Here is an 88,730-nt window from a genome sequence, read left to right as displayed (position 1 = left end):
CACTAGTGTCCCATTAAAATTGGGACGGTATTAAAAATCAAACAAATTTGGCTCACTAAGCCTAAAACGTTCTTTGTCATTTTGAAATTTAGTTCTCTCAAATAGGTCTCGAAGATGAGTTTTATCTGTTAAAGAAATACTCAGTATCTGCAAAACCTCATATGTACTTCTGTCAAGTTGCATGTCTTTTTGGACGATTGCCACCAAGCAATAAGTGCACATCGCGGCGTAGATTTGAATTCGAACAGCATTTTCAGTAGTTCCCCAGAATTTCTTGACTTTTAGATGTTGCTTTAGCCACTTGAAGAAAAGCTCGACTTGCCAGCGGTTCTTGTAAAGGTCAGCAACTTGAAGTGCAGAAATGTGCATCGCATTGGTTAAGAATACAAGCTCACGCTTTTGTTCTTCATCCCAATATCTGACCAATCTAAGATGTTCTGGATAGTATTGTTTAGGATAAAAACCTGTCAATTCAATTGTTACGTCTGAAAGTACGTTCTTGGGCAATCTTCGTTTCCATTTTATCATCTTGCATTGTAGATTCTTTTTGGCTCTTAAAACATAGAAAGCTCCTATCTGATGAATCTTAAACAACATTTTGAAGTGATTATATGCACGGTCAAATATGTAATATAAGCCTGATTCATAAGGGATTTCTTTCATTGCAGTAGAGTCGTGAACAGAAGCTTCCGTGATATGGAAAAATGCTGGTATCTGTGTCTCCACATCATATAATGTATGCACTTTGATTCCGCCTTTTTTCTTACGAAACTTCGCCCACCAGAATACGGAAAGGCACAAGTCAATCGTCGTTGAATCAAAAGCATAGACATTGCCTTCAATTTTGAAGATGTCAGCAACTCGTTTCTGTCTGGCTTCGTTTACCAGATAGTAAGCATACTCTTCAAAGATGTGATAGTCTCTGTCTTGATTGGCTCTGGCCAGAGATGATTTTGATATATTCTTGCCCAAGCCCAGATGATAAGATTTGGAGTGATGAGCATCAAGTGCGACAATCAAATCTCTAAGACTTTCACGATTTGACAATTGCCCGAACATCAAAGAAAGCAATTGATTCCAACAAGTGAAATGCTTCACGTATTTGTCTCCATTGTATTTGGCAACAATACGATTGAATTTGCTTCGATTTAGAAACGAGACCAGTTGAGCGAAAACGTATTTGTCTTGATACATATGCATTCAGATTTATCTGATGCAAAACTAAAAATTCAAGTCCGTTCGCTCTAAAAACCTCTGTAATTAACTAAATTTCAAATATTTCAAAGAACTTTTTTAGATTTTAATGGGACAGTAATGTTCCAATACAAATTATAAACCTACAGCTATTCAGTCCATCTTTGCGGGAGCAGAAAAACACTGTCAATAGAACCTTAAACACAAAAACTATGAATTACAGAAAATTGATTTTTGCCCTTTTGCTAATTACCTGTTCAAACATAGCGGGTCAGGTTATAAGCATTGAAGAGGTTAAGGGTATAGACTCTACTTTTATCAAGGAAGAATCCAAGCATTCCTTTCATATAAGAAATAAAAACAATGCATTGCGGTTTGTAGATTCGTACTTTATTGAATACGCTCAACTAGGGGGGCAGCTTCCGGAGATTGCTATAAGCAACAAGGGAGAGTTGGATGTATATGTTCGAGTGTTTATTGCTCCCTTTTTTAAGATGGCTGATAGGGAATTTAGTCTGAATGAGATGTTTTCAATTGATATTTATGCAGACCAGAATGGCAATATTAAAGAATTAGAAATCAATTACCCCAAAGATGTCGATATTCCCATTGCACGTATAGAGCAATTCGAAAATGCCATTCGCACCAGTAATCTCAGGTTGGTTTTTGACAAAACACACAAAGCCTTCGCAATATCCCCATGGATTGGGCGCAGTTTTAGGTACAACTCTAACACCATTAAAGAAATGGCAAATAATCATTAAACAAAAAACAATACGATTTTAATACCAGACAGAATAAAATCTCTGAAGCCTGAGGAATATCCGGGAGGCCAATCTACGTTACAAAAACTATTCTTATTCCTCCCACCTTTCAGATAAATTGTATCTTTGGGCTTACAAACTTCAAACTCACAACATCACCATGCAAAAAATAAGCATTGACTTCAGCAAAACCAAAGGCTTCATCGCCGATGGCGCTGTTCAGCAAATCGAAAAAGAAGTATTGACCGCGCAGCAAAAGCTGCACGACAAAAGCGGTGCAGGCAACGACTTTCTGGGCTGGCTCAACCTGCCCTCTTCCATTACAGCCGAACACCTCAAAGAGGTAAAAGCCACCGCCGAGCGACTCAGCAAGCAGTCCGAGGTAGTAGTAGTAGTAGGTATCGGCGGCAGCTACCTGGGCGCCCGCGCCGTTATCGACGCCCTGTCCAACTCCTTCGACTTTTTGCAAAGCGAGCGCAAAGCACCCGTAGTGGTGTATGCGGGACAAAACATTGGAGAGGACTATACCGCCGAGCTGCTCGACCTTTTGAGCAATAAGGACTTTTCGGTAGTCGTTATTTCCAAGTCGGGCACTACCACCGAGCCGGCCATCGCCTTCCGCCTGCTTAAAGAACTGCTCGAAAAGAAATACCCCGCCGCCGAAGTCAAAGACCGCATTGTAGCCATCACCGATGCCAGCAAAGGCGCCCTGCGCACCCTGGCCGACCGTGAAGGCTATCAGACTTATGTGATTCCCGACGATGTGGGTGGTCGCTATTCGGTACTTACCCCGGTGGGCCTTTTGCCCATTGCCATTGCCGGTCTCGACATTGAGCAGCTGGTAAAAGGCGCCGTGGATATGGAAACCGCCACCGCTCCCGGCGTGGCCTACGACCAAAATCCCTCGACCCTTTACGCCGCCGTGCGCAATTTGCTGTACCAAAAAGGCAAGACCACCGAAATTCTGGTGAACTACCACCCCAAACTGCACTTCCTGGCCGAATGGTGGAAGCAGTTGTACGGCGAGAGCGAAGGCAAGGAAAACAAAGGCATATTCCCCGCAGCCGTTGATTTTACCACCGACCTCCACTCTATGGGACAGTGGATTCAGGAAGGCGAGCGCAATATTTTTGAGACCGTGATATCGGTAGAAGGCGCCAACCGTAAGCTGGAAGTACCCAGCGACAAGGACGACCTCGACGGCCTCAACTACCTGGCTGGCAAGCGCATCGACGAAGTCAACAAAATGGCCGAACTCGGCACCCTCGTGGCCCACGTAGACGGCGGCGTACCCAACATCCGCATTTCCGTGCCCCAGCTCAACGAGTACTACATCGGTCAACTCATTTTCTTCTTTGAGAAGGCCTGCGGCATCAGCGGCTACGTATTGGGCGTGAATCCCTTTGACCAGCCCGGTGTAGAAGCCTACAAAAAGAACATGTTTGCCCTCCTGGGTAAACCCGGCTTCGAAAAAGAAACGGAAGCCCTGCGCAAACGCATCTAAGCAGCGCTTTTACAAGCAACAAAAAATCCGGCCACAGGGCCGGATTTTTTTGTTTTGCACCAAACAGCAACAGCTGTTCAGCAACCTTACAAACCCTTACTCAGGTTCCACCACCAATTGCCCAACATCAAAATCCCCAGGGCCCACAAAAAGGGAGCGGGCCAGGGCCTACGCACAAAGCGCCAGAAAGAAGAGCTCCCTCTGATTAAATCGGTCCCCAGCCAAATCACCACCACCAGGTAGAGCAGACTGTTGAGCAAACCCAGGGGATTCATGTGCAGCGAAGCCCGCCAATCGCCCGCCACCAATAAAAAAGCAGCACGCGTAGTGCCACAGGAGGGACAGGGCTTACCGGTGACTTCCTTAATCCAGCAAAAAGTGAAACGCTCAAAAAGCGAAGGGAAAAATAAAAACACCGCCAAACCTGCAAGCAGACCCAAAAGCAGGCCCAGGTTCAGCCAGCGGGTACTAACGGGCATACATCATAAACTTCTGGAAGTTCTGCTCCTTAGCCACACCCATCACCAAAAACCAATCGATGAGGGTCCATATACCCAATCCCCCACAAGTCACCAACTTAAGCACTCCCAAACCGGTTTGACCCAGCATAAAGCGATCGATACCCAAATAGCCGAGGAAGATTGAAATCACCAAAATGATCACCGGGTTGTGGTAATTCATCGACTGCAACATAATAAATTTATCGTCTGGCAATTTTTCGAGTTGCGAACGCATGCTCATCATGTAAGCATTGGGAAACTTGTCGGTCATGGTAGCCATGAACAAATCCACTTTGTTGGATTCCATAATTAAATAGTGTTTAGGTCAGAAAATAAAGCAAACTTAGCGAAATTCACTAAATTTGTGACCCGCACCATATAAAATATTTCCACAGAAGGCAAAAAGATGATAGACCCAGGTACTGTTGACCGGATAATGGAAGCTGCACAAAGCCAAATCACCGAGGTGATATCGGAATTTGTGAACCTCAAGCGCCGGGGCATCAACTACATTGGCAACTGTCCCTTTCACAACGAAAAAACCCCCTCCTTCATCGTATCGCCCCACAAAGGCATATTCAAATGCTTTGGCTGCGGCAAGGGCGGCAACGCCGTCAACTTTTTAATGGAGCACGAACAAATCAGCTTTGTCGACGCCCTTAAAGTACTCGGTCGCAAATTCCACATCCCCATCGAAGAAAAGGAGCCAACGCCCCAGGAGCTTCAACAGCAAAACGAGCGGGAAAGCATGCTGGTAGTCACCGAATATGCCGCCAAATATTTCAGCCAAATGCTCTACGAGAGCGATGAAGGGCAGTCGGTGGGACTGGCTTACTTTCGGCAGCGGGGCTTTCGCGATGACATCATCAAAAAATTTCAACTGGGCTACTCCCCCGAGCAGCGCGATGCCCTCACCAGGCAGGCCCAACAGCAGGGCTACAAACTGCCCTACCTCGAGAAAACAGGACTCAGCATCGTGCGCGACGATTACAAGGCCGACCGTTTCCGGGGACGCGTCATCTTCCCCATTCACAGTCTCTCCGGCCGCATCATCGCCTTTGGCGGACGCGTACTGCGCACCGATGCCAAAACCGCCAAATACCTGAACTCCCCCGAGTCGGAGATCTACCACAAAAGTCGCATCCTTTACGGCATCTATCAGGCACGGCAGGAAATGGTGCGGCAAGACCGTACCTACCTCGTAGAAGGCTACACCGATGTGCTCTCCTTTCACCAGGCCGGCATTACCAACGTCGTAGCCTCCAGCGGAACCGCGCTGACGGTCGACCAAATCCGGCTGATGGCCCGCTTTTCGCCCAACATCACCATCATATACGACGGCGACGCCGCCGGCATAAAGGCCTCCTTGCGGGGAATCGACCTGGTGCTGGAAGAAGGTATGAATGTAAAAGTACTGCTGCTGCCCGAAGGAGAGGACCCCGACTCCTTTGCCAAAAAACTGGGTGGCGAAAAGCTGCTCGAATACATCAAGGAACACGAAACCGACTTCATCCGCTTCAAGACCTCCATCCTTTTGAAGGACACCGAAGGCGACCCCATTAAAAAAGCCCAGCTCATTCAGGACATCGTCCGCAGCATTGCCGTGATTCCCGACCCCATCGTCCGCTCAGTCTACGTAAAAGAATGCAGCCGCATGATGGAAGTGGACGAGCCCGTGCTCTACACCGAAATCGGCAAAATCAAGAAGAAACAACAAGAGAAAGCACGACCGCGCCCCACCGGCAGCTATGGGGGAGGACCCACCGCCCCGGCCGCCTCCCCGGCAAGCACAGCGGTGCCGGCCGACTCGGCCAGGCCCCTGCCGGAACTGACCGACAATCCCCTCGAAAACGAGGAAAGGGAAGTGCTGCGCTTCCTCTTGAAATACGGCGAGCAGCCCCTGGGCGCGGTAGAGGCAGAAGGCGAGACCCGAGAAATGACCGTGGGCCAGTACATCGTGCATGCCCTGCGCGAAGACGAGCTCGAAAGCCGCAACCCCCTGCACAACGAGATGCTCGAAGCCTATGAAAGTCAACACCAGAAAGCCGGCTTCCAGGCCCAGCGCTTCTTCGTGTCGCACAGCAATCCCGCCATCAGCAGTCTGGCCAGCGACCTCATTGCCCGCGAATACCACCTGAGTCGCATCCACAACAAATACGGCCAAGTGAACAAAGACGAGGACGTACTGCCGGCCCTGGTGCCCCGCGTAGTCACCGAACTCAAGTGGAAAATGGTAAAAATACGCATGGAGGAAGTCCGACAAGCCCTCAAAGAAGCCCAGGACCAGGGCCGCGAAAGCGACCTGCTGGAACTCATGCAGCAGCTGGCCCTGCTGCAACAAGCCTTTAAAATAATTTCGCAACAACACGGCGAACGCACCATCATATAACAAGTTAAGTAAAGCATGAAGACCGTAAGTCATACCGACCAGGCCACCATTGAAGCCATCATTCGCAAATGCGACATCTGTTTTATAGGGGTCGTCACCCCCGAAAACCAGCCCTACGTACTGCCCATGAATTTTGGTTATGAAGAAGGCGTAATCTATTTGCACAGCGCCCCCGAAGGGCGCGTGATACGGGCCCTGGAACAAAAGGCCGACATCTGCGTCACCTTCAGTACCGACCACGCCCTGGCCTTTCAGCATCCCGAAGTAGCCTGCAGCTACCGCATGAAATCGAAGAGTGTAGTCGCCTTTGGCCGGGTGGCTTTTGTGGACGACATGGACGAAAAACGCAAAGCCCTGAACATCATCATGCGGCAATACAGCGACAAGACCTTCAGCTACAGCGACCCGGCCGTGCGCAACGTAAAAATTTGGAAAGTAGCCGTAGACGACATCTCTTGCAAGGAGTTTGGCGCCCCCCACGAAAGATACAAGCCCCAATAAGGGTGGACCGACAAAAACCTCTGTCCCATGGTACTCAACTACATCTGGATCGCCTTTTTTCTCATCGCCTTTGTGGTAGCCCTCTTGCGCCTGCTCTTTTTGCAGGATCTGGAAATCTTTCCGAATTTGGTCAACGCCACCTTCGACTACGCCCGCACCGGCTTTGAAATTTCACTGGGCCTCACCGGTGTACTCACCCTTTGGCTGGGCTTCATGAAAATAGCCGAAAAAGGCGGCATGATTCAATTGATGACCCGCGCCATAGGCCCCTTTTTCAACCGGCTTTTTCCCGATTTGCCCAAGAACCATCCGGCCTACGGCTCCATGATGATGAACCTGGCCGCCAACATGCTGGGGCTCGACAATGCCGCCACCCCCATGGGTTTAAAGGCCATGAAAGAAATGCAGACCGTAAATCCCCATAAGGAGTCGGCCTCCAATCCCCAAATCATGTTTCTGGTGCTCAACACCTCGGGACTCACCATCATCCCCATCTCCATTATGGTGTACCGCGCCCAGTTTGGAGCCGCCAATCCCGCCGACATCTTCCTGCCCATCCTCCTGGCCACCTTCTTCTCCACCCTGGCCGGCGTGCTCACCGTCTCCCTGGTGCAGGGCATCAAACTGTACGACAAAGTCATCCTGAGTTACCTGGGAGGCTTAACAGCAGCAGTCGGCGCCCTCATTTGGGGCCTCTCGCAACTCGAGCGCGATCAGCTGCAGGTCGTCTCCCTGCTCATAGCCAACCTCACCCTCTTCGGCTTCATCACCCTGTTTATCGTACGGGCCATGCTGAAAAAAGTAAATGTTTACGAAGCCTTTGTAGAAGGCGGCAAAGAAGGTTTTGGCATCGCCATAAAAATCATCCCCTACCTCATCGCCATTCTGGTAGCCATTGGCGTATTCCGGGCCTCGGGGGCCATGGACTACCTCATCGACGGGGTAGCCTGGTTCTTCGCCCATCTGGGCGTTGATACCCGTTTTGTAGATGCCCTGCCCACCGCCCTGATGAAACCCCTGAGCGGCAGCGGAGCACGCGGCATGATGATCGATGCCCTGGAGACCTTTGGGGTCGACTCCTTTGCAGGCCGTCTCGCCTCCACCGTACAAGGCGCTACCGACACCACCTTCTACATCATCGCCGTCTATTTTGGTTCGGTGGGCATCCGCAGGACCCGGCATGCCGTGGGGTGTGGACTCATAGCCGATTTTACAGGCATTGTCGCCGCCATCTTACTGGGCTACCTCTTCTTCGCCTAGGGCGCTTCATTGCGTAAAGACTTTACATTCTGCGCGTCTTTGCTTAACTTTAAAGGACAATCCTAAAAAAGAAGACCATGACCAGCGAAGAAAAAAAACAGAGCGATAAAAAAACAAGCACCATCTGGAAACTGGGATGGGGCTGGTATCTGGCGGCGCCCCTGCTGGGCCTCCTTGCACTGGCCGCCGGCAAGGGCGTCAACGACACCCTGGCCGCACCACCCCGTTCGGCCCTCGACATATTAAAAGAGCGCTACGCCAAAGGCGAAATCGACCGTGCCGAATTTGAAGAAAAGAAAAACGACCTGCTTTCGATTTAATGTCGTCTAAAACACATTTTTTGTCCCGTTAAAGTTCATGCGAAACTCGCTGGGCGTGCATTTTTGCTTCTTCTTAAAAGTGCGGTTAAAATTGGAAATATTGTTGAACCCACATTCGTAACAAATTTCCGAAACACTCTTATTGCTTTCAATCAACAGCCGCGTAGCATAACCCAGGCGCATCTCATTCACAAATTCGATAAAAGATTTCCCTGTTCGCTGCTTAATGAGGCGACTGAAAGAGACCACCGACATATTCAGCAAGGCAGCCGCCTCTTCCAGCATAATTTTTTTACTGAAATTGGCACGCACATAGTTGTAAATCTTCTCGATGCGCTCACTGTTGTGAAAATCGTTGCTGTGCTGGAAAGATAAATTCGTGAGCAAACGCTGACCGCGCGAAGTAGCCAGGTCGTACAACAACGACTGAAACTCAATAAAGGAGTCAAAGCCCCGTTTCTGACTCAGCGAAGTCAAACGCCCCTCTATTTGCCGGGCCGTTTCCTTAGAAAAGGAAAGGCCACGCTGGGCATTGTTCAACAAATCCCTGATGGGTTTGAGCATATTCTTAGCGATCAAAGAGTCCCCAAAAATATCTCTTGGAAATTGGATGGTAATTTCGTGCAACAACGCCTTACCGGTATTCCTGAAGTTTTCCCAACCGTGGTAAAGATTGGGCCCCACCATCACCAACTCATAATCATCAATCTCCTCAATCGAATCGCCCACCACCCGTCGCGCCCCGCGCGCATTGGCAATAAAATTAATTTCGTACTCGGGGTGAAAATGAATGGGATAAGTAAACAGGGAGCGCTGGCGGTCAAAGACCAAAAAACAATCGTCCTCATTCAGCGGGGTAATCTCCCGGTGAATCGAATCCCGAACCGGTGTCATCACAACATCTTGCATAGCACAACAGATTAAAAGGCAACAAATTTTAACAAAAATACATAAAATCAGATACAATAGTACAACCACCCTTTAAAAAAAATCATCCAAACAAATCGCAATAAATCGCACAGAACAGCAAACTCAGACCACAACTACAATAATAAACACACATTAATCCTCCAAAACAGCCTTAATAAAAGTAAAAACCGACATTATTGTACCATCGTGCACAAACGGCCCCACCAACAACATTTTCACTAAAAGCTTTTGCAGTAGTGAAAAAGCAGCTATCTTTGCAGTCGCTAAAAAAGTAGGTTGTATTAATTGAAATTTATTTAACATGCCCGTAAAAATTAGATTAACAAGACACGGACGCAAAAGGTATGCTTACTACCACATTGTGGTAGCTGACAGCAGGGCGCCACGAGATGGCAGGTACATTGAAAGGATTGGTTCTTACAATCCCAACACGAATCCTGCTACTATTGACCTTAATGTTGATAAAGCCTTAACATGGCTTGGCCAGGGCGCCCAACCTACCGACACAGCCCGTGCAATTTTGAGCTACAAAGGTGTTATGATGAAGAAGCACCTGCTCGAAGGCGTAAAAAAAGGAGCTTTTGACGAAGCCGAAGCAGAGCGTCGTTTCAACAAGTGGATGGAGGAAAAAGAAGCCAAGATCCAGGAGAAGAAAGACCAGCTGGCGGGACAAAAAGCAATGAGCAAAAAAGAGCGTTTGGAACAAGAAGCAAAAATCAACGCCGAAAGAGCCGAGAAAATTGCCAAGAAAAACGCTGAGCTGGCTGCCGAAGCCGAAGCTGCCAATGCTGAAGCCACTGAAGAGGCTCCAGAAGAAGCCGCTGAAGAAGGTGCAGCAGAAGAACCGCAGGCTGAATAGCAAGGCCCAGTCATTCTTCATAAAATTTAAAAACCCGTCTGGCCAACAGACGGGTTTTTTTATACATTTATGCCGCTATGATCGACAAAGACCAACAAATACATTTGGGCCAGGTGGCCAAACCACACGGCGTGGACGGAGAAGTGCTCATACGCATGCTTGCCCAATGGGAGAACTATGAACCCGCTCCCGACTTTATTTTTCTGGAGCTCCATGGGGGACTGGTCCCCTTTGAAGTAAAAGCCCTGCGCTACCGACACAGCAACGACCTACTGGTACTGCTCGACCGCATCAACGGTCAGGAACAGGCCAGACAGCTGCAAGGCACTGCGGTTTATATCGCAGCGGAAGATTTGGGCGAAGCACCTCAGGAAGAAAAACGCTCCCTGAATCTCCTCACCGGCTTTCAGGTAAGCGAGCAGCGCCGCGGCAGTCTGGGTAAAATTCAAGCCGTGATCGAGATTCAAAACAATCCCCTGATAGAGCTGCTCATCAACGAAAAAGAGGTGCTCATTCCCCTGCAGGAAGACTTCATTGTCCACATCGACTGGAAAAAACGCGAACTCACCATGCAGCTGCCTGAGGGACTCATAGAGCTGTACCTGGAATAAGTCGCCCCTTCTCCATACGGTCAAAATCCCTGCGCCAGTCGTCCGGGATGACCATACCCGACTGGCTGGCCTGGTCGTAGCCCGCCATCACCGAATCACAAGTCGCCGTGGGTTCCGCATCCCCCTCCTTCACCAGCCACTGCAGCATGCGCAGACTCTTCCCGCCCAGGTGATACACCCGCGTGAGCACACGTACCTGATCATCGGGCAGGGTTTGCTTAAAAAAATCGGTTTTAATGGAAACGATCAGCACCACCTTATCGTTCTTCCACAGCTCCCCGCCAAAAGCCTCCCGCAGGTAGTGCACCCGGCCAATATCAAAATATTCCTGAATAATGGTATTGTTCACGTGCCCAAAACCATCCACATCGTTAAAGCGAATTTGAATGGGCGTAGCGTGATAGAACTCTTCCAGAGCCATAAGTAAAAAATTATACCGCTACACCAAAATCGCGCAGCGCGTCGTTCAACGAAGTTTTTAAATCGGTAGAAGCCTTCCGCTGTCCTATAATCAGCGCCGCAGGCACCTGGTAAGCACCAGCCGGAAACTGCTTGGTATAACTGCCCGGAATCACCACCGAACGTGGCGGCACAAAACCTTTGTACTCCACAGGCTCGCTCCCGCTTACATCAATAATTTTGGTGGAACCGGTAAGCACCACATTGGCACCCAAAACCGCCTCCTTACCAATGCGGCAGCCCTCAACCACAATGCAACGCGACCCAATAAAGGCCCCGTCCTCCACAATGACTGGTGCCGCCTGCAAGGGTTCCAGTACCCCACCCAGACCAACACCACCACTCAGGTGTACGTGCTTGCCCACCTGAGCGCAACTGCCTACCGTAGCCCAGGTATCCACCATAGTGCCCTCATCCACATAGGCGCCAATATTCAAATAAGAGGGCATCATCACCACCCCACGGGCCACATAGGCACCATAGCGCGCCACAGCATGAGGTACCACACGTACGCCCAATTCCTTATAATTGCGTTTCAAGGCCATTTTATCGTGAAACTCAAAGGGCCCCAATTCTATCGTTTCCATTTTTTGCATGGGAAAATACAGGATCACCGCCTTCTTTACCCACTCGTTGACCTGCCACTGGTCGCCCACCGGCTCAGCCACCCTCAAAACGCCCCGGTCCAGTTCATCAATGACCTTACGAATGGCCTCCCGGGTTTCCTCCTTGTCCAACAGGGAGCGGTCGTCCCATGCTGCTTCAATTACTTTTTGCATAAAATTTAAAGGTTTGGTTCAACACTTAGATTTAGAAAAAAACAGGTTTGGTTCCTGTAAAAATAAGGGAAGATGCTGGGAAATACCGGAAAAAAAACAACAGTTGTTGGAATTTTTATAATTTTAACAGCCAAGAACCCGAACATGTACCACTACAGAACCTTTATTGCCCTTATACTAATCGGACTCTTTGTGCCTGTGAGCGCTTGGGCGCAGACGCACCTTTTTCATCCGGTAGAACAGCCTCTGTCGAACAGTTACGTGCGCTGCATCTTCAAAGACAGTCGCGGCTACCTCTGGGCCGGCACCTTTAACGGACTCAATCGCTACGATGGAGCCGGCATAAAGACTTATCATCACGAAGCCGGGCAAACCAACACCCTCAGTCACAATATGGTCAATGCCTTGCTGGAGGACCATCAGCAAACCCTGTGGGTAGGGACTTCCGAAGGACTGAATTACTACGACCGGGGAAAGGATGCCTTCCACTACATCATACATCGGCCCGACCTGGAAAACCGGCACAACAACAGCTGCATTACCGCCCTTTGTCAACCCGACACCACGACCCTTTGGATGGGGACCCGTGGCGGCGGGGTAAACATCTACCGCTACGCCCAGAAACGCTTTGACTTCCTCTTCCTAACGGCCTCCAAGTTGCTGGACGAAGCCAGCAACCACATCACCTGTCTGCAACAACACCACAACACCGTATGGGCAGGAACAGCGGGGGGACTGTTCCGGATCAACCGGGAGACCCTGGTGGTGAGTCCTGTTCAACACCCCCTACTCGCCCGGACCAACATCAACGCCTTGGCGCTCCAGGGAGACAGTCTGTGGGTCGCCACTCCCGAAGCACTCTATCTGGCCGTTCTTAGTGAAAACACCCCCGCAGTCTTTGCTCCGGTAAAGCAAGTGCCGCAACAAAACATCAGCGTATTGCATGTCCATCAAAATGGAGCAGAATTGTGGTTGGGCTATGAAAATGGGGGACTGGCCTGTTACCGCCCAGCAAACAAAGCCTTCAGCCACTACCACCACCAGCCGGGCGAACGCAACGGTCTGCCCGACAACACCATTTGGAGTCTGCACAGCGACTCGGCGGGACGCCTGTGGGTGGGGACCTACAAGCAGGGTTTGCACCTGCACGATCCTTATTACGACAAGTTCCTGAATTTTGAACACAATCCCTACGACCCCCTCTCGCTGAGTCACAATAACGTGCGGGCTTTTGCCGAAGATCCGGAAGGTCGCCTCTACGTAGCGACCGACGGAGGCGGTCTCTCCCTCTTTGTACCCCATGCGCAGGAGGCATACAGCGGGCAAGCCCTGCCCGACCACCTCCAAAAGCTGCCCACACAAGCCCTAACCACCCTATTGTACAGCAAGCAGCACCAACTCTGGGCAGGCACCTGGGGAAGTGGCATCGTACAAATCGATCTCGATAAAAAGACAAGAAAAATCCATCCCCTATCCCCAACGAACTCCGCAGCGAACAGACTCTTCAGTCTCTATGAAGACGGGGCGGGAAACATATGGGCGGGAACGGCCGGAGCGGGCTTGTATGTAAAAAAGAAGAGCAGCCGTCATTTTCAAAAAGCCGGGAAAAGTTTCGAGGGACTCGAACTGCCCGAAGACGCCTTCATCACCTTCATCTTTGAGGACCAGGGCAAGGACTTGTGGATAGGCTCCCTCTATGGACTGTTTCGCTTCCGCCGGCAAAACGGAAGCATCATCCAAAAATCGGTCTATTACAAAGAACTCTCCGGCAAAGGACTGGAAAGCAACTCTTTTCAGTGTGTGCACCAGGATGCCCGGGGACGCCTCTGGCTGGGAACCTTCGACCGGGGCGTGGCCCGCTACCACCCCGAAACCGATCGCTTCACCCACATCCATACCCACCACGGTCTCGCCGGCAATATGATTCAGGCCATCCTGTCGGACGACGCCGGGCAGCTCTGGATAAGCAGTGAACAGGGACTCAGCTGCTGGGATCCCGAAAGGTCGACTTGCATCAACTACAGCGAAGCCGATGGCCTTTTAACCAAAAACTTTCAGGGCAACGCCGCACTGAGCTTAAATAAGGGCTCACTTCTTTTCGGAACCACGGAGGGTTTTCACCTGATTGATCCAAAACGTCTGCCCAAAAACCCCCACAGCGGAGCTCCCCAAATCACCGCCCTCCACCTCCTTACCCGCAGCGCCGAAGCAGACAGCAGCTCAAGCTGGTCGCCCCTCCAAAACAAGCAGACCCTTAAGCTGTCTCACCAACAAAACAGTTTCACCCTGACCTTTAGTGCACGCAACTACACCCGTCCCGAAAACAATCGCTATCGCTATAAAATGGATGGCTGGGACCCGCAATGGAACGAAAGCAAAAACCCGGAAGTGAACTACCACAACCTCTCCCCCGGCCGCTATACCTTTCTGCTGCAAGCAGCCAACAACGACGGCATCTGGAACCAAAACACCGCCCAACTCCACCTCCACATCCAAGCTCCCCTGTGGCGCAGCTGGACCCTCCTGCCGTTCTATCTGCTGTTGGCGGGAGTCGCCGTTTACCTCTTAATTGTCCTCCGCGCACGCCGACTGCAGCTCCTTCAGGATTACCAAAACAGTCTGGCCCAATTACAAGCCTATGAAAAGTGGGCGCAAACACTCTTGCAGCAACCAGGCAACAATCCACAATTTCCAACGCCAAAATCGGTCCCCACCAGGTCGACCACCCCCCAAACATTGGATACCCTGCCCCTTGAAAACGAAGCACGTCACGAAATTTTGCTGATCGAGGACGACGAAGAATTACTTCAATTTCTGGAACACGAACTCAGTCGCCAATTCATCATTTACAAAGCAGCTAATGGCGAAGAAGGCTTGCAAATAGCCCTGGAAAAATTGCCCGACCTGATCGTCAGCGATGTGATGATGCCCGGCATGTCGGGGACCACCCTTTGCGCTCAGTTGAAAAAAGACCTGAGCACCTGCCACATCCCCATCCTTTTGCTTACCGCCAAGGCCGGCGACCAAGACCAGGCAGATGCTTTACTGACAGGCGCCGACGCCTACATCACCAAACCATTCAGCATGAAAATATTGCTGGCACACATTCAGCAGCTTATACAAAACCGCCAGCAACTCTACCACACCTTCCGCCAAAGCGGCTATTTGCTCCCCAGTCGCAACAAAAGCCAAAAAAGCGACGAAAACTTCCTAAGCCAAATCGTTGCGCTCATTCGGGAGGACCTGTCCAACACCAATCTCAATGTAGAAGCCCTGGCCGAAAAAACCGAACTGTCGCGCACCCAGCTGTACAAAAAAATTAAAGCCCTAACAGGCTTGTCCGCAGTAGAATTTATCCGTGAAGTCCGACTGAAAGAAGCCGTGCTGCTCATGGAAGAAGGCGATCTCAGTCTCACAGAAGTCGCCTACCAAAGCGGTTTCAACTCTCCATCCTACTTCTCCAGAAGTTTTAAAGAGTATTATGGCTTCAGCCCCTCAGAACTGACGCATAAAAAGATGCGAAAAGAGTAGACAAATCTGTCCACCCCCATACGCATCTATCACATTATCAACAGCTTTCTCAAAAGTTAAAACGACCGGCACATATGTGCAAAGGCCTTGCCGCAGGCTGCCTTATCTTGCTTATATCAAACAAAAAGAACCCTACACTCGATTCTTCTCTATATTTCAGTCTAAAAGGGCTCCTGTAACGACAGGAGCCCTTTTTGTTTCTACCCTACAGATACTATTTTTCCACAAGGTTCTTCACCTGGGCAAAGAGAAAAGCCTCTCCCTCCTGGGGAAAAACCCGAACATTCTTCATCTGCAGACCATCCACCTCCATAAACTCGGCGCCATAGCGGGCAGAAATCGTCACATTCTCCAAATTGATGTTTGAGATGGGCATCTCGGGCAAACCATGAAAATACATCGCCCTGCGCGCATTGACCGAAGTCACATTTTTAAAGGAGAGGTTCCTGAACATCGGCGTTTCCTCAGTAACAGGCAACAAATCTCTTTCAGCAACTGCACCATCTTCCCCTGCAGCCAGGGCTTCACTGGCCGACTTTCCGCCATAGTATAGATTAAAGCGAAAAGAGTCGGTAGCGATATCGTGCATACTCACATTCTCCACAAAGATGTTTTCGACAACGCCACCTCGTCCACGGCGACTCTTGAAGCGCAAACCCACATCGGTCCCCAAAAAAGAACAAGAGCGTACCAAAATATTACGTACCCCGCCAGACATTTCACTGCCCACCACAAAGCCTCCGTGCCCGCGATAAACCACACAATTCTCCACAATTACATTTTCTGTGACACGTGCCCTGCGCCGCCCATCCTCGTCCTTTCCTGATTTGATGCAAATGCCGTCGTCGCCCACATCAAAGGAGCTGTTTACCACCAGGGCGTTGCGACAAGATTCCAAATCCAAACCGTCGCCGTTCTGTGCGTAAGAGGGATTGCGTACCTGAATGCCGTCAATAATAACATTCTCACACATCAAGGGATGTAAATTCCACGAAGGCGAATTACTAAAAATCACCCCCTGCAAAAAAACATTCTTACATGCTATAAAACTGACCATGACCGGCCGTAAAAAATCTTTTACCGCCAGCCATTCTTCCTCAGTAGTCAGATGCTGCGGCACATTCATATTGCTGATGGTATCGCCGTGAAGCGCCCCGGCGGAAGGGAACCAATAGTCGTCGCGCTTAAAAACTCCTCCACGGGACACAAAGCTGCGCCACTGACTTTCAGTCACCTTATCCCGCTTAACCGGTCGCCACTCGTCCCCTGCCCCATCAATGGCGCCATGACCCACAATGGCAATATTCTCCAACTGTCTTCCCGAAATGGGCGACTGGCAGCGCCGGGTGTCCAGTCCCTCAAAAACAGTTTCCACCAGGGGGTACAGCGACTTATCGCGACTGAATAAAATCACTGCACCCTTTTCGAGGTACAAGCGGATATTGCTCCGAAACACAATGGGTCCGGTATGCCATACGCCGGCAGGCACATAAAGCGTTCCGCCGCCCTGCCCGGCCAACTCTTGCATAGCGCGTTCAAAAGCCTGGGTATTTAAAAACTGTCCATCCCCCTTTCCACCTGCATCTCTCAGATCCACCTGCCGATCGGGAAAAGTCGGCGGCACCAAAACCTCCATCTCAAAAGGCAAATCCTCAAAATAAGCCGCATAAGGCGAACGCTCCTCCCCGCCACAAGCAACCAACAACAGCGACAGCGTCGCACCAATAAAAATCATCCTAAGGCTCATATTCCCCATTTTAACAATTAATTATTTTCCCAACTCAAGACAGCCCATAATAAATGGTCCGTTGGCCTTGGCATCATTATCTCTAATTCGCTCGTTTACATAATACTCAAAACTCCCATCGCGATAAGGATTGCCCCCTAAGCCGGCTACCGCACAACAACGGGTAAGTGAAAGCAAACCATCCTCTTCCACAATCAATTCCTGCATCAGTCCCTCATACGCCCGCTCGGCCACTTCGCGGTAAGAGGCATCAAGATAACCCTTATTCACCGCTTTAGCCAAGGCGTACATAAACATGGCAGAGACGGAAGCTTCCAGATAATTCCCTTCCCGTTCGCCCTGGTCCACCACCTGATACCACAAACCGCTCTCATGCTGATAAGGGACTATGGCTGCTGCCAAACCTCTTATGCGTTCGAGCACCTCTTCCCGATAAAAAGGTTCCTGAGGTAAATGATCCAAAACATCCACCATGGCCATGAACCACCATCCCATACTGCGCCCCCAAAAAGAGGGTGACTGACCCGTTTCGGGATGCGCCCAGCGTTGATTGCGGCCTTCATCCCAGGCATGGTAATACAAGCCGGTAGTCGCATCAAAGGTATGCTTCCCGCATACCTTAAACTGATTTACGACATCATCAAACAGTTCTGGCACCCCAAAGACAGCTGCATATTCGGCCAAAAAAGGAGACCCCATATACAGGCCATCCAGCCATACCTGGTGCGGATAAATCAACTTGTGCCAGAAAGCGCCCTCATGGGTCCTGGGATGCACCTTCATTTGACGCACCAGGCGATCCATAGCCTTTTTGTACTTTTCATCTCCGGTCTGACGATATACTTCAAACAGCACCTTACCCGAATTGATGTAATCAATATTGTAAGTCTCTACTTTGTATTCGTGAATCTCTCCTGCTTCATTGATAAGCGTATCGGCCCATGCCACAACATAATCCAGGTACTTTCGATCTCCTGTATGCTGCCAAACCTTAAGCATGGCCAAAGTAGCCAGACCCTGACCATAGCCAAAATACAAGCGCTTGCCATGATCCAATTGCCAGGCTTCCGGAGCCCGCACCATTTCAGAATCCGCGAAACGAACGGCGACCGACTGGCCCCTCAATGGCGCCAGCAAAAACACACTTACCAAAAAAACTACCCAAAACCTCATACCAGCGAAATTTAAAAAAATCTACAAACCACCAAAACCTATTGCACCAGAGTAAGTCCAAGCAATCCAATAAGCACCTCATTAGCCACGGCCTCCAGTTCCAGCGCCTCCAGTTCACGTGAGGCGTCAAGAGGGAGATCCAGGATAAGGCCCGCCCCGCCATCAATGCTGCGACCATAAACCTCATCCGGGTCAATAGCCATCAGAGCCTCCATATTACGTGACACCTCCCCGGTTTTTAAAGCAACCCGGTAAGGGCGGGGGAAGGGACTGTAAAAGGCATGTTCGTCCAGGAAAAGGTCTTGCTCAATGGGCAGCCAGTTGTTGGGATTGATCAATTCCAGCACTTCCTCCCCGCCATCCTTGTACTTTACGCGTATGCGACCGTTTACCAAATGGCTCTGCATATGATTGGTAGAGCCCGCCATCAGCAAATAAACATGCTGTGCATGACCTTCCAAAGGGATTTGTGCGCGCTCAGGATAATTGTCCCATTGCGAAACAAACAACACATTGGGTGCCACACTATCCCCCGCTACAGAAAAGGCCAGCCCCATAGGCGTTTCAAAAACACCCTCTTTTACAGCAGAACGAAGACCACTGTCGTCAATATCTGCGCTCAGTTTTGGGTGACACCATTCCCCAATACCCTGAACAGGAATTTGCAGGGTGGTAAATGGCGACCGGGGGGAAAGGTACTGCTCATCAAAAATGGAGGACAGCGAGGCATTCACCCCATCCTTGATAGACACCAGCTGCTGGTCACGTTGGGGAGCCTCCAAATTCCATAAAGGCAAATCCTCTTGAAACAGTGCTTCATCGCCGACACGCAACTCGATGCGGTTACTGCCCAAAAAAACTTTTTCTTTGGGCACTTGCAGAGACTGCGACCAGCTGTCGGGAGCCAGTTCCAATCTGGTCGACCAGGCATAAGGACCGGGATTCACGACAACTTCCATGTCGACTGCGCTGCGCCCCTTATTCTTTATGCGAAAACTCAGCTGTTCGGCTTCCGCCTCTGTTTCCAGGGCAAAGGGGCGCATCAACTCCAAATGCAGGGGTTGCCACCACAGCGCACTGCCCTCGCGCAATTGAACAAACAGGGTTTTTGCACCAACCGGCCCCTGCGTCCGGCCTGTCAACACCCCATCCTCGAAACGCACATGGCTCAGCGCACCTTGCGGGTCCTTCACAGCCTTAATTTCTGCCGCTAAGTCGACCTGCAGTTCCTCACCCGAAACCATCGCCAACTCTTTTACATCCAACTGATTTCCCCACAACTTGTCCCACGCCACAACAAGCTCAAGCTCCTCTTCCATAGGCAGCTCCAGAACAAGATAGGCCTGTCCAACCCCTTCCTCCATCTGCCAGGAGTGGGAGCGCCCATTTACCCTGACGGAACGTACCCCGGGACCCAGCGCCCTTAATTTTAACTCCAGGGTGTCGGCTGCATCCATACGACAATGAAAAGTATAAAGACTCCGAAGCCCCTCCTGACGGTAACTGAAATCCAGATACGACGCGGAAAAAGACGCGTGTTCCCAAGCTGCTGGAAAGCCGGGACGGATGACCAGCCGACGGTTCAACAAGTCCGGTTGGATGCCATAAAGTCCCTCAACCAGGGCCCTGGAATACATCCCAACAGGATCACCAAAATCGCGGTAACACTCCCCTCTGGCCGCATCGTAAAAACTGATTTGACCGATGTTGCCGGGACTGCTGCCCAGGTACATACCATCCAGCAAGATACTCTTGAACAACTTTGCAGCCACATCGCTTCGCCCGCTTTGCCAATAAGCCAGGGCAGTGTGTGCCACCTCGGCAAAAGCCACATTGTTGACCGACCAGGAATAGGGAAACCAGTTGGTGGTAGAAAGCGTGTAATAACCCTCATCAGGCAAACCCTTGGCCCTTATCGGAATATGTGGAATCTGTGTATCGATGTAACGCGTAGCCTGATAAGCCTGAAAAGGCGTATGGACCTCCGAGTCTATGGCATGATAAATGGTCCACAAGCCCGGCTTATCGTGCACCAGGCCCAAGCCCATATAGTCCTGAAACTCGGCCCAATGGCCCTCTCCCTCCAACCACAGCCGCTTGTTAAGCGCTTCCAGAATACGTTCCGCCTCCTTTTGATAGGGGCCGGGATCTTCTCCAATTTTGTGAGCCACCAGGGCCACCAAACGGTTGGCCCTATAGTTATAGGCCGAGGTGTAGGTCACCGCTCCACTGTTGTAATACAAAGCATCACTCGCCCAAATGGCCGCACAGGCATCGTAAAGACCATCGTTGTCGGGATCATAATTGCGCTTCTCCCATTCGAGATGCGCCTTTAATACCGGCCATACTTCCCGTGCATAAGACAAATCTCCCGTCCAGTTTAAATGCCACAAAAGCGCATCGATGTACACCAGATTCATATTGTAATGGTGCATTTGGTTGGGATTTTCGGGATTGCGTGCAATGTAGCCATTGGAGTACATTTGGGTACCCCATTGTTTGAGTGGACGCGCCAAATTCAGGGCAGAATCGGGGGTGGCATGCGGCAAAACCGGCTCAACCGCTGTGACCTGCGAAGCGGCATAACGACTGAAATGTCGTCGGTTTCGCTCACTCCATCCAATAAAATCACCCGTGTAAGCGGCCCGCCAGCCATTAAGCGGCATACGCCACCCAATGGCCCCGTGCAACCACACATCTTCCCAAAGCCCATCAGCAGCTGCAGTCAAGGCCCCACCCAGGGTGTTAAAATAAGGATCGGGGGTTTCCACCTTTAAAGCACTGCCCAGCAGCTTACTCCGCTCCAAAGCCTGGGCAAAAACCTCATCCAAATCCTTGTCCGCCAAGGCACTTGCCCCTTCCACATTCTGCAAGGCAAAAAAGTGCGTAAAGTCGCCCGACACCTGCCACTGTGCCCCTAAAACAGGCTTCGCCTCCTCGGCCTGAGAAGCCCAAAATTCAGCAGGACTGCCTAAGTCATAAGGCGAAAGCAAGCGCAGGGTGGCGGGGGGACTAAAACGGCCTTCGACCCGGGTCGGATTGCGGGTATCCTGCCCGTAATCCAAAATAAAACCGCCTTTCGTCAAACGGTAATCGTTGTTGAGACAGGCCTCAGCATCCAAATCAAAAGCATTGAGCTCATCCACGCCCAAATCGGCATTTCGGTAAAAACGCTTGCTGTCGGCGCCCCCATACATCGTCAACAAACGAGACCCTGCAGGCAAATCCGCTCCGCTCAATTTAACCACAACACCACGGCCTTCAGCCATGGCCAGTACCTCCAGCTCCAAATATCCACCCGCTAGAAGTGGATCCTCCACCCGATAGGTCCTGATACCTGCCCGCGATTCCGCACGCACCCAGGAGGCGTCTGCCAGCCAAAGGCTGCCACGGGAGGTTTCAATCCCCCATTGCAAATGGCCCCCCCGATAAGGCATATACAAACCCAGCACAGGCACATCACTGGTCTCCACCCGAAAGGAAGACCCCGATGCATACAAAGCCTTATTGTACCTCAACTTGCCGTTTTCAATAACAAAAGACTCCCCCTCAGGCCGGTAGCGCAGTTCACGCTCTGTTCCCTGCCAAACACCATAAGCACTTTGCGCGAACAAGCCATTTCCCAATACCAAAATAAGTCCGACAAAAACAAGTATTTTCAACATAAGCTACACATCAACCCCGCTCTAAGGCATTACCATTAAATCTTCCCAAACCACCTTCCAACTCCCGTCATCCGGAAAGCCAGGCGTGGGCAGCTCGTTACCGTCCCAACCCGCACACATCATAGCCACGGCAGTGAGCAAACCCCCATTGCCAGGCAAATAAACCCTTAAGCGCGCATCCTGATAATTGTGCCCGCTAATCAGATAAGTATTGGTACGCTTATCCATAAGCAGGGCACCCACCGCCTTCTCACGATCACCCAGGCGGGCCGCATTCATCGCCGTCATAGGATAATCCCACCCCCAGGTCTTACCCCAATTCCAGTTGTCCCATATCCAGTCGAGGGTGTTCTGCATATAATCGGTACGAATCAAATTATTTTGAGGCAACATACCCATTGCACCGAGCACAGCAGGGTGGTCTGAAGTAAAACGAATGTCCTTATAGGTATCCACAGCATCCTCCGAAGCCAGATACAAGCCATCCAACTCCGCCAAAGGCGGCAACTTATCAATAATCTCATCCCATTGCACACGCCGAGCTTTACCAGCGCGCTCGCGCCATTTCTGAGCCACCGAGAGCCCATAGTGCCAGTACGACAATTCAAAGGGGGGATTGATGGTCTCCACCGCACGCAAAGTTTCCTGGGCAGGGATCACCCCTTGCAAAATATAGCGCCCCTCCATCATATCATAATCTGCAAAAGAAGCCATAAATGCCGCCGTTGCCTCCACCAAAAAGCCATACTTTTCAAGCACTTCGGGGGTGGGAGAACTGCGGTAAAGCAGTTCGGCCATATAAATGAAGTGGGGTTGCTGCCAAATCAGGAAGGAGCCCACTCCCGATGGGGCTTCCGTAGCCGAAGGATCCGTCATTTTCATCCAACGACAACCCTTAAAACCCTGCCGCTCGGCAATTTCTTTGGCCATCGGATAGGCCTCTGCGTACCAGTCCATACTCCGCTCCAGCAACTCAGGTCGCCCCCATAGCGCAAAATGCACACCATGCCACCAGTGCATCTCCAGATGAAACTTACCGTACCAACTGTTGTAGGTCAAGCCGGTTTCCTGCGGCGGATACATGCCGGCCGACTGTATGGCCATCAAATACTGCGACAACACCACCCGGCGTTCCAGCTCTTTTGCGCCCGCTGCCGTGCTTCCGGAAAAATCAACCGCGCCACCATTCTTCCAAAACTGCTGCCAGTAATCCGAAGCATCCGACAAAACCATTTCCACCTCCACATCCTCCTTAACCGGCTCCTCCACAAATACACAACTAAAAGAGAAATCCTTCTGTGCAGGCTCCAAAACAAAATAATGGGCCTCCTTTTCGCGCAGGGAGGCCTTTCCCTCCCAACTGATCCGCACATAATACACCGCTTCGTCCAGCGTCCGCTTCAACAGCGCACTTTGCGCATCCTGCTCCACCAGGATCGTCAGATGCTTCTCAGGAACACTCCAATCAGTAGCATCATCGGCATGCTGCCCACTTGGATAAGGAAAGCGAAAAGAAATCCCCAGTTCTCCCCGCTCCAGCAAGGGCGAACTCAGCGCAGCCGCCAGCACATCCCGATTGGGATCCACTGCAGTTTTAACCGCCACCGAATCACCATTCAACACAAAGCGACTGCGAATGGTGCCGTTCCACAAATCCAATTCCTGATGCGGGTCCTGAATGTCCGAAGGCCGCAGGCCCTCAGCCTCAAAACCTACATAACCCAAATGCAAGCGATGCGGATTCACCCGAAACCAATTGGCTGCATCCTTTGACCGTCCGGGTTCACCAAACTGCACAGAATAAGGCTCCGGCTTCCCCCTGAAATCATAGTCCTTTAAGGTCTCCTCAAAACGAAAGTTCTCCGGATTCGGAAAGCTGTGCCAGCCCCATTGCGACTGCGTGCCCAGCGGCATGCCTTTGGCATAAAAATCCGGAAAAGTCTGCAAGCCCGTAGCATCTACGGTCACCGCAAAATTCCCATTGCCTACCGACAAGGCCGACAATTCTTCTACTTCAGTTACAAGGGGGCTGTTGCGCTTAACCAGTGCATAGCGGTCTATTTTTCCGACCTCCTCTTCCTTACATCCAAAGAATACACCAATCAACAAAACAATTAAAAACCAGTACTTCATAGCTGTAAAATTTTTCATTATAACACAAAAGCAATCTTCCTTCACTGCCCCCTTTCAACAAAATTAACAATTCTTGCACACAATCCCTCCAATAGGCAAAATTTGAATATTTATACGCAATATTTGAATTTTCGACAGCAAAAATGCGGTTTTGATAAAAAAATGACAGTAAAGTGTATTTTTTTTTGCGATTATGGGTTTGATTAATGACAAAATTCATACATTTGCATAGTCAACAACAAAATCAGGACATGAAACTTTTTGCATCTCTCCTTCTCGTAGTCATTATTGTTCTCGTGGTGAACCATTAGAGAAGTGAGATCGGTATGTAAAAAGTCAAGCGACATAAAACTTAAGACCCCTCTCACTTCAACGGTGAGAGGGGTTTTTGCTTAAACAGGTTTTTACCATACAATAACGTACCTTACATTATAAAGAGTCATGAAGATTCCATTGCGCAGCAACACCACCACCCAGGGCCGAAGAATGGCCGGCGCCCGCAGCTTATGGCGGGCCAACGGAATGAAGGACGAACAAATGGGCCGCCCCCTGATTGCGGTGGTCAATTCCTTCACCCAGTTTGTACCCGGTCACGCCCACCTGCACCAAATCGGTCAGGACGTTAAAAAACTGATCGAGAAGCAGGGCTGCTTTGCTGCGGAATTCAACACCATCGCCATCGACGACGGCATCGCCATGGGACACGACGGCATGTTGTATTCCCTGCCCTCACGCGATTTGATCGCCGACAGCGTAGAATACATGGTCAACGCCCACAAGGCCGACGCCATGATCTGCATCAGCAACTGCGACAAAATTACCCCCGGTATGCTCATGGCCGCCATGCGCCTGAACATCCCCGTGGTTTTTGTATCGGGTGGACCCATGGAAGCGGGTAAGCACGACGGCAAGGCCCTGGATTTGGTCGACTCTATGGTGATGGCCGCCGACGACAGCGTCAGCGACGCCGACGTATTGGCCGTGGAACAGAATGCCTGTCCCACCTGCGGCTCCTGCTCGGGCATGTTTACCGCCAACTCCATGAACTGCCTCAACGAGGCGTTGGGACTGGCCCTGCCGGGCAACGGCTCCGTTGTAGCCACCCACGTGAACCGCCGGCAGCTCTTCGAAGACGCCGCCAACCAAATTGTAAAACTGGCCTACCGCTATTACCAGGACGGCGATGTTTCTGTATTGCCCCGCAACATTGCCACCAAGGCGGCCTTTATGAACGCCATGACCCTCGACATTGCCATGGGCGGAAGCACCAATACCGTGCTGCACCTCCTGGCCATTGCCCATGAAGCGCAGGTGGACTTCAGTATGGACGACATCGACCAACTTTCCCGCAAAACCCCGGTTTTGTGCAAAGTGGCCCCCAACAGCAACTACCACATGGAAGACGTCAACCGGGCCGGCGGCATCCTGGGCATACTGGCAGAATTGGAGCGCGGACAACTCATCGACAGCAGCGTGGGCCGCATCGACTTTCCCAGTCTGGCCGACGCCATCCGCCATTACGACGTAATGAGCAAGGACTGTCTGCCCCGCGCCAAAGACCTTTATCAAAGTGCCCCCGGTGGTTTCGTCAACCTGAAACTGGCCAGCCAGAAAGCCGCCTACAGCACCCTTGATCTCGACCGCGAGAAAGGCTGCATCCGCAGCGTGGAGCACGCCTATTTTAAGGACGGGGGACTGGCCGTACTCTTCGGCAACATTGCCCAACAGGGCTGCATCGTTAAAACAGCCGGCGTAGATCCCTCCATCTTTAAGTTCAAAGGGACAGCGCGTGTGTACGAATCGCAGGACGACGCCAGCGAAGGCATCCTTTCGGGCGAAGTAAAAGCCGGCGAAGTCGTGTTCATCCGCTACGAAGGCCCCAAAGGAGGGCCGGGTATGCAAGAAATGCTTTACCCAACCTCCTACCTGAAGTCGCGCCAACTGGGCGCCCTCTGCGCCCTGGTCACCGACGGCCGCTTTTCGGGCGGCACCTCCGGTCTCTCGATCGGTCACGTCTCACCCGAAGCAGCAGCAGGCGGCAACATCGCCCTGATTGAAAACGGCGATTCGGTAGAAATAGACATCCCTGCACGCAGCATCAACATCATGGTAGATGAAGCCACCCTGACGGCCCGTCGCGAAAAAGAAAGCGCCAAAGGAGCCACAGCCTTTAAACCAAAACAACGCGAGCGCGTTGTTTCTAAAGCCTTAAGAGCCTATGCCAGCATGGTGACCTCGGCCGATCGCGGCGCCGTGCGCATTTTGCCCGACGAAACAAAATAGAAAAAGAAGAACAACCCCTTTTAAGCAAACGATTATGGAAACACAAACCCAAGCAAAAAGCCAGGAAAAGCCTACCGGAACCATCCGGATGACCGGCGCCGAGGCGGTAGTGCGATCGCTTCTGAACGAAGGGACCGAAATACTCTTCGGTTATCCCGGAGGAGCCATCATGCCCGTTTACGATGCGCTGTACTCCTTCCAGAAAGAATTGCACCATGTGTTGGCCCGACACGAACAGGGCGCATTACATGCTGCCCAGGGTTACGCACGCGTCACCGGTCGGGTAGGTGTGGCCATAGTCACCTCCGGTCCCGGCGCCACCAATGCCGTTACCGGCATTGCCGATGCCATGATGGATTCTACCCCGCTGGTGGTCATCAGCGGACAGGTAGGTTCGGCCCTGCTGGGCTCCGATGCCTTCCAGGAAACCGACGTAGTAGGCGTTACCCAGCCCATCACCAAGTGGAATTTTCAGGTAAAAAAGGCCGAAGACATTCCCTACGCCATTGCCCGGGCCTTTTACATCGCCCGCAGCGGACGTCCCGGACCGGTACTCATTGACATCACCAAAGACGCCCAGTTTGCCAGCTTCGACTACCAATACGAGCCCGTACGCTACATCCGCAGCTACCGACCCACACCCAAGGTAGATCACGAGCAGATTAAGGCAGCGGCGCGACTGATCAACTTTGCCAGGAAGCCCCTGGCTTTGGTGGGACAGGGTGTCATCCTGGGTAACGCCGAGCAGGAATTGCTCGACTTCCTCAAGAAGTCCGGCGTACCCGCCGCATGGACCCTTTTGGGCCTTTCGGCCATGCCCAGCGACCATCCGCAAAACGTAGGCATGTTGGGCATGCACGGCAACTACGGTCCCAACATCAAGACCAACGAAGCCGACCTGATCATAGCCATTGGCATGCGCTTCGACGACCGGGTAACGGGCGATTTAAAAAACTACGCCACCAACGCCAAGGTGGTGCATTTAGAAATTGACGAGGCCGAAATCAATAAAAACGTACACGCCGATGTTCCGGTACTGGGCGACGTAAAACAAACCCTGCCCCTGCTTACCGAGACCATCAGCCAGGGCGACCACAGTGCCTGGATGGATGAATTCAGAGCCTGCGACCGCATTGAGTACGATCGCATCATTCGCGAAGAACTGGCCCCCTCCAAAAAAGGGATGACCATGGGCGAAGTGATTCACAAAGCCTCCAAAGCCTTCAACGACGACGCCATTATGGTAACCGACGTGGGCCAGCACCAAATGATGGCCAGTCGCTATTTCCGCTTTAAGCAGACCCGCAGCGTGGTCACCTCAGGCGGTCTGGGCACCATGGGCTTTGGACTGCCCGCAGCCATGGGCGCCAAGCTGGGGGCACCCCAGCGTCAGGTTTGTCTCTTTGTAGGCGACGGCGGTTTTCAAATGACCATTCAGGAACTGGGCACCATCTTCCAGTCCAAAATACCCGTAAAGATCGTACTGCTCAACAACAACTTTTTGGGCATGGTACGGCAGTGGCAGGAACTGTTTTTCGACAGTCGCTACGCCTCTACCGAACTGATCAACCCCGACTTTCAAACCATCGCCAAGGGCTACCACATCGAAACGGTAAAGGTGACCGAGCGCGAGGACCTCGACCAGGCCATTGCCAAAATGGTGGCCCATGAGGGCGCCTTCCTGCTCGAAGTCGTGGTAGAGAAAGAAGGCAACGTATTTCCGATGGTGCCGGCAGGCGCCTCGGTATCCGATATCCGCTTAGAGTAGTACCCCCAATTATTAACCTCAGAAAAAGAAATGATGCAACAGGAATTCACACTCAGCATATTTTCGGAGAACCACGTGGGTCTGCTCAACCAGATCACCACCGTCTTTACCCGACGCAACCTCAACATCGAGAGTCTGGTTACCTCCGAATCGGCCATCGCCGGCATCCACAAATTCACCATTGTGGTATTCAGCAGCCGCGAGGAAATTGAAAAGGTAGCCCGGCAAATCGAGAAGCGCATCGACGTCATCAAAGCCTTTGTGCTGACCGAGGACGAGATCATCCATCAGGAAATTGCCCTCTACAAGGTGCCCACCCGCACCCTGCTCAACGGCAACGAAATTGAAAAGCTCGTGCGCCAGTACGGCGCCCGCATTTTGGAAATCACCGAAGAATACACCGTGATTGAAAAAACCGGACACCATAAAGAGACCCAGGAGCTTTTCGATAAGATGGACCAATACGGCGTGGTGCAGTTTACCCGTTCGGGACGCATTGCCGTAACCAAGGCCAAGGCCGAGCTGCTCGACAATTACCTGCGTAAGGCCGAACTCGACAAGCAGGAACTCAACTAAAGCCGCTCACAATTGTTTATTTTTGACATCCAAGTTATTAACAAACCATATCAATACAATTAACAAACACTATTATGGCTAGAATCAATTTCGGTGGAACCGAAGAAAATGTAGTTACCAGAGAGGAATTCCCCTTGAAAAAGGCACAGGAAGTGCTCAAAGACGAAGTGATCGCAGTAATTGGTTACGGCGTTCAGGGACCCGGTCAGGCCCTCAACCTCAAAGACAATGGCTTCAATGTAATTATTGGTCAGCGTAAAGAGTCCAAGACCTGGGACAAGGCAGTAGCCGACGGCTGGGAGCCCGGCAAAACCCTTTTCCCCATCGAAGAAGCCCTCGACAAGGGAACCATCATTCAGTACCTGCTGTCCGACGCCGGTCAGATCAGCGTATGGCCTACCGTTCAGAAATACCTGAAGCCCGGTAAAGCCCTGTATTTCTCTCACGGTTTTGGTGTAACCTACAAGGAGCGCACCGGCATTGTTCCGCCCAAAGACGTAGATGTCATTTTGGTGGCCCCCAAAGGTTCCGGAACCAGTCTGCGTCGCATGTTCCTCGAAGGACGCGGCCTCAACTCCAGCTACGCCATCTTCCAGGACGCCACCGGCAAAGCCAAGGATCGTGTAGTAGCCTTAGGTATTGGTGTAGGCAGCGGTTACCTTTTCGAAACCACCTTCCAGAAGGAAGTGTACAGCGACCTGACCGGAGAGCGTGGTACCCTGATGGGCGCCATCCAGGGCATCTTTGCTGCCCAGTACGAAGTATTGCGTAAGAACGGCCACAGTCCCTCCGAAGCCTTCAACGAGACCGTTGAAGAGCTGACTCAGAGCCTGATGCCTTTGGTGGCCGAGAACGGTATGGACTGGATGTACGCCAACTGTTCCACCACTGCCCAGCGTGGTGCGCTCGACTGGTGGAAGAAATTCCGCGACGCCTCATTGCCCGTATTCAGCGAACTCTACGACGAGGTAGCCAAAGGCAACGAAGCCCAGCGTTCCATCGACTCCAACAGTCAGTCGGACTACCGGGTAAAACTGGAAGCCGAACTCAAGGAGTTGCGTGAATCGGAAATGTGGCAAGCCGGCGCCGCCGTGCGCAAGCTGCGTCCCGAAAACGACAAATAAATCAAGTATTTTAAACCCGGGGCAACACCAGGGGTGTTGCCCCGGGCTTTTTTCCTTCCAAAGAAAAATCCGGAATCACCGGACTAAAAGAGACAAACATGAGCAACAGAGTCTATATTTTCGACACCACATTACGGGATGGCGAACAAGTCCCCGGCTGCCAGTTGAACACCATTGAAAAAATTGAAGTGGCGCGTCAACTCGAGAAACTCGGGGTGGACATTATTGAAGCCGGCTTTCCGGTCTCCAGTCCCGGCGATTTCAACTCTGTGGTGGAAATCTCAAAAGCCGTATCCAACCCCACCATTTGTGCACTGACCCGTGCCGTAAAAAAAGACATTGAAGTGGCCGCCGACGCCTTGAAATTCGCCAAAAAAGGACGCATTCACACCGGCATCGGCACCTCGCCCTACCACATCTTCAACAAACTCAACTCCAATCCCGAAGCCATTATTGAGCGGGCTGTGGAAGCCGTTAAATACGCCAAAAAGTTTGTAGAAGACGTAGAATTCTATGCCGAAGACGCCGGTCGTTCGGACAACGAATACCTGGCCCGCGTGATCGAAGCCGTCATCAAAGCAGGCGCCACCGTGGTCAACATTCCCGACACCACCGGCTACTGCCTGCCCTCCGAGTACGGCGAAAAAATCGCCTACCTGGTCAACAACGTACCCAACATCGACAAAGCCATCATTGCCACCCACTGTCACAACGACCTGGGTATGGCCACTGCCAACACCGTTTCGGGCATCATCAACGGCGCCCGTCAGGTAGAGGTGACCATGAACGGCATTGGCGAGCGGGCCGGCAACACCTCCCTCGAAGAAGTGGTAATGACCCTGCGCGCCCACAAGGATCTGGACTTCGACACCAACATCGACAGCAAGCAGATCATGAAGACCAGCGGACTGGTATCCACCCTCATGCGCATGCCCATACAACCCAATAAGGCCATTGTGGGACGCAACGCCTTTGCCCACTCCTCGGGCATTCACCAGGACGGGGTACTCAAAAACCGCGAAAACTACGAAATCATCGACCCGGTGGAAGTCGGCGTAAAAGAATCGTCGATTGTACTCACCGCCCGCAGCGGGCGTGCTGCCTTGAAGCACCGCCTGGGCGTACTGGGCTACGATTACGAACCCAGCGAACTCGACAACATATACAACCGCTTTTTGGACCTGGCCGACAAGAAAAAAGACATCACCGACGAAGATCTGGAAATCCTGGTCGGCCGCGAAAAGCAAGCCGGCAAAAAGCCCATCGAACTGGTATCGCTGCAGGTCATGTGTGGCAAGTCCACCATCCCCACCGCCACCGTTCAGGTCAGCTTCCACGGCGACATCTTTACCGAAACCGCCTCGGGCAACGGGCCCATCGACGCCGCCTTTACCGCTGTAAAAGCGCTGGTGAAGCGCCGGGTACGCCTCGAAGAATTTTTGATTCAGGCCATCACCCGCGGCAGCGACGACCTGGGCAAGGTACACGTACAGGTAGAGCACAAAGAGCAGATTTACTATGGCTTTGCTGCCCACACCGACATCGTTACCGCATCCGTGGAAGCCTTCCTCGATGCCCTGGGCAAAATACAATAAGCACAAAAAGAGAACACATTGATACAGTAACCATTAAAATTAGAATACCTTGGCTGGAAAAACACTTTTCGACAAAATCTGGGAGAAACATGTTGTCAACAACGTAGAAGGAGGACCCAGTGTATTGTACATCGACCGCCATTTGATTCACGAGGTAACCAGTCCTCAGGCGTTCGCAGGCTTAAAAGCAAGAGGAATTAAGGTCGCCCGGCCCGAAAAAACCGTGGCCACCCCCGACCACAACATCCCCACCATGGAACAGCACCTGCCCATCCACGATGAGCTGAGTCGCTTCCAGGTGAACAAACTCAAAGAAAACTGTGAAGCCAACGGCGTAACCATGTACGGTTTAACGCATCCTTACAACGGCATTGTGCACGTAATAGGACCGGAATTGGGTCTTACCCGTCCCGGCATGACCATTGTGTGTGGCGACAGTCACACCTCTACCCACGGGGCCTTCGGCAGCATTGCCTTTGGTATTGGCACCAGCGAAGTAGAGATGGTGCTGGCCACCCAGTGCCTCATGCAATCGCGTCCCAAAACCATGCGCATCAACGTAGAAGGCGAGCTGCAAAAAGGCGTGACCTCCAAAGACATCGTCCTCTACATCATTTCTCAAATCTCCACCGGAGGCGCCACCGGCTACTTCGTGGAATTTGCCGGATCGGCCATTCGTAAGCTCTCCATGGAGGCCCGCATGACCATCTGCAACATGAGTATTGAGATGGGTGCCCGCGGCGGCATGATTGCCCCCGACGAAACCACCATTGAGTACGTTAAAGGCCGCGAATTTGCCCCCAAGGGCGCCGAGTGGGACAAGGCGGTAGCCGAATGGCGCCAGCTGCCCAGCGACCCCGATGCCGTATTCGACAAAGAACTGACCTTTAAGGCCGAAGACATTGAGCCGATGATTACCTACGGCACCAATCCCGGTATGGGCATCGGCATCAGCGCCCACATTCCCAAGGTCGAGGACATCGAGAAAGCTTCACAAAACAGCTTTAAAAAATCGCTACAGTACATGGGTTACCAACCCGATGAGCCCATGATCGGCAAAAAAGTAGACTACGTATTTGTCGGCAGCTGTACCAACGGACGCATCGAAGACCTCCGCGCCTTCGCCGCCTTTGTAAAAGGCAAAAAGAAGGCCGACAACGTGACCGCCTGGGTCGTTCCCGGCAGTAAGCAAGTCGAGAAGCAAGCCATAGAAGAAGGCCTGCGCGACATCCTCGAGGAAGCAGGTTTTTACCTGCGTCAGCCCGGCTGTTCGGCCTGTCTGGCCATGAACGACGACAAAATTCCGGAAGGCCAGTACGCCGTAAGTACCTCCAACCGGAACTTCGAAGGCCGTCAGGGACCCGGTGCCCGCACCATGCTGGCCAGTCCCCTTACCGCCGCAGCCACCGCCATCAACGGCGTCATCACCGACCCGCGCACCATGCTGTAAATCGTTGAAAAACAAGAGTCATTAACACCTGTCGTGCAGCCCCGCACCGCTCCCCAAAAAGGAAGTGGTGAGGAGGCCCACCGGCACTTAAAAACAAAAACAATGCCCATAGATAAATTTGTCACCCTGGAATCGCCCGCCGTGCCGCTGCCCATCGAGAATGTGGACACCGACCAGATCATTCCGGCGCGCTTCTTAAAAGCTACCACCCGCGAAGGGTTTGGCGACAACCTGTTTTGCGACTGGCGTTACGACAAAAACGGTCAGCCCAAAGCCGATTTTGTACTGAACGACCCCACCTACAACGGCCAGATTTTGGTAGCCGGAAAAAACTTCGGAAGCGGATCAAGCCGCGAACACGCCGCCTGGGCCATTGGTGGATACGGATTTAAAGCCGTAGTATCCAGCTTCTTTGCCGACATCTTCAAGAACAACGCACTGAACAACGGCATCCTGCCCGTGCAGATTTCCGATGCCTTTTTGGCGCAGCTCTTCGAAGCCATCGAAAAAGACCCGAAAGTCAAAATCAAAATCGATCTCGAAAACCAAAGCATCTCGGTGCCCGCCACCGGCATTTCTGAGGACTTCGACATCAATCCCTACAAGAAAAAATGTCTGCTCAACGGATACGACGACATCGACTATCTGTTCAGCATCAAAGACGAGATCGCAGCCTGGGAAAAGGCCGCACAATAAGCACCTTCCAGCGGGAAAAGCCTTTTTCGGAGGAGACTCCGAAAAAGCTTTCCCCTTAACCAACATCCAAAACCTTCAAAAAGCCAAGCATGAACCTTATCGAAGTAATGGATACCACCCTGCGCGACGGGGAACAAACCACCGGGGTATCATTCAGCGAAGCCGAAAAGCTGGCCATTGCCCGCCTCTTGCTCGACGAGCTGAAAGTCAACCGCCTCGAAGTGGCCTCCGCAAGGGTCTCGGAAGGGGAATTCAGAGCCGTTCAGCGCATCACCCAGTGGGCCGCCAAAAACAACTGTCTCGACAAAATTGAAATTCTCGGCTTTGTAGACGGCGAGGTCTCCCTCAACTGGATAGAAGCAGCCGGTGGCAAGGTCCTGAACCTGCTGACCAAAGGCTCGCTCAAGCACGTACAAAGTCAGCTTCGAAAAACACCCGAACAGCACCTGGCCGACATCCAGGGCGTACTGGCCGAAGCCGAAAAACGCGGCATCACCGTCAACGTTTACCTCGAGGACTGGTCCAACGGCATGCTCAGCTCCCGCGACTACATCTTTTTTATGGTCGATGCCCTCAGCAAAACCAAGGTAAAACGCATCATGCTGCCCGACACCCTCGGTATTTTCAATCCCGATCAGACCTGGGAGACTTGCAAGGCCATGTGCGATCGTTACCCCGGGGTGCATTTTGATTTTCATGCCCACAACGACTACGACTTTTCCGTGGCCAATGTGTACATGGCCCTCAAGGCCGGCGTACGCGGGGTACACACCACCGTCAACGGACTGGGCGAAAGAGCCGGCAACGCCCCTTTGGCCAGTGTACTGGGCATGATGAACGACCACCTGAGACTGTCCAACACCCTCAACGAGGCCAAACTCAACCACGTTTCGCGCCTGGTCGAATCCTTCAGCGGCGTACGCATCCCCGGCAACAAGCCCCTCACCGGCGAATACGTCTTTACCCAGTGCAGCGGCGTGCATGCCGACGGCGACAACAAAGACAACCTCTACTTTAACCAACTCATGCCCGAACGTTTCGGCCGCGTGCGGCGCTATGCCCTGGGCAAGACCTCCGGCAAGGCCAACATCCTCAAGAACCTCGAAGAACTGGGCATCGAACTGGGTCCAGAGGACATGAAAAAAGTGACCCAGCGCGTTATCGAGCTGGGCGACAAAAAAGAAAACGTATCGACCGAGGACCTGCCCTACATCATCAGCGACGTACTCAAAAACGGAGGAACCCGCGAAAACATCCGCCTGCTCAATTACAGTCTCAACCTGGTGCGTAAAATGAAACCCACCGCCAGCATCCGGCTGATGATACACAAAGACACCTATTTCGAGAGCGCAGTAGGCGACGGCCAGTACGACGCCTTTATGAAGGCCCTCTGGAAAATATACGAGCGCCTGGGCAAAGACCATCCCTTGCTGACCGACTACATGGTGAGCATTCCCCCCGGCGGTAAGACCGACGCCCTGGTGGAGACCGTCATCACCTGGGATTTTAAAGGCCAGGAATTTAAGACACGTGGACTGGATCCCGACCAGACCGAAGCGGCCATCAAGGCCACCATTAAAATGCTCAACATCATCGAAAACGACGATTTCAAATTCAAAGACCAGAAATAAAACACAATAACAAATAATTTAAGATACATGAAGCTCAACATTGCAGTGCTCGCCGGCGACGGCATAGGACCCGAAATCATAGCCCAGGCCATAAAAGTAGTCGACGCCGTATGCGCCAAAAAAGGCCACGAAGTTGCTTATCAGGAAGCCCTGACCGGCGCAGCCGCCATCGATGCCCTAGGCGATCCTTACCCCGACAGTACCCACCAGATTTGTCTCGCTGCCGACGCCGTGCTCTTCGGTGCCATCGGTCACCCCAAATTCGACAACGACCCTACCGCCAAAGTACGACCCGAGCAGGGACTGCTGCGCATGCGCAAGCAACTTGGTCTCTATGCCAACCTGCGTCCGGTAGAAACCTTCCCCTCGCTGCTGCACAAGTCGCCCCTGCGCAGAGACCTCGTAGAAGGCGCCGATTTTATGTGCATCCGCGAACTCACCGGCGGCATCTATTTTGGTGAAAAAGGCCGCAGCGAAGACGGCAACACCGCCTTCGACAACTGCGTGTACACCCGTCCCGAAATTGAGCGCATCCTTAAACTCGGCTTCGAGTACGCCATGAAGCGCAACAAAAAGCTCACCGTAGTCGACAAAGCCAACGTACTGGAGACCTCCCGCCTCTGGCGCCAAATTGCCCAGGAAATGGCTCCCGACTACCCCGAAGTGGACACCCAGTACATGTTCGTGGACAACGCCGCCATGCAGCTGATCCAATGGCCCAAAAACTTCGACGTAATGGTGACCGAGAACATGTTCGGCGACATCCTGACCGACGAGGCCTCCGTCATCACCGGCTCACTGGGCCTGCTGCCCTCCGCATCGATCGGACTTCATACCAGTGTATTTGAGCCCATCCACGGCTCCTATCCCCAGGCTGCCGGCAAAGACATTGCCAACCCCGTAGCCACCGTGCTTTCGGCCGCCCTGATGTTCGAGTACGCCTTCGACCTAAAAGAAGAAGCCGCCCTCATCTGCCAGGCCGTCAATGCCTCCCTGGAGCAGAACTTCGTAACCGAGGACATCGACAAGGCCCAGGCCAAAAAGACCTCCGAAGTGGGCGACTGGCTGGCCAACTACATCAGCAAAGCCTGATAAAATTTTTATCCAAAACCAGAACGCGGCGGGACCCCTCAAAGAGGCAGGTCCCGCTGCCTTTTATACCCAAACAAATTCCCGTATATTTGCAGCACAAAAACAACAACTATGCTGCGCAACCTAAGCATCCTCCTGCTGCTCAGTCTCTGGGCCTGCGGCGATCCAGCTCCCCAGGCCCCCCTATACGGCACCATCTGGGGTGGCGAAGGCAGTCGCCTGGTCCTGCGCTCGGTGCCTGGCGACAAAGAAATCCACGACACCCTGCTCATCGACCATCAGGGCAATTTTCTGTGGCAACCCGACACCCTCGTGCCCGGGTTCTATACCCTCGAAAAACAAAGCGGCAAACAGCTCACCCTCCTTTTTATCGACGAGCAGCCCATCCGGCTCGACGCCCAATACCCCACCTTTCCCGAAAATTGTCAAACAACAGGGTCCCCCTTTTGTCGGGAACTCAAAATCATCGATGACCTCAGCACAAACTGGCAGCAAGCCCTGCTCACCACCAGCAGAACCCTGCGCGACTCCGCCTGGGAAGCCACAACAAGCAACATCTACAGCCTACAGTTGCAGCTCGACAGTGTCACCGCCCACTTTCGCCAACAAGCCCTGGAAGCTGCCGACCATCCTCTGGTCCGCCTCTACGCCCTCCTGCAGCAGAGCGGACAACGCCCCCTCTTTCATCCCTGGGAGCAGCGGCAACACTATTTTGCCGTGGACAGTCAGCTGAGCCACTACCGTTACATCAACGAAGTGGCCCTCTTCCACCAAAATACCCGCGAACTGCTGCAACGCGAACAAAAAGCACAGAGGCTGGAAGCCGGCCAAAACCTGCCCGAATTCCTTCTGGACATCGACCAGGGCGACAGTCTCCTGACCAGCAGTCTACAGGGACAGGCCACCCTGCTCCTGTTCTTCGACCGCCAGGATCCCCGCAGCGTCCCCCCCTACAAAGAGAGCCACGAAATGCTGCAGGCCTTCCGCTGGAGTCCCCTGCAAATCCACCTCTTTCACACCGACAGTCTGCCCTACAACGGCCTGTCCGACCTTCGTCCCCTGGCCCACATCCACTACCACCAACTCCAGACCCAAAGGCGCAGGCAGCTGCTTCAGGAAGGCCTCCTGCTGCAACAACCCGCCAATCTCCTCCTCACCGAAGACGGGCGTATTGCCGCCCGCAACCTATGGGGAACCGAACTCCAACAAGGGCTCGAACAATTACTCCAAAAATAAACTTATCTTTACCGGGCAAAAAAATACGCAAGCATCATGAAGTACCACATTCTTTGGCTCCTCAGCCTTCTCTTTATCACAGCCTGTAACGACAAGGATTCTTTTACCATCAGCGGAAATATCGACCAGGCCAAAGGAGAAATGCTCTATCTCTATCGCATGGATTTAAGTGGCGACGTGGCGCTCGACAGCGCCCAACTTAAGAGCAAGGGCAACTTCCACTTTAAGCAGCCCCGGCTCAACGAACCCACCTTTTTTAAACTGGCCCTTTCGCCCAGTCGTTTCATCACTTTGTTGGGCGACAGCACCGAACACATTAAAGTAGAAGGTCGCGCCGACAGCTTTGCCTCCAACTACAGCGTTCGTAATTCCATCGGATCGCAGCACGTACAACTGCTGCAAAAGAGTGCCACTCAGCTGCGCGAGCAGACCGACAGCCTCATTGCCTACTACCAGAACCTGCCGACAGAAGAGCAAGAAAAGGAACTGGAAAGAATAAGCAGCGAACTGCGCCAATTGGTGTCCGAATATAAAGCACGCACCGGAAAGTTCATTATGGACAACCACCTGTCCTTCGCCAGCTATTACGCCCTCTTTCTCACCCTGAGCGACAACAACACCATACTCAATGTAATGGATCGGGACGACCAGGTGTACTTCGCCACCCTGGCCACCAGTCTCAACCAACGCTATCCCGAATCGGTCCGTACACGTCAGCTCTACGACATGGTGCTGGCTGTAAAACAAGAGGAGCGAAAAGCACAATTGCTCGAGTTCATCAACCAGTCCGAAGGCTCCGGCGCCCCCGAGCTGAGTATTCCCAATCTGCAAGGCCAGGAAATCAGTCTGTCCTCCCTAAAAGGGAAAGTGGTGCTGCTCTCCTTCTCCGCCTCCTGGGACCAGGCCTCCGTTCGCGAAAACCGCGCCCTCAAGGGCATTTACCAAGATCATCAGAACCGTGGGTTTGAAGTATATCAGGTGGGACTAGAACGCAGTCGCGTGCTTTGGGAAGCCTATCTGATACAAGAAGAGTTGCCCTGGATCAGCGTTTCCGAACTCACCCATACCTCATCCTTCGCCGCACGCACCTACAACATTCAACGCATCCCTGCCAACTACCTGCTCGACCGCGAAGGCAACATCATAGGCAAGGACCTCTTTGGCCATCTCCTCGAAGAAAAGCTCAGGGAAGTTCTTTGAGACTAAAGTTTTACCAGACCGGGAAAGAAATTTGAAAGTCAGTAAAAGCATATATTTTGCCTCCGACGTGCACCTGGGCGCCCCCGGCATCCGGGATCCGCGCGAACACGAACGCCGCTTTGTAAGCTGGCTCGACAGCATCCGCGACAGCGCCGAAGAAATCTATTTACTGGGTGACATCTTCGACTTTTGGTTTGAGTACCGTAAGGCCATTCCCAAAGGCTACACCCGCTTTTTGGGCAAACTCTGCGAACTGACCGATGCCGGCATCCCCGTGCACTTTTTCACCGGCAACCACGACATTTGGGTTTTCGACTATTTGCCCGCAGAAACCGGCGTACAAGTCCATTACGGTCCCCTGATCAAGGACTTCAACGGCAAGCGCTTTTACCTGGCCCATGGCGACGGACTCAGTCCCCACGAAAAAGCTTACAGACGATTAAAAGCGGTTTTCACCAACAAAATGGCGCAAAGACTGTTTCGTAGTATACACCCCGACCTCGGTATTGCCCTGGCCACATTTTGGTCGCGCAAAAGCCGCGAAAAAAACGAAGACCCCCACGAAGCTGCCTTCAAAGGTGAAGACAAGGAATGGCTCATTTTGTGGGCCAAAAGCCTTTTGCAGCAGGAGCACTACGATTACTTTGTATTTGGGCACCGGCACATCGACAAACGATTAAAGCTGAATCCGCAAAGTGAATTGATTTACCTGGGCGACTGGGTGAGTCGTTTCAGCTATGGAGAGTGGGACGGAAAAACCTTCCACCTCCGCTATTTTTAAGCGCAAAACCAACCAATTTTAATAAGTACATGTTTGCACAACCATCCATCTACGCCGTCATAACCGGTTCAGGCAGTTATATCCCGCCTGTAGTAGTGAAGAACGAAGCCTTCGAAAGCAGCGTTTTCATGAACGAAGACGGCAGCAAAATTGAGACTCCGGGGCCTGAAATCACCCGGAAATTTGAACAAATTACAGATATTGTTGAACGTCGGGTGGCACCCCCGGAGGTACTCACCTCCGACATGGCCACCTTTGCTGCCAAAGAGGCCATTGCCGATGCCGGTATCGATCCCGAAACCATCGACTACATCATTGTGGCCCACAACCTGGGCGACATGAAACAAGGATCGCTCTATCCCGATATCCTGCCCACCTTATCTTCCCGCGTGAAGAAAAAACTGGGCATCAAAAGCCACAAAGCCGTAGCCTACGACATTACCTTTGGCTGTCCGGGGTGGACCCAGGCCATGATTCAGGCCAACTATTACATCAAATCGGGCGACGCCAAAACCGTCCTGGTCATTGGAGCCGACACCATCAGTCGTTCCTCGGACCCCCACGATCGCGACCGCATGATTTTTTCCGACGGCGCCGGAGCAACCATACTTCAGGCCCGCGAAAGCGACACCCCGGTGGGCATGCTTAAGCATGTGGTGCGTACCGATACCGAGGACTACCTCGACCTGTTGCAGATGGGCCCTTCCTACAATCCGGAGCAGGACGGCATCTACCTGAAAATGCTGGGACGCAAGTTGTACAACTACGCCCTCACCTACGTGCCCCTCGTGGCCCAGGAATGCCTCGTTAAAAACAGCCTACAGCTCAGCGATGTCAAAAAAGTACTCATCCACCAGGCCAATGCCAAAATGGACGAAGCCATCTTGAAACGCATATTCCGTCTTTACGGCGAGAAAAATGTGGATCTGCAGGTGATGCCCATGACCATACGTACCCTGGGCAACAGCAGCGTAGCCACCGTGCCCACCCTTTACGACCTACTGGTAAAAGGAAAACTGGAAGGACACAGCGCCGCTTCGGGCGACCATCTGATGATGACTTCGGTTGGTGCCGGCATGAACATCAATGCCTTTATGTACCGCATGCCCTAAGCACAGCGGCCCCTAATAAGCACAGCGACCGTCTGCCTCCGGCAGGCGGTCGTTCTATTTCCATTTGGGGGTCGACAACAAGCCGCCCAAAGCCGACAGCAACAACAAAAAGGGATAAAAAAGGGAAAACAGCACATGCCGGCCTGGCGAATAATCCGCCCCCAAAAAGCGGAAACCCTCCCGCAACAAAAGTCCGTCGACCACCGCCTTGCTTCCAAAGGCCAGCACCGGCCACCACAGCGGGCAGGCACCCAACAGGGCCCCCATCAACAGTGCCAGCAACCACAAATTACTCAAAAAAACCACTCCGGCCAGCGCCAGTGAAGCCCCGTCCTTGTAACCACGCGCCTTTCCGCCCCAGCGCATGCGCTGCCGCAAATAAGCAGGCAGACTCCCACCCACAGAGGTCTCCACCACGCCGGCAGCATCCTTCACAAACACAATGCGCTTGTGGGCCGACTTAAAGGCATGCAGCAAAAACACATCGTCGCCCGAAGCCCAAGCCTGTCCCCCCACACAATCCTTAAGCTCAAAATAAGCACTGCGCCGAAAAGCCATGGACGCCGCACTGCAAAACACCGGCATGCCCAGCAAAGCCGCCCCCGCCCCACTCAACTGCAAAGCCATATAATCCGTCGCCTCAAAAGCCCCGAACAGGCCCTTCCCCGACCGCATATACACCAGACCAAACAAAAAATCGGCCTCCTGCACAGTAAAGGCAGTCGCCACAGCCGCCACCCAGCCGGGTGCCGGCACACAATCGGCATCGGTCGTCAGCACCAGACTTCCCTGGCAACGCTCAAAAGCGTGACGCAGCGCCTGCTTCTTCCCGCTACCGGGCGAGCTCATGAGAACAAAGCGCGCATCATCTGCCAGCTCCTGCCGCAGAAAAGCCGGTCCCCCATCCGAAGAACCATCGTCCACCAACAAAAATTCAAGTAAAGATTCGGGATAGCTTTGTTTTCGCAAAGCCGCCACCAGAGCCGGCAAATGCTTTTCCTCATTACGAAAGGGAACCACCACCGAAACCAGCGATTCTTCCAATACATCCAACTGTCCCGTCCCCTTTTCCCTTCTCCAGCTGCACCAGACCGCCCCAACAAAGCCCAGGTATAGTAAAAAGGGAAGAAGTCCCCAGCACAAAACAAACATCCTACTGAAGGCGCAAAGACAGCACCCAGTTCTCCATCTGCAAATCCTGCAAAAGCACCTCCTGGCGTTGCAAGGCCTGGTTCACCGAAGCGTGCCATTCCAAACTCACCAAAAAGCGTCCCTCATAAGGCAAAACAGCAGCCTGTTCAAAACCCCGGGCCACAAAACTCCTGGCCGCTTCAGCAGCACGCCCTTCCTCCGTGTAACTGCCCACAATAACATGGTGCTGACGGCCAACCGGAACGGCGGTTTTTACTTCCGCCTTGTCATCCACAACTTCTTCCGTCATTGGCGCCACGTCCTGCTCCATCGAATCCAAAGGCGCCACCTCAGGCAGCTCCGCCTCAGGCGCAGCCATTTCCACCTCCTCCTTCACCGGTTTATAAGCATCCAGCACCGGGGTATAAAACCACAAAACGGCACCCGCCAAAAGCAGCAAAAGCAACAGCAGGAATACAATTAATCCGACGGGACTGCGCCGCTTTTTCGTCTCCTCCTCCTGCAAACTGCCAGGGTCCTGATCGCGTTCTTCCTGCTCCGGTGCCGGCGGAGTGGGCACCGAACTTTGCAGCGGAACGCTTTCCTCCGTCACCGAAGGTTCCAAATCCAACAAATCATTGTCGTCCAGGGGCGCAGCAACTTCCTCCTCCACCCGCTCTTCCGGTTCACCCGGCAAGTCCTGCTCAAAACGCAAAACCCCCTGATCGTCCTTCAAAAAACGACCAATGCCTTTGACCTCAAACATACCCGTATCCTCAAGGGCACGATTCAGCACAGCCACATAGTCTTCCACCTTTTGGGCCGCAGCAGCAGAATCAATCCCCTCCACAGCACAAATGTGACTGATTAAAAGGCCATCGTTAAAGCTCAAAAAGTTATTGAACAAAATGTTCTGGCCCTTGTCGCGCGAGACAATAAAAGCGCCAAAATCAGGAATAATGATGCGGTTGTTTTCCCTAATCAGTTCGAGGAGATAATTTTCCATACAACATAACTTTTTGACAGTACAGGCTTTTGCCAACACAAAATTCACGAATTGTTAAAGATAAACAGATTTTTACCGAAAATACAAGTCTGGCGCATTTTTATACAGCGCCCAACAACAAAGGCTGCCTCCGTAGAAGCAGCCTTCGTCAAAAAACAATATAATGCAGCTTACTTGTTCAACAGCGAAAGCACCTGATTGTACACCGCCTCGCCGGTAAAACCAAACTCCTTGTCAAGCACCCCGTAAGGCGCAGAGTAACCAAAGTGATCCAGACCAGCTACCACCCCGTCGGCACCTACCAGTCCCTCCAGGTTAACCGGCAAACCGGCCGTCAAACCAAACTTGGGCGTACCCGGCAAGAGCACCTCATCCTGGTAGGCCTTAGGCTGATTGCGGAAAACACCCTCAGAAGGCACCGAAATGATCTGCACCTTCAAGGCCTTCTTCTCGCGAAGCAACTTAGCCCCTTCGACCAAGGTAGCTACCTCAGAGCCATTGGCTACCAAAACCACATCGGGCTGGGCAGCGTCCTTCTCCACAATGTAGGCACCCTTTTTAGACTGCAGGGCCTGCTGGTACGAGCTGCCGGGCAGGTTGGTGATGTTCTGACGCGACAAAATCAAAGCGGTCGGCGTCTTCACATTCTCCACAGCCATTTGCCAGGCCACGGTAGTCTCCTCGGCATCGGCCGGACGCAGCACCAACATACTGTTCTCGCCCTTGTGGTTCTTCAGCTTTTCGAGAAGACGAATTTGTGCCTCCTGCTCCACCGGCTGGTGGGTGGGACCGTCTTCTCCAACGCGGAAAGCATCGTGGGTCCACACATACTTCACAGGCAGCTCCATAAGGGCAGCCAGACGAACCGCAGGCTTCATGTAATCGCTGAACACAAAGAAGGTTCCGCAAACGGGAATCACCCCACCGTGCAAAGCCATACCGTTGGCCACCGCAGCCATAGTCAACTCAGCCACACCGGCCTGCAAAAAGGAACCGGAGAAATCGCCTTTGCTGAAAGCAGTGGTCTTCTTCAAAAAGCCATCGGTCTTATCGGAGTTGGCCAGGTCGGCCGACATCACAATCATATTCTCAATTTTTCCGGCAAACTCAGCCAGAACAGTGGCCGAAGAAGCTCTGGAAGCATTGTTGGCCTTTTGCTGAATGGCAGCAAAATCAAAGGCAGGCGCCTCCTTACTGAAGAAAGCCTTGAACTTAGCGGCCAACTCAGGCTGGGCAGCTTCCCAGGCCTTCTGCTCCTCGCGCTTACGGGCCACATGCTCCGCTTTGGCAGCCTGGGCCTTGGCATACAGGTCAGCCACTTCGGGGAAAATGGCAAAAGGCCGCTCGGGGTTGCCCCCCAGATTTTTTATGGTTGCGGCAAAATCGGCACCGGCCGCACTCAGGGGCTGACCGTGCGTACTCACCTGCTTCTCATAACTGCTGCCGTCGGTCTTAACCGCACCCTTACCCATAATGGTTTTACCAATAATCAGGGTGGGTTTTTCGGTCTCCGATTGGGCGGCCTTTAAGGCAGCACGAATTTCATCGTGCTTGTGTCCGTCAATGGTCACCACTTTCCAGCCCCAGGCCTCGTATTTCTTAGCCGTATCCTCAACGGTAACAGCCTTGGTTTCGGTCGACAGCTGAATGTCGTTGCTGTCGTAAAACATCACCAGGTTGTTCAAACCCAGGTAACCGGCCATACGACCAGCACCCTGAGAAATTTCCTCCTGCACGCCGCCATCTGAAATAAAGGCATAAGTTTTATGCGCCATCCACTCGCCAAAGCGCTGCACCAAAAAGCGCTCGGCAATGGCCGCACCCACAGCCATGGTGTGGCCCTGACCCAGCGGTCCGGAAGTGTTTTCTACACCACGTGCCACCTCTACTTCGGGGTGACCCGGGGTGGGACTGCCCCACTGACGAAACTGAGACAGCTCGTCCATGCTGTAAGTTCCCGTCAGCGCCAAAATGCTGTACAGCATGGGCGACATGTGACCGGGATCCAGAAAAAAGCGGTCGCGGTTTATCCAGGTACGATCCTTGGGATCGTAGTTCAAGAATTCAGAAAAAAGAATGTGTACAAAATCTGCACCTCCCATGGCGCCACCGGGGTGGCCCGATTTGGCCTGCTCTACCATTGCGGCCGACAAGATCCGAATGTTGTCGGCTGCCTTCATTGAAATGTCTTTACTCATGTTTAGCGGCAATTATTAAGGTTTGTTGTTCGTATAATTCTAAATTAACCAGGCACAAAAGTAGTTATTTTTTTTTACTTACTGAAAAAGACAGTCCCCGCTCCGAGCCCTCAAACGCTTCATTCATTGATTTTTTCGCAGTCCCACACTTTTTACTAATTTTGTCTCAGTTGCTCCTGCTGCAAGAAACCTGAAACAAAAAGGTAATTTGCACCTTTATTGTTACAAAAACCAGAAAAATGAAAATAGTTGCCGACGATAAAATTCCCGGACTCAAAGGCGTCTTTGAGCCCTTTGCCGAAGTGCTGTATCTGCCCGGAAAAGAAATAGGTCCCGATGATGTGAAAGATGCCGATGCCCTGATTGTGCGTACCCGCACCGCCTGCAACGCCCAGCTGCTGGAAAACTCTTCTGTAAAAATGGTGGCCACCGCCACCATTGGCACCGATCACTTCGACATCCCCTGGCTCGAAAGCGCCGGCATTCGGTGGGTCAATGCCCCCGGCTGCAACTCCGGATCGGTCCGCCAATACATCGGCTCGGTACTGGCCCGCCTGATACTCGAGGGACGCGACCCCGCCGCCACCACCCTCGGCATTGTAGGCGTAGGCATGGTGGGCAGCAAAATTGCCCAACTGGCCAGCACCCTCGGCTTTAAAGTGCTGCTGAACGACCCGCCCCGCCAACGCAGCGAGGGCAGTGCCGAATTTTGCGAGCTGACACACTTGCTGCACGAATCGGACCTCATCAGCTTTCACACGCCTTTAAACATGGGCGGACCCGATGCCACCTGGCACCTTTTCAACAAAGACACCTTGCGGCAGACCAAAAAAGGCGCCATCGTTATCAACTCCTCCAGGGGCGAAGTCACCGCCACCCAAACCCTCCTGCAGGGCCTGGCCAGCACCCACCTCAGTCGCGTAGTGCTCGACGTATGGGAAAACGAACCCCACATCCACTCCGATCTGCATCAGAAAGTCTGGATAGGCACCCCCCACATTGCCGGCTACTCCGTCGATGGCAAAGCCAACGGCACCACCATGACCGTACAGGCCCTGGCCCGTCACTTTCAACTGCCGCTGAGCGATTGGCAGCCAAGCTCGCTGCCGCTGCCCCCCGATCCCCTCATCCGCTTCGGCGAAGAAATACTGCAAATGTCCCCCGCCCAGGTCGCCGCCACCGCCATTTTAAGGACCTTTGACGTATGCGACGACGATGCCCGACTGCGGGCCCGGCCCACCGAATTCGAAAAATTAAGAGGCGAATATCCGCCACGCAGGGAGTTTCACCTCTGGCAGGTACAACTGCCCGCACGGGCCTCCAGGGAAGTCCGCACCATGTTTAAGCAACTCGGCTTTCAGTTAAAGGAAGAGCAGTAGCGAAGAAAAAAACAAGCAGAAAGCCCAACGCATAGCCCGCATAGACCTGTGCGGGCGTATGCGCCCCCAAAGCCAGTCGCGCCGACCCTGTGAGTCCCCCCGCCACCACCAGCAAGGCCACCCAGTGCGACACATCCAGTCCGTAACGCAGACCCAAAGCCGCCAGGGCACCCGCTACACCGGCAATGCCAATGGCATGGAGACTGATTTTCCAGAAAAAAGTAAAGGCCAACGCAAACAACAAAGTCGCCAAAGTCGACAACATAAAAGTCGCCAGCATCCCCGACAAGCCCATGCGTTTCAGCAGCAGGTAACCCATGTAGTAAAACAGCGCCGTAAAGAGCACGGGCCACAAACGCTCCCGGGCCGTCTCCATCTGAAAACTCTTAATGGCTCCAAACTGATACAACAAAGGCAAGAGCGACAAGGGCAAAATACAAGTGGTGAGTCCAACCATCAAATAAACCACCCGCTTGGCCTCCAAAGGCATAAAAGCCACATGGTGGCCCGAATTGAAAATCAAAAAAACGCCCAATACCGGCATCAGCATGGGATGAAAAAGTACCGAAACCACCTTGCTCAATAAACGCATAGCTCTCCTCTTCTTTTTGGGACCAGGTCCCGTTACAACTCCTTGCGCAGACGTGCCACAGGAATATTCAACTGTTCCCGGTACTTGGCCACCGTACGACGGGCAATGTTGTACGACTTCTCCTTCAGAATCAGGGCCAGCTTATCGTCGGTCAATGGTTTGCGTTTGTCCTCCGCGGCTATACACTCCTCCAGAATCTTCTTAATTTCCCGTGTGGAAACCTCCTCGCCGCTGTCGGTCTGCAAGCCCTCCGAAAAAAAGTACTTCAGCGGAAAAATACCGAAGTGCGTCTGAATGTACTTGCTGTTCGACACCCGTGAAATGGTCGAAATATCCAGATTGGTTTTATCGGCAATGTCCTTCAAAATCATCGGGCGCAAACTCATTTCATCGCCCTCCACAAAATACTCCTTCTGGTAAGCCAGAATGGCCTCCATCACCGTCATCAAAGTGTTTTGGCGTTGACGAATGGCATCAATGAACCACTTGGCCGAATCGAGCTTCTGCTTTACAAACATCACCGCATCCTTTTGCTCGCGGCTCTGGTTTTTCTTGTTCGACTGGTAATCGCTGAGCATCTCCGAATAAGTCGAACTGACCCGCAATTCGGGCAAATTACGCGAATTCAGCGACAGCTGAAACTGGCCGTCCTCTACCTCCAGAATAAAATCCGGAATAATGTGCTGGGCCGTTTTGCTCATCGGATTGCTGTACGAGCTGCCCGGCTTGGGGTTCAGCTTCAAAATTTCATCCACCGCATCCTTCAGCTGCTCGTCATCGAGGTGCAGTCTTTTGGCAATTTTATCGTAATGCTTGCGGGTAAACTCTTCAAAATGCGACTTCAAAATCTGATAGGCATGGCGCGCCGACTCCGCCTCATTGGCCCGGCGTTCCATCTGCAACACCAGGCACTCCTGCAAATCGCGGGCCCCCACTCCGGGCGGATCAAAATCGTGAATCACCTCCAGCACCTCCAGCGCCTCCTGCTCCTCCACCTCCACATTCTGCGAAAAAGCCAAATCGTCCACAATCTCCTCAATCTCACGCCGCAAGTAACCATCCTCGTCAATATTGCCAATAATGTATTCGGCAATATTGCGCTGGCGCTCGGTCATGATGCGCAAACCCAGCTGAGCCGTCAAATGTTCATGAAAGGTGGTCCCCCCCGAAAAGGGAATGTCTTCGTGCTTGTCGTCCTTCGAGTAATTGCGCGACTGCAATTTATAGGCAGGAATATCGTCGTCGCGAATGTAGTCGTCGATCGACAGCTCATCCTTTTCCATTTCCTGCTCAGGAACCGAATCGGCCTCATCGCCGTACTCATCATTGCTCCCCTGCGAATCGCCCGCATACTCCAGCACAGGGTTTACTTCCAACTCCTCCTTTATGCGCTGTTCCAGCTGGGCAGTCGGAATCTCCAGCAACTTAATCACCTGAATTTGCAGGGGCGAAAGCTTCTGAAGCAGTTTTTGCTGTAAACTCTGTTTCAACATAAATCTGAATACTTTAAAAAGGGCCTGTAATGGCAGACCGCTCAAAAGCAAAAATAAGCTTATTTCCGCAATATTGAAACAAGAGCGCCCCTTCTACAAAAAAAGTGCCCCGCAACAGTTGTCGAAACAACTGGCGGGGCCAACTTGATCCACCCCGGAGGGCGGTGCTTTTGGTTGTGCGTTTTTCTAAGGATCTTCCACCACCAAAAATACAACGCCCCCGTCCCTTAGTTTCGGTCAAAAAGTAAAAATACTGTGCAAAAGGTACAAAAAACACCGTATTTACATAGGATCCACATCGGCCGCCACCTGCACATAGCGCCAACTTTGAGTAGCCAGCACCCGGTTGATGCAATCCTGCATCAGCTCCTTGGCCTTCACCGTAGAAGCCTGGCGCTCCAGCTTCAGCATAATTTTTTGCAAATGCACATCCTGAATACGTGCCACCGGCGGTTCCTGGGGTCCCAGCACCCGATTGCCAAAAACCTCGCGCAGAAAATGCGCCAGCGCCTGGGCCGCCCCCTGGGCCGTTTGCCGCTGCTTGTGCTTCACCGTGAGATACACCAAACGGTAAAAAGGCGGGTATTTGAACTGCTCGCGCTCGGCCAGCTGTTCGGCATAAAAGCCGGCGAAATCGTTGTTGCGCACCCGCGCAATCACCGGATGCTCCGGATCGCTGGTCTGTAAGACCACCGTACCCCGGCGATTTTTACGGCCGGCGCGACCGCTCACCTGCGCCATCATTTGGTAGCTGCGTTCAAAAGCCCTGAAATCGGGATTGTTGAGCATCCCGTCGGCATTCAAAATACCCACCACACTCACCCGGTCAAAATCGAGTCCCTTCGTCACCATTTGCGTACCCACCAAAACATCGAGCTTCCCCTGCTCAAAAGCCCCTATCAAGTCCTCATAGCCCTTTTTCGACCGCGTGGTATCGTAGTCCATCCGCCCCACCCGCACCCCGGGCAACAACGCCTGAATCTCCTCCTCAATTTTTTGCGTGCCAAAACCCTTCAGTTGCAGCGAGGGATTGCCGCAGGCCTGGCAGACCGTGTGCACCGGTTCGGTGTAGCCGCAGTAGTGGCACACCAACTGATGAATGCCCTTATGGTAGGTCATGCTCACATCGCAGTGTTTGCAGCGCGAAATCCAGGCACAGACCGTACACTCCAGATAAGGGGCAAAGCCTCTCCGGTTCTGGAACAGAATGATCTGTTCGTGCCGCTCCAGGGCATCCTGCATCAGCGCCACCAGCTGGGGCGAAAAAGGACCCGTCATCCGCTTCTTGCGTTGCTCGTCGCGCGTATTCACCACCACCACCTCCGGCAACTGCAAACCCTCGTGCCGCGTCGCCAGCTCCACCAGCCCATATTTTCCCGTCTCCGCATTGTAATAACTCTCCATCGACGGGGTAGCCGTACCCAGCAACACCTGCGCCCCAAAGTGGCGTCCCAGCACCAGCGCCACATCCCGGGCATGGTAGCGCGGGGCCGGATCAAACTGCTTAAAAGAATGCTCGTGTTCCTCATCCACAATAATCAGTCCCAGCGCCTTAAAAGGCAAAAACACCGCCGAGCGCACACCCAAAATCACCTGGTAAGGCTGCTCACCCAGGAGGTTTTGCCAGACCTCCACCCTTTCGGCATCGGAAAAACGGGAGTGGTAAATCCCCAGCTTATCGCCAAAGTGGGCCTTCAGGCGACTCGTAATCTGGGTCGTCAAAGCAATTTCGGGCAAGAGGTACAAGGCCTGGCGGTCCGACTGCAAAACCTCTTCGATCAGATGAATGTAGAGCTCGGTCTTCCCGCTGGAGGTCACCCCGTGCAAAAGTACCGGCTTGTCGGGCGACAGCTGTTCCCGCACCTGTTCCAGGGCTTTGGTCTGCACCTCCGAAAGCGCCTTCTTCTCCTGCAGCTCCACCCTTTCCTGCGCAAGTCGCGAGACCTCCCGCTGCTCCTGCACCAGGGTTCCCTTCTTCAACAACTCCGACAGCGCCCCGGCGCCCCCTTCCACCAAGTCGAGCAACTCCTTGCGCCATAAGCCGGCACCCGCCATCACCGACTCCACCCCGCCGGCCTTCTGCACAAAAGTCATCAGTACCTGCAACTGCTTGGGAGCCCGCCCCAAAGCATCAAAGGCATCGCGCATGCCGTTCTCACTGCGCGCCCCTTCGGCAAGCTGAATAAAAGCCTCCTCGCGGGCACGGTAAGCCGCATTCAGGCGCTCATGCACAAACACCGCCTCCATATCCATCAAAGCCTTAACCAGGCCATAACAGTTTTTCAATCCCGTAAGCTCATTGAGTCGCCCAATGGTCGTGTGCTTCTCGCGACTCAGAAAATCCAACACCAGCAAAGCCTTTTCGGGCAAATCCGTCTCCTGCTCAAAGTCCGCATTATAGTACACCCGCGTTTCGCTCTCCAGCTTGAGGCCCGAGGGCAGCGCTGCCTTATAAATCTCACCCAAAGTACACTGGTAATAATCGGCCATCCACTGCCACAGCTTCAACTGCGCAGCAAGCACCACCGGTCCCCCCTCCAGCACACTTTGCAACGGCTTGCAGGCATAGGCCTGCGGCGCCTCGTGGTGCAGGCGAAACACCACCCCCGACAGCAGCTTCTTTTTGCCAAAAGAAACCACCACACGACAGCCCGTCTCCAGTCCCCCCGCCAACTCAGGCGGCACACTGTAAGTAAACAAGCGCGGCAGCGGCACCGGCAAAACAATATCGGCAAACAAATCGGGCATATTCAGCGAAGTTTGAAACAAAGGCTAAAGATACAAAAAGCAAGGCGGAGGCCCTCGTCAAAAAAACACTAAAAAAAAGCCGGTCGCCGTACGTGCCCCCTAGTTTCTGATTGTCATAAACTTGTAAGACAAACATAACACAGTCTTAACCTTGCATTGACAAGCTGCTTGCCCCATCTGCTTATTTTTACCCCGGAATATCAGAACAAGCACAAAAACGCATATGCAAACAACCGCTATAAACCGTCCCAACGCCATGATGTACCCGGGTAACAACGACTTTCTGGAGGCAGGAAAAGTGCTGATGGAAGAAGAAATGGACAGCCAAGTCCTACAGATGTGGTCCAAAACCAGCATCCGGTCCGACCGCTTTTACCAGACCGGTTTTGAGACCATCGTGTTTGATCACGAGAGTGCCTATGCTTTGGCCACCGTCCTGGCCTCCGTGCTCAGCTGGGAACAGGAAATCCTTTGGATGAGTCAAAAGTCGCACCCCAACACCAGCAGTCCCGATGCAGCCGGAGAAGTACGCCTGCACCCCCTGGCACTGGACAACCTGCAGGGACTCGAACAAGGCATAGAACAAAACCGCCTGGTGCACGCCGTCGTGCTCCAAATCGAAAGCAGCGAAGCACTGAGCGACCAGTTGATCGACCAGCTCCTGTTTCTCACCGCCCGTCACAAGCTCACCCTCATTGTACATTGCGAAGGGCCCACCCAGGCCCTCAACGACCGCTTTCACGGAGGCATCGACTACATGGTAGGCAGTCTTTCGCCCCAGCGCTCCTTTGTAGTAGCCCGCCGCAGCAAACTGGTACAGACCGAAGGGAACTCCCGCAGTTTCAACCTCGATTTGTACGCCAGCTGGCAGCGCAGCATGGCCCGCCGCAACGCCATCATCGAGCCCATGTGCGGCTGAAGCGCAAAGGCGCAGCCCAAAGTCCACATTTAACAATCACTTAGTCTCCAGTTCACCATTAATTTGCATGTCTGCCGTAACCTTGCAGTGCTGAACAAACAACAGCACAGCACCTGCTGCAAATTAATACGAACATGAAAATACTCTATGCCATACAGGGCACCGGCAACGGACACCTGGCCAGGGCCCGTGAAATTGTGCCCATTCTGCAAAACTATGCCGAAACCGACCTGCTTGTCAGCGGTTACCACAGCGAACTGACCCTTCCCTGGGAGATAAAATACAAGTTGGGGGGACTCGGTTTCACCTTCGGGAAAAACGGAGGCATCGACTACAAAAGCACCTTTTCGTCGAACTCCCTGCGGCGTTTTTTTAAGGAGGTCAAACAGCTGCCCGTGAAGGACTACGACCTGGTGCTGTCCGATTTTGAGCCCGTATCGGCCTGGGCCTGCCGACTGCGCGGCCAGCGCTGCATCGGCCTCAGTCACCAGGCTGCGGTGCTGCATCCCGCAGCACCACGACCCGCCGTCAAAGATCCCCTGGGCCGCTTTTTGTTGCGCCACTATGCCCCCACCTCTTCTTCCTTCGGCTTTCATTTTCAAAAATTTGCCCCCGGCGTTTCCACCCCCGTCATTCGCAGCGACATTCGCTCCGGTAAAGCGGGCGACAAAGGCCATTACACCGTATATCTGCCCGCCTATGCCGACCTGAGCATCATCAGCTTCCTCTCCAACTTCAGAAACATCCGCTGGGAAGTCTTCTCGAAGAATGCCCGCAGGCCCTATTCCTTTCAGGACATCCGCATCCGCCCCATCGAAAAAGAAGCCTTTACCGAAAGTTTGCTTCAATGCAGCGGCGTACTCTGCAATGCCGGCTTCGAAACCCCGGCCGAAGCCCTCTTTCTGGGAAAAAAACTCTGCGTAGTTCCCATGAAGCACCAATACGAACAGCAATGCAACGCCGCCCTCTTGCAACAAATGGGCGTTGACACGGTGCCCGATCTGCACGAAAAACATCGGGGACAAATCGAAAGCTGGTTGCAAGGGCCGGCTCCGGTCCGACAGCTCTACCCGGACAACACCCAACGCTTCATCGAAAGAATTCTGGAAGAAAGCAGCAGCTACCACATCGAATACTTCCCCATGGCCGGCGGCTTCCTGATGCCCAACCGGGGCTGAGGGCAGCCCCCCTATAGAAATACCGAAAAGAAGTAGGACGACAGAATCAGGTAGACAAACATCCCCGACAAGTCGTTAAGCGTAGTAATAAAGGGCCCCGTAGCCACCGCCGGATCAATATTGAAACGGTTCAGCAACAGGGGCAGAAAGGTGCCAAAGAGCGAGGCAAAGACCACCACCGAAAACATGGCCGTAGCCACCGTAAAGGTAATGGCATGCCCCGAGCCCAAAAAGAAGTTGTACAAAAACACCAAGACCGCCAGGGCAGAGGCATTCAGCAAGGCAATGCTCACCTCCTTAAGCAACTTGCGCCAGTTGGTATCCAGGCCCAGATTGCCCGAGGCAATCGACTGTACCATGATGGCCGAGGACTGTATGCCCACATTTCCGCCCATCGCAGCAATCAGCGGCATAAAAAAAGCCACCTCGGGATGCTCAGAAATATTGCCCTCAAAAATACTGATCACCCGCGAACCAAAAAGGCCCCCCACCAAACCAATCATCAACCAGGGAATGCGTGCACGGGTATGCCGCCACACACTGTCCGACGACTCCACATCCTCGGTAATACCCGAAGCCAACTGGTAATCCTTTTCCGCTTCCTCGCGAATAAAGTCCACCACATCGTCGATGGTAATACGCCCCACCAGGCGACCCAGACTGTCGATCACCGGCAGCACTACCAGGTCGTACTTATCCATAATGTTGGCCACCTCCTCGGAGTGCACCTCAGCGCTGACCGAAATCACATCGGGGTTATAGATGTCGCGCACCAGCGTGTCGGTCCCGCTCAACAACATCTTCTTCAGCGAAAGGGTCCCCTTGAGAATGCCGTCGTTATCGACCACATACACAAAGTACACCTCATCCACATCCTCCACCTGCCGGCGCATGCTGCGGAGACAGGTCACGATGTTCCACGACTCCTTGACCTTAATCAACTCCTTGGCCATCAAACTACCGGCCGTATCCTCCTCGTAGTTCAGCAGATCCACAATATGGCCCGCCACCGAAATGTCGTCCAAAAAGGACAGCACCTCACGCTGGCGCTCCTCATCCAGCTCCGAAAGCACATCGGCCGCATCGTCGGAGTCCATCTTATCGATGAAACGACGGGCAATCACCTCACTGGGCAGCGCCTTTAAAAAGCGCAGGCGGTCCTCCTCCTCCAGCTCAATGAGCACGTCGGCCGCCGTATCGTCGTCGATTAAAAAGTAAAGGTATTTGGCCTCCTCTATGCTCAGCTCCTCATAAATCTCAGCAATATCGGCCGGGTGCAAATCCTTAATCAGCTCCGTCAATGCGGCCTCATCCTTCTGTTCAATAAGCAGTCTGATCTGCTCAATAAACTCTCTGGTTAGTTCAAAATTGGCCATAGTCGGAAGTATTAAAGGTTACACAAAAGGGATTCACTCACAACGTGGGTGATCCTGGATCAAACGGGTCAGCTCCTGAAAGCCCTGCACCGAAAGCTGCTCGGGCCGCAGGTTAAACACCGGCAAATGCAGCACGGCATCGTGGTTAAAATCGAGTTTGCGGAGACTGTTGCGCATGGTTTTGCGCCGGTGCAAAAAAGCCGCCTTTACCACACGGATAAACAGGCGCTCATCACAGTCGAGTTGCTCCACCTGGTTGCGGGTCATGCGCAGCACCCCCGACTTTACCTTGGGCGGCGGGGTAAACACATGCTCATCTACCGTAAACAAGTACTCCACCTCAAAAAAGCTCTGCAAAAGCACACTCAGAATCCCGTACTCCTTAGAGCCCGGTCCCGATGCCATACGACGCCCCACCTCCTTTTGCACCATGCCCACCACGTAAGCAATCTGGTGCCGGTTTTCAAAAGCCTTAAAAAAAATCTGGCTCGAAATGTTGTAGGGAAAATTGCCGATGATGGAGAAACGCTCCGGGAAAAGTTGCTTAAAATCCATTTTAAGGAAGTCGCCCTCCACAATGCGCTCCTTCAACTGCGGGTAGTGTTGGTGCAAGTAGGCCACCGACTCCGAATCAATTTCCACCAAATGCAAATCCACATCGCTGCGCTCCACCAAAAACTGCGTAAGCACCCCCATTCCGGGTCCCACCTCAATCAGGTGCGCCGGCGGGGTCGGGAGACTCTCAACAATGCGGCGCGCAATATCCAAATCGTTCAGAAAATGCTGCCCCAGGTATTTTTTCGCTCTTACTTGCTTCATCGTCCATGATTAGGCCGTTTATAATATTTTGGTTGGCAGAGCAACATTTTGTAACATTGCAGGCTGAAAAGCACTGCAAAGGTAAACATTTTTGTCACTTAATTAAACAAAAACAGACTTTGAAAAAGCGCTACGCACAAGGCCTCCAGTTTCTCCTCTTTCTGCTGATCGGCGCCCTCATCCTGTGGTGGCTGTACCGCGATCAGGATCCGGCCGAACTGCTGCGGGCGCTCAAAGAAGACGTCAACTACTTTTGGATCGTAGCCGCCCTGATGGCCGGCCTCTTCAGCCACATCGTCCGCACCCTGCGCTGGCAAATGATGATAGCCCCCTTAGAAAAGCACCCCCGCTTTACCAACACCTTTTTGGCCCTCATGATTGGCTACCTGGCCAACCTCGCCATCCCCCGCATGGGCGAAGTTTCGCGTTGCGCCGTACTCAGCAAGCACGAAAACCTCTCCTTTACCCGCCTGCTGGGCACCGTAGTGGCCGAGCGCATCCTCGACATCCTCAGCATGCTCGTAGCGCTCCTGCTCGTGGTCATCCTGCAATGGGGCGTATTAAAAGGCATCGCCGGCAACAGCTTCGACTTTAGCCGCCTGTACCAATCCCTGGCCACCCCCGGTCCCTGGGTCGCCCTCTTTCTCGTGGGCGCCGCCCTCTGGTTCTTTCGCAAAACAATCAGAGCCAGTCGCTTCTTCTTTAAGCTCAAAGACCTTTGGATGAAATTCAAAGAAGGCTTTTTGTCCTTCCGGCGCGTCGAAAACAAAGCCCTCTTTGTTTTCCATACCGTACTCATCTTCGTGCTCTACTTTGCCATGATGTACCTCAACTTCTTCGCCTTTCCCTACACCGCCCATCTGAGTCCCCTGGCCAGTCTCACCGTCTTCGTATTCGGCACCCTGGCCATGGTAGCCCCCGTGCAGGGCGGCATCGGCCCCTGGCACTTCATGGTCATCACCGCCCTGCTGGCCTACGGCATCGACGCCGGCCAGGCCGGCATCTTTGCCCTGGTGGTACACGGCGCCCTCAACCTCATGATTCTGGTCTTCGGCCTCCTCTCCCTGCTCGTGCTTCCCTTCGTCAACAAGGCCAAAGCATGAGTCGCACCCGCCGCATCGGCACCTGGGTGCAAGTCCTCCTCTCGGTCCTTGCCTTCGGCTACATCGTATGGCGCCTGCAGCAGTTCCACAATTGGGAAGTCTTTGGCCGCCAGCTGCAACAAAATACAGGGGGACTGGTCCTGGTGCTGCTCCTGCAAGTACTGCTGGCCGCCCTGAACATCGCCCTCGAAAGCCTCAAATGGCAGCAGCTTAAAGGGGGACTCCTCCACCAAAGCTTCGGCAGCACCCTGCGGCAGGTGCTGAAGGGACTGCAATCGGGACTGGTGACGCCGGCCCGCGCCGGCGACCCCTTTATGAAAGCCTGGCTGCTGCCACGGGGACTGCGTACCCAGGCCTTTTTGCGTTCTCTGGCCGGGAGTTTTTTACAAAACATGGTGCTGATGGCCGGCGGCTTTGTCGGATTGCTGTGGCTGCAAAGCGGGGGACTGCCACAGACGCTGGCAGACTTCGGCCGGGAGTTGCTCCGCTGGACCACCCTGGCGCTGATCCTGGTACTGGTCCTGGCCCTGCTCCTGGTCGCCTTTTGGCCCCGCCTGCGCACCAGGCCCCAATGGCGACAGCAGATACAGGCCCTCGCCCAACTGGGCCGGGGACGACTGCTCAAAATCATGGCCCTCACCCTGCTGCGCTACGCCACCTACCACCTCCAACTCTGGCTCATCCTCCACCACTTGGGCGTACTTCAGCACTGGAGCGACCTGGCCCTGGTCATGCTCTACTACGCCGCCCTTACCCTGCTGCCCACCATGGCGCTGACCGACCTCGGCATACGGGGCTCCATCGCCCTTTTTTTGTTTGGACTGCGCTCGGCCAACAGTCCCGCCATTGTCGGCGCCATCTTCCTCATCTGGTGCCTCAATCTGGCCCTGCCCGCCCTCCTTTCGGCAGTACTGCCCCCCAGGCGCCCACCCGAATAATATGTTGGGAGACTTAGTCAACTTAAAACTAAATTCCTATATTTGCTCAAACAGGGATTTTATCCCCGATATACGTATGCGCTGACTCAGGCAGAAAAGGACCGTTACATGAACAAAAAGAAAATAAAACTCAACATACTCGGACTATCCTATTCGCAAACCCAATCGGGTGCCTACGCCCTGGTGCTGGCCGAAGAGGAAGGCGAACGACGCATCCCCATCATCATAGGCGGCGTAGAAGCGCAATCCATCGCCATTAAACTGGAGGGACTGGAACCCCCGCGCCCCCTCACCCACGATTTGTTTTTGAGTTTTGCCAAAGCCTTTGAAGTACAGCTGCTCGAAGTGGTCATTTACAAACTCGAAGAAGGCATCTTCTACTCCGAGCTCGTCTGCGTAAAAGGCGAAGACATCGTGCGCATCGACTCCCGCACCTCCGATGCGGTAGCCCTGGCCCTGCGCTTCAACTGCCCCATCTACACCTACGAAGACATTCTGGCCAAGGCCGGCATCGTGCTTGACTTTGGCGACAGCAAAGAAAGCACCAAAACCACCCCGCCCCGTCCCGCAGGCACGCCCCGCTCCGGCAGTCCCCTGGCCAACAAGAGCCTCGAGGAACTCCAGACCATGCTCGACCAGGCCGTAGGCGAAGAAAACTACGAAAAAGCCTCCGAAATACGCGACGAAATCAAACGCCGCGAGAAATAAAGTCTAATTAAGACCCCTTAACACCAGGCTGAGAACCCGCTTCACTTTTTCAATGTCATCGAAATAAGCCTTGTTATAGTAGTGTCTACTTATTCTTCCTGCTTCATTATCTATTTCATCTTGCAGAGTTGCTTGAATCTGGTTCTTTAAAGGATTATTACCAAGTAGCTGCCCAATATCCCGGCCTGCTAACCATGCTCCAGCTTCTAATTGGAAGTCGATTTCACTAAGTTCATCCAAAAATTCAGGTGGATTCTGGTAAAAAGCGTCATCATTCAATTCAAAATAGTGGGATAAAATTTCGTAAATGTCATCAAGGTCTTTCGTCCGATCAGGCTTTTCCTTAAATGACACCAATTTCATGATTAAAAGCCCTTCCAAAGGAGAAACTTGAATCAGCGTTTCTTCATCCAGCTTCATTATATCCGGCCTCCTTAAGGCCTCCCGGAAGCCCACCACCGAGATTTCCGTTCTCCGATCAGTAAACTTCACAGTGCCCATTTCTTCCACTTCACCAAATGGGAGCAGGTCTATCACCGCGTTTGTTGAATCATGTATCAGGCGATAAGGTTCCATGACTTTTCTAAAACCCTTGTCCATCAAAATTGCAAAAACCTGGTCGTAAGTAGCAATATCAGGAAGCATAATGGCAAAATCTATATCCATTGTTCCTCTTCCTGGCCTTATGCCCTTTTCAACCAAATGAAAGTGTCGGGCTTGAGCACCGATCAAATAGAGTGGCACTTCCATTTCAGCACAAGTTGCGTCAATGAGAACAAACACCTCTTTAAACCAGGGACTTAAGTCTTTAAAACTCATGCTCTAAATATTGATTCCAGATCAGTTCCGCTGTTTCTCTACACCTATTGTCATTGGCATTCATTAAATCGGCGTACACCAAAAGGGGATGAACACAGTTATTAACCTTCACCCCTTGCATATCCCCAAACGCCTTATAAATAACAACATTCCCATCCTTGTCCGGTATCAACCTGAACTCACGCAGCAATTCCTCCCGGCTCTTCAATGTGTATAAGGTAAGCAGCCCCGGCCTGAGATAATTGGTCATCAAACTGGCAGCAGATTCTCCTCCCCACCATGTTGTTTCTTCATCCAGTTTTATAGCACTCCAGTTCGAAAAGAATGATTCATTGGAAAAACGGAATCGTCCCATGTTCAATGAAGGCTGAAGGCTTTCCTGATAAGCCACCATCCACTTCTCAAACAACTCCTTCTTCTTAATCAATTTCAGCTCCTGGGATTGGACCTTAAGCAAAAAGCCATAATCCTTTAAACCGTTATGCACATAAGCAATATTTCCATGAGCCACCCTGGCGATTGCAGCAATTTCGCGATGCGGAAGGTTTAATAAACCGGGGTCAATCAGATAATGGAATAAAACCTTTAAGCCGGTTTTGGTAAAAGCCCTGTTTCCTTTATCTTCTTTTACTTGTCTCCTGCTTTGCGTATCGATAAAAAAATAACGCCCGGCTTCATTAAAAAAAACATTTCCGTTGGCCTCCAAATAGGCCAGATTATGTTCCCGCAAAGCGTCCTTTACTTTGGGGAAAAGATATTCAGCAACAATCATAAGAGGTGAAAAGCGCTTCGCATCCTTTTCAACCTGAAGCAAGTGATGGTTTCGCAACTCCTTTCGTATGATTACATTAAATTTAACAGGCTGGTTTTCAACACTAAAAACCAGCTGTCCATCCAATCCCCCTTCTGTCGCCTCCACCCAAAGACCTCCAATTCTGGCAGTCCTTCGCAGACTATCAAGCGCCACATTTACAATTTCAGTCTTCATGACGTCCATTTTTTTTCCTGTCCACGGCCCGTGGACAAGTGATTTTTATGGACAAATATAAGTAATTCCAATACCTATTCAAATTCCACCCTATTCTTTCGATTTAAAGTTCCAATTCAGACTAGTCCATTAACCTAAATATTGGCTTAATCCGCAAACAGCTGAGGAAAATCCGGCGCAGCATTCCATTTTTTTTGTACTTTCAACGACTATTTGACGAAAGATTATGAAAAAAAGTCTGGCATTGCTTGCCCTCCTGGCCACGAGTGGGCTGCTGATGGCCCAAAACGGGGCAGATGTAACGGTTCCTGCTGTGGGACTGAGTTTTATCGGCATTCTGCGCGGTTTGTTGGGCATGGGCGTAATTATTGGTCTGGCCTGGCTGCTGAGCAGCAACCGGCGCGCCATCAACTGGAGCGTGGTGGCTAAGGGACTGGGTCTTCAGGTGGTGCTGGCCTTCAGCATCCTGTATTTGCCCTTTGTACAAGGGGTGTTCGACTTTGTGGGACGGGTATTTGTGAAAATTCTGAGCTTTACCGAAGCCGGTACCGAATTTTTGTTCAGCAGCATGGTCAGCGGCGAAATAGAATCCTCGCTCGTGAATTTTGCCATCACCATATTGCCCACCATCATCTTTTTTTCGGCCCTGACCAGCATCCTGTTTTATTACGGCGTCATACAAAAAGTGGTGTATTTTTTGGCTCTGGGTATGACCAAACTCCTGCGCCTGTCGGGAGCCGAGAGTCTCTCCGTAGCCGGCAACATCTTTCTGGGGCAGACCGAGTCGCCCCTCATGATCAAGGCCTACCTAGAGAAAATGAACCGCTCCGAAATGCTGCTGGTGATGGCCGGCGGCATGGCCACCCTGGCCGGCGGCGTACTGGCCGTGTACATTAAAGTCTTGGGCGGCGGCGATCCGGCTCAGGAACTGCTCTACGCCAAACACCTGCTGGCGGCATCCATCATGGCAGCCCCGGGCGTAGTGGTGGTGGCCAAAATGTTGCTGCCCCAGACCGAGAACATCGAAAAGGAAGTGGAAGTGAGCAAGGACCGCATCGGCAAAAACGTGCTCGACGCCATATCCAACGGCACCACCGAAGGGGTGCGACTGGCCGTGAATGTAGCCGGCATGCTGCTGGTCTTCATTGCCTTCATTGCCATGTTCAACTACCTCTTTGGCTGGCTGGGCAACCTTACGGGACTCAATGACCTTATTGCCTCGGCCACCCACGGGAGCTACGACCAGCTTTCCCTGCAATTTTTGCTGGGCTACCTCTTTGCCCCCCTCATGTGGTTGCTGGGTGTACCGGGTGCCGACATCGATCTGGTGGGCCGCGTACTGGGCGAAAAACTCATCATGACCGAATTCTTCGGTTATGTGAGTCTCGGCGAACTCAAAGAAGCCGGCCGTTTTATGCACGACAAATCCATTGTAATGGCCACCTACATACTCTGCGGCTTTGCCAACGTGGCCTCCATAGGCATACAAATCGGCGGCATCGGCTCCCTGGCCCCCGGCAAGCGTGTTTTACTCTCGCAGCTGGGAGTAAAAGCCCTGTTGGCCGGCACCCTGGCCTCCCTGCTCTCGGCCACCATCATCGGCGCCATAATGGGCTGAGGGCCCCTTTGCAACAAAGCATAAAAAAAGCGGGTGTCCGGCATTTGGCCGGGCACCCGCTTTTTTTATACGATGGTTGCCGCCTACAAAAGGGCATCGATTTTTGAAGCCAAAATGGTTTTGGGTACCGCACCCACCTGCTTGTCCACCACCTCACCATTCTTAAAAAACAAGATGGTAGGAATGTTGCGGATACCAAATTTAACGGAAGTCTCCGGATTGCTGTCCACATCCATTTTGGTAACTACCGCAGTGTCTTTGTACTCCTCGGCGAGTTCGGCCACAATAGGACCCACCATGCGGCAAGGGCCACACCACTCTGCCCAAAAATCAACCAAGACCGGTTTGTCTGCTTTCAAAACCAGTTCTTCAAAATTAGCATCAGTTACTTCAAGTGCCATAATTTCTCTTTCTAATATGATTAATACATTCCGTTTATTCGAATCAGCTGCCTTGTGCAGCCCTAAGTACCACTATAAACGTTTTATCGCAAGTCTTGTTCAAAGATATGTAATTTCGCGCATATCTGCCTAACTCAGCGACATCGAAATTTCGGGCCGGTCCTCAAAGAAGCGCAGCAGCTCAGGGGTGAGACTCACGCGCACGTTGCGCGACAAAAGCTTCACCTGCTGGTTGGGCTCCTCCTTATCGTACACCTGAAAGCGCAGCACCACCTTGCCGGCATTCTCCATCGAAAGGCGCGCCATTTCGGTCACCACCTCATGACTCAAATCCTGCAAAGCCAGGCGCAGGCACATTTCGTGCACCTGGGTCTCGAGCACCTCCGACAAAAGCGAAACCTTGTGCACCTTCACCTCCAGCTTCTCCTCGTCCTCCGGCTTCCATTTCCTGCGCGCCTGCACCTTTCCCTTAATCATCAAAAATTTTCCCGAACTGATGGGTCCAAAGAAATCGGCAAAATCCTGACCAAAAAAAGCAAACTCAAAGGAGCCCGTAAAATCCTCCAGCTTTAAAATGGCAAAACGATTGCCCTTTTTGGTGAGGCCCTCGCGCAGACCCACCACCATGCCCCCGGTGGTGAATTCCCGGCCCCTTAGCGCCTCCAAATCGTTGAGTGCATCCAGCTTTAAATTGCAAAAATTCCTAAGCTCCAGCCGGTAATCGTCCAAGGGGTGGGCCGACAAGAAAATGCCGATCAGCTCCTTTTCCCTTTCGAGTTTCTCCAGCGTGGTGTATTCGTTGCACTTGGGCAGCTCAGGCTTCTTAATCTCCACCACCATATTGGCGGCCCCAAAAAGGGAATTCTGCGTAGAAGCCTGGTCGCTCTGAAAACGGTTGCCGTAGCGCAGCAAACGCTCAATAAAAGTCCCCTCCTCCCCTTCAAAGGGCGCAAAAAACTGAGCCCGATGCGTCTTGCCCAAATTGTCGAAGCCCCCAGCCGCAGCCAAAGCCTCCAGGGCCTTTTTGTTGACCACCTGCAAGCTGATGCGCTCAATAAAATCGTACACATCCTTAAAGGGTCCCCGCGCCTCCCGTTCTCTGATGATCTCCAGCACCACGCCCTCGCCCACGCCCTTAATGGCCGCCATACCAAAGCGCAGCGCCCCCTGCTGGTTCACGGTAAACTTCAGGTGACTCTCATTCACATCGGGACCCAGCACCTCAATGCCCATGCGCTGGCACTCCTCCATAAAGGTGGTAATCTTGCTGATGTCGTTAAGGTTGCGACTCAAAACCCCCGCCATAAACTCCGCCGGATAATGCGCCTTAAGGTAGCCCGTCTGGTAAGCCAGCTGGGCATAGCACACCGAGTGCGACTTGTTGAAAGCATAACTGGCAAAAGCCTCCCAGTCCTTCCAAATCTTATCGATCACCTCCTGCGGCTTCTTATTCATGCTCTCGCAACCCGCCATGAACTCCGGATTCTTCTTACAGCCCGCATCAAACTTCTCCTTGAGCTTGGCCATCATATCGAAGATCTTTTTACCCATGGCCTTCCGCAGGGAGTCGGACTCGCCCCGGGTAAAGCCTCCCAGCTTGCGCGACAAAAGCATCACCTGCTCCTGAAACACCGTAATGCCGTAAGAGTCCTTCAAAAACGACTCCATCAGCGGATGGTCATAATTGATTTCCTCGCGTCCGTGCTTACGGGCAATAAAGTTGGGAATGTATTCCATCGGACCCGGACGGTACAAGGCATTCATCGCCACCAGGTCCTCAAAGCGGTTGGGCTGCAACTCGCGCAGGTATTTTTTCATACCGGCCGACTCAAACTGGAAGATGGCCGTTGTTTCCCCGCGACTAAAAAGCTCAAAAGTCTTTTGGTCGTCGTCGGCAATGCTGTTGATGTCCAGATCGAGGTTCTTCGACAGCTTAATGGCCTCCAGCGCCTCCTTAATGATCGACAGCGTTTTCAGTCCCAGAAAGTCCATCTTCAACAGTCCAATCGACTCCACAAAGCCCCCGTCGTACTGCGTCACCAGCAAGTTGGCCTCCTTGGCCGGCATCAGCGGAATGTGCTGATCCAGTGGATCGCGCCCAATCAACACCCCGCAGGCATGCACGCCGGTCTGCCGCACCGAACCCTCCAGCTCACAAGCCAGCTCCAGGGTTTTCAGCAGCACCTCATCGCCCTCGCCACGTCCCCTTTGCATTTCCCGCGCAAAAAGCAACTGAATCTCGAGCTTCGACGCCTCCTTATCCTTCTCCTGCGCCCGGGCACTCGCCAGCGCCTTCTCAATGGCCGCCATGGCCAGCTCCAGCGAGCCCTTCTCCTTTTCGGCCTTCAGCACCTCCTTATAGGCATTGGCCAACTTGGTCCCCGGCTTTTCCGGAATCAGTTTAGAGATGCGGTCGGTCTCCGACAAGGGCAAACGCAGCACCCGGCCCACGTCTTTGATGGCCGACTTCGCGGCCATCGTTCCGAAGGTACAAATGTGGGCCACCTTGTCCTTCCCATACTTCTGCGCCACCCAGTCGAGCACCAGGGCGCGACCATCATCGTCAAAGTCGATGTCCACATCGGGCATGGAAATACGGTCGGGATTCAAAAAACGCTCAAACAGCAAATCGTGCTTAATCGGATCCACCGCCGTAATGCCCACACAAAAAGCCACCGCCGAACCCGCCGCCGAACCACGACCGGGACCCACCAGCACCCCCATCTCACGCGCCGCATTAATAAAGTCCTGCACAATCAAAAAGTAGCCCGGAAAACCCATGGTCTTCACCGTCTCCAGCTCAAAGTCGATCCGCTCCTTCACCTCCGGTGCCAGCGGATCGCCGTAAAACTTATGCGCCCCCTTGTAAGTCAGGTGCTCCAGGTAATCGGCCTCCAGCTTCACCCGCAGCAGGTGTTCGTAATCGCCACCCAGCTTCTCATAACGCTCCGCCCCAAACTCCGCCTTCAGGTCCTCCTCCTTAAACTTTTCGAGGTAGCCCTCCCAGGTCGCAAAATCCTCCGGTATCGGAAACTCCGGCATAATGGGGTCCGAGTTCAAGTCGAACTCCTCCACCTTAGCGGCAATCTCCTGCGTGCTTTCCAAAGCCTGCGGCACATCGGCAAAGAGGGCATTCATCTCCGCCGTAGTCTTGAACCACTCCTGCCGCGTATAGCGCATACGGGTCTCGTCGTCCACATCCTTACCCGTATTCATGCATATCATAATGTCGTGCGCCTCCGCCTTATCGGCATCGGCAAAATGCACATCGTTGGCCGCCACCACCTTAACGCCCATCTCCTTCGACAAAAGCAGCAAGTGTTCGTTCACCTTAACCTGCTCGTCGTACACCTGCTCGCGCATGCGCGGATCCTCCGACGGGTGCCGCTGCAGCTCCAGGTAGTAATCCTCCCCAAACACCCCCTTGTACCAGCGAATGGCCTCCCGGGCTCCGTCGAGATCGCCCTTCATGATCTTCTGCGGCACTTCACCACCCAGACAGGCAGAAGTAACAATCAATCCCTCGTGGTACTGCGCCAACAGCTGCTTATCGATACGCGGCCGGTAAAAAAAGCCCTCCACCGAAGCAATGGAAGTCAGCTTAAGCAGATTGCGGTAACCCGTACGGTTCTTCGCCAGCAGAATCAGGTGGCGACCGCTGCGGTCGAGGTTCTTATCGCTTTTATCGGCAATGCTCCGTTCGGCCACGTAGGCCTCCACCCCCATAATGGGCTTCACCCCCTTTTTGCGACACAGGTCAAAAAACTCCTTAATCCCCAGCATATTGCCGTGGTCGGTCAGCGCCACCGCCGTCATGCCATCGGCCGCCGCCTTATTCACCAGCGCAGCCACACTGGCCTGTCCGTCAAGAATAGAATATTGAGAGTGTACGTGTAAGTGGGTAAACGGAATGTTTGCCATAATAAGGAAGTGCTAAAAAGTAAGCAATGGGTGAAAAACAAAAATAAGAAATACTCCAGAGCCGGAACAATTCTACACGACAAAAGGTTGCCGGCAAGTGTCAAGAGCCTAAACGTAAAATATTTAAGTTTTCAACAGGGGCCCAAAAGCACCCCCGTTAAAATCTTACAAGGAAGTGACCGAATTGTACTTGTCGAAGGCGCGACTTCCCTCTATTTTGCAACTGTCTTTACTCCCCAAAACCCAAAGTCCAAATTCTTAATAACCAAGCAATTAAAAAATCGGGAATGAAAAAAATCTTAAGCATCGTGGCACTTGTCCTCCTTTTTGCAGGCGCAACACAGGCACAAAAGTTTGAGGGACTGCTTACTACTCCCCCTATGGGCTGGAACAGCTGGAACAAATTTCAATGCGACATCAACGAAGACATGATACGCGAGATGGCCGACGCCCTGGTGGCCACCGGTCTCCGCGATGCCGGTTACCAATACATCGTGATCGACGACTGCTGGCATGGAGAGCGCGACAGTCTCGGTTTTATCCAAGCCCATCCGGAGCGCTTTCCTTCCGGCATGAAAGCCCTGGCCGACTATGTGCATGCCCAGGGGCTGAAAATCGGGATTTACTCCGATGCCGGCAATACCACCTGCGCCGGCTACCCCGGCAGCAGGGGCCACGAGTACCAGGACGCCCTGACCTACGCCTCGTGGGGCATCGACTATTTGAAGTACGACTGGTGCGACACCGAAGGCCTGAGTGGGGTGGGCGCCTATACCACCATGAGCGAAGCCCTGAAAGCCGCCGGTCGCCCCATCGTATTCAGTCTGTGTGACTGGGGCCACAACGAACCGTGGACCTGGGCCAAAGAAGTAGGCCATCTTTGGCGCACCACCGGCGACATCTACAACTGCTGGGACTGTGAGCACAGTCACGGCGACTGGTCGTCCTGGGGCATCTTAAAAATACTCGACATGCACCGCGAGTTCGAAATCCGCGAGTACCAGGGACCCGGTCACTTCAACGACCCCGACATGCTGCAGGTAGGCAACGGCATGAGCGTAAACGAAGACCGTGCCCACTTTGCCATCTGGGCCATGCTGTCGGCCCCGCTGATGGCCGGCAACGACATCCGCAACATGTCGCCCGAAACCCACGCCATCCTCACCAACGGCGAAGTCATTGCCGTTAACCAGGATCCCCTGGCCATTCAAGGCTTCCGCTACGCCGCAGAAGGCCAGTTGGAGACCTGGTTTAAGCCCCTGAGTGAGGGCCGTTGGGCCGTCATGTTCTTGAATCGGGGCGATGAGGATCTGCCCCTGCAGTTCGACTGGCAGGCCCACAAAGTGGTGGACGAAGTCTTTGACCGCGAGGCCGACTTTGCCACCCGGCGTTACAACTTGCGCAACGTATGGACACACAAAGATGCAGGCAACACCAAAAAAGCACTGAAAGGCAGCGTACCCGCCCGCGACGTACTGATGTTTGTCCTCGACCCCAAATAACAAACTGCTATTACCCACCAACATGAACAGCAAGTATTTAAAATACAGCAGTCTGCTTGTGGCACTCACCGGCCTCCTGGCCTGTGGGTCGCCCCAGCCGACAGAAACACCCAGCCCTGCTGAAGTCCTCATGGACCAGCTCCGCAGTCTCCAGGGCAAGGCCCTGCTTTTTGGTCACCAGGACGACCTGGCCTACGGCATAGGCTGGCAGTACGAGGAAGGCCAATCGGACGTAAAACGTACCGCCGGCGACTACCCCGCCCTATTTGGCTGGGAGTTGGGGGGACTGGAACTGGGTCGCACCAGAAACCTCGACCGGGTGCCCTTCGACAAGATGCGCAGCTTTGCCCAATGGGTGCATGCCCAGGGCGGCGTCAACACCTTCAGCTGGCACCCCTACTCGCCCGTGGATACCAGCAAAAACGCCTGGGTGGTAGATGAGCGCGTGGTTGAACACCTCCTTCCGGGAGGCAGTCACCACAGCCACTTCCTGGCCCAGGTCGATCAGCTGGCCCACTTCTTTAAGAGTCTCACCACCCCCGAAGGCGGCACCCTGCCCTTCATCTTCCGCCCCTGGCACGAAATGGACGGCGGCTGGTTTTGGTGGGGCGCCACCCTCACCGAGCCCGAAGAACTGCAGGCCCTGTTTCGCCTCACCATCGACCGCCTGCACGAGCAGGGCGTCGACAATTTTCTGGTGGCCTACTCGCCCGACCGCAACTTCAGTACCGAAGCCGAATACCTCAGCTGGTATCCGGGCGACGACTATGTGGACATCGTTGGGGTGGACAACTACTGGGATTTGAACCAGGGCGCCGAGGGCCTGTCCGCAGCCATCCAAAAACTGGAAATAGCCGTGCAGTATGCGCAGAAGACCGACAAAGTAGCGGCACTCACCGAAACGGGACTCGACCGCATAGAGCAGGCGGACTGGTACAGTGCCAATCTGGCCGGCGTGCTCGAAGCCTCGGAGCTTACCCGGCAAGCCGTTTACGTAATGGTGTGGCGCAACCACGACCTCAGCCACTTTTATGTACCCCATCCCGAGCATGAGGCGGCCGACGACTTCCGCCACTTTGTAGGCGGCGAGCGCTACCTCCTGCTCAGCGACTGGCAGCAATTCAAAAACAAGAACTAAATATGCAAAACCAAGCATTTGAACAGCGGCTCAAGCAGATCCGCACAGCCCATGAAAGTCTGCTCCAGCGCCCCAACCAGGTGCTCTTCAGCAGCAACGGCATTTACCAGCGCTGCGTTAATCCCGTAGTAACGCGCGACCACATTCCGCTGCACTGGCGCTACGACCTGAACCCCCAACGCAATCCGCATTTGATGGAGCGCATCGGCTACAACGCCACCTTCAACGCCGGCGCCATGAAGTGGGGCGACAAGTACCTGCTGGCCGTAAGGGTCGAAGGCAACGACCGAAAATCCTTCTTCGCCATAGCTGAGAGTCCCAACGGCATCGACAACTTTCGCTTTTGGGACCGTCCCCTGACCCTGCCCGAGACCGACGAGCCCGACACCAACGTGTACGACATGCGTTTGACCAAACACGACGACGGCTGGGTGTACGGCGTATTCTGCACCGAGCGGAAGGATCCCAATGCCCCCAATGGCGACACCAGCAGCGCAGTAGCTGCTGCGGGCATCGCCCGCAGCAAGGACCTCATCACCTGGGAGCGCTTGCCCGACCTCGTTTCGACCACCGGACAGCAGCGCAACGTCGTGCTCTTCCCCCACCTCGTTGACGGACAGTATGCCTTTTACACCCGTCCCCAGGACGGCTTCATCGACACCGGCAAAGGCGGCGGCATCGGCTTTGGCCTCTGCGCCAACATCGAAAAGCCCGAAGTCAAAGAAGAACTGATTGTAGACCCCAAGACCTACCACACCATTTACGAAGTAAAAAACGGTCTGGGTCCCGCCCCCATCCGCACCGACAAAGGCTGGCTGCAACTGGCCCACGGCGTGCGCAACACCGCTGCGGGACTGCGCTACACCCTCTACCTGTTTATGACCGACCTGGAAAAACCCTGGGTAGTCACCCACAAACCCGCCGGCCACTTTATTGCGCCGCAGGACTGGGAGCGGGTCGGCGACGTGTCCAACGTGGTCTTCTCCAACGGCTGGATAGCCGACGACGACGGCCGCGTACTCATATACTACGCCGCCTCCGACACCCGCATGCACGTAGCCCTGTCGAGCATCGATCAGCTGGTGGACTACTGCATCAACACCCCGCAGGACGAGCTGCGCAGCGCCGCCTCGGTGCAGCGCATCAACCGGCTGATCGACCAGAACAAAGCACAATAAACACAATTCATTCACACCGATGGCAGCAGCAGGGGCCCGAGCCCCTGCTGCCACCTCTCAGCACCAGGCGCCCATGAGCAGAAAAACCAGCATCGTAGGAGCAGACTTGCTCCAGGCCTACAAAGACATCCTCCACTTTTGGCAGGAGCACAGCATCGACCACCAGCAAGATGGTTTCTACGGTGAACTAGACCCCCGGGGTCAGCCCGTACCCGGAGCCGAAAAAGGCCTCGTACTCAACGCCCGCATCTTGTGGACCTTTGCCTCGGCCTACAACTTTTTAAAAGACCCCGCCTACCTGCAAAGCGCCCGGCGCGCCTACGACTACCTGTGGCAACACTTTTGGGACCGGGAACACGGCGGCCTTTATTGGAGCGCAGATGCCCGGGGCCAGATGAAAAACGGCCGCAAGCAAATCTACGGCCAGGGCTTCGCCATTTACGGACTGGCCGAATACTACCGCGCCAGCGGCGATCCCGAGAGTCTCCAACGCGCCATCCAGCTCTTTGAACTGATAGAAAAGCACAGCTTTGACGCCACCCACGGCGGCTACCTCGAAGCCCGCGACCGCGACTGGCGACCGCTGGCCGACCTGCGCCTGAGCGCCAAAGACGCCAACGAGCCCAAGTCGATGAACACCCACCTGCACATCATCGAACCCTACACCAATCTCTATCGCGTATGGCCCGATGCCCGTCTGGCACAGCAAATCGAAGGCCTCCTGCGCGTATTCACCGACCACATTACCGACCCCCAAAGCGGCCACTTCCACCTGTTTTTTGACCACGATTGGAGCGTACGCTCCAGCATGGTATCTTACGGGCACGACATTGAAGGCGCCTGGCTGCTGAACGAAGCCGCCGAAATCCTTGGGAAGCCCGACCTCATCGGCCAAGTAAAAAACCTGAGTCAGCGCTTGGCCCAAGCCACCCTCAACGAAGCTTTGGCCCCCGACGGCTCACTGTATTACGAAAAAGAACTATCTTCGAATCACCTGGAAACCGACCGCCACTGGTGGGTACAAGCCGAAGCCATGGTAGGCTTTACCGACGCCTGGCAAAAAAGCGGCGACCCGCGCTACCTGCAGCAGGCCGAAGTACTTTGGGACTACATCCGCGAAAAGCTGATAGACACCCGCGGCGGCGAATGGTTCCTGCGCATTGGTCCCGACGGAAAGCCCGTGCTTTCCGACCCCAAAGCCGGTTTCTGGAAATGCCCCTATCACAACACCCGCGCCCTCATGGAAATGTACCAACGCCTAAATAAAGCCTGAAAATGATGAAGCCCCAAAAAGTCAGCCTCAAAGAAAAAATCGGATACGGATTCGGCGACGCCGCCTCCTCCATGTTCTGGAAAATCTTCACCTTTTACCTCGCCATTTTTTACACCGACGTATTTGGCATACCCGCCGCAGCCGCCGGCACCATGTTTTTAGTCACCCGCATTTGGGACACCGCCAACGACCCCCTCATGGGCATCATTAGCGACCGCACCAACACCCGCTGGGGCAAATTTCGCCCCTACCTGCTGTGGATAGCCGGACCCTTCGCCCTCATAGGCGTACTCCTCTTCACCACCCCCCAGCTCGACCTGCAGGGCAAAATCGTTTACGCCTACATCACCTACACCCTTATGATGATGGCCTACACCGCCATTAACGTACCCTACGCCAGTCTGCTCGGCGTAATGACCGCCGACGGCAACGAGCGCACCAGCTTCGCCTCCTACCGCATGGTCTTCGCCTTTGGCGGCAGTCTGCTGGTCGTAGCCCTGTTTCAGCCCATGGTCGACTTCTTTGCCGGCTCCGTAGCCCTGCCCACCGCCTACCAGCTCACCATGGTCGTCATCGGCAGCATCGCCGTAGGCTTTTTCCTGCTCACCTTTTCGTGGACCCGCGAGCGCATCACCCCACCCAAAGAGCAGAAAAACAACCTGAAAGAAGACCTCCGCAACCTGGCCAAAAACGGCCCCTGGTTCATCCTTCTGGGCGCCGGCGTAGCCACCCTCATCTTCAACTCCGTGCGCGACGGCGTAGCCATGTACTACTTTAAGTACTACATAGCCGACGACCACGTACGCGAATCGGCCATCCACTTCTCCAAAATGACCATCGCCTACAGCACCTTCTACCTGTTTTTAGGTCAGGCCACCAACATGATTGGCGTCATCATGGCCAAGCCCATATCCGCCCTCCTCGGCAAGCGCCGCACCTTTATGTTCGCCATGTTTGCCGCCGCCGCCCTCAGCGTAGTATTCCAGCTCACCAGCAAAGGCGACCTCCTGCTCATTTACAGTCTGCAAGCCCTCATCAGCTTCTGCGCCGGCATCATCTTCCCCCTGCTGTGGTCGATGTACGCCGATGCCGCCGACTACTCCCAATGGACAACCGGACGCCGCGCCACCGGCCTCGTATTCTCCGCCAGCAGCATGACCCAAAAACTAGGCTGGACCCTCGGCGGCTCCCTCACCCTCTGGCTCCTGGCCATCTACGGCTTCGAAGCCAACGCCGCCCAAAGCCCCGAAACCCTTAAAGGCATCAAATACATGATGGGCATCGTACCCGCCGCCGCTGCATTAATTTCAGGCTTATTCATGATTTTTTACAAGCTGAGCGACCAAAAAATGACCCAAATCATCGCCGACCTCGAAAGCCAACGCGCCGCCGAAAACAGCTGAACCCCACCAAAAGCCCTGGAGCCGGGACCCTTGCAAGTCCCGGCTCACGTGGCCTCCCCACAAAAAAACTACCCCCACCACAAAAAATAAGGTATTAAACCTTTTGTTCATTGTTAATTTTTGTCTAGTTTTGTGCCCGAATCGGAACAAGACCTTCCGATTTAGAAAAATCACCTTTCCTTAAAAATCAGCGAAATCTAAAATCTAAAAAAAGGCCTCCTCACGGGGGCCTTTTTTTGTGGGGTGCGGGTTGGTGGACGGGAATGGTTTAATCGTCAAACCATTCAGCTGATATAACAAAATAATTTTTAACTTAGTGGGGTGTTGGGGGATTTTGAGAAGAGATGAGAAAATATAACACCGCTAAAAAGAACAGGGCTAATAAAACAGATTTGTTGTTATGGACTTTACTTTTCATTTTCTCATGTAATGCGTACCAGGGAATCAATACTGCTGCATTAGAGGTTGGTATGTCGAAAGCAACGGTACAAGCCATTGTCAAATAACCAAAGGGGTGCGCGCAGCCTAAACTTTACCCTGCGCCCAACCAAGCTTTTGCAACGGTGAACAGGGGAATTCAGAGCTGAGAATAGGAATGAATTGAGACAGTAAAGAAATAAGTATATACGCAATTGTCGCTTTCTGTATTTTTTGGACAATGCGTTTATGATATTGTTATGGGCAATTAATAAAGAAAACCGAAAACCATGAAAAGATTAATTTTTATTTTGTCTACGGTGATAGTTATATTATCGTGTGAAAAACAAGAGAATGGGTTAGAATATCCTGAAATTTATTACACGCAAACTGTAACTGAAATTGGCTATAGAGTATTTACAATTGAAGGTGAAATAAAAAATGAAGAAATAAAAAATTCATTAATCACTAAAAGCGAAAGCGTTCTTCCAAATTATACAACAATAAGGCAAGAGGAGGATGTTTGCGCAACCATTCTGAATAAATACCAAGTTTTCTTGGAAAAAGGTTCAAGTATTTCCGACACGCTTTCTATAGAAAGTCTAAATTCATTGTATTATTGGGAAGAAAACGAAATCACAACCTATTATCCATCAATACACTCTGATTTTGATAAAACAGCTAACTTTACTGACACCTCATTTTTAAGTTTTATTCCTCTCTTGTATGAAGAAAGCACTACTCCATTAAGTACTGGTTATTCAAAAAAAATTGAACAAAAAACTTGCTTCTACATAGAGAAAGATGCAGATGAGCTAATTATGCCTTTTGTTGATTATTGCTTGCTGACAGATTTAGGTTATCTAACATCTTCTCCTAAATTCATCACTTTTTTAGGCATCAATAATCGTTTGAAAAATAACCCTCAATTCTCACTGGCACAACAAGATACTCTTATTATTAGAGAGTATGTGCAAACATTAACAAAAGAAGGTACCCCGAATCAGAAAAAATCATTAGAACTGACAATATATAACGCTAACAGTTGGACATCAAGCTCTTCAACTCTATCTTCGATTTCAGAAGTACCTGTAAAACTATTTGAAATAGATGGCACTAATAGCATTGCAGGAAAAAAAGAAACTTACAAAGAAACAAGCGATGAAAATGGGATTGTGAGTTTCTATAATATCAAGGCAGGCAATTATTTGCTTATTGCAACAAAAGACGATTTTAGTAATCTTAAAAATGGTTTAGTAATTAATGGGGTTTTTATGAATGCTCAAGATACTATTCATACTTCTAATGTTCCATATCAAGAAAATGTTGAAATTGGAGGCTTAAAATACAAAGATATGAACGGAGACGGAGTTATTAATAATCTTGATATTGTTGAAGGAGATTATGTTCAAATTGAAAGAAGTAAATTGCTAAAAAGAGATATTTATATTGGAAAATAAATGCCCATAACAAAGCTGTAATACGGCAGCCGGGCAAACCACAACATATTGAGCCACTCACTTGGCCTTGTTACCCGCGTTTAGCCTGATAAAATCACAGCGGGTTGAAAGCCCAGCCGACCGCATACAGCCAAACGTTAGCACACATAAAAACAGCACGATTGGTTCGTTAGTAATTATTTTAAAATATTTAGCTGTAAAATATTAGTTTTGTAATATGGATTATAGATTAGAAAATATCAATGACGCAGATTTTGAAAGGTTAGTGAATACTATCTGTCAGAGTATTTTAGGAACTGGAGTTATTGAATTTTCACCTGGAAAAGACGGAGGGCGAGATGGGAAATTTACTGGGACTGCTCAAAATTATCCTTCGACCAAAGAAAGTTGGACTGGAAAATTTATAATTCAAGCAAAACATACAGAGAATTATTTAGCATCTTGTTCTGATTATGAATTCGAAAACATAATCAATGATGAAATTGTCAAAATCAAGAAGTTAAAAGAGAACGGCGAAATTGATAATTATCTTTTGTTTACAAATCGTAAATATTCAGGGGTAAAAGGAGAGCGATTATTAAATAAAATCATCAAGGAAACTGGAATTGAGAATTGTGCCATAATAGGGAAAGAAACAATTAATAACCAATATTTGAATTCAAACAAGAGTATTGTTAAGCAATTTAAGTTAGACATAAACCATATACAGTTTGACTTCTCTGATGAAGAAATTAAGGATATTATCCTAGCTTTTAAAAGCCAACTTCCTGAAATTAAAGAAGAAATTAAAGAAGAAGTTGATAAGCTTAAACAAGATTTTACTTTAATTGATAAAAAAGAAAAAAACAAGAAAAATAGGCTTAGCGAAGAATATTTTAATGAATTTATCGTGGGTGAATCCTTAATGGATTTTGATAAAATTGAAAAATTTCTGTACAATCCATTAAATGAAGCGTTAAAAGATTATTACTTTGATACAGCTTATGAATTAAACCAGCTAGTTTCTTTAAAGAGAGATGATTTTGATTTGTTTGAGGAAATATTTTTGTTTATTTATAAGTTAATTTGTGATGGTTCAACTCCATTAAAAGGGAGTAAAAGACATGTGATGGTTTTCCTTCATTATATGTATTATGAGTGTTTGATTGGGAAAAAGGCTGAAAATGATAAAACCAGATAGACATATAAACCCTGATATATCAGTAATAAATATTGGAGCATTTATTCTAAAACAATTAAATGCGTTTTATGATATTAATTACGATGACTTATTAAAGAAAGTCATAGATAATATGGGCACTGAGGCAAAAGAAAATTTCCCATATGCTTTGAATTTTCTTTACCTTTTGGGCAAACTTGAATATTTAGAAATAACTGATTCTTTTAAATACAATGCAACTAAGTAAACTATATTGCAATAATAAAGACTTTAAGAATATTACATTCAACCTTAATGAGTTAAATGTAATATATGCAGATGTAAAGTCTGATTTAAAAGAAAAGAAGAATTCGCACGATTTAGGAAAAACTAAACTAGCGGATTTAATAGATTTTATGCTTTTGAAGGAGATTAATAAACATCATTTCTTCCTTAAAATTAAAGAAAATAATACATCCGTTTTTATAAATCATGTGTTTTATTTAGAGCTTTACTTAAATTCTAATGAATTTTTAACAATCAAGAGGGACATTGAAACCAATACGAAAATTTCTTTTACAATACAGAATCAAACTACAACAGATTATCTTCCTCCATTGACTTGGAATCACGAAAATATTACTTTAAAAAAGGCTCGCAATATACTTTCTGAATATTTATCATTTGATTTCTTTCACAATAAGGATTACAACTACAGAAAATCTATAAGCTATTCACTTCGTACACAAGATGATTTTAAAGATGTATATAAGCTTAATAAATTTGTTGGAGGTAAGGATGTTGATTGGAAACCATTTATGTTTGACTTGCTTGGTTTTAAAGGAGAATTACTTCGATTAAAATATGATAATGATTCGAAAATCGAAGACATAAAAAATCTGATTAATTCCTATAAAAGTGATTATTCAGTTAAAGTTGAAGACAGAGATGAAATAATTGCAGAAAGAGCGATTTTAGAAAGTGACTATAAGGAAGTTGAAGAACAAATTGATAGATTTAATTTCTACCAGCAAGATAAATCTCTCATTAAGGAAGGGATTGATGAGATAGAAAATAAAATTTCAAATCTGAACGCAGATTCATACAAATTAAACTATGAACTTGATAAGCTAAAGTCTTCAATAAAAAATAACTTTTCGTTTGATATTGATAAGGTTAAGAAGGTTTTTGAGGAAACATCTATTTATTTTTCGGAACAATTGTCTTCAGACTATGAAAATTTGCTGGCTTTCAATAAAAAGTTGACAACAGAAAGAAACAAACTTTTGAAGTCAACTATTAAGGATAAAGAAAAAGAACTGAATGACGTAAATTCTAAATTAGAAATACTTCATCATGAAAGAGAATCACTACTAACTCATTTAACTGATAGTGATACCTTCACAAAATTTAAAAAATGTCAAAAAGATTTAGTTAAAGTTGAAGGTCAATTATTGAAGTTTCAAGAGAAAATCAATGCAATTGATTTAATCATTCAAAAGGAGAATGAAATAGAATCACTGCAAACTGGTATAAAATCAACTATTAGTGAGCTTAAGAAGATTCATCAATCAACAGATAAAAATCAAAAATATAATGAAATAAGAACATTGTTTTCAAAGTTTTACAAACACATAATGGATGAAAACGCTGTTCTTTCATGGAATCTTAATACAAATAACAATGTTGATTTTATTCCACCAAAAGTAAAATCAAAAATTGATGAGAGTAAAGATACTGCAAAAGATGAAGGTAATACTTATATGAAGTTGCTATGCGTAGCATTCGACCTTTCCATTTTATGTGCTTATAATAAAGAGTCTTACTATAGGTTTGTATATCATGATGATGTTTTGTCGCAACAAGATAATGGGATAAAAATTCGATTATTGGAATTAATAAATGATTTAACAAAAAAACATAATATTCAATATATTCTCTCTGCAATAAAATCAGATTTGCCATTAGATGTTTCAGGCGAAATTCAAGAATTTAAGGAAAATGAGATTATTTTAAAACTTCATGATAAAGATATCTCAGGAACATTGTTTGGCTTTGAATTTTAGATAATTACGTGTGCTAACACGCGGTCATAAAACATTGCGCGGACAGTGCTATATTTGAACGAAATAACAATTAATCAACGGTTTAGCGAGCTGATAAGTTTGTGCTTCGAAATGCGCAACGTTTCATACCGCCAACGTCGGTCACACCTCACCTTAAGTTAAGCAAACCAATAACCCCATAATAAAAGCCCTCAAATCCCCCCTACCACCCTCCCCCAATTGGGAATTTCCCCAATTAACATACATATTTGTAGAGCAAATAAAATTTCTGGTCTGCGCAATGAGGCCCGGAGATGAATTTAAGCGGTTTATTGAAAGGGAAAGTCAATGACAAAGGAGTACGAAATTGAGAACTGGCTCATTGAGCGGCTGAAAGATTTAAAATACATCCACAGGCCGGACATTACCGACAGAAAAAGCCTGGAAGCAAATTTCAGGACCAAGTTTGAAGCGCTGAACAAAGTAAAACTCACCGACAGTGAGTTTTTACGCTTGCGGGAGTCCATCATTGAACCCGACGTATTTAAAGCCTCCAAGCTGCTGCGCGAGCGGCAATACTTCCAGCGTGAGGACGGTGAACCTATGCATTATACCCTGGTCAACATCAAGGACTGGTGCAAAAACGATTACGAGGTCATCAGTCAGTTGCGCATCAATACCGAAAACAGCCTGCAACGTTACGATGTAATTCTGCTCATAAACGGATTGCCGGTGGTGCAGATTGAGCTGAAAAAGCTGGATGTAACGCCGCGTAAAGCCATGCAGCAGATTGTAGATTACAAGAACGAACCCGGCAACGGTTACGCCAACACCCTCATGTGCTTCATGCAGCTGTTCATTGTAAGCAACCGCAGCAACACCTACTATTTTTCGAACAACCAGAACAGGCATTTTCAGTTCAACGCCGACGAGCAGTTTTTGCCCGTGTACCGGCTGGCCGACGAAAGCAATAAAAAGATCACGCATCTGGAGCCCTTTACCCAGCGCTTCCTCCGGAAATGCACCCTGGGCGAAATGATCAGCAAATACATGGTTTTGGTAGAGAGCGAGCAGAAGTTGCTTGTGATGCGCCCCTACCAGATTTACGCCGTTAAAGCCATTGTAGATTGCATCCATCAGAACAGAGGCAACGGATTTATATGGCACACCACCGGCAGCGGAAAAACCCTCACCTCCTTTAAGGCAGCTACGCTGCTTAAAGACAATCCCGACATCGAAAAATGCCTGTTTGTAGTCGACCGCAAAGACCTGGACCGGCAAACCCGCGAAGAGTTCAACAAGTTTCAGGAAGGCAGTGTGGAAGAAAACACCAACACCGAAACACTGGTGCGGCGCATGCTTTCGACCGACTATGCCGATAAGGTAATTGTTACCACCATTCAAAAATTAGGGCTGGCCCTTGACGGGACTTCGCGCAGCATGTACAAGGAGCGCTTGGAACCTTTAAGCAAAAAGCGCATCGTCTTTATTTTCGACGAATGCCACCGCTCCCAGTTTGGCGAAAACCACAAAGCCATCAAGGAGTTTTTTCCCAACGCCCAGCTCTTTGGCTTCACCGGCACCCCCATCTTCGACGAAAACGCCACCTACAAAATGCGGGAGGACAAGCGCGAAACCAATAAAACCACCCAAGACATATTTCAAAAGCAGCTGCACGCCTACACCATCACCCACGCCATTGAAGATAAAAACGTGCTGCGCTTTTATGTTGACTACTTCAAAGGTAAGGTAGAAGGCAAGAAAGAGTTAAAGCCGGGCGACCCCGTACCCCAAAGAGCAGTTGTAGAGACCATACTGAAGAAACACGATAAAGCCACCAGCAACCGCAAGTTCAATGCCATACTGGCCACGGCCAGCATCAACGATGCCATTGGGTACTACCAATTGTTTAAAAAATTGCAAGGAGAGCTGCAGGAAAAAGATCCTGATTTTGTGCCCCTGAATATTGCCTGCGTGTTTTCGCCACCTGCACAGCTGATCGCCGCAAACGGCGACCAGCAAAGCCAGAAAAATGCTGCCGACGTAAGGCAACTGCAAGAAGATTTGGAGCAGGAGAAAGAAGACAACAAGGAGCAGCCAGAGGAAAAGAAAGCGGCCCTGATGCAGATTATTGCCGATTACAACAAGCAGTACGGCAGCAACCACAACATCAACGACTTCGATTTGTATTATCAGGACGTACAAAAGCGCATAAAGGACCATAAGTTCAGCAACCGCGATTTGCCCCACAGCAAAAAAATAGACCTGACCATAGTAGTAGATATGCTGCTCACCGGCTTCGACTCCAAGTTTTTGAAGACCCTGTATGTAGATAAAAACCTGAGATACCACGGCTTAATACAAGCCTTTTCGCGCACCAACCGTGTGCTCAACGACACCAAGCCCTACGGCAACGTGCTCGATTTCAGGTCGCAGCAAGACGCAGTAAACCACGCCATAATACTGTTTTCGGGTGAGAAGCGCGATAAGGCCAAGGAAATTTGGATGGTGGACCCCGCCCCGGTTGTCATTAAAAAATACGAGCAGGCCGTAGAAGACCTGGGCCTGTTTATGCAAGAGCAGGATTTAAGCACCGAGCCCGAAGAAGTGTACAACTTAAAAGGCGATGCGGCCCGCATTGCCTTCATAAAGAACTTCAAAGAAGTACAACGCATAAAAACCGAGCTGGACCAGTACACCGATTTGGAAGTCAAGCAACAAGAAAAAATTGAAGCCATATTGCCCAAAGAAAAGCTGCAAGAATTCAGGAGTTCGTACCTCGAAATTGCCAGAGATTTGCGCAAAAAAGGGAATAACGGCAATAATAATGGCTCCAATAATGTGGACCAGCTCGATTTTGAGTTCATCTTGTTTGCCTCGGCCCTGATCGATTACGACTACATTATGAAACTGGTTGCCGACAGTATGAAGAGTGCCGGTACCCCAGGCAAAAACAAACTGACCCGCGAACAAATCATCAACCTGCTGAAATCGAGCTCCAACATGATGGACGAGGAGGAAGACCTTACCGCCTATCTCATGCAATTAGATTGGACAGCCGGATATACCGAAGCGCAGATTAAACAAGGGTACGATCGTTTTAAGATCGAAAAATTCAATAAAGAAGTGGCAGACATTGCGCAAGCGGCCGGACTGAGCACCGAAGCCTTGCGAACCTTTATTGAACGAATCATGAAGCGCATGGTTTTTGATGGCGAACGGCTCACCGAACTGCTGGCGCCATTGAACCTGGGCTGGAAACAGCGCAGCAAAGCCGAATCCGAATTAATGAAACAACTGGTGCCCCTATTACACAAACTGGCCCAAGGCCAGGAAATTTCTGGATTAGCAGCATATGAGTAACAAGAAGAAATTAATCCCTGCCCTACGCTTCCCTGAGTTTAAAGAGGACGGGGAGTGGGAAGAGAAGAAGTTGGGGGAGGTGTTTGAAATAGGAAGTGGCAGAGATTATAAACATTTGGAACCTGGCAATATTCCAGTTTATGGCTCAGGAGGTTACATGCTTTCCGTAGATAATTACCTATATGATGGTGAGAGTGTATGCATAGGGCGGAAAGGAACGATTGATAAGCCCATGTTCTTATCCGGCAAATTCTGGACTGTTGACACATTGTTTTATACTCATTCATTTAAAGGCAGCTGGCCAAAACTAATATTTTACATTTTCCAAAAAATAAATTGGATAAACCATAATGAAGCAGGTGGCATACCAAGTTTGTCTAAAACCTTAATTAACAAAATAGGAGTAATGCTACCAAGTTTGCCCGAACAACAAAAAATTGCTGACTGTCTTTCTTCCTTAGACGATTTGCTTGCCGCCCACAACGAAAAGCTGGAGTTGCTTAAAGGCCACAAGAAAGGTCTGATGCAAAACCTTTTTCCGCAAGAGGGTGAGCGGGTACCGAAATTTCGCTTCCCGGAATTTGAAAACGATGGGGAGTGGGAAGAGATTACGCTAGGCAACATATGTAATCTAGTGAGAGGCCCTTTTGGGGGGGCATTGAAAAAAGAAACATTCGTGAAGGAGGGCTATGCAGTATATGAGCAATCACATGCTATTCATAACGAATTTAATTCTTTTAGGTATTATATAGATATCGAAAACTTCTCCAAATTAAAGAGGTTTTCCGTTAAGCCTGGCGACTTAATTATGAGCTGCTCTGGGACAATGGGCAGGTTCGCTATTATTCAACAAGATTTTAAAATGGGGATAATTAATCAGGCACTTCTAAAGTTGACAGTCAAAGACCACAATAGCAACATATTTGTCAAATTTTTAATGGAAACTGAGAACAATCAAAGCAAGTTATTATCACAATCGGCAGGTGGCGCCATTAAAAATGTCGTTTCGGTTTCACAAATCAAAGAGTTAAGTCTATTAATCCCGAGTATTCCTGAACAAAAAAAAATAGCCTCCTGCCTGTCAGCAGTGGATGACTTGATTAAGGCAGAGACGGAGAAGATTGAGGCTTTGAAGGAGCATAAGAAGGGTTTGATGCAGGGTTTGTTTCCTAAAATGGAGTATTAATTATGACACAGAAAGAACAGCTTAAGTTGGGTAAAACCCTTTGGAATATAGCAGATCAGTTGCGTGGGGCGATGAATGCGGATGATTTCCGTGATTATATGCTTTCGTTTTTGTTTTTGAGGTATTTGTCGGGCAACTACGAGGTGGCTGCCGAACGGGAGTTGGGGGGCGATTACCCGCAGCTTCCGGAGGACGATAAGCGTACGCCGCTGGGTGTTTGGTACCGGCAGAATGTGGAGGATGTGGCGATGTTTGAGCAGCAAATGCGCCGCAAGGTGCATTATGTGATTAAGCCGGAGCATTTGTGGAGCAACATCAGTGAGCTGGCGCGTACGCAGAGTGCGGATTTGCTGGTTACGCTGGAGCAGGGCTTTCGCTACATTGAGAATGAGTCTTTTGCCAATTCGTTTCAGGGTTTGTTTTCTGAAATTAATCTGAACTCGGAAAAGCTGGGGCGTACGCCTACCGACAGGAATAAGAAGTTGTGTACGATTATTCAGAAGATTGCGGAGGGTATTGCGGATTTTTCGACGGATACGGATACGCTGGGCGATGCTTATGAGTATTTGATTGGGCAGTTTGCTGCGGGTTCGGGCAAGAAGGCGGGGGAGTTTTATACGCCGCAGCAGATTTCGACGATTCTCTCGGAGATTGTTACGCTGGATAGTCAGGATCCGGCTACGGGTAAGAAGCCGAAGCTGGATCATGTGCTGGATTTTGCTTGTGGCTCGGGGTCCTTGTTGCTGAATGTGCGTAAGCGGATTACGGAGCATGGGGGCAGTATTGGCAGGGTATATGGTCAGGAGAGCAATATTACGACTTACAACCTGGCGCGTATGAATATGCTGCTGCATGGGATGAAGGACAGTGAGTTTGATATTTACCATGGCGACTCGCTGCTTAATCATTGGGAGTTGCTTAATGAGATGAATCCGACGAAGAAGAGGGAGTTTGATGCGATTGTGGCGAATCCTCCTTTTAGTCTGCGTTGGGATCCGAACGATGCTTTGGGGGAGGATTTCAGGTTTAAGAATTATGGTCTGGCGCCGAAGTCGGCGGCTGACTTTGCTTTTTTGTTGCATGGTTTCCACTTTCTGAGGGAGGATGGTACTATGGCGATTATTCTTCCGCATGGTGTTTTGTTTCGGGGTGGTGCTGAGGAGCGCATTCGCACTAAGCTTTTGAAGGATAATAATGTGGATGCGGTGATTGGTTTGCCGGCTGGTTTGTTTTATTCTACGGGTATTCCGGTTTGTATTTTGGTGCTTAAGAAGTGTAAGCACAAGGAGGATGTTTTGTTTATTAATGCGAGTGAGCATTTTGAGAAGGGGAAGCGGCAGAATTACCTGAATGAGGAGAACATTAGGGAGATTGTGGATACTTATCGTTTCCGGAAGGACCGTGAGCGTTATTCGCGCAGGGTATCGATGGAGGAGATTGAGAAGAATGGCTTCAATTTGAATATTTCGCGCTATGTGAGTACGGCGGAGGAGGAGGTGCCGGTTGATTTGAAGCTGGTGAACGGTCAACTGGCTGCAATTAACGAACGGATTAAAAGCAGTACGGAAAAGCACAATGCCTTTTTGCGGGAGTTGGGACTGGATACGATTTAGGGGGTGATTTTTCAAATTGCCAAAGAGTGGATGCGCCAATGGTGCATCATTGTTGGTTTCAACAAGGATGCCAACTGCTACCACCTACCGGTGAAAAACGAAACCACCTTGTAGCCCTATAGACTAATAATCTATTCTATCCTCTTTGGATGACCAACAGACTAATTTCGGTATATTTGGTTAAATCCATAACACTTATCAAATGGAACACTTGGGTTCATGTTTATGTAAGGGAATTGAGTTTAAAATAACGGGGGACTTCGAAGCGTTTTTCTTGTGTCATTGCAGCCGCTGCAGGAAGGACACAGGGTCAGCCCATGCGGCAAATCTGTTTTCCACAACAGCAAAACTGGAATGGATAACACGGAATTGTGAGATAAAGGTTTTTCAACTTCCTAAAAGCAATCATGTAAAAGCCTTTTGTTCAAATTGTGGTTCAGCTCTGCCCAATTTACAAATGGAAGGTGAGCTTTTGGTCGTTCCGGCAGGATGCGTAGATACAGAACTAACAAAACGCCCTGATGCGCATATCTTTACCGCTGATAAAGCAAGCTGGGACGCGTCTCTGGAAGATATTAAATGTTTTGATCAGCTTCCCAAATAATGTCTCAGCCCCGTAAGGGTAGATGACTCACGCTCCTGAAGCGCAACGATTGCAACTTGGGCCTTAAAGGCCGCTGAGTACTTTTTTCTACTGGTTACCATCTCGGTTTTAAAGTTATGTTTTTTCAACTTAACTTGGTGTCCAATATTTGGGGTGTATAGTAAACTTAGGCTAAACTAGTTAATTGTACGGAAAACTATTTAATACAAGAATTTGTGTCATGCATAATATTTCCGGAATAAAATCCTGGTTGAATTATTGGAAAACAACGTTGGTTGATGTTGATAGAAAAAGGATTGATGTTTCCACTTACCCAATACCTGTAGAAACATACTTTTTAAAGCAAGCACCTAAAAAGCATGCAAAGTTTTTATGGAATGTTTCGCAAACCAAGGAAGAAACAAGGTTTATTAATGTTGACATCTGTCCATGTTCGATCCAGTCGGAGTTTGAGCATGGAAAATCAAGGACTCTGCAGGAAGAAGTGCTCTATCCGTTTTGGATTCCGGCTATAATGTACAGCGATGGAACCCTGGCACCGCAAAGGTTTGGAACTGGTGTGTCAAAACCATTCTTTGTGAGGGAGTATCTTTCTCCTAATGCCCCAGGCACCTACAGCATCGCATCAATAGTGGATGCAGATACAGCCTTACAAAAAATTGAATTTATAGATGAACCCTGGAGCGCCTTTTGGAAAAAATGCGAGCTGTTCTTTTCAATTGTCACGGGCAAAAATTTTGATGAATTCAACACTGGGCATGAGAAGCAGATATTCATACAGAAAGGTGAACTACGTGGATTAACGGAGAATATCCGAAGGCTCTACACCAGACTTGAGAGTAAGCTACCGCAAAACAGCTTGCTCTACTCTCTTATCGACACAGGAAGAATTAACCATACGCCTATTCCTGATAAAAGTCAAGTCAATAAAAACCGGAAGCACATCGGACAAATGAGTGGGGTATTCCCCTTGTCCGTTTCACAAAGAGAAAGCATTGCTTGCTTTAATATGCTTGAAGATTCAAATGTGCTGGCGGTAAACGGCCCTCCAGGAACGGGAAAAACAACGTTTTTACAATCAGTTGTTGCCAATAGTGTTGTTTCTACTGTAGTAAATCAGCAACAACCTGAATTAATCGTTGCATGTTCCGCCAATAATCAGGCCATAACAAACATCCTCGACAGTTTTGTCTTATATTCAGAGGATAGGTTAACCAAGCGTTGGTTACCTGGAGTGACCTCCTTAGGTTTGTATCTGTCAACCAATGAAAACCCAAAGTACCAGACTTGCACTTCTGAATTCGGAGACGGCTTTCTTAACTACTATGAGCATTCAGGTTTAGAGAAAAAAAAGGATTTCTTTTTAAAAGAGTTCGGAGCCTATATCGGACCAAAAAATGATGTAGAAGAATGCAAAGGGGAATTGCTGGGGATTGTACAATCAAAGGTTGCTAAGATAGAAGAGTACCTCGCAATTGCTGAAAGTTTTGAAAATATTGATCGGCTAATAGAAAATGAAGGATACTCAAACTTTGAGGGCCTGTTAGCTGGCATTTCCTCCATTCAAGCAGACATCACCAATCGCAAGGCAGAAGTTAAAAAAACAGCAAAGGCAGAAGAGATCTTAAAACAGTGCAAGGACCAACAACCATTTTTCCTAAAGGCATTTTCTTTTCTACCAAAATTTAAATCACGCAGGGCGGCTCTATTTCAGAGAGCATTGTTAGATTTTGATTTTGAAACCATCCCCGACTACAGCAAATACCATTCTTTGCTTCAGTTGCTTAACGAAAGAATTATATCAGAAACAAACTGCATTAAACGGCTAAATGAAGAGCTAAATAGAGCCGTGGCTTTGAAGGAAGAAGTGGAGGCGTTGAAGTCGAGATATGTTTTATGCATTGGTGATTGGGATAAGGAATACGGTGCGGCATTAACTAAGCTCCACGCCATAACAGGCAAGGAATATAAGGACTTAAAACCTTTGGAAGATATGCAAATGAGACTGGATATATCATTGCGTTACGAGGCCTTTTGGTTTGCCATACATTTTCGTGAGGCAGAGTTCTTAGTGAATATTGAAGCAAAACTAATAAAGAACGGCAAGGCTAAAGAAAGGGGTAGAGTTGGTTACAGAGAAAAATTACAGCGGTTTGCTGGTCTCACCCCCATTTTCATATCTACCTTTCACTCCATTCCGCGATTCAGTACATATTACGACAAAATTGAAGGCGAACAAGCGTACTACAATTTGTTTGACTTGCTAATTGTTGATGAAGCGGGTCAGGTTGCCCCTGATGTGTCCATCCCCTCCTTTACCTTGGCAAAAAAGGCTATAGTAGTAGGTGATGTATTTCAAATTGAACCGGTGTGGTCGGTCGAGGAGAGCCTTGATTTCGTCAATCTTAAAATGAACCGTATTTTACCTGAAGTGACTTCGGAGGAATTAATTAATGCTTACCAGGATTCGGGCTTACTTTGTTCATCAGGCAACCTGATGAAAATTGCCCAAAAAGCATGCTTTGTAAAGGATGGAAACGATGAAGGCACTCTTCTGAAGGAGCACCGCAGATGCCCCGATAACATCATCTCCTTTTGCAACAATAATGTATATCAAAACAAGCTAATTTTAACGAAAGGGAATAAGAGAAATGCCAAAACAGACCTTCCATTAAAAGGCTTCATGCATATCGATAGTGAAAGTGAAAAGATTGGAAACAGCAGATGTAATCCCAAAGACTCAACAACCATTGCTCAATGGGTGGAAAGCAAACGGCTGGAACTTGAAACTGCCTTTGGAAACAAACCGATTACAGATATCCTGGCCATTGTTTCACCCTACAAATCTCAGGCTTCTCTAATTAAGAATGAGTTACTTAAGACTAATAGAAAAGTCTACCGGAAACTAATCTCGGGTACGGTCCATGCCCTGCAAGGGGCTGAAATTGATATTGTAATATTCTCCACTGTAATATCACCAGGAAACAGCACCTTCTTTGCCGACAATTTAAACATGCTTAATGTGGCCGTTTCAAGAGCCAAGTCAAGTTTTCTTGTATTTGGAAATTTGAATACAATAGATGCGACAAAGAGCAGCCCTCTTGGCCGCTTAAAGCAATGGTTACAAGAAGAGGAAGATTGCGAATTATCTAACAAAATTGTTTTTGATGGCATTGAAACGGATGATAAAGTAATACGAATTAATGATTTAAAAACGCATGTGGGGACTCTTAATCGGGCATTTGAAATTGCAAAATCAGAATTAATTATTGTATCTCCATTCATTTCATCGAATGCGCTCGAATGCGATACAATAAGAAACTTTGATTCTACTGATAAGGAGGCAATCACCTCTATTGCAATAAATTCAGTACTGCAACAATTGCATGCTTCGGTAAGCAGAGGTGTGAAAGTTACAGTTATTACAGACTCAACACTTGACACGCACAACAATCAGTTGAAGCCTTCTGCTCAAAAAGGACGGGAGTTAATAAAAGAAAGCGGTGCCAATTTAAAAATTGTAGATGGTATCCACAGTAAGACGATAATAATTGACAATGATATAATAATAGATGGCTCATTCAATTGGCTTTCAGCCCTGAGGGACGTGCGAAGCAAATATTTTAGAGAAGAGTCTTCTATTGTAGTGAAAGGAGAGCTTGCTAAAGCAATGATCAAAAAGGCGAAATCGTATTTGGAAAATGTGGAATAAGGTCAACACTAAAGGTTAAATTCGGGCATTTAGACGCTGTCCGTCACTTTAAAATTTATGAGAAATGACTAATCAGGAAATAAGCCAGGGTGTTGAATTGGTGTGTAATACTTCTAAAGAGATTAAGGGATATTACGACAACCCTGAAACGCTGATTGCTGCTTTGAACAGGGTCCCCAAAAAGGACTTGGCCCAATGCCTGGAATATTACGTGATTGCTTACCTTTTTTGGCCACAGCAAGTTGCGCGATTTTATTGAGAAGTTTATTTCAAAAATAATTGCTGACCTTAAACTGGAGGGTAAGGTGGCCTCAATTTATTTTGATTTTCAGGGGCCAAGACAACAGGGCAGTAATCAGTTATGGCTGGCTGTTTATAACAAGGAGCAGGAGTCGCACTCTTCGGGGATTCAGTTTTTTGTGGATTTTTACGATGGGGAAATTGGATACGGGGTGTACCGGCACAGCGATAAGACCGTAAGCATTCGGTCTGCCACGTAT

The 88,730-nt window shown here is 50.7% G+C and carries 67 protein-coding genes; 45 read left to right on the top strand and 22 right to left on the bottom strand.

Going from position 1 to position 88,730, the window contains the following annotated elements; all coding sequences use genetic code 11:
- Nucleotides 1–30: 30 nt before the first annotated feature.
- On the bottom strand, nt 31–1,194 hold the full coding sequence (locus tag B4W65_RS13115; protein WP_088655624.1) for an IS4 family transposase: 1,164 nt from the start codon (nt 1,192–1,194) through the stop codon (nt 31–33).
- Between the two features lie 212 nt (nt 1,195–1,406).
- On the opposite strand from B4W65_RS13115, the gene B4W65_RS13110 reads away from it, so the two are divergent.
- On the top strand, nt 1,407–1,958 hold the full coding sequence (locus tag B4W65_RS13110) for a hypothetical protein (RefSeq protein WP_088655620.1): 552 nt from the start codon (nt 1,407–1,409) through the stop codon (nt 1,956–1,958).
- Between the two features lie 160 nt (nt 1,959–2,118).
- Nucleotides 2,119–3,462 (top strand): glucose-6-phosphate isomerase, encoded by a 1,344-nt coding sequence (locus B4W65_RS13105; protein WP_088655623.1) that lies wholly within the window; start codon nt 2,119–2,121, stop codon nt 3,460–3,462.
- 86 nt (nt 3,463–3,548) lie between these two features.
- Here B4W65_RS13105 and B4W65_RS13100 read toward each other — a convergent pair whose 3' ends face one another.
- Together B4W65_RS13100 and B4W65_RS13095 are read right to left on the bottom strand one after the other, a co-directional pair.
- Nucleotides 3,549–3,941, bottom strand: coding sequence for a DUF2752 domain-containing protein (locus B4W65_RS13100; RefSeq protein WP_088655619.1), 393 nt, complete (start codon nt 3,939–3,941; stop codon nt 3,549–3,551).
- A complete protein-coding gene (locus B4W65_RS13095; protein ID WP_088655618.1) occupies nt 3,931–4,269 on the bottom strand; it encodes a TM2 domain-containing protein in 339 nt (112 codons plus the stop codon). The genes B4W65_RS13100 and B4W65_RS13095 overlap by 11 nt, the downstream gene beginning before the upstream one ends.
- A gap of 99 nt (nt 4,270–4,368) precedes the next feature.
- Here B4W65_RS13095 and dnaG point away from each other — a divergent pair, with 99 nt between their 5' ends.
- The 4 genes from dnaG to B4W65_RS13075 all read left to right on the top strand — a co-directional run bounded on the left by dnaG (nt 4,369) and on the right by B4W65_RS13075 (nt 8,432).
- Nucleotides 4,369–6,351, top strand: a complete 1,983-nt coding sequence (gene dnaG, locus B4W65_RS13090; RefSeq protein ID WP_088655617.1) for a DNA primase — start codon at nt 4,369–4,371, stop codon at nt 6,349–6,351.
- Between the two features lie 15 nt (nt 6,352–6,366).
- Entirely contained in the window at nt 6,367–6,852 is a 486-nt protein-coding gene (locus tag B4W65_RS13085) for a pyridoxamine 5'-phosphate oxidase family protein (protein WP_088655616.1), read from the top strand.
- A gap of 27 nt (nt 6,853–6,879) precedes the next feature.
- Nucleotides 6,880–8,112 carry a nucleoside recognition domain-containing protein gene (locus B4W65_RS13080; RefSeq protein ID WP_088655615.1) on the top strand — a complete coding sequence of 411 codons (1,233 nt, stop codon included), beginning with the start codon at nt 6,880–6,882 and terminating at the stop codon, nt 8,110–8,112.
- Nucleotides 8,113–8,189: 77 nt separating this feature from the next.
- The gene (locus B4W65_RS13075; protein WP_088655614.1) at nt 8,190–8,432 is read left to right on the top strand and encodes an SHOCT domain-containing protein; all 243 of its coding nucleotides are present in this window, start codon (nt 8,190–8,192) and stop codon (nt 8,430–8,432) included.
- 6 nt (nt 8,433–8,438) lie between these two features.
- Here the strand turns inward: B4W65_RS13075 and B4W65_RS13070 are convergent, their stop codons facing one another.
- Complete coding sequence (locus B4W65_RS13070) at nt 8,439–9,341, bottom strand: AraC family transcriptional regulator (protein ID WP_240509575.1); 903 nt, start codon at nt 9,339–9,341, stop codon at nt 8,439–8,441.
- 322 nt (nt 9,342–9,663) lie between these two features.
- Here B4W65_RS13070 and B4W65_RS13065 point away from each other — a divergent pair, with 322 nt between their 5' ends.
- A complete protein-coding gene (locus B4W65_RS13065) occupies nt 9,664–10,221 on the top strand; it encodes a 30S ribosomal protein S16 (protein WP_088655612.1) in 558 nt (185 codons plus the stop codon).
- Nucleotides 10,222–10,298: 77 nt separating this feature from the next.
- Nucleotides 10,299–10,832, top strand: a complete 534-nt coding sequence (rimM, locus tag B4W65_RS13060) for a ribosome maturation factor RimM (protein ID WP_088655611.1) — start codon at nt 10,299–10,301, stop codon at nt 10,830–10,832.
- Here rimM and B4W65_RS13055 read toward each other — a convergent pair.
- Both B4W65_RS13055 and B4W65_RS13050 read right to left on the bottom strand, forming a co-directional pair.
- Nucleotides 10,810–11,253 carry an acyl-CoA thioesterase gene (locus B4W65_RS13055; RefSeq protein WP_088655610.1) on the bottom strand — a complete coding sequence of 148 codons (444 nt, stop codon included), beginning with the start codon at nt 11,251–11,253 and terminating at the stop codon, nt 10,810–10,812. The two genes, rimM and B4W65_RS13055, sit on opposite strands and share 23 nt — an antisense overlap.
- 10 nt (nt 11,254–11,263) lie before the next feature.
- Nucleotides 11,264–12,070: a 2,3,4,5-tetrahydropyridine-2,6-dicarboxylate N-succinyltransferase gene (locus tag B4W65_RS13050; RefSeq protein ID WP_088655609.1), complete on the bottom strand. Its 807-nt coding sequence runs from the start codon at nt 12,068–12,070 to the stop codon at nt 11,264–11,266.
- A 144-nt stretch (nt 12,071–12,214) separates the two neighbouring features.
- On the opposite strand from B4W65_RS13050, the gene B4W65_RS13045 reads away from it, so the two are divergent.
- Entirely contained in the window at nt 12,215–15,601 is a 3,387-nt protein-coding gene (locus tag B4W65_RS13045) for a hybrid sensor histidine kinase/response regulator transcription factor (RefSeq protein ID WP_158522850.1), read from the top strand.
- Between the two features lie 214 nt (nt 15,602–15,815).
- Here B4W65_RS13045 and B4W65_RS13040 read toward each other — a convergent pair whose 3' ends face one another.
- Genes B4W65_RS13040 through B4W65_RS13025 form a run of 4 tightly spaced genes read right to left on the bottom strand, consistent with a single transcriptional unit; the run spans nt 15,816 to nt 24,319 of the window.
- Nucleotides 15,816–17,348: a glycoside hydrolase family 28 protein gene (locus B4W65_RS13040; RefSeq protein ID WP_205741282.1), complete on the bottom strand. Its 1,533-nt coding sequence runs from the start codon at nt 17,346–17,348 to the stop codon at nt 15,816–15,818.
- 21 nt (nt 17,349–17,369) lie between these two features.
- Complete coding sequence (locus B4W65_RS13035) at nt 17,370–18,521, bottom strand: glycoside hydrolase family 88/105 protein (RefSeq protein WP_088655606.1); 1,152 nt, start codon at nt 18,519–18,521, stop codon at nt 17,370–17,372.
- A 38-nt stretch (nt 18,522–18,559) separates the two neighbouring features.
- Nucleotides 18,560–22,186 carry a DUF4450 domain-containing protein gene (locus B4W65_RS13030; protein WP_088655605.1) on the bottom strand — a complete coding sequence of 1,209 codons (3,627 nt, stop codon included), beginning with the start codon at nt 22,184–22,186 and terminating at the stop codon, nt 18,560–18,562.
- 21 nt (nt 22,187–22,207) lie between these two features.
- Entirely contained in the window at nt 22,208–24,319 is a 2,112-nt protein-coding gene (locus B4W65_RS13025; RefSeq protein WP_088655604.1) for a hypothetical protein, read from the bottom strand.
- A gap of 441 nt (nt 24,320–24,760) precedes the next feature.
- Here B4W65_RS13025 and ilvD point away from each other — a divergent pair, with 441 nt between their 5' ends.
- The 13 genes from ilvD (at nt 24,761) to B4W65_RS12955 (ending at nt 40,863) form a co-directional block, all read left to right on the top strand.
- Nucleotides 24,761–26,602: a dihydroxy-acid dehydratase gene (gene ilvD, locus B4W65_RS13015; protein WP_088655602.1), complete on the top strand. Its 1,842-nt coding sequence runs from the start codon at nt 24,761–24,763 to the stop codon at nt 26,600–26,602.
- Nucleotides 26,603–26,636: 34 nt separating this feature from the next.
- Nucleotides 26,637–28,370, top strand: a complete 1,734-nt coding sequence (ilvB, locus tag B4W65_RS13010) for a biosynthetic-type acetolactate synthase large subunit (protein WP_088655601.1) — start codon at nt 26,637–26,639, stop codon at nt 28,368–28,370.
- Nucleotides 28,371–28,400: 30 nt separating this feature from the next.
- Nucleotides 28,401–28,946 carry an acetolactate synthase small subunit gene (gene ilvN, locus B4W65_RS13005; RefSeq protein WP_088655600.1) on the top strand — a complete coding sequence of 182 codons (546 nt, stop codon included), beginning with the start codon at nt 28,401–28,403 and terminating at the stop codon, nt 28,944–28,946.
- Nucleotides 28,947–29,020: 74 nt separating this feature from the next.
- Nucleotides 29,021–30,070: a ketol-acid reductoisomerase gene (gene ilvC, locus B4W65_RS13000; protein WP_088655599.1), complete on the top strand. Its 1,050-nt coding sequence runs from the start codon at nt 29,021–29,023 to the stop codon at nt 30,068–30,070.
- A gap of 98 nt (nt 30,071–30,168) precedes the next feature.
- The gene (locus B4W65_RS12995) at nt 30,169–31,665 is read left to right on the top strand and encodes a 2-isopropylmalate synthase (RefSeq protein ID WP_088655598.1); all 1,497 of its coding nucleotides are present in this window, start codon (nt 30,169–30,171) and stop codon (nt 31,663–31,665) included.
- A 49-nt stretch (nt 31,666–31,714) separates the two neighbouring features.
- The gene (leuC, locus tag B4W65_RS12990) at nt 31,715–33,115 is read left to right on the top strand and encodes a 3-isopropylmalate dehydratase large subunit (RefSeq protein WP_088655597.1); all 1,401 of its coding nucleotides are present in this window, start codon (nt 31,715–31,717) and stop codon (nt 33,113–33,115) included.
- Between the two features lie 102 nt (nt 33,116–33,217).
- The gene (gene leuD, locus B4W65_RS12985) at nt 33,218–33,811 is read left to right on the top strand and encodes a 3-isopropylmalate dehydratase small subunit (RefSeq protein ID WP_088655596.1); all 594 of its coding nucleotides are present in this window, start codon (nt 33,218–33,220) and stop codon (nt 33,809–33,811) included.
- An 89-nt stretch (nt 33,812–33,900) separates the two neighbouring features.
- Complete coding sequence (locus B4W65_RS12980; RefSeq protein WP_088655595.1) at nt 33,901–35,442, top strand: alpha-isopropylmalate synthase regulatory domain-containing protein; 1,542 nt, start codon at nt 33,901–33,903, stop codon at nt 35,440–35,442.
- 27 nt (nt 35,443–35,469) lie between these two features.
- A complete protein-coding gene (gene leuB, locus B4W65_RS12975) occupies nt 35,470–36,534 on the top strand; it encodes a 3-isopropylmalate dehydrogenase (RefSeq protein ID WP_088655594.1) in 1,065 nt (354 codons plus the stop codon).
- 111 nt (nt 36,535–36,645) lie between these two features.
- Complete coding sequence (locus B4W65_RS12970; RefSeq protein WP_088655593.1) at nt 36,646–37,770, top strand: hypothetical protein; 1,125 nt, start codon at nt 36,646–36,648, stop codon at nt 37,768–37,770.
- A 36-nt stretch (nt 37,771–37,806) separates the two neighbouring features.
- On the top strand, nt 37,807–38,970 hold the full coding sequence (locus B4W65_RS12965) for a TlpA disulfide reductase family protein (RefSeq protein ID WP_088655592.1): 1,164 nt from the start codon (nt 37,807–37,809) through the stop codon (nt 38,968–38,970).
- 31 nt (nt 38,971–39,001) lie between these two features.
- Nucleotides 39,002–39,751, top strand: a complete 750-nt coding sequence (locus tag B4W65_RS12960) for a UDP-2,3-diacylglucosamine diphosphatase (RefSeq protein ID WP_088655591.1) — start codon at nt 39,002–39,004, stop codon at nt 39,749–39,751.
- A 29-nt stretch (nt 39,752–39,780) separates the two neighbouring features.
- Nucleotides 39,781–40,863, top strand: a complete 1,083-nt coding sequence (locus B4W65_RS12955; protein WP_088655590.1) for a 3-oxoacyl-ACP synthase III family protein — start codon at nt 39,781–39,783, stop codon at nt 40,861–40,863.
- 54 nt (nt 40,864–40,917) lie between these two features.
- On the opposite strand, the gene B4W65_RS12950 is transcribed toward B4W65_RS12955, so the two are convergent.
- The 3 genes from B4W65_RS12950 to B4W65_RS12940 all read right to left on the bottom strand — a co-directional run bounded on the left by B4W65_RS12950 (nt 40,918) and on the right by B4W65_RS12940 (nt 45,198).
- Complete coding sequence (locus B4W65_RS12950) at nt 40,918–42,015, bottom strand: glycosyltransferase (protein WP_088655589.1); 1,098 nt, start codon at nt 42,013–42,015, stop codon at nt 40,918–40,920.
- Between the two features lies 1 nt (nt 42,016).
- Entirely contained in the window at nt 42,017–43,000 is a 984-nt protein-coding gene (locus B4W65_RS12945; protein ID WP_088655588.1) for a hypothetical protein, read from the bottom strand.
- Between the two features lie 170 nt (nt 43,001–43,170).
- Nucleotides 43,171–45,198: a transketolase family protein gene (locus B4W65_RS12940; RefSeq protein WP_088655587.1), complete on the bottom strand. Its 2,028-nt coding sequence runs from the start codon at nt 45,196–45,198 to the stop codon at nt 43,171–43,173.
- A gap of 239 nt (nt 45,199–45,437) precedes the next feature.
- Here B4W65_RS12940 and B4W65_RS12935 point away from each other — a divergent pair, with 239 nt between their 5' ends.
- On the top strand, nt 45,438–46,577 hold the full coding sequence (locus B4W65_RS12935) for a 4-phosphoerythronate dehydrogenase (protein WP_088655586.1): 1,140 nt from the start codon (nt 45,438–45,440) through the stop codon (nt 46,575–46,577).
- On the opposite strand, the gene B4W65_RS12930 is transcribed toward B4W65_RS12935, so the two are convergent.
- The 3 genes from B4W65_RS12930 to priA form a co-directional block, all read right to left on the bottom strand.
- Complete coding sequence (locus tag B4W65_RS12930) at nt 46,540–47,169, bottom strand: hypothetical protein (protein WP_088655585.1); 630 nt, start codon at nt 47,167–47,169, stop codon at nt 46,540–46,542. The two genes, B4W65_RS12935 and B4W65_RS12930, sit on opposite strands and share 38 nt — an antisense overlap.
- Before the next feature lie 32 nt (nt 47,170–47,201).
- Nucleotides 47,202–48,662, bottom strand: coding sequence for an RNA polymerase factor sigma-54 (gene rpoN / locus B4W65_RS12925; RefSeq protein ID WP_088655584.1), 1,461 nt, complete (start codon nt 48,660–48,662; stop codon nt 47,202–47,204).
- 282 nt (nt 48,663–48,944) lie between these two features.
- Nucleotides 48,945–51,410 carry a replication restart helicase PriA gene (gene priA, locus B4W65_RS12915; protein WP_088655582.1) on the bottom strand — a complete coding sequence of 822 codons (2,466 nt, stop codon included), beginning with the start codon at nt 51,408–51,410 and terminating at the stop codon, nt 48,945–48,947.
- A gap of 223 nt (nt 51,411–51,633) precedes the next feature.
- Here priA and B4W65_RS12910 point away from each other — a divergent pair, with 223 nt between their 5' ends.
- Complete coding sequence (locus B4W65_RS12910; RefSeq protein ID WP_088655581.1) at nt 51,634–52,329, top strand: hypothetical protein; 696 nt, start codon at nt 51,634–51,636, stop codon at nt 52,327–52,329.
- 134 nt (nt 52,330–52,463) lie between these two features.
- Nucleotides 52,464–53,507, top strand: coding sequence for a glycosyltransferase family protein (locus B4W65_RS12905; protein WP_088655580.1), 1,044 nt, complete (start codon nt 52,464–52,466; stop codon nt 53,505–53,507).
- Nucleotides 53,508–53,518: 11 nt separating this feature from the next.
- On the opposite strand, the gene mgtE is transcribed toward B4W65_RS12905, so the two are convergent.
- Both mgtE and rsmA read right to left on the bottom strand, forming a co-directional pair.
- On the bottom strand, nt 53,519–54,883 hold the full coding sequence (gene mgtE / locus B4W65_RS12900) for a magnesium transporter (RefSeq protein WP_088655579.1): 1,365 nt from the start codon (nt 54,881–54,883) through the stop codon (nt 53,519–53,521).
- Between the two features lie 33 nt (nt 54,884–54,916).
- Entirely contained in the window at nt 54,917–55,702 is a 786-nt protein-coding gene (gene rsmA / locus B4W65_RS12895) for a 16S rRNA (adenine(1518)-N(6)/adenine(1519)-N(6))-dimethyltransferase RsmA (protein ID WP_088655578.1), read from the bottom strand.
- Nucleotides 55,703–55,821: 119 nt separating this feature from the next.
- On the opposite strand from rsmA, the gene B4W65_RS12890 reads away from it, so the two are divergent.
- The 3 genes from B4W65_RS12890 to B4W65_RS12880 all read left to right on the top strand — a co-directional run bounded on the left by B4W65_RS12890 (nt 55,822) and on the right by B4W65_RS12880 (nt 58,451).
- Complete coding sequence (locus tag B4W65_RS12890) at nt 55,822–56,805, top strand: lysylphosphatidylglycerol synthase transmembrane domain-containing protein (protein WP_240509574.1); 984 nt, start codon at nt 55,822–55,824, stop codon at nt 56,803–56,805.
- Nucleotides 56,802–57,743 (top strand): lysylphosphatidylglycerol synthase domain-containing protein, encoded by a 942-nt coding sequence (locus tag B4W65_RS12885; RefSeq protein ID WP_088655576.1) that lies wholly within the window; start codon nt 56,802–56,804, stop codon nt 57,741–57,743. Before B4W65_RS12890 ends, B4W65_RS12885 begins: the two co-directional genes overlap by 4 nt.
- Nucleotides 57,744–57,851: 108 nt before the next feature.
- On the top strand, nt 57,852–58,451 hold the full coding sequence (locus B4W65_RS12880) for a bifunctional nuclease family protein (protein WP_088655622.1): 600 nt from the start codon (nt 57,852–57,854) through the stop codon (nt 58,449–58,451).
- A 3-nt stretch (nt 58,452–58,454) separates the two neighbouring features.
- Here B4W65_RS12880 and B4W65_RS12875 read toward each other — a convergent pair whose 3' ends face one another.
- Both B4W65_RS12875 and B4W65_RS12870 read right to left on the bottom strand, forming a co-directional pair.
- The gene (locus B4W65_RS12875) at nt 58,455–59,270 is read right to left on the bottom strand and encodes a hypothetical protein (RefSeq protein WP_088655575.1); all 816 of its coding nucleotides are present in this window, start codon (nt 59,268–59,270) and stop codon (nt 58,455–58,457) included.
- Nucleotides 59,260–60,258, bottom strand: a complete 999-nt coding sequence (locus B4W65_RS12870; protein WP_158522849.1) for a type IV toxin-antitoxin system AbiEi family antitoxin — start codon at nt 60,256–60,258, stop codon at nt 59,260–59,262. The genes B4W65_RS12875 and B4W65_RS12870 overlap by 11 nt, the downstream gene beginning before the upstream one ends.
- A 226-nt stretch (nt 60,259–60,484) precedes the next feature.
- Between B4W65_RS12870 and B4W65_RS12865 the strand changes: the two genes are divergently transcribed.
- A complete protein-coding gene (locus B4W65_RS12865) occupies nt 60,485–61,876 on the top strand; it encodes a NupC/NupG family nucleoside CNT transporter (protein WP_088655573.1) in 1,392 nt (463 codons plus the stop codon).
- 83 nt (nt 61,877–61,959) lie between these two features.
- Here the strand turns inward: B4W65_RS12865 and trxA are convergent, their stop codons facing one another.
- Nucleotides 61,960–62,277 carry a thioredoxin gene (gene trxA, locus B4W65_RS12860; protein WP_088655572.1) on the bottom strand — a complete coding sequence of 106 codons (318 nt, stop codon included), beginning with the start codon at nt 62,275–62,277 and terminating at the stop codon, nt 61,960–61,962.
- Nucleotides 62,278–62,406: 129 nt separating this feature from the next.
- Nucleotides 62,407–66,198, bottom strand: coding sequence for a DNA polymerase III subunit alpha (gene dnaE / locus B4W65_RS12855; protein WP_088655571.1), 3,792 nt, complete (start codon nt 66,196–66,198; stop codon nt 62,407–62,409).
- Nucleotides 66,199–66,485: 287 nt separating this feature from the next.
- Here dnaE and B4W65_RS12845 point away from each other — a divergent pair, with 287 nt between their 5' ends.
- The 16 genes from B4W65_RS12845 to B4W65_RS12775 form a co-directional block, all read left to right on the top strand.
- Nucleotides 66,486–67,700, top strand: coding sequence for a glycoside hydrolase family 27 protein (locus B4W65_RS12845; protein WP_088655569.1), 1,215 nt, complete (start codon nt 66,486–66,488; stop codon nt 67,698–67,700).
- Nucleotides 67,701–67,722: 22 nt separating this feature from the next.
- Nucleotides 67,723–68,838 carry a glycoside hydrolase family 26 protein gene (locus B4W65_RS12840; protein WP_088655568.1) on the top strand — a complete coding sequence of 372 codons (1,116 nt, stop codon included), beginning with the start codon at nt 67,723–67,725 and terminating at the stop codon, nt 68,836–68,838.
- 2 nt (nt 68,839–68,840) lie between these two features.
- Nucleotides 68,841–70,016 carry a glycoside hydrolase family 130 protein gene (locus B4W65_RS12835; RefSeq protein ID WP_088655567.1) on the top strand — a complete coding sequence of 392 codons (1,176 nt, stop codon included), beginning with the start codon at nt 68,841–68,843 and terminating at the stop codon, nt 70,014–70,016.
- A gap of 19 nt (nt 70,017–70,035) precedes the next feature.
- Entirely contained in the window at nt 70,036–71,289 is a 1,254-nt protein-coding gene (locus B4W65_RS12830; RefSeq protein WP_262487819.1) for an AGE family epimerase/isomerase, read from the top strand.
- 2 nt (nt 71,290–71,291) lie between these two features.
- Nucleotides 71,292–72,692 (top strand): MFS transporter, encoded by a 1,401-nt coding sequence (locus tag B4W65_RS12825; RefSeq protein ID WP_088655566.1) that lies wholly within the window; start codon nt 71,292–71,294, stop codon nt 72,690–72,692.
- A gap of 707 nt (nt 72,693–73,399) precedes the next feature.
- Nucleotides 73,400–74,569: a hypothetical protein gene (locus tag B4W65_RS12820; RefSeq protein ID WP_088655565.1), complete on the top strand. Its 1,170-nt coding sequence runs from the start codon at nt 73,400–73,402 to the stop codon at nt 74,567–74,569.
- Nucleotides 74,570–74,786: 217 nt separating this feature from the next.
- Nucleotides 74,787–75,749: an ABC-three component system protein gene (locus B4W65_RS12815; RefSeq protein WP_088655564.1), complete on the top strand. Its 963-nt coding sequence runs from the start codon at nt 74,787–74,789 to the stop codon at nt 75,747–75,749.
- Nucleotides 75,733–75,975, top strand: coding sequence for an ABC-three component system middle component 8 (locus B4W65_RS12810; RefSeq protein WP_088655563.1), 243 nt, complete (start codon nt 75,733–75,735; stop codon nt 75,973–75,975). The genes B4W65_RS12815 and B4W65_RS12810 overlap by 17 nt, the downstream gene beginning before the upstream one ends.
- Entirely contained in the window at nt 75,962–77,773 is a 1,812-nt protein-coding gene (locus tag B4W65_RS12805) for a DUF2326 domain-containing protein (protein WP_088655562.1), read from the top strand. Before B4W65_RS12810 ends, B4W65_RS12805 begins: the two co-directional genes overlap by 14 nt.
- Nucleotides 77,774–78,100: 327 nt before the next feature.
- The gene (locus B4W65_RS12800; RefSeq protein ID WP_088655561.1) at nt 78,101–81,115 is read left to right on the top strand and encodes a type I restriction endonuclease subunit R; all 3,015 of its coding nucleotides are present in this window, start codon (nt 78,101–78,103) and stop codon (nt 81,113–81,115) included.
- Nucleotides 81,108–82,301: a restriction endonuclease subunit S gene (locus tag B4W65_RS12795; RefSeq protein WP_088655560.1), complete on the top strand. Its 1,194-nt coding sequence runs from the start codon at nt 81,108–81,110 to the stop codon at nt 82,299–82,301. Before B4W65_RS12800 ends, B4W65_RS12795 begins: the two co-directional genes overlap by 8 nt.
- Nucleotides 82,302–82,303: 2 nt before the next feature.
- The gene (locus tag B4W65_RS12790; RefSeq protein ID WP_088655559.1) at nt 82,304–83,914 is read left to right on the top strand and encodes a type I restriction-modification system subunit M; all 1,611 of its coding nucleotides are present in this window, start codon (nt 82,304–82,306) and stop codon (nt 83,912–83,914) included.
- Nucleotides 83,915–84,116: 202 nt separating this feature from the next.
- Nucleotides 84,117–84,518 (top strand): GFA family protein, encoded by a 402-nt coding sequence (locus B4W65_RS12785; RefSeq protein ID WP_088655558.1) that lies wholly within the window; start codon nt 84,117–84,119, stop codon nt 84,516–84,518.
- Nucleotides 84,519–84,738: 220 nt separating this feature from the next.
- On the top strand, nt 84,739–88,230 hold the full coding sequence (locus B4W65_RS12780) for an AAA domain-containing protein (protein WP_088655557.1): 3,492 nt from the start codon (nt 84,739–84,741) through the stop codon (nt 88,228–88,230).
- 64 nt (nt 88,231–88,294) lie between these two features.
- On the top strand, nt 88,295–88,489 hold the full coding sequence (locus tag B4W65_RS17225) for a hypothetical protein (RefSeq protein WP_146697789.1): 195 nt from the start codon (nt 88,295–88,297) through the stop codon (nt 88,487–88,489).
- A gap of 46 nt (nt 88,490–88,535) precedes the next feature.
- A partial coding sequence (locus B4W65_RS12775; protein ID WP_146697788.1) for a hypothetical protein occupies nt 88,536–88,730 on the top strand: 195 nt, incomplete at its 3' end.

Source organism: Geofilum rhodophaeum, assembly GCF_002210225.1.
In the GTDB taxonomy this organism is placed as follows: domain Bacteria; phylum Bacteroidota; class Bacteroidia; order Bacteroidales; family Marinilabiliaceae; genus Geofilum; species Geofilum rhodophaeum.
Note: the sequence above shows the minus strand (reverse complement) of the source record. Positions and strands in the feature narration are given on the sequence as shown.

What these genes read in the sequence shown, in the direction of transcription:
- B4W65_RS13115 (WP_088655624.1), bottom strand. Translation starts at nt 1,194, where the DNA reads ATGTATCAAGACAAATACGTTTTCGCTCAACTGGTCTCGTTTCTAAAT.
- B4W65_RS13110 (WP_088655620.1), top strand. Translation starts at nt 1,407, where the DNA reads ATGAATTACAGAAAATTGATTTTTGCCCTTTTGCTAATTACCTGTTCA.
- B4W65_RS13105 (WP_088655623.1), top strand. Translation starts at nt 2,119, where the DNA reads ATGCAAAAAATAAGCATTGACTTCAGCAAAACCAAAGGCTTCATCGCC.
- B4W65_RS13100 (WP_088655619.1), bottom strand. Translation starts at nt 3,941, where the DNA reads ATGCCCGTTAGTACCCGCTGGCTGAACCTGGGCCTGCTTTTGGGTCTG.
- B4W65_RS13095 (WP_088655618.1), bottom strand. Translation starts at nt 4,269, where the DNA reads ATGGAATCCAACAAAGTGGATTTGTTCATGGCTACCATGACCGACAAG.
- dnaG (WP_088655617.1), top strand. Translation starts at nt 4,369, where the DNA reads ATGATAGACCCAGGTACTGTTGACCGGATAATGGAAGCTGCACAAAGC.
- B4W65_RS13085 (WP_088655616.1), top strand. Translation starts at nt 6,367, where the DNA reads ATGAAGACCGTAAGTCATACCGACCAGGCCACCATTGAAGCCATCATT.
- B4W65_RS13080 (WP_088655615.1), top strand. Translation starts at nt 6,880, where the DNA reads ATGGTACTCAACTACATCTGGATCGCCTTTTTTCTCATCGCCTTTGTG.
- B4W65_RS13075 (WP_088655614.1), top strand. Translation starts at nt 8,190, where the DNA reads ATGACCAGCGAAGAAAAAAAACAGAGCGATAAAAAAACAAGCACCATC.
- B4W65_RS13070 (WP_240509575.1), bottom strand. Translation starts at nt 9,341, where the DNA reads ATGCAAGATGTTGTGATGACACCGGTTCGGGATTCGATTCACCGGGAG.
- B4W65_RS13065 (WP_088655612.1), top strand. Translation starts at nt 9,664, where the DNA reads ATGCCCGTAAAAATTAGATTAACAAGACACGGACGCAAAAGGTATGCT.
- rimM (WP_088655611.1), top strand. Translation starts at nt 10,299, where the DNA reads ATGATCGACAAAGACCAACAAATACATTTGGGCCAGGTGGCCAAACCA.
- B4W65_RS13055 (WP_088655610.1), bottom strand. Translation starts at nt 11,253, where the DNA reads ATGGCTCTGGAAGAGTTCTATCACGCTACGCCCATTCAAATTCGCTTT.
- B4W65_RS13050 (WP_088655609.1), bottom strand. Translation starts at nt 12,070, where the DNA reads ATGCAAAAAGTAATTGAAGCAGCATGGGACGACCGCTCCCTGTTGGAC.
- B4W65_RS13045 (WP_158522850.1), top strand. Translation starts at nt 12,215, where the DNA reads ATGTACCACTACAGAACCTTTATTGCCCTTATACTAATCGGACTCTTT.
- B4W65_RS13040 (WP_205741282.1), bottom strand. Translation starts at nt 17,348, where the DNA reads ATGAGCCTTAGGATGATTTTTATTGGTGCGACGCTGTCGCTGTTGTTG.
- B4W65_RS13035 (WP_088655606.1), bottom strand. Translation starts at nt 18,521, where the DNA reads ATGAGGTTTTGGGTAGTTTTTTTGGTAAGTGTGTTTTTGCTGGCGCCA.
- B4W65_RS13030 (WP_088655605.1), bottom strand. Translation starts at nt 22,186, where the DNA reads ATGTTGAAAATACTTGTTTTTGTCGGACTTATTTTGGTATTGGGAAAT.
- B4W65_RS13025 (WP_088655604.1), bottom strand. Translation starts at nt 24,319, where the DNA reads ATGAAGTACTGGTTTTTAATTGTTTTGTTGATTGGTGTATTCTTTGGA.
- ilvD (WP_088655602.1), top strand. Translation starts at nt 24,761, where the DNA reads ATGAAGATTCCATTGCGCAGCAACACCACCACCCAGGGCCGAAGAATG.
- ilvB (WP_088655601.1), top strand. Translation starts at nt 26,637, where the DNA reads ATGGAAACACAAACCCAAGCAAAAAGCCAGGAAAAGCCTACCGGAACC.
- ilvN (WP_088655600.1), top strand. Translation starts at nt 28,401, where the DNA reads ATGATGCAACAGGAATTCACACTCAGCATATTTTCGGAGAACCACGTG.
- ilvC (WP_088655599.1), top strand. Translation starts at nt 29,021, where the DNA reads ATGGCTAGAATCAATTTCGGTGGAACCGAAGAAAATGTAGTTACCAGA.
- B4W65_RS12995 (WP_088655598.1), top strand. Translation starts at nt 30,169, where the DNA reads ATGAGCAACAGAGTCTATATTTTCGACACCACATTACGGGATGGCGAA.
- leuD (WP_088655596.1), top strand. Translation starts at nt 33,218, where the DNA reads ATGCCCATAGATAAATTTGTCACCCTGGAATCGCCCGCCGTGCCGCTG.
- B4W65_RS12980 (WP_088655595.1), top strand. Translation starts at nt 33,901, where the DNA reads ATGAACCTTATCGAAGTAATGGATACCACCCTGCGCGACGGGGAACAA.
- leuB (WP_088655594.1), top strand. Translation starts at nt 35,470, where the DNA reads ATGAAGCTCAACATTGCAGTGCTCGCCGGCGACGGCATAGGACCCGAA.
- B4W65_RS12970 (WP_088655593.1), top strand. Translation starts at nt 36,646, where the DNA reads ATGCTGCGCAACCTAAGCATCCTCCTGCTGCTCAGTCTCTGGGCCTGC.
- B4W65_RS12965 (WP_088655592.1), top strand. Translation starts at nt 37,807, where the DNA reads ATGAAGTACCACATTCTTTGGCTCCTCAGCCTTCTCTTTATCACAGCC.
- B4W65_RS12955 (WP_088655590.1), top strand. Translation starts at nt 39,781, where the DNA reads ATGTTTGCACAACCATCCATCTACGCCGTCATAACCGGTTCAGGCAGT.
- B4W65_RS12950 (WP_088655589.1), bottom strand. Translation starts at nt 42,015, where the DNA reads ATGTTTGTTTTGTGCTGGGGACTTCTTCCCTTTTTACTATACCTGGGC.
- B4W65_RS12945 (WP_088655588.1), bottom strand. Translation starts at nt 43,000, where the DNA reads ATGGAAAATTATCTCCTCGAACTGATTAGGGAAAACAACCGCATCATT.
- B4W65_RS12940 (WP_088655587.1), bottom strand. Translation starts at nt 45,198, where the DNA reads ATGAGTAAAGACATTTCAATGAAGGCAGCCGACAACATTCGGATCTTG.
- B4W65_RS12935 (WP_088655586.1), top strand. Translation starts at nt 45,438, where the DNA reads ATGAAAATAGTTGCCGACGATAAAATTCCCGGACTCAAAGGCGTCTTT.
- B4W65_RS12930 (WP_088655585.1), bottom strand. Translation starts at nt 47,169, where the DNA reads ATGCGTTTATTGAGCAAGGTGGTTTCGGTACTTTTTCATCCCATGCTG.
- rpoN (WP_088655584.1), bottom strand. Translation starts at nt 48,662, where the DNA reads ATGTTGAAACAGAGTTTACAGCAAAAACTGCTTCAGAAGCTTTCGCCC.
- priA (WP_088655582.1), bottom strand. Translation starts at nt 51,410, where the DNA reads ATGCCCGATTTGTTTGCCGATATTGTTTTGCCGGTGCCGCTGCCGCGC.
- B4W65_RS12910 (WP_088655581.1), top strand. Translation starts at nt 51,634, where the DNA reads ATGCAAACAACCGCTATAAACCGTCCCAACGCCATGATGTACCCGGGT.
- B4W65_RS12905 (WP_088655580.1), top strand. Translation starts at nt 52,464, where the DNA reads ATGAAAATACTCTATGCCATACAGGGCACCGGCAACGGACACCTGGCC.
- mgtE (WP_088655579.1), bottom strand. Translation starts at nt 54,883, where the DNA reads ATGGCCAATTTTGAACTAACCAGAGAGTTTATTGAGCAGATCAGACTG.
- rsmA (WP_088655578.1), bottom strand. Translation starts at nt 55,702, where the DNA reads ATGAAGCAAGTAAGAGCGAAAAAATACCTGGGGCAGCATTTTCTGAAC.
- B4W65_RS12885 (WP_088655576.1), top strand. Translation starts at nt 56,802, where the DNA reads ATGAGTCGCACCCGCCGCATCGGCACCTGGGTGCAAGTCCTCCTCTCG.
- B4W65_RS12880 (WP_088655622.1), top strand. Translation starts at nt 57,852, where the DNA reads ATGAACAAAAAGAAAATAAAACTCAACATACTCGGACTATCCTATTCG.
- B4W65_RS12875 (WP_088655575.1), bottom strand. Translation starts at nt 59,270, where the DNA reads ATGAGTTTTAAAGACTTAAGTCCCTGGTTTAAAGAGGTGTTTGTTCTC.
- B4W65_RS12870 (WP_158522849.1), bottom strand. Translation starts at nt 60,258, where the DNA reads ATGAAGACTGAAATTGTAAATGTGGCGCTTGATAGTCTGCGAAGGACT.
- B4W65_RS12865 (WP_088655573.1), top strand. Translation starts at nt 60,485, where the DNA reads ATGAAAAAAAGTCTGGCATTGCTTGCCCTCCTGGCCACGAGTGGGCTG.
- trxA (WP_088655572.1), bottom strand. Translation starts at nt 62,277, where the DNA reads ATGGCACTTGAAGTAACTGATGCTAATTTTGAAGAACTGGTTTTGAAA.
- dnaE (WP_088655571.1), bottom strand. Translation starts at nt 66,198, where the DNA reads ATGGCAAACATTCCGTTTACCCACTTACACGTACACTCTCAATATTCT.
- B4W65_RS12845 (WP_088655569.1), top strand. Translation starts at nt 66,486, where the DNA reads ATGAAAAAAATCTTAAGCATCGTGGCACTTGTCCTCCTTTTTGCAGGC.
- B4W65_RS12840 (WP_088655568.1), top strand. Translation starts at nt 67,723, where the DNA reads ATGAACAGCAAGTATTTAAAATACAGCAGTCTGCTTGTGGCACTCACC.
- B4W65_RS12835 (WP_088655567.1), top strand. Translation starts at nt 68,841, where the DNA reads ATGCAAAACCAAGCATTTGAACAGCGGCTCAAGCAGATCCGCACAGCC.
- B4W65_RS12830 (WP_262487819.1), top strand. Translation starts at nt 70,036, where the DNA reads ATGGCAGCAGCAGGGGCCCGAGCCCCTGCTGCCACCTCTCAGCACCAG.
- B4W65_RS12825 (WP_088655566.1), top strand. Translation starts at nt 71,292, where the DNA reads ATGATGAAGCCCCAAAAAGTCAGCCTCAAAGAAAAAATCGGATACGGA.
- B4W65_RS12820 (WP_088655565.1), top strand. Translation starts at nt 73,400, where the DNA reads ATGAAAAGATTAATTTTTATTTTGTCTACGGTGATAGTTATATTATCG.
- B4W65_RS12815 (WP_088655564.1), top strand. Translation starts at nt 74,787, where the DNA reads ATGGATTATAGATTAGAAAATATCAATGACGCAGATTTTGAAAGGTTA.
- B4W65_RS12810 (WP_088655563.1), top strand. Translation starts at nt 75,733, where the DNA reads ATGATAAAACCAGATAGACATATAAACCCTGATATATCAGTAATAAAT.
- B4W65_RS12805 (WP_088655562.1), top strand. Translation starts at nt 75,962, where the DNA reads ATGCAACTAAGTAAACTATATTGCAATAATAAAGACTTTAAGAATATT.
- B4W65_RS12800 (WP_088655561.1), top strand. Translation starts at nt 78,101, where the DNA reads ATGACAAAGGAGTACGAAATTGAGAACTGGCTCATTGAGCGGCTGAAA.
- B4W65_RS12795 (WP_088655560.1), top strand. Translation starts at nt 81,108, where the DNA reads ATGAGTAACAAGAAGAAATTAATCCCTGCCCTACGCTTCCCTGAGTTT.
- B4W65_RS12790 (WP_088655559.1), top strand. Translation starts at nt 82,304, where the DNA reads ATGACACAGAAAGAACAGCTTAAGTTGGGTAAAACCCTTTGGAATATA.
- B4W65_RS12785 (WP_088655558.1), top strand. Translation starts at nt 84,117, where the DNA reads ATGGAACACTTGGGTTCATGTTTATGTAAGGGAATTGAGTTTAAAATA.
- B4W65_RS12780 (WP_088655557.1), top strand. Translation starts at nt 84,739, where the DNA reads ATGCATAATATTTCCGGAATAAAATCCTGGTTGAATTATTGGAAAACA.
- B4W65_RS17225 (WP_146697789.1), top strand. Translation starts at nt 88,295, where the DNA reads ATGACTAATCAGGAAATAAGCCAGGGTGTTGAATTGGTGTGTAATACT.